The 115,343-nt window shown below is 39.8% G+C and carries 111 protein-coding genes and 3 pseudogenes (1 of these 114 running past the window's edge); 73 read left to right on the top strand and 41 right to left on the bottom strand.

Translation table 11 applies throughout. The annotated features are described in order from the left end of the window. Nucleotides 1–163: 163 nt before the first annotated feature. The 4 genes from cuyB to F3G98_RS01775 form a co-directional block, all read right to left on the bottom strand. Nucleotides 164–856 carry a cysteate racemase gene (gene cuyB / locus F3G98_RS01760; RefSeq protein WP_021089668.1) on the bottom strand — a complete coding sequence of 231 codons (693 nt, stop codon included), beginning with the start codon at nt 854–856 and terminating at the stop codon, nt 164–166. A gap of 164 nt (nt 857–1,020) precedes the next feature. Continuing rightward, the gene (locus F3G98_RS01765; RefSeq protein ID WP_103558830.1) at nt 1,021–2,376 is read right to left on the bottom strand and encodes a cation:dicarboxylate symporter family transporter; all 1,356 of its coding nucleotides are present in this window, start codon (nt 2,374–2,376) and stop codon (nt 1,021–1,023) included. 11 nt (nt 2,377–2,387) lie between these two features. After that, nucleotides 2,388–2,882, bottom strand: a complete 495-nt coding sequence (locus tag F3G98_RS01770; RefSeq protein ID WP_103558829.1) for a peptidylprolyl isomerase — start codon at nt 2,880–2,882, stop codon at nt 2,388–2,390. 11 nt (nt 2,883–2,893) lie between these two features. Further along, entirely contained in the window at nt 2,894–3,601 is a 708-nt protein-coding gene (locus tag F3G98_RS01775; protein WP_021093135.1) for a YebC/PmpR family DNA-binding transcriptional regulator, read from the bottom strand. A gap of 151 nt (nt 3,602–3,752) precedes the next feature. Here F3G98_RS01775 and F3G98_RS01780 point away from each other — a divergent pair, with 151 nt between their 5' ends. The 4 genes from F3G98_RS01780 to F3G98_RS01795 are packed head-to-tail and all read left to right on the top strand — an operon-like array spanning nt 3,753 to nt 7,228. Continuing rightward, entirely contained in the window at nt 3,753–4,307 is a 555-nt protein-coding gene (locus F3G98_RS01780; RefSeq protein ID WP_103608033.1) for a GNAT family N-acetyltransferase, read from the top strand. Then, nucleotides 4,304–4,507: a heavy-metal-associated domain-containing protein gene (locus tag F3G98_RS01785; RefSeq protein ID WP_004317198.1), complete on the top strand. Its 204-nt coding sequence runs from the start codon at nt 4,304–4,306 to the stop codon at nt 4,505–4,507. Before F3G98_RS01780 ends, F3G98_RS01785 begins: the two co-directional genes overlap by 4 nt. A gap of 1 nt (nt 4,508) precedes the next feature. Then, nucleotides 4,509–6,686, top strand: coding sequence for a heavy metal translocating P-type ATPase (locus F3G98_RS01790; protein ID WP_149725659.1), 2,178 nt, complete (start codon nt 4,509–4,511; stop codon nt 6,684–6,686). A gap of 2 nt (nt 6,687–6,688) precedes the next feature. Continuing rightward, nucleotides 6,689–7,228, top strand: a complete 540-nt coding sequence (locus F3G98_RS01795) for an oxidoreductase (RefSeq protein WP_103636547.1) — start codon at nt 6,689–6,691, stop codon at nt 7,226–7,228. 2 nt (nt 7,229–7,230) lie between these two features. Here the strand turns inward: F3G98_RS01795 and F3G98_RS01800 are convergent, their stop codons facing one another. Continuing rightward, entirely contained in the window at nt 7,231–7,620 is a 390-nt protein-coding gene (locus tag F3G98_RS01800) for a hypothetical protein (RefSeq protein ID WP_012001374.1), read from the bottom strand. 269 nt (nt 7,621–7,889) lie between these two features. On the opposite strand from F3G98_RS01800, the gene argH reads away from it, so the two are divergent. The 4 genes and pseudogenes from argH (at nt 7,890) to F3G98_RS11020 (ending at nt 12,468) form a co-directional block, all read left to right on the top strand. Further along, nucleotides 7,890–9,308, top strand: coding sequence for an argininosuccinate lyase (gene argH / locus F3G98_RS01805; RefSeq protein WP_103608029.1), 1,419 nt, complete (start codon nt 7,890–7,892; stop codon nt 9,306–9,308). Then, nucleotides 9,305–11,308 (top strand): AAA family ATPase, encoded by a 2,004-nt coding sequence (locus tag F3G98_RS01810; RefSeq protein ID WP_103645686.1) that lies wholly within the window; start codon nt 9,305–9,307, stop codon nt 11,306–11,308. The genes argH and F3G98_RS01810 overlap by 4 nt, the downstream gene beginning before the upstream one ends. A gap of 488 nt (nt 11,309–11,796) precedes the next feature. Continuing rightward, nucleotides 11,797–12,105: pseudogene (locus F3G98_RS11015) on the top strand (methyl-accepting chemotaxis protein); the annotation flags it as partial. 54 nt (nt 12,106–12,159) lie between these two features. Beyond that, on the top strand, nt 12,160–12,468 hold the full coding sequence (locus F3G98_RS11020; RefSeq protein WP_223227402.1) for a CZB domain-containing protein: 309 nt from the start codon (nt 12,160–12,162) through the stop codon (nt 12,466–12,468). Nucleotides 12,469–12,508: 40 nt separating this feature from the next. Here the strand turns inward: F3G98_RS11020 and F3G98_RS01820 are convergent, their stop codons facing one another. The 3 genes from F3G98_RS01820 to F3G98_RS01830 are packed head-to-tail and all read right to left on the bottom strand — an operon-like array spanning nt 12,509 to nt 15,389. Further along, entirely contained in the window at nt 12,509–13,705 is a 1,197-nt protein-coding gene (locus F3G98_RS01820; RefSeq protein WP_103607977.1) for an MFS transporter, read from the bottom strand. Between the two features lies 1 nt (nt 13,706). After that, nucleotides 13,707–14,912 carry a copper resistance protein NlpE gene (locus F3G98_RS01825; protein ID WP_103558599.1) on the bottom strand — a complete coding sequence of 402 codons (1,206 nt, stop codon included), beginning with the start codon at nt 14,910–14,912 and terminating at the stop codon, nt 13,707–13,709. 48 nt (nt 14,913–14,960) lie between these two features. Then, entirely contained in the window at nt 14,961–15,389 is a 429-nt protein-coding gene (locus tag F3G98_RS01830; RefSeq protein WP_103607976.1) for a copper resistance protein NlpE, read from the bottom strand. A gap of 79 nt (nt 15,390–15,468) precedes the next feature. Between F3G98_RS01830 and F3G98_RS01835 the strand changes: the two genes are divergently transcribed. Continuing rightward, on the top strand, nt 15,469–16,383 hold the full coding sequence (locus tag F3G98_RS01835) for an SPFH domain-containing protein (RefSeq protein ID WP_103607975.1): 915 nt from the start codon (nt 15,469–15,471) through the stop codon (nt 16,381–16,383). Further along, nucleotides 16,380–16,772: an NfeD family protein gene (locus tag F3G98_RS01840; RefSeq protein WP_103607974.1), complete on the top strand. Its 393-nt coding sequence runs from the start codon at nt 16,380–16,382 to the stop codon at nt 16,770–16,772. Before F3G98_RS01835 ends, F3G98_RS01840 begins: the two co-directional genes overlap by 4 nt. 20 nt (nt 16,773–16,792) lie before the next feature. On the opposite strand, the gene F3G98_RS01845 is transcribed toward F3G98_RS01840, so the two are convergent. Next, nucleotides 16,793–17,005, bottom strand: coding sequence for a hypothetical protein (locus F3G98_RS01845; protein ID WP_021092949.1), 213 nt, complete (start codon nt 17,003–17,005; stop codon nt 16,793–16,795). A 132-nt stretch (nt 17,006–17,137) separates the two neighbouring features. Here F3G98_RS01845 and F3G98_RS01850 point away from each other — a divergent pair, with 132 nt between their 5' ends. From F3G98_RS01850 to recG, 3 genes are read left to right on the top strand one after another with little or no spacing between them, the layout of a single operon-like run. Next, nucleotides 17,138–18,184: a dehypoxanthine futalosine cyclase gene (locus F3G98_RS01850; RefSeq protein ID WP_103607973.1), complete on the top strand. Its 1,047-nt coding sequence runs from the start codon at nt 17,138–17,140 to the stop codon at nt 18,182–18,184. Next, entirely contained in the window at nt 18,185–19,414 is a 1,230-nt protein-coding gene (locus F3G98_RS01855; RefSeq protein ID WP_149701918.1) for a M16 family metallopeptidase, read from the top strand. Further along, the gene (gene recG, locus F3G98_RS01860) at nt 19,404–21,218 is read left to right on the top strand and encodes an ATP-dependent DNA helicase RecG (protein ID WP_149725660.1); all 1,815 of its coding nucleotides are present in this window, start codon (nt 19,404–19,406) and stop codon (nt 21,216–21,218) included. Before F3G98_RS01855 ends, recG begins: the two co-directional genes overlap by 11 nt. Nucleotides 21,219–21,584: 366 nt before the next feature. Here recG and F3G98_RS01865 read toward each other — a convergent pair whose 3' ends face one another. The 4 genes from F3G98_RS01865 to F3G98_RS01880 form a co-directional block, all read right to left on the bottom strand. Further along, nucleotides 21,585–21,908 carry a hypothetical protein gene (locus F3G98_RS01865; RefSeq protein WP_103634580.1) on the bottom strand — a complete coding sequence of 108 codons (324 nt, stop codon included), beginning with the start codon at nt 21,906–21,908 and terminating at the stop codon, nt 21,585–21,587. Between the two features lie 111 nt (nt 21,909–22,019). Then, complete coding sequence (locus F3G98_RS01870; protein WP_009294599.1) at nt 22,020–22,793, bottom strand: ABC transporter ATP-binding protein; 774 nt, start codon at nt 22,791–22,793, stop codon at nt 22,020–22,022. Beyond that, complete coding sequence (locus F3G98_RS01875) at nt 22,793–23,800, bottom strand: FecCD family ABC transporter permease (RefSeq protein WP_103611862.1); 1,008 nt, start codon at nt 23,798–23,800, stop codon at nt 22,793–22,795. Before F3G98_RS01875 ends, F3G98_RS01870 begins: the two co-directional genes overlap by 1 nt. Before the next feature lie 3 nt (nt 23,801–23,803). Next, on the bottom strand, nt 23,804–24,859 hold the full coding sequence (locus F3G98_RS01880; RefSeq protein ID WP_149725661.1) for an ABC transporter substrate-binding protein: 1,056 nt from the start codon (nt 24,857–24,859) through the stop codon (nt 23,804–23,806). A 218-nt stretch (nt 24,860–25,077) separates the two neighbouring features. On the opposite strand from F3G98_RS01880, the gene F3G98_RS01885 reads away from it, so the two are divergent. Both F3G98_RS01885 and F3G98_RS01890 read left to right on the top strand, forming a co-directional pair. Further along, entirely contained in the window at nt 25,078–27,309 is a 2,232-nt protein-coding gene (locus F3G98_RS01885) for a nitric-oxide reductase large subunit (RefSeq protein WP_149725662.1), read from the top strand. A gap of 74 nt (nt 27,310–27,383) precedes the next feature. After that, nucleotides 27,384–27,938 carry a DUF1523 family protein gene (locus tag F3G98_RS01890; RefSeq protein WP_107969211.1) on the top strand — a complete coding sequence of 185 codons (555 nt, stop codon included), beginning with the start codon at nt 27,384–27,386 and terminating at the stop codon, nt 27,936–27,938. 53 nt (nt 27,939–27,991) lie between these two features. Here F3G98_RS01890 and ybeY read toward each other — a convergent pair whose 3' ends face one another. After that, nucleotides 27,992–28,390 (bottom strand): rRNA maturation RNase YbeY, encoded by a 399-nt coding sequence (gene ybeY, locus F3G98_RS01895; protein ID WP_149725663.1) that lies wholly within the window; start codon nt 28,388–28,390, stop codon nt 27,992–27,994. A 24-nt stretch (nt 28,391–28,414) separates the two neighbouring features. Between ybeY and queC the strand changes: the two genes are divergently transcribed. Beyond that, complete coding sequence (gene queC / locus F3G98_RS01900) at nt 28,415–29,113, top strand: 7-cyano-7-deazaguanine synthase QueC (RefSeq protein WP_149725664.1); 699 nt, start codon at nt 28,415–28,417, stop codon at nt 29,111–29,113. Nucleotides 29,114–29,170: 57 nt separating this feature from the next. Here the strand turns inward: queC and F3G98_RS01905 are convergent, their stop codons facing one another. Then, nucleotides 29,171–29,815 carry a flagellar biosynthesis protein gene (locus tag F3G98_RS01905; protein WP_149725665.1) on the bottom strand — a complete coding sequence of 215 codons (645 nt, stop codon included), beginning with the start codon at nt 29,813–29,815 and terminating at the stop codon, nt 29,171–29,173. Between the two features lie 220 nt (nt 29,816–30,035). On the opposite strand from F3G98_RS01905, the gene hcp reads away from it, so the two are divergent. Further along, a complete protein-coding gene (hcp, locus tag F3G98_RS01910; protein WP_002940097.1) occupies nt 30,036–31,364 on the top strand; it encodes a hydroxylamine reductase in 1,329 nt (442 codons plus the stop codon). A gap of 33 nt (nt 31,365–31,397) precedes the next feature. On the opposite strand, the gene F3G98_RS01915 is transcribed toward hcp, so the two are convergent. The 5 genes from F3G98_RS01915 to mobB are packed head-to-tail and all read right to left on the bottom strand — an operon-like array spanning nt 31,398 to nt 35,883. Then, nucleotides 31,398–32,375 carry a ferrochelatase gene (locus tag F3G98_RS01915; RefSeq protein WP_103645700.1) on the bottom strand — a complete coding sequence of 326 codons (978 nt, stop codon included), beginning with the start codon at nt 32,373–32,375 and terminating at the stop codon, nt 31,398–31,400. Further along, nucleotides 32,376–34,307: a methionine--tRNA ligase gene (gene metG / locus F3G98_RS01920; RefSeq protein WP_149725666.1), complete on the bottom strand. Its 1,932-nt coding sequence runs from the start codon at nt 34,305–34,307 to the stop codon at nt 32,376–32,378. It abuts the gene before it with no gap. 15 nt (nt 34,308–34,322) lie between these two features. Further along, the gene (locus tag F3G98_RS01925) at nt 34,323–34,541 is read right to left on the bottom strand and encodes a hypothetical protein (protein ID WP_002940116.1); all 219 of its coding nucleotides are present in this window, start codon (nt 34,539–34,541) and stop codon (nt 34,323–34,325) included. After that, on the bottom strand, nt 34,541–35,404 hold the full coding sequence (locus tag F3G98_RS01930; protein ID WP_258030938.1) for a class 1 fructose-bisphosphatase: 864 nt from the start codon (nt 35,402–35,404) through the stop codon (nt 34,541–34,543). Before F3G98_RS01930 ends, F3G98_RS01925 begins: the two co-directional genes overlap by 1 nt. Next, on the bottom strand, nt 35,404–35,883 hold the full coding sequence (mobB, locus tag F3G98_RS01935; protein ID WP_021092954.1) for a molybdopterin-guanine dinucleotide biosynthesis protein B: 480 nt from the start codon (nt 35,881–35,883) through the stop codon (nt 35,404–35,406). Before mobB ends, F3G98_RS01930 begins: the two co-directional genes overlap by 1 nt. 121 nt (nt 35,884–36,004) lie before the next feature. Between mobB and F3G98_RS01940 the strand changes: the two genes are divergently transcribed. Beyond that, a complete protein-coding gene (locus tag F3G98_RS01940; RefSeq protein WP_035145228.1) occupies nt 36,005–36,484 on the top strand; it encodes a hypothetical protein in 480 nt (159 codons plus the stop codon). Here F3G98_RS01940 and F3G98_RS01945 read toward each other — a convergent pair. From F3G98_RS01945 to gltX, 3 genes are read right to left on the bottom strand one after another with little or no spacing between them, the layout of a single operon-like run. Further along, nucleotides 36,405–38,042, bottom strand: coding sequence for a lytic transglycosylase domain-containing protein (locus F3G98_RS01945; RefSeq protein ID WP_149725667.1), 1,638 nt, complete (start codon nt 38,040–38,042; stop codon nt 36,405–36,407). The genes F3G98_RS01940 and F3G98_RS01945 overlap by 80 nt on opposite strands. Continuing rightward, on the bottom strand, nt 38,020–38,313 hold the full coding sequence (locus F3G98_RS01950; protein ID WP_021084756.1) for a YggT family protein: 294 nt from the start codon (nt 38,311–38,313) through the stop codon (nt 38,020–38,022). The genes F3G98_RS01945 and F3G98_RS01950 overlap by 23 nt, the downstream gene beginning before the upstream one ends. Nucleotides 38,314–38,321: 8 nt before the next feature. Further along, nucleotides 38,322–39,617 carry a glutamate--tRNA ligase gene (gene gltX, locus F3G98_RS01955; RefSeq protein WP_103643269.1) on the bottom strand — a complete coding sequence of 432 codons (1,296 nt, stop codon included), beginning with the start codon at nt 39,615–39,617 and terminating at the stop codon, nt 38,322–38,324. A gap of 146 nt (nt 39,618–39,763) precedes the next feature. Here gltX and mscL point away from each other — a divergent pair, with 146 nt between their 5' ends. The 6 genes from mscL (at nt 39,764) to F3G98_RS01985 (ending at nt 45,115) form a co-directional block, all read left to right on the top strand. Continuing rightward, nucleotides 39,764–40,171: a large-conductance mechanosensitive channel protein MscL gene (gene mscL / locus F3G98_RS01960; RefSeq protein ID WP_103590823.1), complete on the top strand. Its 408-nt coding sequence runs from the start codon at nt 39,764–39,766 to the stop codon at nt 40,169–40,171. Nucleotides 40,172–40,269: 98 nt separating this feature from the next. Further along, nucleotides 40,270–40,908 carry a Crp/Fnr family transcriptional regulator gene (locus tag F3G98_RS01965; RefSeq protein ID WP_149725668.1) on the top strand — a complete coding sequence of 213 codons (639 nt, stop codon included), beginning with the start codon at nt 40,270–40,272 and terminating at the stop codon, nt 40,906–40,908. A 120-nt stretch (nt 40,909–41,028) separates the two neighbouring features. Then, nucleotides 41,029–41,601 (top strand): cytochrome c3 family protein, encoded by a 573-nt coding sequence (locus F3G98_RS01970; protein WP_021089703.1) that lies wholly within the window; start codon nt 41,029–41,031, stop codon nt 41,599–41,601. Between the two features lie 9 nt (nt 41,602–41,610). Beyond that, nucleotides 41,611–42,978, top strand: coding sequence for a multiheme c-type cytochrome (locus F3G98_RS01975; RefSeq protein ID WP_149725669.1), 1,368 nt, complete (start codon nt 41,611–41,613; stop codon nt 42,976–42,978). Nucleotides 42,979–43,200: 222 nt separating this feature from the next. Beyond that, nucleotides 43,201–44,313 (top strand): metallophosphoesterase, encoded by a 1,113-nt coding sequence (locus F3G98_RS01980; RefSeq protein ID WP_149725670.1) that lies wholly within the window; start codon nt 43,201–43,203, stop codon nt 44,311–44,313. A gap of 1 nt (nt 44,314) precedes the next feature. Continuing rightward, nucleotides 44,315–45,115, top strand: a complete 801-nt coding sequence (locus tag F3G98_RS01985; protein WP_149725671.1) for a phosphatidylserine decarboxylase — start codon at nt 44,315–44,317, stop codon at nt 45,113–45,115. A gap of 254 nt (nt 45,116–45,369) precedes the next feature. On the opposite strand, the gene F3G98_RS01990 is transcribed toward F3G98_RS01985, so the two are convergent. The 5 genes from F3G98_RS01990 to F3G98_RS10310 all read right to left on the bottom strand — a co-directional run bounded on the left by F3G98_RS01990 (nt 45,370) and on the right by F3G98_RS10310 (nt 51,890). Further along, complete coding sequence (locus tag F3G98_RS01990) at nt 45,370–47,484, bottom strand: ATP-binding protein (RefSeq protein ID WP_162533531.1); 2,115 nt, start codon at nt 47,482–47,484, stop codon at nt 45,370–45,372. A gap of 2 nt (nt 47,485–47,486) precedes the next feature. Further along, entirely contained in the window at nt 47,487–48,668 is a 1,182-nt protein-coding gene (locus F3G98_RS01995; protein ID WP_204161524.1) for a DNA cytosine methyltransferase, read from the bottom strand. Nucleotides 48,669–48,677: 9 nt separating this feature from the next. Continuing rightward, entirely contained in the window at nt 48,678–50,210 is a 1,533-nt protein-coding gene (gene guaA / locus F3G98_RS02000) for a glutamine-hydrolyzing GMP synthase (RefSeq protein ID WP_009294571.1), read from the bottom strand. Nucleotides 50,211–50,220: 10 nt separating this feature from the next. Beyond that, entirely contained in the window at nt 50,221–51,609 is a 1,389-nt protein-coding gene (gene nhaD / locus F3G98_RS02005) for a sodium:proton antiporter NhaD (RefSeq protein WP_103607953.1), read from the bottom strand. A gap of 113 nt (nt 51,610–51,722) precedes the next feature. Then, entirely contained in the window at nt 51,723–51,890 is a 168-nt protein-coding gene (locus tag F3G98_RS10310) for an LptM family lipoprotein (RefSeq protein WP_012001408.1), read from the bottom strand. 30 nt (nt 51,891–51,920) lie between these two features. On the opposite strand from F3G98_RS10310, the gene F3G98_RS02010 reads away from it, so the two are divergent. Genes F3G98_RS02010 through F3G98_RS02025 form a run of 4 tightly spaced genes read left to right on the top strand, consistent with a single transcriptional unit; the run spans nt 51,921 to nt 57,784 of the window. Beyond that, entirely contained in the window at nt 51,921–52,373 is a 453-nt protein-coding gene (locus F3G98_RS02010) for a hypothetical protein (protein ID WP_021089660.1), read from the top strand. Continuing rightward, nucleotides 52,367–54,184 carry an excinuclease ABC subunit UvrC gene (uvrC, locus tag F3G98_RS02015; protein WP_149725672.1) on the top strand — a complete coding sequence of 606 codons (1,818 nt, stop codon included), beginning with the start codon at nt 52,367–52,369 and terminating at the stop codon, nt 54,182–54,184. Before F3G98_RS02010 ends, uvrC begins: the two co-directional genes overlap by 7 nt. After that, entirely contained in the window at nt 54,181–54,915 is a 735-nt protein-coding gene (locus F3G98_RS02020) for a hypothetical protein (protein ID WP_103607950.1), read from the top strand. Before uvrC ends, F3G98_RS02020 begins: the two co-directional genes overlap by 4 nt. After that, nucleotides 54,905–57,784 carry a DNA-binding transcriptional response regulator gene (locus tag F3G98_RS02025; protein WP_149725673.1) on the top strand — a complete coding sequence of 960 codons (2,880 nt, stop codon included), beginning with the start codon at nt 54,905–54,907 and terminating at the stop codon, nt 57,782–57,784. Before F3G98_RS02020 ends, F3G98_RS02025 begins: the two co-directional genes overlap by 11 nt. A gap of 58 nt (nt 57,785–57,842) precedes the next feature. Here the strand turns inward: F3G98_RS02025 and F3G98_RS02030 are convergent, their stop codons facing one another. Continuing rightward, complete coding sequence (locus F3G98_RS02030; protein WP_004317216.1) at nt 57,843–58,196, bottom strand: histidine triad nucleotide-binding protein; 354 nt, start codon at nt 58,194–58,196, stop codon at nt 57,843–57,845. A gap of 118 nt (nt 58,197–58,314) precedes the next feature. On the opposite strand from F3G98_RS02030, the gene pheS reads away from it, so the two are divergent. The 9 genes from pheS to F3G98_RS02075 all read left to right on the top strand — a co-directional run bounded on the left by pheS (nt 58,315) and on the right by F3G98_RS02075 (nt 68,756). Further along, nucleotides 58,315–59,310 (top strand): phenylalanine--tRNA ligase subunit alpha, encoded by a 996-nt coding sequence (gene pheS / locus F3G98_RS02035; RefSeq protein ID WP_103576109.1) that lies wholly within the window; start codon nt 58,315–58,317, stop codon nt 59,308–59,310. After that, nucleotides 59,307–61,643, top strand: coding sequence for a phenylalanine--tRNA ligase subunit beta (pheT, locus tag F3G98_RS02040; protein ID WP_149725674.1), 2,337 nt, complete (start codon nt 59,307–59,309; stop codon nt 61,641–61,643). Before pheS ends, pheT begins: the two co-directional genes overlap by 4 nt. Then, the gene (aroA, locus tag F3G98_RS02045) at nt 61,640–62,917 is read left to right on the top strand and encodes a 3-phosphoshikimate 1-carboxyvinyltransferase (RefSeq protein WP_149725675.1); all 1,278 of its coding nucleotides are present in this window, start codon (nt 61,640–61,642) and stop codon (nt 62,915–62,917) included. Before pheT ends, aroA begins: the two co-directional genes overlap by 4 nt. Beyond that, nucleotides 62,907–63,731 (top strand): 4-hydroxy-3-methylbut-2-enyl diphosphate reductase, encoded by an 825-nt coding sequence (locus F3G98_RS02050; protein ID WP_009294294.1) that lies wholly within the window; start codon nt 62,907–62,909, stop codon nt 63,729–63,731. The genes aroA and F3G98_RS02050 overlap by 11 nt, the downstream gene beginning before the upstream one ends. An 80-nt stretch (nt 63,732–63,811) precedes the next feature. Beyond that, the gene (locus F3G98_RS02055; protein ID WP_103616994.1) at nt 63,812–65,488 is read left to right on the top strand and encodes a 30S ribosomal protein S1; all 1,677 of its coding nucleotides are present in this window, start codon (nt 63,812–63,814) and stop codon (nt 65,486–65,488) included. A gap of 5 nt (nt 65,489–65,493) precedes the next feature. Continuing rightward, entirely contained in the window at nt 65,494–65,976 is a 483-nt protein-coding gene (locus F3G98_RS02060; RefSeq protein WP_103615803.1) for a hypothetical protein, read from the top strand. Then, on the top strand, nt 65,970–67,550 hold the full coding sequence (gene serA, locus F3G98_RS02065) for a phosphoglycerate dehydrogenase (protein ID WP_223231311.1): 1,581 nt from the start codon (nt 65,970–65,972) through the stop codon (nt 67,548–67,550). The genes F3G98_RS02060 and serA overlap by 7 nt, the downstream gene beginning before the upstream one ends. 21 nt (nt 67,551–67,571) lie before the next feature. Beyond that, complete coding sequence (gene efp, locus F3G98_RS02070; protein ID WP_149725676.1) at nt 67,572–68,138, top strand: elongation factor P; 567 nt, start codon at nt 67,572–67,574, stop codon at nt 68,136–68,138. A gap of 24 nt (nt 68,139–68,162) precedes the next feature. Then, the gene (locus F3G98_RS02075) at nt 68,163–68,756 is read left to right on the top strand and encodes a DUF4304 domain-containing protein (RefSeq protein WP_103642954.1); all 594 of its coding nucleotides are present in this window, start codon (nt 68,163–68,165) and stop codon (nt 68,754–68,756) included. Between the two features lie 869 nt (nt 68,757–69,625). Here F3G98_RS02075 and F3G98_RS02080 read toward each other — a convergent pair. Beyond that, nucleotides 69,626–70,282, bottom strand: coding sequence for a tRNA threonylcarbamoyladenosine dehydratase (locus F3G98_RS02080; protein WP_149725677.1), 657 nt, complete (start codon nt 70,280–70,282; stop codon nt 69,626–69,628). Next, a complete protein-coding gene (gene surE / locus F3G98_RS02085; RefSeq protein ID WP_103616990.1) occupies nt 70,272–71,048 on the bottom strand; it encodes a 5'/3'-nucleotidase SurE in 777 nt (258 codons plus the stop codon). Before surE ends, F3G98_RS02080 begins: the two co-directional genes overlap by 11 nt. Before the next feature lie 102 nt (nt 71,049–71,150). Here surE and lpxB point away from each other — a divergent pair, with 102 nt between their 5' ends. The 25 genes from lpxB to F3G98_RS02210 all read left to right on the top strand — a co-directional run bounded on the left by lpxB (nt 71,151) and on the right by F3G98_RS02210 (nt 97,685). Continuing rightward, complete coding sequence (gene lpxB / locus F3G98_RS02090) at nt 71,151–72,185, top strand: lipid-A-disaccharide synthase (protein WP_103616989.1); 1,035 nt, start codon at nt 71,151–71,153, stop codon at nt 72,183–72,185. A gap of 3 nt (nt 72,186–72,188) precedes the next feature. Then, nucleotides 72,189–72,674, top strand: a complete 486-nt coding sequence (gene greA, locus F3G98_RS02095; RefSeq protein WP_012001423.1) for a transcription elongation factor GreA — start codon at nt 72,189–72,191, stop codon at nt 72,672–72,674. A 62-nt stretch (nt 72,675–72,736) separates the two neighbouring features. Further along, a complete protein-coding gene (locus tag F3G98_RS02100) occupies nt 72,737–73,528 on the top strand; it encodes a UDP-2,3-diacylglucosamine diphosphatase (protein WP_149725678.1) in 792 nt (263 codons plus the stop codon). Continuing rightward, a complete protein-coding gene (locus tag F3G98_RS02105) occupies nt 73,528–74,481 on the top strand; it encodes a chemotaxis protein (RefSeq protein WP_012001425.1) in 954 nt (317 codons plus the stop codon). The genes F3G98_RS02100 and F3G98_RS02105 overlap by 1 nt, the downstream gene beginning before the upstream one ends. Before the next feature lie 8 nt (nt 74,482–74,489). Continuing rightward, the gene (locus tag F3G98_RS02110; protein WP_149725679.1) at nt 74,490–76,841 is read left to right on the top strand and encodes a hybrid sensor histidine kinase/response regulator; all 2,352 of its coding nucleotides are present in this window, start codon (nt 74,490–74,492) and stop codon (nt 76,839–76,841) included. A 10-nt stretch (nt 76,842–76,851) separates the two neighbouring features. Further along, the gene (locus F3G98_RS02115; RefSeq protein WP_021087872.1) at nt 76,852–77,349 is read left to right on the top strand and encodes a chemotaxis protein CheW; all 498 of its coding nucleotides are present in this window, start codon (nt 76,852–76,854) and stop codon (nt 77,347–77,349) included. Between the two features lie 8 nt (nt 77,350–77,357). After that, nucleotides 77,358–77,984, top strand: coding sequence for a phosphoserine phosphatase SerB (serB, locus tag F3G98_RS02120; RefSeq protein ID WP_012001427.1), 627 nt, complete (start codon nt 77,358–77,360; stop codon nt 77,982–77,984). A 4-nt stretch (nt 77,985–77,988) separates the two neighbouring features. Further along, nucleotides 77,989–78,981 carry a transaldolase gene (locus F3G98_RS02125; RefSeq protein WP_149725680.1) on the top strand — a complete coding sequence of 331 codons (993 nt, stop codon included), beginning with the start codon at nt 77,989–77,991 and terminating at the stop codon, nt 78,979–78,981. Further along, entirely contained in the window at nt 78,981–80,141 is a 1,161-nt protein-coding gene (locus F3G98_RS02130; protein WP_149725681.1) for a type IV pilus twitching motility protein PilT, read from the top strand. Before F3G98_RS02125 ends, F3G98_RS02130 begins: the two co-directional genes overlap by 1 nt. Before the next feature lie 67 nt (nt 80,142–80,208). Beyond that, on the top strand, nt 80,209–80,745 hold the full coding sequence (locus F3G98_RS02135; RefSeq protein WP_002939542.1) for a 50S ribosomal protein L25/general stress protein Ctc: 537 nt from the start codon (nt 80,209–80,211) through the stop codon (nt 80,743–80,745). Nucleotides 80,746–80,756: 11 nt separating this feature from the next. Further along, on the top strand, nt 80,757–81,305 hold the full coding sequence (gene pth, locus F3G98_RS02140) for an aminoacyl-tRNA hydrolase (RefSeq protein WP_103607936.1): 549 nt from the start codon (nt 80,757–80,759) through the stop codon (nt 81,303–81,305). After that, a complete protein-coding gene (locus F3G98_RS02145; protein WP_103607935.1) occupies nt 81,302–82,366 on the top strand; it encodes an LptF/LptG family permease in 1,065 nt (354 codons plus the stop codon). Before pth ends, F3G98_RS02145 begins: the two co-directional genes overlap by 4 nt. A gap of 55 nt (nt 82,367–82,421) precedes the next feature. Continuing rightward, complete coding sequence (gene lysA / locus F3G98_RS02150; RefSeq protein WP_103607934.1) at nt 82,422–83,645, top strand: diaminopimelate decarboxylase; 1,224 nt, start codon at nt 82,422–82,424, stop codon at nt 83,643–83,645. Further along, nucleotides 83,629–84,708 (top strand): prephenate dehydratase, encoded by a 1,080-nt coding sequence (pheA, locus tag F3G98_RS02155; RefSeq protein ID WP_103607933.1) that lies wholly within the window; start codon nt 83,629–83,631, stop codon nt 84,706–84,708. The genes lysA and pheA overlap by 17 nt, the downstream gene beginning before the upstream one ends. Continuing rightward, complete coding sequence (gene hisC / locus F3G98_RS02160) at nt 84,708–85,805, top strand: histidinol-phosphate transaminase (protein ID WP_103607932.1); 1,098 nt, start codon at nt 84,708–84,710, stop codon at nt 85,803–85,805. Before pheA ends, hisC begins: the two co-directional genes overlap by 1 nt. A gap of 4 nt (nt 85,806–85,809) precedes the next feature. After that, nucleotides 85,810–87,507 (top strand): flagellar basal-body MS-ring/collar protein FliF, encoded by a 1,698-nt coding sequence (gene fliF, locus F3G98_RS02165; RefSeq protein ID WP_103597392.1) that lies wholly within the window; start codon nt 85,810–85,812, stop codon nt 87,505–87,507. Next, on the top strand, nt 87,507–88,538 hold the full coding sequence (gene fliG / locus F3G98_RS02170) for a flagellar motor switch protein FliG (protein ID WP_012001435.1): 1,032 nt from the start codon (nt 87,507–87,509) through the stop codon (nt 88,536–88,538). Before fliF ends, fliG begins: the two co-directional genes overlap by 1 nt. Next, the gene (fliH, locus tag F3G98_RS02175) at nt 88,535–89,401 is read left to right on the top strand and encodes a flagellar assembly protein FliH (RefSeq protein ID WP_149725682.1); all 867 of its coding nucleotides are present in this window, start codon (nt 88,535–88,537) and stop codon (nt 89,399–89,401) included. Before fliG ends, fliH begins: the two co-directional genes overlap by 4 nt. Continuing rightward, entirely contained in the window at nt 89,394–91,220 is a 1,827-nt protein-coding gene (dxs, locus tag F3G98_RS02180) for a 1-deoxy-D-xylulose-5-phosphate synthase (RefSeq protein WP_149725683.1), read from the top strand. The genes fliH and dxs overlap by 8 nt, the downstream gene beginning before the upstream one ends. Nucleotides 91,221–91,291: 71 nt before the next feature. Then, nucleotides 91,292–91,702, top strand: a complete 411-nt coding sequence (locus F3G98_RS02185; RefSeq protein ID WP_009294652.1) for a Fur family transcriptional regulator — start codon at nt 91,292–91,294, stop codon at nt 91,700–91,702. Between the two features lie 139 nt (nt 91,703–91,841). Beyond that, entirely contained in the window at nt 91,842–93,248 is a 1,407-nt protein-coding gene (locus F3G98_RS02190) for a CYTH and CHAD domain-containing protein (RefSeq protein ID WP_223231289.1), read from the top strand. A 13-nt stretch (nt 93,249–93,261) separates the two neighbouring features. Beyond that, on the top strand, nt 93,262–93,984 hold the full coding sequence (gene ubiE, locus F3G98_RS02195; RefSeq protein WP_103607929.1) for a bifunctional demethylmenaquinone methyltransferase/2-methoxy-6-polyprenyl-1,4-benzoquinol methylase UbiE: 723 nt from the start codon (nt 93,262–93,264) through the stop codon (nt 93,982–93,984). Further along, nucleotides 93,977–95,143 (top strand): exodeoxyribonuclease VII large subunit, encoded by a 1,167-nt coding sequence (gene xseA, locus F3G98_RS02200; RefSeq protein ID WP_103607928.1) that lies wholly within the window; start codon nt 93,977–93,979, stop codon nt 95,141–95,143. The genes ubiE and xseA overlap by 8 nt, the downstream gene beginning before the upstream one ends. 2 nt (nt 95,144–95,145) lie before the next feature. Continuing rightward, a complete protein-coding gene (gene serC / locus F3G98_RS02205; protein ID WP_103607927.1) occupies nt 95,146–96,225 on the top strand; it encodes a phosphoserine transaminase in 1,080 nt (359 codons plus the stop codon). After that, on the top strand, nt 96,225–97,685 hold the full coding sequence (locus F3G98_RS02210) for a methyltransferase regulatory domain-containing protein (RefSeq protein ID WP_103607926.1): 1,461 nt from the start codon (nt 96,225–96,227) through the stop codon (nt 97,683–97,685). The genes serC and F3G98_RS02210 overlap by 1 nt, the downstream gene beginning before the upstream one ends. A gap of 27 nt (nt 97,686–97,712) precedes the next feature. Here F3G98_RS02210 and F3G98_RS02215 read toward each other — a convergent pair whose 3' ends face one another. Next, on the bottom strand, nt 97,713–98,453 hold the full coding sequence (locus tag F3G98_RS02215) for a sulfite exporter TauE/SafE family protein (protein WP_103607925.1): 741 nt from the start codon (nt 98,451–98,453) through the stop codon (nt 97,713–97,715). A gap of 142 nt (nt 98,454–98,595) precedes the next feature. On the opposite strand from F3G98_RS02215, the gene F3G98_RS02220 reads away from it, so the two are divergent. Continuing rightward, nucleotides 98,596–99,867 (top strand): anthranilate synthase component I family protein, encoded by a 1,272-nt coding sequence (locus F3G98_RS02220; RefSeq protein ID WP_103607924.1) that lies wholly within the window; start codon nt 98,596–98,598, stop codon nt 99,865–99,867. Nucleotides 99,868–100,108: 241 nt separating this feature from the next. Beyond that, nucleotides 100,109–100,357 (top strand): annotated as a pseudogene (locus tag F3G98_RS02225) (phosphatidylserine decarboxylase); the annotation flags it as partial. 349 nt (nt 100,358–100,706) lie between these two features. Here the strand turns inward: F3G98_RS02225 and ychF are convergent. The 6 genes from ychF to rpiB are packed head-to-tail and all read right to left on the bottom strand — an operon-like array spanning nt 100,707 to nt 105,190. Beyond that, nucleotides 100,707–101,810, bottom strand: coding sequence for a redox-regulated ATPase YchF (gene ychF / locus F3G98_RS02230; protein ID WP_103607923.1), 1,104 nt, complete (start codon nt 101,808–101,810; stop codon nt 100,707–100,709). After that, the gene (locus F3G98_RS02235) at nt 101,810–103,261 is read right to left on the bottom strand and encodes a leucyl aminopeptidase (protein ID WP_103607922.1); all 1,452 of its coding nucleotides are present in this window, start codon (nt 103,259–103,261) and stop codon (nt 101,810–101,812) included. Before F3G98_RS02235 ends, ychF begins: the two co-directional genes overlap by 1 nt. Next, nucleotides 103,242–103,847 carry a DedA family protein gene (locus F3G98_RS02240; protein WP_012001446.1) on the bottom strand — a complete coding sequence of 202 codons (606 nt, stop codon included), beginning with the start codon at nt 103,845–103,847 and terminating at the stop codon, nt 103,242–103,244. The genes F3G98_RS02235 and F3G98_RS02240 overlap by 20 nt, the downstream gene beginning before the upstream one ends. A gap of 1 nt (nt 103,848) precedes the next feature. Then, nucleotides 103,849–104,397, bottom strand: coding sequence for an adenine phosphoribosyltransferase (gene apt / locus F3G98_RS02245; protein ID WP_103607921.1), 549 nt, complete (start codon nt 104,395–104,397; stop codon nt 103,849–103,851). Between the two features lie 20 nt (nt 104,398–104,417). Next, the gene (locus tag F3G98_RS02250) at nt 104,418–104,750 is read right to left on the bottom strand and encodes a hypothetical protein (RefSeq protein WP_002939538.1); all 333 of its coding nucleotides are present in this window, start codon (nt 104,748–104,750) and stop codon (nt 104,418–104,420) included. Then, nucleotides 104,747–105,190 (bottom strand): ribose 5-phosphate isomerase B, encoded by a 444-nt coding sequence (rpiB, locus tag F3G98_RS02255; protein WP_021086444.1) that lies wholly within the window; start codon nt 105,188–105,190, stop codon nt 104,747–104,749. Before rpiB ends, F3G98_RS02250 begins: the two co-directional genes overlap by 4 nt. A 109-nt stretch (nt 105,191–105,299) precedes the next feature. Here rpiB and F3G98_RS02260 point away from each other — a divergent pair, with 109 nt between their 5' ends. Beyond that, nucleotides 105,300–106,685 (top strand): DUF4139 domain-containing protein, encoded by a 1,386-nt coding sequence (locus F3G98_RS02260; protein WP_149725684.1) that lies wholly within the window; start codon nt 105,300–105,302, stop codon nt 106,683–106,685. An 18-nt stretch (nt 106,686–106,703) separates the two neighbouring features. Here the strand turns inward: F3G98_RS02260 and F3G98_RS02265 are convergent, their stop codons facing one another. Genes F3G98_RS02265 through folD form a run of 3 tightly spaced genes read right to left on the bottom strand, consistent with a single transcriptional unit; the run spans nt 106,704 to nt 109,108 of the window. Beyond that, nucleotides 106,704–107,360 carry a site-2 protease family protein gene (locus F3G98_RS02265; RefSeq protein ID WP_149725685.1) on the bottom strand — a complete coding sequence of 219 codons (657 nt, stop codon included), beginning with the start codon at nt 107,358–107,360 and terminating at the stop codon, nt 106,704–106,706. Beyond that, nucleotides 107,347–108,252, bottom strand: a complete 906-nt coding sequence (lepB, locus tag F3G98_RS02270) for a signal peptidase I (RefSeq protein ID WP_103607918.1) — start codon at nt 108,250–108,252, stop codon at nt 107,347–107,349. The genes F3G98_RS02265 and lepB overlap by 14 nt, the downstream gene beginning before the upstream one ends. 4 nt (nt 108,253–108,256) lie before the next feature. After that, on the bottom strand, nt 108,257–109,108 hold the full coding sequence (folD, locus tag F3G98_RS02275; protein WP_103607917.1) for a bifunctional methylenetetrahydrofolate dehydrogenase/methenyltetrahydrofolate cyclohydrolase FolD: 852 nt from the start codon (nt 109,106–109,108) through the stop codon (nt 108,257–108,259). Nucleotides 109,109–109,191: 83 nt separating this feature from the next. Here folD and F3G98_RS10315 point away from each other — a divergent pair. The 8 genes and pseudogenes from F3G98_RS10315 to F3G98_RS02315 all read left to right on the top strand — a co-directional run. After that, nucleotides 109,192–109,527: pseudogene (locus F3G98_RS10315) on the top strand (c-type cytochrome); the annotation flags it as partial. Between the two features lie 272 nt (nt 109,528–109,799). After that, a complete protein-coding gene (hemL, locus tag F3G98_RS02285) occupies nt 109,800–111,083 on the top strand; it encodes a glutamate-1-semialdehyde 2,1-aminomutase (protein ID WP_103607915.1) in 1,284 nt (427 codons plus the stop codon). After that, nucleotides 111,083–111,364: an AtpZ/AtpI family protein gene (locus F3G98_RS02290; RefSeq protein WP_002939762.1), complete on the top strand. Its 282-nt coding sequence runs from the start codon at nt 111,083–111,085 to the stop codon at nt 111,362–111,364. Before hemL ends, F3G98_RS02290 begins: the two co-directional genes overlap by 1 nt. Next, nucleotides 111,348–111,866: a hypothetical protein gene (locus tag F3G98_RS02295; protein WP_223231290.1), complete on the top strand. Its 519-nt coding sequence runs from the start codon at nt 111,348–111,350 to the stop codon at nt 111,864–111,866. The genes F3G98_RS02290 and F3G98_RS02295 overlap by 17 nt, the downstream gene beginning before the upstream one ends. Continuing rightward, nucleotides 111,856–113,100 (top strand): MFS transporter, encoded by a 1,245-nt coding sequence (locus F3G98_RS02300; protein ID WP_103607913.1) that lies wholly within the window; start codon nt 111,856–111,858, stop codon nt 113,098–113,100. The genes F3G98_RS02295 and F3G98_RS02300 overlap by 11 nt, the downstream gene beginning before the upstream one ends. Before the next feature lie 3 nt (nt 113,101–113,103). Continuing rightward, the gene (gene fliK, locus F3G98_RS02305) at nt 113,104–114,750 is read left to right on the top strand and encodes a flagellar hook-length control protein FliK (protein ID WP_103607912.1); all 1,647 of its coding nucleotides are present in this window, start codon (nt 113,104–113,106) and stop codon (nt 114,748–114,750) included. Then, nucleotides 114,747–115,013, top strand: coding sequence for a FlhB-like flagellar biosynthesis protein (locus tag F3G98_RS02310; protein ID WP_223227339.1), 267 nt, complete (start codon nt 114,747–114,749; stop codon nt 115,011–115,013). The genes fliK and F3G98_RS02310 overlap by 4 nt, the downstream gene beginning before the upstream one ends. A 66-nt stretch (nt 115,014–115,079) precedes the next feature. Then, nucleotides 115,080–115,343: the 5' portion of a methyl-accepting chemotaxis protein gene (locus tag F3G98_RS02315; RefSeq protein ID WP_021090036.1), read on the top strand. Its footprint extends 1,437 nt past the window's final position; 264 of the gene's 1,701 nt are visible here — the first part of the coding sequence; the start codon lies at nt 115,080–115,082; its stop codon lies off the right edge, out of view.

The following is a 115,343-nucleotide window of genomic DNA, read 5'->3' on the forward strand; positions in this document are numbered from 1 at the left end:
AAGTAGCGTGGTCTTTGCAGTTAAAAATTTAAAATTAGCCAGAACACTCCAGCTAAATTTGATCTCAAATTTCAACTATAAAAAGTCGCTGTTGTTTTTAGTATAAGTTGTAGGGTTTTTGTAGTTAAAACAAAAATTTAGCCAGATATCTGGCTAAATTTAATCAAAATACTCTCTTTTCTAAGCCAAATTCTACGCCAGCTTTTGCCAGCTCAAATGTCGCATCTATAAATTTATACTCGCTGCTGATAAATGGTAAAAACATCGGTATCTCAGTGCAGCCTGCGATATAAACGTCAGCTTCAATGTTTGAAAGCACTTCATAAAATACTGGCACATACTCTTCTAATTTGCCAGCTTTGACACCTTTGTAGATGCACTCCATGATGACATCTTGCGTCTCTTTGCTAAAATCCACGCTCTTTAGCCCGCGCTCTTTTAAAATTTGATCATAAACGCCTGCCTTTTTTGTGCCACTTGTTGCGATGACAGCGATATTTTTAGCGTGCGGGTATTTCTTTTGCAAGGCATCTATGGTAACTTTTGCAATGTGCAAAATTTTCACTCCAGCCTCTTTTTCGATGCTTGGAGCAAAGTAGTGAGCCGTGTTACAAGCCATTAGCATCGCATCGCATCCTGCATTTTTTAAAAGTTTAGCACTTTGAATTAGCTTTGGAAGCGGACTTTCTCCCTCGCCCATGATAAATTTTGTCCTATCTTCTATCTGAGCGTATGAGTCGATAACGATGTGTAGGTGCTCTTGATCGCAAGTTGCTGGGGTTATATCGATGATCTTCTTGTATAAATCAGCCGTGGCAAGTGGTCCCATGCCGCCTATGATGCCTAATGTCTTCATAACTCCTCCAAATTAAAATTTTCAATAATTATAATATTAGTTTCTATATTTAAAAATAAAATTTCTAAATTTTCATTGGGTATTGTAAAAATAGGGGATAAGCACTTTAAGTTTTGAAGTAAATTTTAAGATAAAAAGGGGCGATTTGCCCCTTAAAAATTCTATTATGAGTGGAAGTGAAATTCGTCTGGATGATCTAGTGCGTATCTAAATTTCTCCATATCGACCTTTTTATCCCAGATAGAAACGATCATGCAGCCAACGGCATTGCCGCAAAGGTTACCAACAGCACGCATCTCTGACATAAATTTATCAACGCCAAGTAGCACAGCTACGGTGACTACTGGTATGCCAGTGCTTGGAAGTGCGCTTAGTGTGCCAGCAAGGACGACAAAGCCTGAGCCTGTAACGCCAACAGCGCCTTTACTTGTGATCATTAGCACGATTAGTATGCTTATTAGATGTTCAAAGCTTAGCGGTATATTAAATGCTTGAGCTAAGAAGATAACGCTTAAACTTAGATAGATGTTGGTACAGTCAAGATTAAATGAGTAGCCAGTTGGGATGATAAGGCCAACTGCACCTCTATTTATACCAGCTGCTTCTAGCTTTTGCATAAGTGGCGCAAGAGCTGTTTCGCTCGAGCTTGTTGCAAAAACGACTAAGACCTCTTTTGAGATAAAGCGCATAAATTTAAAGACATTAACTTTGGCAAAGTAGCAAATGACGCCAAGCACGACAAAGATGAAAAAGCAGCTTGCAAGCGCCATAACGACAAGAAGCTCCATCATACCAAGAAGCGTTCCGATGCCAAATTTACCGATCAAATAAGCCATCGCTGAAAAGGCCGCCACTGGGCTAAATAGCATAAGCCAAGTAAGAAGCTTTAAGACGTAGTGCTGGATAAATTCAAGCGGTTTTAGACAAGCTTGCTTTTTATCATGAGCAAGTAGCGAAAGCACGATGGCAACGACTATCGCCATGAAAAGCACTTGAAGTGTGTTTGACTTTATAAATGGATCAAGTATGTGCACGTAAGGGAAAATGTCATCTACTGGCACAGCGCCTCTTAAAAGATGAAGCGTGTGCGCTAAAAAGCCGCTATTTGCGTCCATGTTGCCAGCTTGAGATGTAAATTTAGCCACGCTTGAGGCGTCAAGCTGAGTGTAGTCAAGGTTCATGCCATGTCCTGGACGAAGCGTCTCGCCAAAGATGATACCAACAGCAAGAGCAAGCGTGCTAACTATCTCAAAGTAGATAAACGCCTTAAGTCCGATGGTACCAAGATCTTTTAAGCTCTCAAGCCCGACGATGCCTGAAACGATCGTTAAAAAGATGATAGGGCCGATTAAAATTTTAAGGGCTTTTATAAAATAATCAATGCCTGGCTTACTTGCTATGCCAAGCTCAGGTGCGACCATACCAACGATAACACCGCCAACTATACCTATCACAACCCAAATGGCGAGATTGGTAAATAGCCTCACAAAGAGACTTTTTTGCGTTTTTGCACTATCCATAAATTCCCCTTTTATAGGCTCTGCTTGATCTCTGCTGAGAGGATCTTATCGCCTTGCCTGATAGCATCAAGTACCTTTAAGCTCTCGTCATCAGCGCACTTTCCAAAGACTGTATGCACGCCGTCAAGATGAGGTTGCTTGCTGTGGCAGATGAAAAACTGCGATCCGCCAGTGTCGCGACCTGCGTGAGCCATGCTAAGGCTGCCACGCTCGTGCTTTACCTTTTGATTATCGCATTCGCATTTTATTCTCCAGCCAGGACCGCCTGTGCCTGTGCCGTTTGGGCAGCCACCTTGGATGACGAAATTTGGTATAACTCTGTGGAAATTGAGGCCATTATAAAAGCCTGTTTTTATCAAATGGACAAAATTTGCAACAGCTTGCGGTGCATCCTCGGCAAAAAGCTCAAGTTTGATATCGCCTTTTTCTGTCTTTAAAACCGCAAATTTATCTTTTTTTAGTTCGTCTAAATTTATATCATAAACTTTTAACTCATCAAAACGCATGTTGCTCCTTTTTACTCGATATTTGTATAAACTGCTTGGACGTCATCGTCGTCTTCTAGCTTGTCAAGAAGCCTCTCGACCTCAAGCATTTGCTCTTCATCTAGGCTCACGGTTTGATTTGGCAAGTACTGAAGTGAAGCTTTTTTAACTACTAAATTTAGCTTCTCTATGCCTTCATGAAGTGTGCCAAAATTTGCGTAATCACCATAAACAAATAGCGCGTTTTCATCTTCTTCGATGTCACTTAGTCCATAATCAATGAGCTCTAGCTCGATCTCTTCTATATCTGCGCTTGGTTTTTCAAGCTCAAAAACGCTCTTTCTTGTAAACATAAAGCTAAGGCTGCCACTTGGCAAAATTTCTCCGCCATTTTTGCTAAATATCGCTTTTACATTTGCAACTGTTCTTGTTGGGTTATCAGTCGCGCACTCAACGATGATTTGCACGCCGTGAGCTGCTTTGCCGTCATAAAAGATAGTCTTGATATCAGCGCTATCTTTGCCATTTGCTCTTTTTATAGCCGCATCGATGTTGTCTTTTGGCATATTTTCAGCTTTTGCTGCTGCGATGGCTGCACGAAGTTTTGGGTTCATATCTGGATCACATCCACCATCTTTTGCCGCTACTGTTATAGCCTTTGCAAGTTTTGGAAATACCTTGCTCATCTTATCCCATCTAGCTTCTTTTGCCGCTCTTCGGTACTCAAATGCTCGTCCCATAAATATCCTTAAATAAATTTTTTACGGATTATAACTAAAAAAATTTTATACTTTTTTAAAACATTTTTAGTTTGCTAGCTAAAGCGCCTAATTTGTAAATTTGAGAATAATATTTGATAAAAATTTAAGCTAAAGGCATATAATCATACCCATGATAAAAAATGCCCAAAAACAAGATGCAAAAATCTGCATAAAACTACTAAATTTAGCGATGGAGGATATCGCCTACAAGCTAAGTGGCTACGACGATCCTGCAAAAAGCGATGAAATTTTAGAGAAATTTTTTCAAAGCGAGACAAACAGACTTAGCTATAAAAACATATATATATGTAAGCGTGACGGCGAGATCATCGCTGCTATGTGTGCTTATTTTGGTGGCGACGCGTGGCAGTTTGATAGAGAAATTTCACAGCATCTAAAGGCGCTTGGCAAAGACGCCAAGGTAGAAAAAGAGTGCTTTGATGATGAGTTTTATATAGATAGCATCGCTGTGGATGAGAAATTTAGAGGCCAAGGGCTTGCAAAAGAGCTTATCTTGCACTCATTTGCCAAAGCAAAAGAGCTAGGACATAAAAAAGTCTCGCTGATAGTTGATGTAAATAAGCCAAAAGTTCGTAAATTTTACGAGAGCCTTGGCTTTAAATTTAACACCAAAAAGATCATAAATTTACACGAATACGACCACATGATAAAGGAGATAATATGAAAACATTTGAGGTAAATAACGTGCATTGCCAAAACTGCGCAAATACTATAAAAAACGCACTTGAAGATGACTTTGGCGAGATAAAAGTCGATCTTAGCAAAGAGCCAAGGCAAGTAAGCCTTGATATAAAAGATGGCGATGTAGAGAAATTTAAATCAGAAATGGCTGATCTGGGATTTGACGTTATAAAGGAGCTTTGATATGCCTTTAAAAGTCAAGCTAAATATAGCGGGAATGAGCTGTGTAAATTGCTCAAACGCTATCGAAAAGGTCTCAAAAAAGATAGATGGGGTGCTTGAAGCAAATGTAAATTTTGCAAACGCAAGCGGCGAATTTGTCCTAAAAGATGCTAGCGTGCGTGAAGTTTTAGAGCAAAAGATAAAGAAGCTTGGCTACTTTGTGGCGACAAATATTGATGAATTTGAAGCCAAAAGAGACGAGCATATAACCTCGATAAGAAATAAATTTATATTTGCATTTATCACAAGCATCGTGATAATGGCGCTTGAGATGTTTGCACCTCACAGCGTGCTAGTAAATTTACTCATGCTAGTTTTAGCGTTTTTGGTGCTAGCTTTTAGCGGCAAAGACTTCTTTGCTCACGCCATAGAGGCTGTCAAAAACAAAAACTACGATATGAACGTGCTTGTCGCGCTTGGAAGTGGCAGTGCGTTTTTATACTCGCTTTTTGTTGTGATCTTTTCAAATTTTATCCCAGATGATCTAAAAAACGTCTATATCTCGGGTGCAGCGATGATAATAGCCTTTGTTTTGCTAGGTAAGTATCTTGAAGAGCGCTCAAAGGCAAAGGCAGGCGACTACCTAAAGACGCTACTTAAAATTTCACCAAAGACCGCCTTTTTGGTCATGCCAGACGGCCAGAGCAAAGAGGTAAATGTAAATGAGCTAAAAGTAGGCGACATCGTCATCGTAAAAAATGGCTACAACATCCCAAGTGATGGCGTGATAGTTCAAGGTGGCGCTGAGATAGATGCTTCTATGCTTACAGGAGAGAGCTTGCCAGTTTATAAAGAGGTGGGAGATAGCGTATTTGCCGGCACTCTAAACACAAATGGCTACATAAGCGTCAAGGTGACAAAGAGTTCTTTTGAAAGCTTGCTATCTCAAATTTTAAGCTTATTAAGCGACGCTAGCTCTAAAAAGATGCCTATCGGACGGCTGGCTGACAAGATAGCAAACATCTTTGTGCCAAGCGTCGTGGCGATCTCAGTTCTTACATTTTTAATATGGATAATTTTTAGTGGAAATTTCGCCTATGCGATCTCTAGCGCGATCTGCGTGCTTATCATCTCATGCCCATGCGCACTAGGACTTGCCACGCCAATAGCAATCGTAAGCTCCCTCTCGCGTGGTGCAAAAGCTGGGATTTTAGTGAAAAATCCAGAGGTTTTGGAGCTTATAAAAGATGCTAAATTTGTAGCATTTGACAAAACTGGCACGCTAAGTAAGGGGCTAATCAGCGTCAAGAGTTCAAATTTAAGCGAAAAAGAGCTAGAGCTAGTAGCATCTGCTGAAAATTTAAGCGAGCATCCGATCTCAAAAGCGATCGTAAGATATGCAAAACAAAATTACATAAATTTACAAAAGCTAAATGGTAAATTTCAAAACGTAGTTGGTCAAGGCATCGTCTATGAAGATGAAAGTAACAAGATAATAATAGGCAATGAAAAACTGCTCGCAGCAAACAATATCTTGCTAAATGAAGCTGATATTGAGGCGATAAAAGAGGCTACAAATGATGGAAGCGGCGTCATACTTTGCGCGCTAAATCAAAAATTTAGCGGCTTTTTAACGCTAAGCGATGAGCTAAAAAATGAAGCAAATAGCGTTATAAACGAGCTTGCAAGGCTAAATTTACAAAGCGTGATCCTCTCAGGTGATGATAAAAAAGTAGTGGCAAATATCGCTAGCAAGCTAAATGTGAGCGAATATTATGCAAATATGCTGCCTGAGGATAAATTTAACAAGGTAAAAGAGCTCATGAGCCGAGGTGGCGTGATCTTTGTAGGGGACGGCATAAACGACTCGCCATCGCTTAAAGAAGCAAGCGTTGGCATCGCTATGAACTCAGGCTCAGACATCGCTAAAGGTGCTGGCGATATCGTGCTTGTAAAAAACGATCTGCGCGGCGTGAGCGGGCTTGTAAAGCTTGCAAATGCGACTATTGCTAACATAAAAGAGAATTTGTTTTGGGCATTTATGTATAACGCCATTTGCATACCAGTGGCTGCTGGCGTGCTCTATCCGGTATTTGGACTGCTTCTAAGCCCAGTTTATGGCTCTATGGCGATGTGCTTAAGTTCGGTTACTGTCGTGCTAAATGCGCTTAGACTTAGATATTTGAAGCTTAAGGATTAAATTTGAGACTTGGAGAGCTTTATAGCGTTGTAGCGGCTGCACTTGCTACGAATTTTAATGGTATCTTGGGTGTCTCATCTTTTATGCGTATCAAAAAGACAAATGCGTGGATAACACAGACAAAGAGCGATGCGAACATAAAAGGAAATGAGCTTTACGCTAAATTTATCAAAGATGAGAGTAGTGCGGCCTTGTGTGATGATTTTGTCATTTTGAAGGCAAAATTTGAAGCAAGCTACTATTTCTCAAGCGCAAAAGATGATTTGGCACAATTTTACAAGGCTATAAATTTCGAGCCAAAAATGGGTGAGGTTGATAGCATCTCAAATCAGCTCATTTTGATAGCAAATATCTTAAAAAAAGAGGCGACAAAAGAGTCTATGCAACTTCTTGCTGCTTTTAGCTTCTCATTTTTCTTACCTTATGCCGAGCAACTTGCAAAAGAGCTTGAACAAAATGCTAGCAGTAACTTCTATAAGTCAATGGGATACTTTTTAGAGGATTTTTGTTTGGTTTTAAAAACTATTATTGGTAAGGCTTAGTCTTAAGCCTGTACCATTTCTGTCATCTGAGTTTTAATACTTAAAATGTTATTCTGAATGCTTGATTGTTCTAAATTTAGATGATGAAGCATCTGCATAGAATCACGATCTTTCAGGTGCTGGATGCTTGAAATTTGATCAGCTATATCGCTTCTTTGATCTTGTAATTTTTCTAAATTTTTTTGTAACTCTGTGACATCTTCTTTTCTAATAATTGTAGGTTTTTGTCTAACCTCTTCTCTTTGTTCGACATGCACATCATTACTTCTAACGATATCTTTTGTACCATAGCCAGAAGATACTAATATGCTGGTTTTAGCGCTACTTGATGATATAGATGTGTAGCCGTTATGATAGAAAACATTTGAGTTCATATTTGCATCTATTTGCATATCGTCCTTCCTTTTTAGTTTATTTCTTCATTTATAACTATATCGGCAATAAATCAAAAAACTTGAAATAGTTTTTAAAAAGTTGCTGGGCGAATTATATTTTAATAACCTTAAATGTAAATTATATATATAACTTTTTTACTACTCTAGCATAATTTTTATATTACATTTCACTTTTTTGATCAAAAAAATTATTTTTAAAATGCTCGTAAAAGCCTAGTTAAGCACCATTTTGTTAAAATCACGCAAAATTAATCAAAGGCAAAGCTATGAAAAAGGATGAAAACGCACATAAAAAGATGTGGGAGGGCAGATTTAGCGAGGCTAGCTCGAAGTTGCTTGAGGAATTTAACGCTTCTATAAATTTTGATAAAAATCTTTTTGAAGAGGATATCGCTGGCAGTAAGGCGCACGCTAAAATGCTTGGAATTTGCGGAATTTTAAAAAAAGACGAGTCAGAGGCGATAATAAAGGGGCTTGATGAGGTTTTGGCTGAGATAAGAGCTGGTAAATTTGCTTTTAAGATAGAGGATGAGGATATCCACATGGCGGTTGAAAAGCACCTTAGCGAGATCATCGGTGCCGAGCTTGGAGGCAGGCTTCACACAGCTAGAAGCAGAAATGATCAGGTTGCGCTTGATTTTAAATTTTACGTTTTGAAGAAAAATTTAGAAATTTCATCTCTCATCAAAGAGCTCATCGCCACACTTGCAAATTTAGCCAAAAACCACAAAGATACGCTAATGCCAGGCTACACGCACCTTCAGCATGCCCAGCCAGTAAGCCTTAGCTACCATTTGCTAGCTTACGCGTTTATGTTTAAGAGGGATTTTGAGCGATTTGTTAGCTCGTATGAACGAAACAACCTAAGTCCGCTTGGCTCAGCAGCCCTTGCAGGCACGCCACACAAGATAGATAGAACTATCGTTGCAAGCGAGCTTGGCTTTGCAGGTTGCACGCAAAATGCGATGGATAGCGTGAGTGACCGCGATTTTGCGCTGGAGATTTTATTTAACATTAGCGTTTTTATGACGCACGCTTCTAGACTTTGCGAGGAGCTCATACTTTGGAGCTCGCAGGAATTTGGCTTTGTAAGCATTAGTGACGCTTACAGCACGGGCAGCTCCATCATGCCTCAAAAGAAAAATCCAGACGTCGCTGAGCTCATACGTGGTAAAACTGGGCGTGTAAATGGAAATTTAGTAGCGCTGCTAACTACGATGAAAGGCTTGCCACTTGCTTATAATAAAGATATGCAAGAAGATAAAGAGGGCGTTTTTGATAGTGTTGCGACCATTTTAAGCTCGGCTACTATCCTAAATGAGATGATAAAAACGGCTAAATTTAATGAAAAAAATATGCTAAAAGCGACAAAAACAGGGCATCTGAGTGCCACTGATCTAGCGGACTATCTAGTGCGTGAGAAAAATATCCCATTTAGAACGGCGCACTTTATCACCGGCAAGGCTGTGGCAAAGGCTGAAAGCTTGGGGCTTGATCTAAGTGAGCTAAACAAAGAGCAGCTAAAAAGTGTCGATGAAAATTTAGATGAAAATGCCATTAAATTTCTAGATCTTCATGCTTCAAAAGAGGCCCGCACTTCAAAAGGTGGCACGGCAAATAAAAGTGTTGAAGAGCAAATTAAAATTTTAGAGACTTGGTTGGAAAATCGAGGAGAAATCAAATGATTGTTGGAATTTTATTAAAGAATTACAAGATATACAATGGAATTAGATATATACCTGTTACCACTAATCATAATTTTATAGCTTATATTGGCGACAACGGTGTAGGAAAAAGCTCAATTTTGGAAGCCCTTGACACATATTTTAATGGTAGAGAGTGGAATTACCATAAAGGAGTTAGTCTTTCTGGACCAGGTAGGCCTTATATAGTTATTTTAAACTTGCTTGAAAAAAATAAAGTTAGATTATTAACAAAGGGTGATAGTGAAACTCTTCAAAATATAGAAAAGATTAGTGAATACTTTTACAACATTGATGATTCTAAGCTACCAAAGGGCATACATGAAGATGTTATCGACTTTATTAAAAATGATTTAAAAATTATTGCTAATAAATACAAAGAAACCCATTTTTTTGTTGTTTCTGGAATAGGTTATGATAAAGGTGAAAAATCATATTTTGGATCATTTGATGGCTTAATTGCAAATGCATTTAATTTAGACTATAGTAGTCAAGAAAACGACAATGAAGAGGATAATGAAGATAGTAAAAACAGAGAGTTAAGAAAAAAATTTGAGAAATTAAACAGCATAATTAAAAGTTATTATTCGTATATTTATATGCCTGTTGAAGCCGGGATAGAAGAGTTTACAAAACTCGAGACTGATAATATGCAAAAACTAATTGGAACAGATATTAGTACTAAAATAACAAACATTATCGAAGAGAAAAATCTAAAGCGTATCAACAAAGATTTGAATAACTTTGTTGACATTTTGGAGAAAAAACTTTTAAATCTTTATGCTTACAAGAGCCCATCAAATCGAACCAATATTACTATGAAAGAATTAATAGATAAGGTTATAGAGTTATTTTTTTCAATTAGAATTTTACATAAAGTAATAGATGGCGATAAAATAAAAGCAGACAGATTAAGCTCCGGAGAAAAAAGACAGTCTCTTATAGATGTAGCAACAGCTTTATTAGATAGTCAAGCTATAGACGATAAAGAAATTATACTTGCCGTAGATGAACCGGAGTCGTCTTTAAATTTATCTAAAAATTTTTCTCAATTTGAAAAATTAATAAGGATTTCTCAAAGTAAGGCACAAGTTATAATTACTACACATTGGTATGGATTCTTGCCAGTTGCAATGAATGCAAATGCTCACTTTCTTTCTAAAAAAACTATGAATGAAAATATTAGATTTAACTTTAATACATTTGATTTGTATAACTATAGAGAGGAATTAAAACAGATTAACAAGAAAGACTATGCTCAAATGCCTGATGATGTTCAGCTTAAAAGTGTTTATGACTTGGTCCAATCAATTGTTTCGTCAGTAAGGCTCGATGAACCATATAATTGGCTAATTTGCGAAGGCAGCTCTGATAAAATTTATTTTGACTTCTATTTTAAAGATTTAGTAGAAAGGAATAATTTAAGAATATTGCCAGTCGGCGGAGCTTCTGAAGTTATAAAAATTTATAAATACTTAATGCTACCAATGGAAGAAAAAAATAATATAAAGGGGAAAATCTATTGTTTAATAGATAGTGACGGCAAGAGTGAGCAACTCATCTGTGATGGCAAATATAAAAACAATATGGTTGCAAAAAGAATTTTAAATAAAAGTAATGATCAAAAAACGTCTTTGGTTGATGTAAGTAGCAATGATTATGAAATGAAAACGGAAATAGAGGACTGTTTGGATGGTATTGTTTTTATTGAAACATTAAAAAAATATACCGAAGACGAAGATATCGCTGCTATACTTGAAGATATAAAAAATTTTAAAAACGAAAAGTCTCTTAATTCACACTTTTGTTTTAATCTAAGAGATGATGACAGAAAAATACTAAAAGATTTTTTTGATCAAAAAAGCGGATATAGAAAAATAGAATTTGCTAAAAAATATATTGAAATAGCTCAAAATAGTAGTGTTAAAAGTTTGGATTGGATTGATGAAATTAAAAAGTGGTTTAAAGAGAAAAAAATATAAAAAATTTGAAATTTACAACCATATAGTAGAATTTTAATTATAATTACGCAAAATTTACAAATTTTAAAGGATGAAAAATGTTTTTTGACAGCAAAAGTAAAGAACTTGGTAGTAAAAATGAAGCTTTAGAAAGAGAAAATGAAGCTTTAAAGGCTGAGATTTTAGCACTTAAAAATGAGCTAAAAAATGCCAAAACTTGCGAGCCAAAAGAGCAAACTAAGGATAAGCAAGAGGCTGTAAATTTGCTGCTTACTAGCTATCAAGATGGTATGAATTTCTTACAATCAACCATCGAAGAAAACCTAAAAATGCTTGAAAATATAAACCATTTAAATGAAAAAACCTTCAAAGAAACAGGCGAGCTCAAGTCTCAAACGGCTGAAATTTTAAGCTCGATCGAGCAAGTAAGCCAGATGAGTGGCGATCTCTCAAACGACGCTTCTTCGCTTGATGGAAGCGTAAATTCTATCGTTGAGATCATAAATCTCATAAAAGATATCTCAGATCAGACAAATTTGCTAGCACTAAATGCTGCTATCGAGGCGGCTCGTGCGGGCGAGCATGGACGAGGCTTTGCGGTCGTTGCAGATGAGGTTAGAAAGCTTGCTGAGCGCACGCAAAAGGCTACGCTTGAGGTTGAAGTAAATATAAATGGCCTTAAGCAAAGTGCAAATACGATGATCGAAATGAGCGAGAGTTTCTCTAAAATTTCAGCAAATGCGATGCAAATTTTAGGCGGCTTTGAGAGCAACATCTCAAGCGTAAATGCCAACACGCAAAACATCCTAAACCAAGCTCTAAATGTCACAAACGAAGTAAATGTAAGCAACGGCAAGATAGATCACATCAACATGAAGCTAAATGGCTACCGAGGCGTCTTGCTTGGCGAGATAAATAAAATTCAAGACGTGCATGAGTGTAGATTTGGCAAGTGGTATGAAAAGGATGTGAAAAATACCATCATAAAAGATCCAAGAACCCTCTCAAGCATAGCTGCGCACCACGAAAATGTCCATCACGGACTAGATAAGGCTATGGCGATTTTTGCTGACAAAGATAAGGGACATTTAGCAGGTGTCGAGATACTAAAAGATGTCGAGTACTCAAGTAAAGCTGGCTTTGAAGAGCTACTTGAAGCGGTAAAAGCTGCTAGAAAGTAAGCAAATATAAATGGCTGGATTTCTAGCCATTTAGACGCAACTATCTTATCTCATACCTTTTTGAAACTACGTGGTAGTAAAAGGCTCCAACGAAAAAGAGGCTTCCCATAAAGGCTGCGATCGTCTCCACGCTTAGTCCAAGCTCGTATAAAAAGCCGATCGCAAATGAGATAAGCGCGCTAAATCCAAGAAAAATCATATCATTATACGCGATCACTCTGCCGTAAAACTCTTTTTGGCAGTTTTGCTGAAGCAGCGTGTAGGTGTAGCTCCAAAGGCTTGAAGTGCAAAATCCAGCAAAGATGATGCCAATGAGTGAGAGATAAAAATTTCGCAAAGAGAGCGCCCAGATGATGATGCCAACTCCTTGACCGATGTAGATGTAGATGAGCGTTTTTTTATTCATAAATTTACTAAGCAAGGCTGGTGCAAACATAAGTGAGATCGACCTTGAGGCGTTTAATAGGCCAATAACTAGCGAGGTTGAGAGTAAATTTGCGTATTTATAGTCGGCCAAAAGCGCGATCAGTGCGTCATAAGCTGTGATGCCAACAAAGGCGTGCAAAAATATAAGATGTACGATGAGCCTATTTTCTTTTAGATATTTAAGCCCATTTTTGAGCATTTTTAGAGGTTTTTCTATAAATTCTGGCTTTAGCTCATCTAGCTTTAAAAGATATAAAAAGCCAAAACTGCAAAGATAAAGAGCTCCGTCAAGCAAAAATGCACTTTTGATGCCAAAAAAGTGTATATAAACCCCGGCAAGCCCCATGCCAGCGGTATATGAGACCGCCCAGATGATCGAGTGGATCTCATTTGCAAGCTTTAGGCTCTCTTTGCTTAAAATTTTTGGCAGCACGCTCATTTCTACTTGAAAATACATCCCGCCAACGCCGTTTCTAACAAAAATGATAAGCAAAAGTAGCCATAAAAAATCAAGTGAGTTTATAAAAAGCAGCATAAAAACGCTTATGGTCTCAACCGCCATCATGATAACAAGCATAGGTTTTGGGCTAAATTTATCAACTAAAATGCCGCTAAATGGAGCGATGACAACGCCTGGGATAAATGCCATCGCCGCACTTAATGTAAGTGCCCAAACAGGAGCGTCAAGCGAGATAAGTAGCGTGAAAATGCCTGTGTGCGAGAACCACACGCCAAAGTAGCACATGAGCTGGATGGTGCTTAAAAGGCGGAAATTTCTCTCATCCTTTAAAAGCTTAAGATACTCTTTCAAACTACTGGTTCCACATCAGAGTTATCTGCTCTATTTGCGCCTCGTCTGGTATCTGGTTTAAGTTTGTTATCTCTTGTGCGAGTGGATTTTTAAGCTTTATGAGCATGTCGTGGCTGTCTATTTTTAGATAGATATTGTTTGCGTCGCTTTGAAATTTAGAGATGACAAGTGCGTTTTTTATATCTTTAAAATTTGACTTTAGGCTGATGTTTTCTGGAGTTTTAAACTCATTTGAGTAAATTTCGATGCTTGTAATGATGCCGTTTAGCAAGGTGTATTCAAAAATTCTCTCGTTTTTACTTGTGACGATGTAGCTATTTTCTTTTTTAGTATTGTCTCTTTTTATGTTTTTTGCGCCATAAAATTTCATCACATCAGCATTTGCTGACTCGTTTGTAAGTTTTGCAAAAAAGCCCTTGCCAAAGAGGCTAGATCTGCCTTTTTCTCTTTTGTAGTGTCCGCTTATGTGAGCGTTTTTGCAAATTTTATCGTTTGCGATTACGAAGATGTCATTAGCGGTTTTATGCACGCTTAAAGCCACGCCTTTTTCGTCCAAAAGGTAAAAAATGCCCTTGTCGTAAAGCAGCTCTGAGTTAAATTTACAAAGTGGCGAGCCATCTTTTAGCGATGAGTAAAAGCTTATCTTTGCGCCGTTTTTGCTAGGCACAAGCACAAGCTCTAAAAAGCCATTTTTGTCTTTAAATTTAGAAAATCTAGCAAAAAAACTATCTTTATAAGCCTTATTTACTGGCTCGTAGTTATAAATTTGAGCTAGCACGCCAACTCGCTTATTTTTCTTATCATCAAGCTGAAGAAGTGAGTTTTTGTTTGGCACAAAGTAGCTAAGTGCACCACTTTCATCTTTTAGCACGATAGCGCTCTCATCGACATCAAATGTGCCGCCTTTTTCTACCAAGGTAGCAGCCTTATCCATCGTAAGCATAGTTTTTGTGTAGGTTTTGTCTTTATTTAGAGTTAAGATAGTCTTCACGCCCTCGCAGTTTGAGCATGGCAAGGTGGTGTAGTAACTCGTGTAGATAGAGTTTGAAAGTATGAGTTTTTCTGGTTTTTTGGGTTTTTCGTCTCTAAGAAGTGGTTTTTCTTCTTTTGATTTTTGTGTTTGCTCTTGGTTTTGTGGCTTTAAATTTTCATTTTTCGCGCAGCCGATGATGAAAAATGAGATAAGTATGGCAAAAAGATATTTCATTTGCAACTCCTTAAAAATTGCAAAATTATATCATTTTGCCTTTAAAATTTATTTTACGCGTTTAAAGATGTATTTATCTTTTAGCTCGCCAGTGACCTCTTTTTGATCCATGTCAAGCATCTTTAGGCTCTCTCCCTCGATCTTATAAAAGCTCTTCTCTTTATACTCATCAACGGTTGTGATAACGCCGTTTTTGACTGAGTATTTGCCCTTGCTAACGGCTTTGTAGTTGTCTTTTGACTTGTAGTTCATCACACTTTCAAATGTGCCGTCTTTTTTAAGCGTAAGGGTTGAGTCTATGCCCATGCAGCTAGCGCAAGGTAAAAATGCCTTGTAAGTGCCCTCGATGCTGCTTACTGGAGCCATGCAGCTACCTTTTACTTCACATTTGCCTTGAGGGACGCTCGCGCTTTGGTTTGACGTAGCACAACCTGCTAAAAGTAGAGCCGCACTTAGTGCAAAGATATATTTTTTCATGCTAATCCTTTAAAAATAAAGTTTGAAAATGTATTATAATACTTAAGAAAATAACAAATTATAAATTAAAGGAGAGAAGATGCAAGTTGAGACATTTGGCGTTTTAGTCGTTATTTTGGTTATTTTTGCATTTTTGTTTTTAAAAGCTGGTATCAAGATCGTTTCGCAAGCAGATAACCTGCTGATCGAGCGACTTGGTAAATTTCACAAGGTGCTTGATGGGGGATTTCATATCATCATCCCATTTGTCGATCAGATAAGAGCGATCATAACTATAAAAGAGCAGCTTGTTGATATCACAAAACAGCAAGTCATCACAAAAGATAATGTTAATATTAGCGTTGATGGCATCGTCTTTTTAAAGGTATTTGACGCAAAAATGGCGGTTTATAACGTAGATAACTACAAGCGCGCCATTGCAAATTTAGCCATGACAACGCTTCGTGGCGAGATAGGCGCGATGAATCTTGATGATACGCTAAGCTCACGCGACCGCCTAAATGCCGCACTTCAAGTGGCTCTTGGCGACGCAGCTGGCAACTGGGGCGTAAAGATCATGCGTGTGGAAATTTCTGAAATTTCTGTCCCGCTTGGCATCGAAGAGGCGATGAATATGCAGATGAAGGCTGAGCGTGAAAAGCGTGCGATCGAGCTAAAAGCCTTGGCTGAAAAAGAGGCACTAATCCGCAACGCAGAGGCACTAAAACAAGAAAAAGTGCTTCAAGCAGAGGCGATAGAGCGTATGGCTGATGCGAAAAAATACGAGCAAATCGCCATCGCAACGGCTCAAAAAGAGGCTATGGATATGATAAATGACAGCATGAGCAAAAACGCAAATGCGGCTGAATTTTTGCTTGCGCGTGACAGGGTTGGGGCATTTAGCGAGCTAGCTAAAAATAGCTCAAAAGATAAAATTTTAGTCCCTTATGAGGCGACTGAGCTAATTGGCTCGCTTAGCGTTTTAAAGAATTTCTTAGCTAAGGATAAGGCGTGATAAGTCCTTTTATAATGATAGCCATAGGCGCGCTCTTGTGCGTGGCTGAGCTTATGCTATTTTCATTTTATCTGCTCTTTTTTGGCGTCGCTTTTATCATCGTTGGGGCGGTAAATTTTGGCTTTAGTTTTGAGTGGAGCTTTCAAATTTTAGCCGTCTTAGCGCTTGCCTTTATCTTGCTTGTGCTCTTAAAGGCGCCGTTAAAGAGTAAATTTATGGCTAAAAAAGAGAGCTTTAACGAGGAGTTTTTAGATGAGCCAGGAGTTGGCGAGATCAGAGAAAATATGGTCTATTTTAAAGGCACTCTTTGGAAGTATGACGGAGCGCTAAAAAACGGCGAGAAAGTGCAGGTTTTAGGCACCAAAGGCGACAAAGTTATATTAAAATAAAGTGCCATCTGGCACTTTAATTATTTTGCGTGAGCTGGGCAGCCTGCTGGCATTTGCTCATGCATCGCACCTTGCATGCCGTGATGTGGGCAGCTTGGCATATTTTCTTGCATCATTTTTTGATGATGAGCACATCCACAACTTGCACCTTGAGGCCCAGCTGGCTTTGGCTCGTTTTTGGCACAACCAACTAAAAATAGACCGCAGATAACGGCAAATATCATCTTTTTCATAACTCGCTCCTTTAAAGAATTTCTCACATTTTAGCCTTTAAAAATTAATTTTTCATAACGCCTGATTTATCATATTTAAAAGCATTTTTGGCTAAACTCTCGCCCAAAAATAAGCAAAATAAAAGGTTAAATTTGAAAAGACTTAGTGTAAATGAAGCCATCGATCTTATAGAAAATGCACCGCTTCACGAGCTTGGCAAGATGGCGCTAGCTAGAAAAAAAGAGCTTCATCCAGAAGGCATTACGACCTTCATTGTAGATCGCAACATCAACTATACAAATGTCTGCTGGGTGGATTGTAAATTTTGCGCATTTTACCGCCACGTAAAAGAAGAAGACGCTTATGTGCTAAGTTTTGAAGAGATCGGCAAGAAGATCGAGGAGCTAATAGCCATCGGCGGCACGCAAATTTTATTTCAAGGTGGCGTTCATCCAAAGCTAAAGATCGAGTGGTACGAGGAACTTGTGGGCTACATTAGCAAGCACTATCCAAGCATCACGATACATGGCTTCTCAGCCGTTGAGATCGACTACATCGCAAGAGTTTCAAAAATTTCTACAAAAGAGGTCTTAAGGCGCCTAAACCAAAAGGGCTTATACTCGATGCCAGGGGCTGGAGCGGAGATTTTAAGCGACAGAGTGCGTGACATCATCGCCCCTAAAAAGTGCGACACCGCAGACTGGCTTCGCATACACAAAGAGGCGCACGAGCTTGGCATGAAGACAACTGCTACGATGATGTTTGGCACGGTTGAGAGCACTCGCGAGATCGTAGAGCACTGGGAGCATATCAGAAATTTGCAAGATGAAACGGCTGGATTTAGAGCATTTATACTTTGGAGCTTTCAAGGGCTAAATACAAAGCTCATGCAAGAGTTTCCAGAGATCAAAAAGCAAAGCTCAAACGTCTATCTAAGGCTTCTTGCGGTTTCAAGGCTCTTTTTGGATAACTTTAAAAATATCCAAAGCAGCTGGGTCACGCAGGGCAGCTACGTAGGCCAGCTAGCGCTTCTTTTTGGTGCAAACGACCTTGGTAGCACGATGATGGAAGAAAACGTCGTAAAAGCCGCAGGTGCTAGCTTTAGGATGAATCAAGACCAGATGATCGAGCTTATAAAAGATGTCGGAGAAATCCCAGCTAAGCGCAACACAAACTACGATATTTTGGAGAAATTTTAGATGAAAATTTTAGATATCAATGTAAAAAATGTAAAAATCCCAGTCGTTTTTGAAAGCTCAAAAGCGATGCCAGTAGTGAGCCTAAAACTAGTTTTCAAAGCAGCTGGTAGTTCGCAAAATGGCAAGCTAGCAGGTCTTGCAAGGCTAAGTGCAAATTTGCTAAACGAGGGCGATATGAAGCTAGGCTCGGCTAAATTTGCCAAAGAGCTTGAAGTGCGGGCGATTAGCCTAAATGCAAGCTGCGGCTTTGAGACATTTTGCATCGATCTAAACTGCCTAAAAGAGCACTTTGCCTTTGCGTGCGGCAAGCTAAAAGAGCTTATAAGCGCTCCAAATTTAACAGATGAAATTCTAAATAGGTGCAAAACCGTCACACTTGGCGAGATAGCAGCAAATGAAAACGACTTTGACTACGTGGCAAGGCAGGGGCTCTTTGAGCTTTTGTATCCAAAAAGCGTGCTTTCAGAGCCAAGTATCGGCACTAAAAAGAGCATAAAAGCGATCACGCTTGAAGATGTAAGCAAATTTTTAAGCGAGCATTTAGATCTTTCAAATTTGCTTTGCGTGCTAGGTGGCGACATCGATGAGAAGCAGACAAAAGAGCTTGCAAGCGTTTTAGAGATCCTAAAACCTGGCAAGGTGCGAAAGCTCGAGCGCTTTAGCCCAAGTGACAAGTGCGAAAGTAGCGAGATCATCAGGCAAAGCGAGCAGGCATACATCTACTTTGGTGCGCCATTTAACGTAAAACCTGAAGAAAAATACAAGGCCGCAGTGGCGACATTTATCTTAGGCGAGGGTGGCTTTGGCTCGAGGCTCATGGAGGAGATCCGCGTGAAAAGAGGGCTTGCATATAGCGCCTACGCTAGAAATTTGCTAAATCTCTCTTACAGCCAGCTTTACGGCTACATGCAGACAAAAAATGAGAAAAAAGATGAAGCCATCGCCGTTATAAAAGAGGAAATTTTAAAATTTAGTAAAAAAGGCGTTAGCAAGGCCGAGCTTGAGCAGGCGAAGAAATTTTTACTTGGCTCGTTGCCGCTTAGGCTTGAGACGCTATTTAAGCGCCTTGACATAGCACAAGGCGAGTTTTATGAGCATGGCGAGCTTGGGGCATTTTTAAAGGACCTTGATAAAATTTCAGCCCTTTCGCTAAGCGAGCTAAATAGCTTCATAAAAGCCCACGCAGAGATCAATCAGCTAAGTTTTTGCGTCTTAAAAAATGAAATTTGAAGCAAGCGACAGAGCAAAACTTCTAAAAATAGGCGTGCTTAGCCTGCTTGACCTTGCTCTCGTGCTACCAAAGGGCTTTGAGGATACGACGATCGCTAAGAGCCCAAGAGAGGGGCAAGTCTGCATAAATGTAAAGATCACTTCGCTCGCCTCGCGCCCTGGCATGCTAACCGCACTTGCCTTCTGCGAGCAGTGGCAAAGTAGCGTAAAGATCGTCATTTTTAACGCAAAGTCTTGGCACTACGGCGCTTTTAAGACGGGCAAAGAGATGGCGATATATGGGCTTTGCTCCTACGCCTTTGGCTCATGGCAGATCGTAAATCCAAAAATCACCACAAAAATAGGCCAGATCGTGCCTAAATTTAAGACCGAGCTAAAAGATGAGGAGTTAAAAAAACTCATATTAAAATATCTAAATTTGCAAAATTTAATGGCCGAGGGCTTAAACGAAAAAGAGGCTAAATTTCTAGCTGATCTACAAAGGCTAGACGAGCAAAGCGTGCAAATTTTATACCGCCTAAAAAATGATAATGAAGGCTTAGAAATTTTAAAATTTGTAGAAATTTTTAACTACATAAAAAAGCTATGTGCCAAAAAAACCTACTTTAAAAGCCCAAAGATCAAGCTTTTTGATATAAACTCTTGGCTTAAGAGCTTGCCATTTACGCCGACAAACGATCAGATAAACGCCATAAATGACATCAGAGACGACCTTAGCGCCGTGCAGGCAAAAAGGCGCGTCATAATGGGTGATGTGGGAAGTGGCAAGACGCTAGTTATCCTAGCGGCTGCTCTTAGCGTCTATCCGCAAAGTGCCATTTTGATGGCGCCAACAAGCATTTTAAGCGAGCAAATTTATAATGAAGCAAAGAGGCTGCTGCCACCTTTTATGAATGTGATGCTGGTGCGAAGCGGGGAGAAAAAGATAGACTTTAGCGGAGCAAATTTGATCGTTGGCACGCATGCGCTACTCTTTCACGAGCTGCCAAACTCGCCGCTTGTCATGGTCGATGAGCAGCACCGCTTTGGCTCAAACCAGCGCAAAAAGATAGAGGAGCTTGCTTCAAGCGAGGACGAGCGAGCAAATTTCGTGCAGTTTTCAGCTACGCCGATACCTAGGACGCTAAGTTTAATCCAGTCTGAGATCGTAAATTTTAGCTTTTTAAAGCAGATGCCATTTAAGAAAAATATAACGAGCCAAATTTTAGGCGCTAGCGAGTTTGGCTTTTTGCTAACTCACATCAAAAAGCAGCTTGCAGGCGGCTTTCAAGTAGCCATCATCTATCCGCTAGTTGAGAGCAGCGAGAGCTCAAACTACCAAAGTCTAAGCGAGGCGCAGGGCTTTTGGCTAAAGAATTTCAAAAATGTCTTCGTCACGCACGGCAAGGACAAAGAGAAAGAGGAAATTTTAAGGCGGTTTAGAGAAGAGGGCGAAATTTTGCTCTCAACCACCGTTGTAGAGGTGGGTATCTCGCTACCAAGGCTAAATACTATCGTAATCGTGGGTGCTGAGCGGCTGGGGCTTGCCACGCTTCATCAGCTGAGAGGCAGAGTGGGGCGAAATGGCGGCGATGGATACTGCTTTTTATTTACCAAGCTAAAGGAGGCGCCAGCTAGACTAAAAGAATTTTGCGCGACAAATGACGGCTTTAAGGTGGCAGAGCTTGATCTGAAAAATCGCCAAAGCGGCGACATACTAAATGGCTTTTTCCAGCACGGAGCGACCTTTAACTTCTACGACTACGAGGACGATATCACGCAGGCTGCAAAGGCCAGAGTGGCGGAATTTAAAAATAACGCTTAAATTTGATCTTATGGGTTGTGTTAAATTTAAGGTAGATAATTTTTTTGGCTGATGGGATATAAATTTGCGTCAAATTTAAGATGAGAACGCAAACTTTTACGGCTAGCTTTAAATTTGATAGAAAATGGTGACTAATACGCGGGTTTATTTAGCTTTATCGTGACCGATCTTGTCTTTTTCAATATCGCTATTAATAAAAAGGTTCAGTCTAGTTCTCTGTGGCAAAATGGCTCAGGGTTTAAAAACGTCTTTACTTTTGCGCTATACCTAAATTTGTCTTATCTAGCAAAATTTAATCTTTCGCAAGCTCTTTTTAAAATTTATATGAAATTTGATATGACGGGATAAATTTATCCTTTTTATCGCTCACTCCCAAACCCCTATATTCTCTCTTTTAAACCTTGCTACCATGTCTTCATCGCCACTTCGCTCGTTAATACAAATCCACTCTTTGATATTCTTTGTCAGCCATTCGTTCTCTACCGCATATCTACACATAAACAAACCCAAATTTGCTAAGTCATTTTCATCGCCCTTTGCGTGAAAGGTGTTTTTATCAATTTTGATCAAGTCGCACTGCTTAGCAAGTTTGTCTAAATATTCATAGATCACGTCTAGCTTATACTTTTTCTCTCTTAAAACCTTTTCTTCATCGATCACGATCTTTGTGCCTAGTAGTGGGTAAGCCATAGTTTTTCCTTTAAATTTATTTTGCATTTTAGCATTTATGGTTAGTAAATTTAAGTAGAAATTTTTAGATAAAACGACTATCTGCCCTTAAAAATTTAAGAGCAGATAAATTTAGAGTGGATAAGTGAGGCAGCAGTTTCTTTTTACTTCGTCGATGTAGCTCACGTTTAAATTTAGTCCATAAAGCTGGCTTAAATTCTCGCTTCTAATTATCTCATCAACCGTGCCAAATCCAACCTCGCCATCACCCTTTACAAGAGCGACATATCCGCCAAGAAGCACGGCAAAGTCAGGGTTGTGAGTGGTTAGCACGACCGAGTAGCCAAGCTCTTTTAGCCATTTGACTGTGCGTAGGAATTTATACTGGTTGCCAAAATCAAGCGCGCTCGTTGGCTCGTCAAATATGATCATCTTTGGTTGCGCAGCCATCGCACGAGCGATCATACACATCTGCTTTTGACCGCCACTCATCTGCGTGATGAAGCGATCCTCAAGATACTCGATCTCAAGCTTTTTGGTGTAAATTCTAGCGATCTCCTCGTCCTCTTTGCTAGGTCTTGCAAAGATACCAAGGTGCGCCGCACGGCCCATCGTGATAAACTCAAGCCCTGTGTAGTCATACTCAGTAACCTCGCTTTGAGCCACGTATGCCATGATCTTAGCGCGCTCTTTGTTGCTTAGGCTATCTACGTTTTTGCCATCAAGGAAAATTTCTCCAGAAACTGGCTTTAGTGAGCCGCTTATTAAGCCTAGAGTGGTTGATTTGCCAGCTCCGTTTCGACCAAGTATGGTTAAAATTTCCCCAGCGCCTATCTTTAAATTTACATTTTCTAGTTTGCCAGCCCCATTTGGGTAGCTAAAGTTTAAATTTCTAACTTCAAGCATCACGCAACCTTTTTATTTCGCCACAAGACCCAGACGAAAAATACCGTGCCGATAAAGCCAGTAAGTACGCCAAGAGGCACTTCGCTCACGCTTATGCTGCGCGCTAAAGTATCTACAAAAAGCAAAAATATCGCACCCATAAATATGCTTGCAGGCATGCTTTTTATGTTATTTGCGCCAACTAGCATGCGAGCTAGGTGAGGCATGAGAAGTCCCACCCAAGCGACTATACCGCTTATGCAGACGCTGCATGCTGTAAGAAGCGTAGCGCAGATGATGATGACGGCGCGCTCAAAAGCCACATTTACGCCCAGCCTTGCCGCACTCTCGTCGCCAAGAGATAGCAAATTTATGCGCCAGCTCATGGCGATTAGTAAAATGGCGCAGATGATCATCACTGGAGCTACGTATATTAAGTTATCGCTATCAAGCTTAGCAAGGCTACCAAGCTGCCAATAAACAATGTCAGGTAGCTTTGTCTCAGGGTCTGCGACATATTTTAAAAAGCCGATTATTGAGCCCATAAGGCCACTTACGATGATACCAGAAAGAACCAGCATAAGCGTGCTCGCGCGCCCCATCATCTTAGGTATGGCTAGAGTGATAGCAACGGCTGCTAGGCCAAAGCCAAATGCAAAAATTTGTATCCAAAATAGCGATAGATCAAAGATAATGGCAGTTGCAGCTCCCACGCAAGCACCAGCCGAGACGCCAAGAAGATCAGGGCTTACTAGCTGGTTTTTAAAGACGCCTTGATAGGCTGCACCACTCACGCTAAGAGCAGCTCCAACAAGGATGGCTGCGATGATACGCGGTATGCGTAAATTTTCTATCACATTTGTGATGTTGCTAGCTGCGCCATCTCCAAAACCAAAACCGTGAGCTAGCACGCTAAAGACGTCGTTAAAAGGTATGTAAAATCTACCAACGCCAAGTGCGACAAAGGCGCAAACAAGCGTTAGTAGAGCTAAAAAGATAACAACTATTGAAAAATTTGCGTTTTTCATATCTTACTTACTGCTACCATCTGGATTTAGGCCTTTTAAGATATAGCCATACTCTGTGTCGGTAAGCTCGTGACCTAAAAACTCTTTATAAAACTCTTTTGTTTTTACTTTCATATCGACATCTTTAAATAGATCTGGTTGGATAGTTTTTGCTGCCCATAAAATTTGAAGTACGTTTTCAGCACCATATCTATCCCAGCTAAATACACCTTTTGGGTTGCCGTAAATTTTGCCGTTTTTAACAGCATTTGAGCCAGAGAATGCAGGGTGCTCTTTTATCTTTTTGATCTGTGCATCTGTGTCATTGCCGCCAACGATGATGATATCAGGATTTGCATTGATGATCTCTTCTGCGCTAACTTCGATCATTGAGCCCTCAGTATTGATAGCATTTACACCGCCACCTAGCTTGATCCAAGTGTTTTGGATAGTGTTTGTACCATCAATTTTTAGCAAATTCGCTCCGCCAAGAAGGTGAAGTACTTTTGGACGTTTAGCGTCAGGGATGTTTTTTGTTCTTGCTGTTACAAACTCAGAGTTATCGTGGATTTTATTAGCAAGTTTTTCAGCTTTTTTTCTAGCGTCATCAGTGCCTATGACTTCAGCTGTTGCGTAGATGCTTTTCTCCATATCTGGATAGTCTCTAAAGATCAAATTTACCGCGCTAAAGCCGTTTTTGATAAGTTCATCTTGGTAGTTTTTGTTAAAAACTATGATAACATCAGGAGCAAGCTTAACAAGCTCTTCGATCTGAAGGTCTTTGCCGTTTAGTGCAGCTGGTAAATTTTTAAGTTTTGGATAGACGTGCTCAAACCACTTGTTGGTTTTGATCAGATCAGTTGTGGCTACAACCTTATCCATACCGCCAAGTGCTAGGATGATCTCGTTGTTTGCATTCCATAGTGCAGCGATCTTCTCAACCTTCTCAGGCACGCTTACTTTGACGCCTTTCATATCTGTGATGCTTCTAGCAGACTCAGCAGCGCTTAGGCTAAGAGCTGCAAAAAGTGAAGCAACAAGGCCTATTTTAGCCACTTTGTGCATGAAATTCATTTGCATATTTTTTCCTTTTTTCGTGTGAAATAGTTTGGTTGATATATTACTGCTATTTACATTAATGTTATGTAAAATTTGCATGTTCATTGTGAAAAAATTGCATGTTTTGTAAATTCATATAAAGCTAATAGGATAAATATTCTCTTTTTATTGACATATATCATTAGTCACTATTTTGAAATGAGATAAACTTTCTCCTAAATTTTAAAAAAGGAGAATTTATGCGTGAATACAAAAGATACTGGCTCGCACTTGTTGCTGTGCTGGTAGTTTGCTTTAGTATTTTAGGCTACTATGGCGTTGAGGTTTATAGAAATTCGCCTCCAGTTGTAAATTTTACTGACGAAAATGGCAAGGTCGTAATCGATAAAGAGAGTATCTACAAAGGTCAAGAGGCTTGGCAAAGCATAGGCGGTATGCAGGTTGGCTCTGTTTGGGGACACGGGGCATATCAAGCGCCTGATTGGAGTGCGGACTGGCTTCACAAAGAGCTAGTTGCCTTTTTAGAGATCAAAGCTGATGAAATTTATCATCTAAAATACGCTGATCTAAATGACGAGCAAAAAGCAAATTTAAAGGTTTTGCTCAAAAAAGAGTATAGAGAAAATAGCGTAAAGGACGATAAATTTGTGCTAAGCGCTGATAGGCTAAAGGCAATAAGTCAAGTAGCTAGCGAGTATGCTGCGCTTTTTGGTAATGACCCTAAATTTAAGCCTTTAAGAGAAGCTTATGCGATGAAAGAAAATACGCTTCCAAATGCTAGCGACAGAGCCGATCTAAACAACTTCTTCTTCTGGTCAGCCTGGGCAACAGCGACAAACAGACCTGGTAGCGAGGCAACCTATACAAACAACTGGCCGCACGAACCACTAATCGATAACGTGCCAACAAGTGAGAATGTCTTTTGGTCGATCGCAAGCGTCGTGATACTTCTAGCTGGCATTGGCTTGCTTGTTTGGTTTAGCTCATTTTATGGCAAAAAAGATGATGAAAAGCTTGAGCCAATTAGCGAAGATCCGCTTAAAAAGCTAAATTTAACTCCATCACAAAAGGCGCTTAAAAAGTATCTCTTTGTCACGCTGGGGCTATTTGCGTTTCAAATTTTAATAGGCGGCTTTACAGCTCACTACACAGTCGAAGGACAAGAATTTTATGGCATAAATTTATCAGCCTACATTCCTTATTCGCTTGCTAGAACGTGGCATATACAAGCTAGTATCTTCTGGATAGCGACTGGATTTTTAGCAGCTGGACTATTTTTAGCCCCTATCATAAATGGCGGCAAGGATCCAAAATTTCAAAAGCTTGGTGTTGATCTGCTCTTTTACGCTCTACTTTTCCTTGTAGTTGGCAGTTTTGTGGGCGAATATTTAGCTATCGCAAACATTATGCCTATAAATTTAAGCTTCTGGCTTGGACATCAAGGATATGAATATATCGATCTTGGACGAGTTTGGCAGATCATTTTGTTTGTTGGTCTTGTCATCTGGATGCTTCTGCTTCTTCGTGGATTTGCAGGTGGGTTTAAAAACAAAGGCGATAAAAATTTACTTGCTATCTTTGCTATGTCAGCTGTTGCGGTTGGCTTGTTTTACGGAGCAGGGCTATTTTATGGTCAAAGAAGTCCGCTTCCTGTGATGGAGTACTGGCGCTGGTGGGTTGTACACCTTTGGGTTGAGGGCTTTTTTGAGGTATTTGCGACAGCCTCACTTGCCTTTGTCTTTGTTTCTTTGGGCCTTGTCTCAAAAAGATTTGCGACATTTTCAACGCTTGCAAGTGCGTCACTCTTTATGGTAGGTGGGATCCCAGGCACCTTCCATCACCTCTACTTTGCAGGCACTACAACGCCTATAATGGCTATTGGTGCAAGCTTTTCAGCGCTTGAGGTCGTGCCTTTGGTCTTACTTGGAGCTGAGGCATATGAACACTACAAACTCCAGTTTGCTCAAAGCTGGGCTAAAACGCTTAAGTGGCCACTTTACTGCTTCATCGCAGTTGCCTTTTGGAATATGCTAGGTGCTGGCGTCTTTGGATTTTTGATAAATCCTCCAATTTCACTATTTTACATCCAAGGACTAAATACAACGCCAGTTCACGCACACGCGGCACTATTTGGTGTTTATGGATTTTTGGCACTTGGCTTTGTTTGGCTTGTGGCTACTTATCTATTTAAAGGGCAAGAATTTGATGAAAATCTGATGAAAGTTGGCTTTTGGGGACTAAATGCAGGACTTATGCTAATGATCGTGCTTTCACTACTTCCAATAGGAATTTATCAAGCATTTGCAAGCTTGGAGCAGGGCATGTGGTATGCAAGAAGTGCTGAGCTTTTACAACAGTCACACTTGCAAAATTTAAGATGGTTAAGGATGCTTGGCGATACGATTTTAATAATCGGCGGCATCTGCTTCTTTGCTCAGCTTTTAAAATTTATGCTTAATAAAAAGGCTTAAATTTATGGGGGGGGCGCTTTGCCCCTTTATTTAAGCTATCTTTTCATAAAATAGTGCAAATTTAAAGGATAGAAATGATGACATTTTTAAAGAGAATTTGCGTTACATTTGTTGTGCTTTTGCACCTATTTTTGGCTCTTGTAGTTGATTATTCATTCCCGCACTACGCAAGCGTGCAGATAACTGGCGGCGACGTAAAACGCATGGACAAAGATGGCATAATAGACGCTAAAAACCCAGCCGATGGGCCTGTAAGAGATGTCTATTTTATCTACACAAAAGATGCGAAAAACGCTGAAAAAGTTATGGCTTATAGAAACGAAGATACGGCGTGGGGCTTCCCATTTTATTTTAAATTTAACTCAGCCGACATCCAAGCCAAGGCTCAAGGCTTTACAAATAGCGATAAAAACGTCACTATCAAATACTATGGATATAGAATTTCTATGCTAAACGAGTTTAGAAACGCGATCTCGATAAAAGATAGCGGCACAAACACTAGCTGGCCTATCGCTAGCTACGTCCTTTACTTCATTTTATTTATCTCGCTTATCATCTGGATAAGAAAGATAAACAAGGCTTTTGCGCCAAAAGTTGAAAATTTAGAGACGAAAAAAGAGAGTGTTTAAAACAGTGGGCTAGATCAGCCCTTTTTGTTTATAAGATCAATTAGCCTAACGTCCTAGCTTCTTACGATTAGGCTCTTTGGCAGGTTAAATTTAGCTATCACTTCGCACTCTTTCTCTCTCATCTGCCCATCATCTTTTTCGTGGTCAAAGCCCAAGATATGCAGTAAGCCATGTGTGAAAAGTAGCGCAGTTTCGGCTTCTTCGCTGTGATTTAGCTCGGCTGCTTTTTCTTTTACCATATCTTTGTTTATGACTATTGAGCCAAGTGGGGCATGGACGATAAGCTCAAGGGGAAAGCTTAAGACGTCGGTGGTTTTGTCTATGCCACGCTCGGATCTGTTTAGCTCTCTCATCTCATCTTTGTTGATAAAAACTAGCTCAACTTCACCAGGCGTTAGATATGAGCAAATTTGATCTAAAATTTCAGGATAACTCTCTTCGCAAAGTATCATTTTTGGCTTGTCCTTAGTAAATTTTTGTATAATTTTAGCAAATTTAAAGGGCAAAATATGAAAAAAGCAGTTTGTATAATGAGCGGCGGTATGGATAGCACGCTTTGCGCTGTGATGGCAAAAAGGGCTGGATATGATGTGGTCGCACTTCATTTTGACTACGGACAAAGAACAATGAAGCGAGAAAAGCGCGCGTTTGACGAGATCTGTGAGCGACTAGGCGTGGTTAAAAAGATAAATTTAGATGTTAGCTTTATAGCACAGATCGGCGGAAATTCGCTAACTGATAAGAGCCTGCAGATAAGAAAAGATGGCGTTAGCAAGGATGTGCCAAACACATACGTGCCGTTTAGAAATGGCGTATTTATCTCAATCGCCGCAGCACTTGCTGAAAAAGAGGGGGCGCAGGCGATTTACATAGGCGTGGTCGAGGAGGATAGCTCTGGGTATCCTGACTGCAAAGAGAGCTTTATAAAAAGCATAAATGAGGCGATAAATTTAGGCACATCGGCTGATTTTTCTTGCGAGATCATAACGCCGCTTGTAAATTTAAGCAAGGCTGATATCGTCTCAAAGTCGCTTGAGCTTAATTCACCAATAGAGCTAACATGGAGCTGCTACGAGAGCGAGGATGAGGCGTGCGGGCTTTGTGATAGCTGCAGGCTAAGACTAAATGGCTTTAAAAAAGCAAATGCCGTTGATAAAATCCCTTATAAAAAGTGAAATTTGCCTTGAAATTTAAAAGCTAGCCACTATAAATTTAGTAGCTAGCCTAAATTTCTACTCTAAATTTAGCTCGCTTATCTGTTTTGCAAGCTTTTCTTTATACTCAGCCAAAGAGCTTTTGATGATATTTGCATAATCATTTTGGTTTATTAAGAGATACTCCTCTTTGCGTTTTACGACCGTGCTTAGCTCTTTGCTATTTACGCTTAAAATGGTGCTTATATCAGCGTTTAGACCAACTTTTACTGCACCAAGCGTCATATAAGTCCAAAGTTTTTCTATCCTTGCATTAACACTTATAGTATCCTTATCTATATCATTTTCATTTTTTATGACCTGGTAGCCGTTGCTTCTAAAGGCATCCTCTATGCGCGCCCTTACTACGCTAGTTGTCCTTTGTTTATTTTCTAAAATGACGTTCCACAGCCCCTTGCCATAGCTGCTTCTGGTTCTGCCGATGTATTTTTGTTTCTCTTTTGCGCTAACTTCATTTACATTGTGCTTGTATAAAGATGGGATGCTTGCTTGTTTTGGGTCGTTTTCAAAAGCTCTCACATCTTTGACGCTTTCGATGTAAATTTTTGTCTTTTTGCTAATGCTTGAAGGCGCTTGCTCATCTGGCAAACTCACAAATATCCCCTTTGGAGCGCAACCACAAAGCATAAAGGCGGCAAATATCGCTAGTAATAAATTTTTCATTTTCATCCTTTTAAATAAATTTCAAATGTAAATCGTTGTTTTGTAAATTTTTTTAACTCTTTATGACAAATTTCAAATTTATATTTTGATATCCATAATCATAAAATCTTAAATTTAACAACTAAAATTTAAATTTAACTTTTCTTGACTGCTATCAACCAAAATGACTAGCCACCTAGGATAAAATCCGCTTAAATTTTTAAATTCACAAGGAGAAAAGATGAAAGATATGAAGATGTTTTGCCATCAGTGCGAGATGAGCGCTGAGGACGGATGCGGTGCAAAGGGCCAGCCTATGGGAACCTGTGGCAAGAGCGACACGCTAGCGCTTTTGCAAGATACGATGGTTTTTGGCTTAAAAGGCCTTAGTGCATACCGCCACCACGCACACGAGCTTGGCGCTGATACTAGCAATGTCGACCGCGTTATGGCTGATACGCTTTATTTTACGCTTACAAACTCAAATTTCAACTTCGACGAGCACATCAAACAGCTTCTTGAAGTAGGCGGTGCTGGCGTTGAGGTGATGAACCTGCTAAGCGAGGCTCACACGGCTAAATTTGGCATCCCAACACCAGTTAGAGTGAGCCAAAACAAGGTCGAGGGCAAGGCGATCTTGGTAAGTGGTCACAACCTGCACGCTCTAAAAGCGCTACTTGAGGCGACAAAAGATAAAGGCATCAACATCTACACTCACTCAGAGATGCTTCCAGCTCACGGATACCCAGAGCTACGCAAATATAGCCACCTAAAAGGCAACGTCGGCAAGGCGTGGTTTGACCAAACTAAGCTATTTAACGAATTTAAAGGCGCGATACTAATGACAACAAACTGCATCGTGCCACTACGCTCAAACTGCACATACGCTGATAGGCTGTTTGGCTACTCAATCGCAGGCACAAACGGCGTAAAACACATCGAAAACGACGACTTCACACCACTTATCGAGTGTGCACTAGCTTGTGGCGACGTTAGCGGCTTTGATAGCGACGAGAGCCTAGTAACTGGCGGCCACTACAAGACTATACTAACTTTAGCCCCACAAATTTTAGACGCGATTAAGACTGGTAAGATCCGCAGATTTTTCGTGATCGCTGGCTGTGACGCGCCTGGCAAGGGACGTGAGTACTATAGAGAGCTAGCTGCTAGCCTTCCAAAAGACTGTGTGATACTTACTTCAAGCTGCGGTAAATTTAGATTTAACGACATCGACTTTGGCAACGTCCCAGGCACCGAGCTACCACGCTACATCGACCTTGGCCAGTGCAACGACAGCAACGGCGCAGTTAAGATCGCTCTTGCGCTAAGCGAGGCAACAGGCATCGCAGTAAATGACCTACCAGTTTCTATCGTGCTAATGTGGATGGAGCAAAAAGCGGTCATCATCTTGCTAGCGCTATTTAGCCTTGGCATCAAAAACATCAACGTCGGACCAAGCTTGCCTAAATTTTTCAATGAAGAGATCATAAATTTCTTAGTGGATAAATTTAACGTTAGACCAATTAGCGGCGACGCGCAAGCTGATCTAAAATACTTCTTAGGTGAGTAAAAAACTGCCAGGGCTTAGGCTCTGGCTCTAAATTTAAAACAGCCCGCCTTGCTCTTTACTTTGACTTAGGCTATCAAGTAGTTCTTCTTTTTTGCAAAGCACAAGGGCGTAGACGAAATTTTGTAGCTTCTTTATCTCGTCTAAATTTTCATAAAAAATGGCGTTTTCAACCTTTAGCGTGCTATCTTTTGGCAGACAAAATTTAAGCTCGCTCTCGCTGAAATTTCGCCTTAGAAATATACTTTCAGTCAAAAATAACTCCTCGTCTTCTTCGGCTATCACCGCTCTAAAACTGCTGCCAAAACCAACTGGCTTAAAGTCTTTGTCGATAAAGACTGGGTCAAAGTGCGATGAAATCCTGCTTTCTGTCACTTTAAAGCCGATATTGTTTTTCTTAAGATAGCCAAGAAGTCCGCAAAACATCCCAGCAAAAACTCTAGGGATGGATAAATTTTGATAGTATTTGTCGTCGTAAATGAGCGTTGTAAAAAAGATCGAGCTTGGATTTAGCACGCTTATGTTTGTGTCAGTCCAGGCTGTCTCGTAAAGTAGTGAGAGTCTTTGAAGTATCCTCGTATCGTCGCTAAAAAATGTGTCAAACAAATTTGCATGAAAAATTTTGTAAAAAAGCTCGGTTAAATTTTCAGGTATGACGTGGGCATTTTTTTCAAGGTGCGACTTCTCTAAAAGCGCTTTTATGAAGGGATTGACCGCGCAAAATTTGATATTTTTATGGATCGCCTCAAAGCGCATGAGCTTGATGATAGCCGTTTGCAGGCTTGCTACCTTGATAAAGGCTATCTCTTCGTCGCTTGGCGTGATCTCCTCTTCGCTAATGATAGCGTAGGCGCCTTGCTTTATCGCAGGTGCGATCTGATCGCTTTGTGTGGCGATGAGAGCGTAGCCTCGTTTTATATTTTTAGCCTCAAACGCGAAGCTAGTCACGCTTGAGATGCTTGGGTTGTTTAAAATTTGCCCATTTATTATGTGGGTTAAATTTTCTATCGTCATTTAGCCAACGATCGCACCGTTTTTGACCTTGCCCTGCGTGCCAAGAAGCGTTAGCGAGCCGTCTGATGCGCTTAGGATCATGCCTTGAGAGACATATTTTTTCATCATCGTTCGCTCTTTTAAATTTGCTAAAACGCAAACTTGCTTGCCCACAAGCGAGCTAGGCTCATAGTATTTGGCGATGCCAGATAAAATTTGACGTGGCTGCTCCTCGCCAAGATCTATCTTAAATTTAAGCAGTTTATCACTGCCATCGACCCTTTCGCACTCGAGTACTTCGCCTACTTTTATCACAATTTTGGCAAAGTCATCGATGCTAATGATCTCCTCTTTTTTCTCCTCTTTTGGCTCAATCTTTGCCTCTACTTTTGACTCTTCTTTTAGTCCTCTTGCCTCGCCCATTAGTTCTTTTTCTATCCTTGGGAAGAGTGGCTCAGTAGCTTTTGCTACAAAATTTGAAATTTCATTTTTCAATACAAGGCTCTCATAAGAAGCCGTATCTATGCTAAAGCCAAGCGTATCAGCTATCTTAGCGCAAGTTTTTGGCATAGCTGGGCTAAGCAGTATCGCTACTTTTGCAAGTAAATTTGCACAAAGTGCCACAAGTGCGTTTGCCTCGTCGCTTTTGCCAGCTTTTACAAGCGACCATGGCTCATACTTCGCAACGGCTGCGTTTGCAAGCGTTACGACCTTCCAAAGATCCTCTAAGTAGCGGTTCGTCGCTAAATTTTCTAAATTTTTTATCGCCTCATCAAGATAGCCCTTCGCCTCATCAAGCTCGGCTTTATGAAATTTGATCACATCTTTTGAGTCGATCTTGTAGTCGCTATACTTTGCGCTCATTCCTACTATGCGGCTTAGCAAGTTGCCAAGTCCGTTGCCAAGCTCTGAGTTTATGCGCTCGATTAAGGCTTTTTGGCTGTAGTCACCATCTTGTCCAAATGGCACCTCTCTAAGCAAAAAGTATCTGAAATTTTCAAGTCCATAAGCATTTGCGACCTCTCTTGGGTTTATGACATTGCCCTTGCTTTTGCTCATCTTTTCGCCATCTATCGTCCACCAGCCGTGCGCTGCAACGTGCTTTGGCAGTGGCAAGCCAAGGCTCATCAAAAATGCCGGCCAATAAACTGCGTGAAAACGCAAAATGTCCTTGCCGACAATGTGTGTCGTATGCGGCCAAAAGTCCATTCTAGCGTTATCTCTTGAGTATCCTAGCGTTGTTAGGTAGTTTATGAGTGCGTCAAGCCAGACATACATAACGTGCTTGTCGTCGTTTGCACTCTTTGGTAGCTTTATGCCCCAGTCAAAGCTCGTTCTTGTAACTGAGAGGTCTTTTAGTCCGCCTTTTACAAAGCTTACGACCTCGTTTTTCTTGCCCTTTGGGATGACGCAAAGCTCGTCGTTTTCGTACCATTTTAAAAGCGCGTCTTCGTATTTTGAAAGCTTGAAAAAGTAGCTCTCTTCTTTAACCAAAGATGTCACGCGGCCGCAGTCTGGACAGCGGTTGTCCTCAAGTAGATCTCTTTGGTTAAAAAATGTCTCGCAGCTAACGCAGTAAAAGCCCTCGTATTCGCCCTTGTAGATATCGCCGTTTGCTTGCATCTTTTCAAAGACATTTTGCACGGTTTGCTTGTGCTCTTCGTCGGTTGTCCTTATAAAATGGTCGTAGCTTATCTCAAATTCATCCCAAAGCGATCTAAATTTTGCACTGATCTCATCAGCATACTCTTTTGGCGTTTTGCCTCTAGCGCGAGCTGCTTGCTCGATCTTTTGACCGTGTTCATCCGTGCCAGTCATAAAGTAGGTCTCTTTGCCTTGCAAGCGGTTAAATCTAGCTAGCGTATCAGCGATGATAGTCGTGTAGGCGTGGCCGATGTGTGGCACGTCATTTACGTAATAAATCGGAGTAGTTATATAAGCTTTTTCTTTCATATTTTTCCTTTAAATTTAAAAATCAAATCCGCCGTCACTGCCGGTGTTGCCTTTTGACATCGAGTTGTAGCAGCTATTTACATACTCTATCCTCGTCTCGCAGTCAAAAAATGCCTCGCAGTTAAAACAGCTTTTGCGACCTTTTTGTTCTTGGCACTCTTGCATGATTTTAGCCTTTTGCTTTAGGGCTAGCTCAAATGCGTCAAGTGGCTCGTTTGCTTGTGCTTCTTGCATTATTTTTGCTCGTAAAATTTATGCAAAAGTGAAATTTCATCACGCGAACCAAAGAAGCATGGCGTAGTTTGGTGGATTTTTTCTATTTTTATATCAAAAAGTGTTTGGTTTTTGCCGTTTGAGGTTGCGCCCTTTGCGTTTTCATATATAAAGGCAAATGGCAACACTTCAAAGACAACCCTTAGCTTGCCATTTGGATGATCGCTCGTTGCTGGGTAGCTAAAAAGACCGCCGCCTTTTAGTAAAATTTGATGCAAGTCGCTCACCATCGCACCTGAGTATCTTAGCCTGTAACCCTCGTTAAATAGCTCGTTTATGAAATTTCTATGCGTTTGGCTCCAGCCTTTTTGCGTAGCTCCCGTGGCGTTTAGCTTGCCTTTTTCTTTTAGCTCAAGCTCTTTTACAAATTTAAACTCGCCATCTTTGCCAAGTCTATAAAATTTAGGCAAAGCGCCCTTTTTCTCGGCAATTACTAGCTCAAGTCTTGGACCATAGATGCTGTAAGCTGCGGCTATTAAATTTTCTGGTTTTACCTCGTCTTCGTATATGCCAAAGATCGAGCCAACAGCAAAATTTACATCAACTAAGCTTGAGCCATCGAGTGGATCGTAAGCGATGATAAATTTAGCGTTTTTATTTATCTCAAGCTCGTCCTCTTTCTCTTCGCTAATTAGCGCTTTTACGCATGAAAGCTGCTTAAATTTAGCCGTGATGATCTCGTCACTTTTAACGTCAAGCTTTAGCTGGGTGTCGCCAGTTGCGTTTTCGTGAGTTGTATAGCCAAGATCGGCATATTTTATGACCTCGCTTATCTCTTTTGCGATATCTTTAACGGTGTTAAAAATTTGGTTTAGTTCTTGCATTATACAGCCTTTGCATTTTTGATTATCCACGCACAAATGGCGTCTATATCGTCTAAATTTAGATTTGTGATCTCGTAAGGGATCTGCTTTTTATAAGTGGCGATCGCATCTGAAAAGCTAAGATAAGCTTCATCGATCTCGCCTCTAAAGACGCTTAGTCTTGGCAGTGGCAGTGTCTTTAGCCCCTCGACTAAGAGCATGTCAAACTCGCCGATCATTCTTATGACCTCGTCTATGCCTTGCGAGCTTTGTGAAAAATAAGTCGTTCTAGTCGGACTCATCACGACTACGTCAGCTCCTGCCTGAGAAAATTTAAAGCTATCCTTGCCTTCAACGTCAAATTTGGCCTTGTCGCCTGGGTCGTGCTTGACTACAACGACCTTTAGCCCGTCATCTATAAATTTTTTTGCGACTTTTAAGATAAGCGTCGTTTTTCCGCTATTTGAAGGGCCAGAAAAAGCAATGGCAAGTCTTTTCATAAGAGCCTTTTTCGTTAAAATTTCTTGCGATTATAGCTCATATTGGCTTTAAAATTTATGAGTGAAATTTAAAAAATAAAATGCTAAAATGCGAGAAAATTTAATATTTTAAGAGTTTTTTATGAGAAAATTTACACTATTTTTTATATTTATTTTGATGATATTTGGTTGTGCTGATCAAAAAGTGATCGTGCATGAGCCACTAAAAAATGAGCTTTTAGCCTACACAAGCAAGAGCGAGATCATAGATGGCACCGATAGAACGCTCATAATCGCAACCTATCTAAATCCTATATATAACTCAAATTTAGACGAGAGCAAAGAGCACTTTTTAGTAGCTATAAACCCAAAAGAGCATGCGCAAAATTTGAGCAATATAAAGGTAAATGGTGACTCAAATGCCACAAATGCAAGGCTGCTTGATGAAAGTGACGAGATGCTTAAATTTGCTGGATTTTCTATGCCTTGGGCGGTCTATTATGAAGTGACCGCACCAAGTAAGCAAAGCGACGATCTTGCACTTAGTTTCGAAATTTATCAGTCAAAGCCGGTTTTGTTAAATTTTCGAAAAGTTGCGAAATCTTTATACTGGAACCATTAAGCGCCATATAGATCACATAGTTTGCAAGCACCTTCTTGCCGTAGTTTCTAGTCTCAGCCACTGGGACTAGCTCGATCGATAAAAACGGCTCAAATTTACCTTCTTTAAACATATCATCTCTTGTGATGACTTTTTTGGTAAAACCGATACCGCCGTTATACGCGTAGGCTGTAAAGAGCGGATGATAGAGAAATTTATCAAGGTAGTTTAGGTGGTGATTTGCAAATTTAAATGCAACATCAGTTTTAAAAAGATCGTCTTGGTCAAAATTTGGAATTTTTAGCTCTTTTTTGCCGATCGCATTTGCAAGAAATGGCATAAACTGCATCATTCCAAGGGCGTAAGAGGTAGAAACGACGCTTGGGATAAAGAGGCTCTCTTGCCTTGCAAGTGCGTAGATCATCGACTTTCGCTCAGTGCTGATGCCTTCAAGCTCTGGTGAGCTTGGCATCAAAAAGTACTGCTTCTCCCAGCCATGCGCCTTTTGCATGAAGTATGCGTATGCGCCGATGCTTTCGTTTGTGTAAAATTTCATCGCAAATTCGCTTGCTTGCGTGGCGTTCATATCCTTTGCAAGGGCAGCGGTTTTGTTCCATAAAAATGGATCGCTCACATCAAAATTTTCGATATTTTGCTTGCTAGGTCTTGGCACGATCACCTCAAGTGGCTCGCCACCGACCAAATCTCTTGCGTAAAGTGAGTAGATATTTGCATCTTTGCTAGCACTTAGCTCTTTTAAAAAGCTCTCATCGCCGCTTAGTTCATACTGCCAAAATGTGGCATTGTCTCTTTGCCAAGTCCTATCAAAGGTGTTTTTGGCTCTTGTGAAAAAACTAAATGCAACGTCATTTTGACCAAGCAAGATGGCGTTTAGACCAAGTGTAAATGCGTCGCTTTTTTCAGTGACTGTAGGATCTATGCTAAGTAAATTTCTTCTAAAGCCTTCATATTTTTTATTAAATACGACATCGTTTAGTAAATTTGTAAAGCCCTTTTGCATGTAGAGCTTGTTCATAAAATTTGCTTCAAAATTTACGCTAAAAAGAGCACTTTTACTTTGCGGACTTGAAGCGTTAAAAAGCTCTAAAAAGCTCTTTGTATCGTTTGCATTTGCAAAACTAAGAGCCGGGTTTGGCTCGTTTAAAGTGCGTAAAATTCTAGCTTTTTCTGAATTTGTATTTGCAAGATTTGCCGCTAAAATTTCACGAGTTTTGCTATCAAGTTTTAGAGAAAAGCTCATCGTTGTTAGTAAATTTTGGCAAGCCAAGCTAGCACTTGTGATGTTGCTTGCGCTTATGCCAGGGCATTTGCTAGGGGCTGCTTTGGGAGGTAAAATTTTATTGATTGATTTTTGAACTAAGCCGCTTTTTCTAAAAACGTCGCGTGAAAGCTCTGCTATCTGCTCCTTTGTGTAGCTACCCTCGTTTATAAGGCGGTTTATGTAGTAGTCTTTTGCAAGGCTTTTTGGCTCGTTTTTTAGCTCCTCGTAGGTGTAAATTTTAGCTAAAAGAGCAACGCAGGCTAAAGAGAGGATACTAAAGTGACGCAGCAAAAACAAATAAAAGCCTTATTAAAAATTGATCTATGAGTTGAAGTGCTAAAAGCACGATGAGCGGGGCAAAGTCGATGCCGTTAAATTCTGTTTTGATGTAGCGTCTGATGAAGCTATAAACAGGATCAGTCAGCCTATAAAGTAGCTGCACGACTGGCGAGCTAGGATCAGGCTTGACCCAGCTAATGAGAGCCGCTGCGATGACGATCCACGTATATACCGTGATGATAAGGTGCAAAATGTTTGCGACCGCTGAAAATAGGGTGGAAAGTATCATTTTTGCTCCTAGATTAAAATTTTGCCTAGATCATCTTTGATCAGTGGATAGAGCTCGCTTAGCTCAGGGCCGTGAAGGTCGTTTGTAAGAAGCGCACGTAGCGGCATGAAAAAGTTTTTGCCTTTTAAATTTGTAGCGCTCATAAGCTCTTTTTTAAACTCATCAAAGCTCTCGCACGGTTTTAAATTACGAGCTGCTTTTTTGATGATCTCAAATTCGTTTTTATACTCGTCTGGAGCTATTTTTGGTGAGTATATAGCCTCTACTTTTGCCTTTATCTCAGGCACTAGAGAGCTTTCTTGAGTATAAAATTTAACTAGCTCAACCTTGCTATCATCCACGCCAAAGATCTCCTTTATGCGCTCTTTTGAAGCAAGCTTTATGTGTTCTCTATTTATCTGCTCAAGCTTTTTCACGTCAAATCTAGCAGGTGAGCGTGAAATTTTAGTTATATCAAACCACTTCACTGCATCTTCTATCGTAAAAATTTCAGTTGGAGTTTTGTTGCCAAGAAGTATCAGATAGTTTGCGATCGCCTCAGGTAAAAATCCCTGCTCAAAGAGCCATTTTACGCTTGATTCGTTCTCGCGTTTGCTCATTTTTTTGCCCTCTATATTTAAAAGGATAGGTAAATGCGCGTAGTTCATCTTGCCAGTGTAGCCAAGACCCTCGCGTATGAGGTCTTGCTTTGGTGTGTTGCTCACGTGATCCTCGCCGCGTATGACAAAGGTCACGCCCTCAAGCATATCATCAACCGCGCAGGCGAAGTTATAAGTCGGAGTTTTGTCCGCTCTCATGATGACAAAGCTATCAACGGCGTCTGGTTCAAAGCTTAGCTCGCCTTTGATCGCATCTGTAAAGCTCATCGTGCGTGTTGGTTTTTTCATGCGGATGACAAATGGCTTCTCGCAGTTTAAAACTTCAGCGTCGCTTAGTCTCTCGCAGGTGCCGTCATATCTATATGCCACGCCTTGCTCTTTTGCTTTTTGTTTTTTTGCTTCGAGCTCTTCTTCGGTGCAAAAGCAGGCAAAGGCTTTTTTATCGATGAGAAGCTTTGATGCAAGCTGTCTGTGGAATTTTAAATTTTCACTTTGGATGTAAATTTGTTCTGGTTTTATGCCAAATTTGCTCAAAATTTCTAAGATATCTTTCTCTTTTCCCTCGATATTTCGCTCTTTGTCGGTATCTTCTATGCGTAAAATAAAGCCACTTTTATCTTGCAAAGAACAAATATAGTTGAAAATAGCAGCACGTAAATTTCCTATGTGCATATCTCCTGTTGGAGAGGGTGCAAAACGATACATAAGCTCATTCCTTACGTTAAATTTGAAGTTTGGATTATAACACTCGCTTGATAAATTTAAAGTTATGTAATTTTAAATTTTTAGGCTAAGCAAAGCATATTTTTTATAAAATCCGCACGAAAATTTAACTATTTATAGGAGAAAGAATGAGTTTGATCAGCGAATTTAAAGAATTTGCGATGCGCGGAAATGTCATAGATATGGCAGTTGGTGTTGTTATCGGTGGGGCATTTGGAAAGATCGTTTCATCGCTAGTTGGTGATATTATCATGCCAGTGGTTGGTGTTATAACAGGCGGTGTAAATTTCACTGATCTTAAGCTAACATTAAAAGAAGCAGCAGAAGGTGCGCCAGCTGTTACGATAAACTATGGCTCATTTATACAAACAATGGTTGATTTTTTAATCATTGCGTTTTGTATTTTTTGCGTCATCAAAGCTTTAAATACACTTAAAAATAAACTACCAAAAGAAGAAGAGGCAGCCCCTGCAGAGCCTGAAACTCCAGCTGATATAGCACTTCTAACTGAGATCAGAGATCTTCTTAAAAAATAAATTCTTAAATCAAAGGGAGAAAGCTCCCTTTGAAATCCGTTAAATTTTGTCCTATTTTTTATGCTAAAATGCTTTTTCATCTTAAAAGCGAGTGAAATATGATAGAACAAATCCCATTTTTTCAAGGTCTTAGCGCCGATGACCTAACTAAACTTGAAACAATAAGCGTTGTTAAAAAATACAAAAAAGGCGAGTTTTTATTTATAGAGGGCGAGGAGCCAAAGTGGCTTACATTTTTAATAACTGGCTCGGTTAAACTTTATAAAACTACGGCAAATGGCAAGGAAATTTTTATCCATCAGCTTGCACCTATGAATTTTGTAGCTGAAGTCGTAAATTTTGAAAATATCCCTTATCCAGCAAGTGCCATTTTTACTATCTCTGGTGAAGTTTTAAAGATAAATTATGAAAAATTTGAAGCACAATTTTTAACAAAGCCAGAAATTTGCATGAAATTTCTGAAATCAATGGCTCAAAAGATAAGAATAACAACGAACTTACTTCATCAAGAGCTCATCTTAAGCTCTGAAGAGAAGGTGGCTAGGTTCATTTTAAATCATGAAGATCTATTTAATGAACTAAAGCATACAAAAATTTCATCGATACTCAATATGACTCCAGAAACTTTTTCGAGAATTTTAAATAAATTTAAAACAAATGGTTTGGTCAAACTTGATGAGAAGAACCAAATTTTGGAAAAAAATGTAGGTGGGCTACAAGAAATTTATTCTTATTGAAAGTTAATATCAAATAAATATTTTCATTTACTTAAAGAAAAAATTTATATATTTTTGGATAGTATTCGTCTAAAATTTTCGTAAAAATTTACGATATATTGATAAATTCAGGAGGAAATTTTGGCTGAAGTTAAGAAGAAATTTTTTGTTTGGTCATCTGTGATAATAGGCATCGTAATCGGCCTTATCGCTTCTATGGGCATAGCTGATGCACTTCATGCGACTGGTAGCGGATTTGTCTGTACCATGTGTCACACGATGGATCCTATGAATGCTGCATATCATGAAGATGTACACGGCGGCAATAACAAGCTTGGCATAAAAGCTGAATGTTCAGCCTGTCACCTAAATCATACAAGTGCCTATACCTATGTACTTACAAAACTTAAAGTATCGATAAATGATGGTTATAAGACATTTTTTACAGATACAGACAAGATCGACTGGCGTAAAAAACGCGAGCATGCATCTCACTTTGTCTATGATAGTGGATGTTTGACTTGCCACTCAAATTTAAAAAATGTTATTCAAGCTGGTAAATCATTCTTGCCACATAGAGATTATTTCGTTCTTGGAAATCCTAATAAGAAATCATGTGTTGACTGCCACGAGCATGTTGGTCACAAGAATTTAGGACTACAAATCGATAAATTTGAAGCAATTAAAAAACAAGAAAACAATAAAACCAAGTAAGGAGGAGAGATGTTTAAAAAGTCGCTAATGTTATTAGCCTGTCTAATGTCTTTTGGCTTTGCCGCAAACATGGATGCAAATAAATCTGACGCTTTAAACCTTAATGTTATCAAAAACATTAAAGTTGCACATAAAATGTCAGACTTATCAAAAAGCTGTGTTGAGTGCCACGCTAAAGAGACACCCGGCATAGTTGCCGATTGGAAAAATAGTCGCCACGCTCACGTTGGCGTAAGTTGTATGGATTGCCACTCTGTAAATGCAGATAATCCTATGGCTTCAGTTAAGGTGCATCCAAAAGATTCTAACAACCATGTTTCAATGCTAGTTAGCCCAAAAACTTGTGCTAAGTGTCACGAAAATGAGGTTGAAGAATTTGTTAAGAGTGGTCACGCAAGAGGTGCTATGCAAATGTATGCTAACCCTGCGATGGTAAAACTAATGTATCACTATGAAGGTATGGATCATCCAGAATACAAAATGGCTCCAGACGCTACTGGTTGTACACAGTGCCACGGAACCGTCATCAAACTAGACGCTGATCACAAACCTACAAAAGAGACTTGGCCAAACTACGGTATAGGTAATGTTTATCCTGATGGTGGCGTAGGCGGATGTAAATCATGCCACAGCGCACACACATTTAGCATAGCTGAAGCTAGAAAACCAGCTGCTTGTGCATCTTGCCACCTTGGACCTGATCACCCAGATATTGAGATCTTTAACAACTCAATGCACGGACATATCTATAATAGCGAAGCTCACAAATGGAATTTTGATGCTGCTCCTGATACATGGGATGTACCAGACTTTAGAGCTCCAACTTGTGCAGCTTGCCACATGAGTGGTGTTGGTGAAACAACAACAACTCACAATGTTTCAAGAAGACTAAAATGGAACCTATGGGGCGTCAGCAGTAAGCTAAGAACAGCTGGTGATGAACAAGCTGCTGTTGTTTACGAAAAAACTGGCAAACTAACCATAGGAACGCCACTTGCAGGTCATCCAAATGGACCAGAAGCAGCAAGAGCTGAGATGAAGCTAGTTTGTAAAGCTTGCCATACATCAACTCATACAGATAACTTCTTCATTATGGGTGATAAGCAAGTAGAGCTTTATAACGTTTACAATGCTGAAGCAACTAAGATGCTTGAAGAGTTGAAGGCTAAAAACTTACTACTTGCAGATGCTTGGGAAGATGAATTCCAAGATATCTACTATCATATGTGGCACCATGAAGGCCGTCGTATGAGACAAGGCGCTCTAATGGGTGGCCCTGACTACTCACACTGGCATGGCGTATTCGAAGTTAAAAATGATATAAGAAAACTTCGTGAGATCTACAAACAAAGAATTGAGACTGGTAAAGTTAAATAATTCTTTATAAAGGTGGGAACTTTCCCACCTTTTTATTTTTAAATTCCAAAATTTTATCTTTTAGTTATTATCCTAAAGCAAAATACCTTTTAACAATTATTTTTGTAAATTTAAATCATAAAATCATACAGCTTAGCACTACAAATTGTTCTAAATAATTAATAAAATCTATAATGTAAATTTAAAAATATAAAATATAATCTTTGTTTTCAAGGAGATATTTTGGGACTTTTTCGGATCATTATTGGGGCATTTATCTTTAGTGCTCTTACAAATTTATACTCATACAAACGTTTTATCAAAAAGGTATCTTTTTTTGCCCCACACCTTAAAAAAATTCGTATATTTTTCTATATTATTAGTGTGCTTGAATTTGTATTTGTTCTTCAACTAAGATTTTCTTTTTTAAATATAGAACTCTATCTGATAGCAGGGACGCTCATTGGTTTTTCGCTATTTTTATTCGGCATTAGTTTGTTTTATGATGTTGTTAGATCCATTTGCTCAAAAGCTCATTTTAATCCCACAAGACGAAAATTTATTAAATTTTGCTTTGATGTAACATTTGTCATTTTTGTAGTTGCTTGCTTTTTGAAAGGAATTTTTAACGCACTTACTCCGCCAAAGATCAGACAGATTAGTATAAAAATAAAAAATTTACAAAGTGATCTAAAAATAGCCATGATAACAGATGTGCATATTGGTGAGTTTTTGCAAAAGGACTTTGTTGCTGAGCTTGCAAAAGAGATAAATTTAGCTAGACCAGACCTAGTGGTGATAGTTGGCGACTTGGTTGATATGAGAGCCGAGCTTATAGGCGATTTTTTAGATCCATTAAAAAATCTTAAAAGCACCTATGGCACCTTTTATGTTCCTGGTAATCACGAATACTACCACGGAGTTGATGGGATATTAGAAAAAATTCGCGCTCTTGGCATTAGGATACTTGGCAATAAAAATGAAAAAATAGCTGGTATAAATTTGGCAGGAGTCTATGATCTAGCTGGCATAAGGTTTAAAAATTTAGAGCCAAATTTAGACGAAGCGCTAGCAGGATGCGACCCAGAACTACCGACTATCCTGCTCTCTCATCAGCCAAAATTTATAAAAACTATGCAAAAAGATGTCGATCTAGTCCTTTGCGGCCACACGCATGCTGGACAAATTTTTCCTTTTGGCATTTTAGTCCTGCTAGATCAAGGTTTTTTACATGGGCTTTATAAGATTAATGATAAAATGCAAGCTTATGTTAGTAGTGGCGCAGGATTTTGGGGGCCTCCAGTTAGGATCTTTGCGCCAAGCGAGATCGCTATATTAAATTTAAGCAAGGAATAAAATGAATAGTGACAATCTCTTTTCTCAAATTTTTGGTAAAGTTGCAAAATTAAATTTTTTCAAACCGCTTCAAGAGCTTATCAACTCCTTTTATGTAAAGCTATTTAAGATCGACATGAGCGAGTTTAAGCCATCAAATGAGTATAAAAATTTAAACGAACTTTTCACCAGAGAGCTCTTAAAGCCAAGAGAATTTGACGCAGCAGACGAGATATTTATAAGTCCGGTTGATGGCACTTGCCTTAGCTTTGGCACTACAAAAGAGCTAGAAGCTTTTAGCATAAAGGGCATGAGCTACGGCGTGAAGGAGCTTTTAGGGCAGGGCGAGCTTGAGGGCGAGTATGACTTCGCCAACATCTACCTTAGCCCAAAAGACTACCACCACTATCATGCACCTTGCGACATTACGATAAAAAAAGCGGTCTATATCCCTGGTAAGCTTTACAGTGTGGCAGTAAAATGGCTTGGCAAGGTCGATAGCCTTTATACCAAAAACGAGCGTGTGGCGCTACTTTGTGAGATGAAAAATGGCAAAAAACTTTGGCTAGTTTTCGTGGGTGCGCTAAACGTTGGTAAGATGAAATTTTGCTTTGATGAGCGTATCCAGACAAATGCGATGGCAAATTTTACGCAAATTTATGAATATGAAAATTTACACATCAAAAAGGGTGAGCGTCTTGGAAATTTCGAGCTTGGCTCAACCATCGTCATACTTAGCGAAAAAGATGCGATCGAGTACAACCTCTTTGAAAACAAAGAGCTTAAATTTGCTGAAGCGATTGGCAGGATCAGAGAAATATAAATTTACAGTCAATTTTAAAAACTTGGTTTAAACTTATTAAGTAAACAAAAAGTATTTATCATTTTTGTGAGATTATGTTAAGCTATTAAATGCTTATATCTTGATGTTTTCGTTTTTTGTTTTGAAATGACTTTTTCTACTATGCTTATATCTTTATTGATGTTGCAAATTTAATTTTTTTATTTTTTATAAAATAACATACTATTGTAGTAAATTTTATATAGTTTACTTAAATGTTATGTATTTTTCTAACTCTAGGAAGTGACATTTAGAACAATATTTAATTCTTTGTTATTAGCATCTGATTCTTTCCTATTAGTAACATAAGTTGCGATATTTATATTGTTGTCACTTATACCATTTTCCACATAGTTCTTCCAATACTCCACTACATCTTTGTTCATAAAATCACAATCGGACTTACTGGCATTACTCATTTCTATATCTGTCGGGAAATTAGATTTATCAAATAACAATATTTTTTCATCCTCATCCCTGCTTTTGTTTAGATGCTCAATGATTATATTTAGCACCTTGTTTACAATAAAATCGTATGTTTCCTTACTCAATACAATTTTGTCATTTTTAATAAACGAGAATTCAAGTTTCCCATTCGTAAGGAATTCCGGTATTTCGCTATAAGATAAAGACATTAATATATAATCCCCTACTCCTCTAGTAGCCCATCCTGCACCACCCTCAAACATACAATATTCGCTTTGTTTATAATTTTTGCTCGTTAAGTACACTAACAGTGCATTTTTAGCCGTAATATTTTCTCTTATTTGTTCTTTCAATGGCTTTAAAACTTCAAATTTGTCGCTGTCTTGTGCGGAAGTATAAAATATTTCATCCTTTCTAACTCCACATTTTTCTATTAATAAATAATATATAAAGTCTGTAAATCTTTTATCGTTACTAGAGTGGGATAAAAATATTTTATACTTATCTTTCAACATGTCGCCTTGTACTTTGTTGGCTACGATCATCGTAAACTCATTGACTTGTTCTGATGGTTCGTTAGGAAAACGCTCCTTTAGTTCATTTTCTACTTCTTTTATAAAATTATTCTTTCTTTTATCAAAATTTTTATTATCCTTGTCCCTTATATCGTTTGCTAGTTTTTCTCTTTTGCTTATCAAATCGCCAATTATACTTTTTACAATGTCTACCAACAACGCGACCCTTTCGTCATGTTCATCTAAATTCTGACGATTTGAAGTTGCTATGTCAGGTAAATCATCTTCATCTAATAAGTCAAAGTGTATTTCACCCTCTATATAATTGACGAAAGCCTGAGTATTGCCTAAGTAGTTTAGGAAATTTTCTACTGCGAGCTTGTTTCTAACATATAACCTGAGCTGAATTGGATTATAAAAACTATTTTTTGTAAAGTTTACATCATTGTCTTTTGCTATTTTATTGTCTATCGTACTATGTATACCTATCCATCCGTTTAAAGTATATTGTTTACTTTTTTTGATGCCTTGCTCGTCAGTAAATTCCCCACTTCCACTAACTTTATTTTTATCAAGTAACTCAATCTTTCTATCAAAAAGATATTCTTTATCTCTCTTTTTGGACTCTATTTTAAATTTAGAATCCTCTTTAATCAGTTTGTCAAAAGTTTCTTTTAACCCTTGTTGGCTATCTTTTGGAAAGTAATCTATAAAAGCCATATTTTTAAATGCTATTTTTTTCTCTATCGGTCTAAATATAGGTTTTTCACTATTCTTTTTTACAATTGCTAGAAAAATCTTTCTATCAATCATAGAATCCAACGAAAATATATTAGATAACTTGTTTTCTAGGCTATCTAGTGCTCGTTCGCCAAGTCCTTCTAGATTTACATTTTCTAAGATTAACACCGTACCTGTCTTAATTTTTTCCCAAATTTGATTAGATCGTAATTTTGTTTCTGTACCGTTTATTAATCTTAAAAAAGGTTTTTCATTTTCGTCTTTTTTGTTTTCACTATAGTTCATTTCCCATTTATTGACCATTCCAGCACTTGTTTTAGACAATATAAAATACTTCTCGGAAAGATAAAGCGCCGCCAACTTTCCTATACCTTTTCTACCCATCATTTTATAGTTGTCGAATACTTCTGGGGCCTGCTCCAATCTTTTATTGTAACCGACTTTCGCGTAGATACTAATGTTATTGTCATCCAAACCGATACCGTCATCAATAATTTCCACAAGAGATTTTGATTTATTTATCATATTTATATAAATATATATATTTTTAGCACTTGCATCAAAACCATTTGCTACAAGCTCCGAAATAGCGCTCCAAGCATTTGAATAAAGGCTTTTGCCTAGTAATTTTAAAGCAAGCCATCCGAAAGAAAATTCTACCTTTTGCATCATTATCCCTTCTTATGTTTTTTCTTGTAAGATAAGAAACTTTTTGTTACTTCATTTGCAAGACTAATAGCAAGCAAGGGAGGTACGGCATTACCGACTTGAGAATTTTGTTGAGTTTTACCACCATAGAATTTAAAAAAATCAGGAAAAGACTGCAATCTAGCCCCCTCTCTTGTGGTAAGCGCCCTGTTTTCTTTTGGGTGTATGCATCTTAGAGATGAAGGCGTTCCCAAGTTATTCGTTATCGTTGTAGACGGTTTATTCCACCATAGCCTTCCGTATGTATTTTTGTAGCCGGAAGTGAGTCTATATTCTGACGGTAACTTTTTGTCATCAACCAAACTGTTTATATACTCTCGCCCTTCGCCTTCTATTACAGCATTGATAACGCCTTGAATTTTCTTGCCATAAGAGCCACTCTTATGGCAAGTTAAAACATCGTTATTATTTCTCATAAGCTCTTGGTAAATATTCCTAGGAGCCGTTAAATATTCATTCTTTTCTTCGTTTGATCCTAGTGGTGGTAAATCTGATAATGCATTTTCCACGCTTAAAAATGCATTACAATCAGTTAATATTTCATCCGGAAATTCCCATGTTAGATCTACATCTTTTCTTACACCAACTATAAATACTCTCTCCCTATTTTGTGGTACACCAAAACTCACTGCATTTAGAATTTTTTTATATATCATATAACCATTGGTATTTTTTATATTATTAAACATTTTATATATATCTTCTATTACAGGAATGCCAACATTGTTTTTCATTGTAAGCAGACCTTTGACATTTTCAAAAATAAACATTTTTGGTTTCAGAATACTTAGTAATCTACAGTATTCCTTATACATAATAGCTCTGTTATCATACTGTCTTTTGCCTACGGTACTGTAAGATTGACAAGGTGGTCCCCCTATGACAAGATCAACACAACTTATATCAATTCCATTATCTTTGATTTTTTTCTTATTAATTTCTTTAATGTCACATTCTAATAAATTTATATTTGGAAAATTTAACTTAAAAGCAGCTGCAGCATGTTTATTGTATTCATTTGCAAACAAAAAATTAAATTTATCATTTTTTACAAATTTATTCATATCTTTTTTATAGTAGAAACCAAATGTTAAACCACCAGCTCCTGAAAACAAATCAACAATATTTATAGCTCGTTTTCTCAATTTTTCAATTTACTCCCACTCGATAGTTGCAGGTGGCTTGCTTGAGATGTCATAAACTACGCGGTTTATGCCATTTACCTCGTTTATGATGCGGCGGCTTACGTTTTCAAGCAGGTCATAAGGAAGCCTTGAAAAGCTTGCAGTCATGCCATCACTCGCATCGACCACGCGCACACAAACAGCGTTTTCATAAGTGCGGTTATCGCCCATAACACCAACAGAATTTACGTTTAAAAGTACGCAAAATGCCTGCCAAGTTTTGTTATACCAGCCACTACTTTTTAGCTCATCGCGCAAGATCACGTCAGCTTTGCGAAGTAGCTCAAGGCTTGGTTTATTTACCTCGCCCATGATGCGGATAGCAAGGCCAGGTCCAGGGAAAGGATGGCGGAAAACTAGCTCGCGACTTAGTCCAAGCTCGAGTCCTAGCTTTCTAACCTCGTCTTTAAAAATCTCTCTTAGCGGTTCTATTAGCTCAAATGTCATCCAATCAGGCAAGCCGCCAACGTTGTGGTGGCTCTTTATAGTCTTGCTTGAGCCAACTACTGAGCTTTCGATGATGTCAGTATAAAGAGTGCCTTGAGCTAGAAATTTCACATCGCCATGCTTCTTAGCCTCTTTTTCAAAAATTTCTATAAATGTCTCGCCTATGATCTTGCGTTTTTTCTCAGGATCAACGACGCCGGCCAAGCGACCTAAAAATATCTCGCTCGCATCTATGCTAACTAGCTCAACGCCAAGCTTTGTTCTAAATGTAGCTTCAACTTGTTCTTTTTCGTTTGTTCTAAGAAGTCCGTTATCGACAAAAACAAGGATCAAATTTTCAGGCACAGCAGCTGCCAAAAGTGCTGCGGTCACAGAACTATCCACACCACCACTAACTGCGCAAAGCACCTTGTGAGTGCCCACTGTTTTTCTGATCTCTTCTATCTTATTTTTAGCGAAGCTTCCCATGTTCCATGTGCTCTCGCAGCCGCAGATATATTTAGCAAAATTCTTTAAAATTTGCGTGCCATACTCGCTATGTTGCACCTCTGCATGAAACTGGATCGCATAAAATTTACGCTTATCATCGCCAAAAGCACAATAAGGCGAATTTTCGCTAATCGCAATCGCCTCAAAGCCCTTTGGCAGGTCTTTTACATAGTCGCTATGGCTCATCCATACGATTTGTTTTGAAGGTGTATCTTTAAAAAGATCGTGCTCTTTTACGACGCTAAGTTCAGCCTTGCCGTACTCTTTATGATCAGCGGCTAAAACCTCAGCACCATGCGTGTGAGCAAGTAGCTGCATGCCGTAGCAAACGCCAAGTATAGGGATATTTAGCTCAAAGACGCCGTTGTCGCAAAAGTAGGCATCTTTGGCATAAACGCTAGCTGGACCACCACTTAGAATGATACCTTTTGGATCTTTTGCCTTTATATCGCTTAGTTTTGCGTTAAATGGCAAAATTTCAGTATAAACTCCTTCTTCTCTTAGCCTTCTAGCTATTAGCTGAGTATACTGCGAACCAAAGTCCAAAACTATAATCGTATTGTTCATTTATAACCTTTTAAAAATAGATATGAAAAATTTCAAACTGCACATACCAAACAATGAGTGATACGATGTATCCTAAAACTACCATCCATGCATATTTCATATGCGCACCAAAGGTATAAATTCCTTTTAATTTACCCATTACTCCAACGCCAGCTGCTGAGCCAAAGCTGATCATCGAACCGCCGATACCAGCTGTAAGTGTCACTAGTAACCACTGGCTCATAGCCTCGCCTGCATCAGCTCCCATAGCTGGATTTGCTTTTAGAACGGCTGACATAACAGGGACGTTATCAACGACTGCTGAGAGGAAGCCAACTCCGATATTTACAGGTGTTGAGCCAAATTTATCATAAAGTGACACAGCGTAATTTAAAAATCCAGCAAAGTGAAGAGCACCAACTGCAGCTAAAATTCCAAAGAAGAAAAATAGCGTGTTGTTTTCGATCTTTGACATATAGTGAAAGACATTCATAGGCTCTTCGTCTTTGTGAGCTTTTTTGAAATAATATGTATAAAGGCTAAACAGCGAGAAGCCAAACATCATGCCCCACATAGCTGGTAAGTGAAACAACTGGTGCATCATAACTGCACAAAAGATAGTAAATGCACCTATAAAGATAACCGCTTTACCGCCCTTTTTCATAACCACTTTTGGCTCATTTGCCACGTCAAAATGAGGCGCAGTATTTGGCACGATGCGTGAAAGTAAAAACGCTGTCACAAACCAGCCGATAAATGAAGCTGGGAAAAGTGCGAAAAAGTCTAAAAATGGTGACTTGCCAGCTGCCCAAACCATAAGTGTAGTGATATCGCCAAATGGACTCCACGCTCCGCCTGCATTTGCTGCTACGACGATGTTTATCGCACCTGCGACTAGGAAATTTGTATTATTTCTGTCTATCGTTAAAAGAACGGTTGATAGGATAAGCGCTGTTGTTAGGTTATCAGCCACTGGGCTAATGAAAAACGCCAAAATACCAGTTAGCCAAAATAGCTTTCTGTAAGTGTAGCCTTTTGAAACTAGGTTGTATTTAAGTGCGTTAAATACATCTCTTTCAACAAGTGCTTCGATAAATGTCATCGCTACCATTAAGAAAAATACGATCTGAGCTATCTCTAAGATCAGGTGATTTACCTCGTGCTCTAGCGAATGCACATCCATGCCGTTTATAAGCATATAAACGCCGATTAGTAAAAACATAAAAGTGCCGATAAAAATGGCAGGTTTTGCCTTGTCGATGTGAAAATTCTCTTCTGCTGCTATGAAAAAGTATCCAACAACAAAAATGATAAGCGATAAAATTCCCGCCCATGTAGTAGTTAAGTCAATAGCCGCAGCTTCTCCGTCAGCACCAAAGGCTATAGCAAAAAACAAGCCTAGAAGTCCAAATAACCTCATATACTCTCCTTGTAAGATAAAAATTTGCGTATTTTACTTAAATGAGCCTAAAATTTAGGTTAGTTAAATTTATTAAGCTTGCATTACATTTTTATCTTACGCCAAATTTAAGATCAAATTTTATTGATCTTGTCAGTTTTTTTCTCTTTTACAGGTGCATCGCCATAAAATGGATCGTCCTTGTAGCCGCAGCCACTAAGTGCAAAAAGAGCGAAAATTAAAATAAAAGATGATAAGATTGCCTTATGAAAAACGCCAAATTTATGATAGATGCTATCCACGAAAATCCTTTGTATAAAGAAAAATTAAGCATGGCAGACGAGTGCCAAGAGCTTCTTCGCCTAATGGGTAAAGCAAAGCGATTTTACATAGCTTTTTGCTATGTTAGAGAAGGCATTTTAACCTTCGTTCTCACTCATCCCTCAGGGCTTTTGGAGCTTAGACGTGATAGTAGTATAAATGATATAAAAGGGTTATTAAAAACCTTTTGCAAATTTAATAAAAATAGCATTTTTGCAAGCGTCATCGAGCCAAAACCTCTTAGCGAGATCAACTATATAAAAAATAAAAAAGAAGAAAATATAAGATTTATCGTGAGCAAATATCTAAAATTTTTCACGCCTCAACCTACGCAAAGATCAAATTTTATCACTCCAGCCAGCAAAGGCGAGTTTAAAAATTTAGCCACAAATGAGCAAATTTATAAGAAATTTGAAGAGCTAAGAGAAATTTTGCTAAAGAAAAACGAGCAGGCAAGATGCTGATAGACGAGATAAGAACGCTTCCAAACGAGCCTGGCGTATATCAGTATTTTGACGCTCAAAACAGACTTTTATATGTCGGCAAGGCCAAAATTTTAAAAAACAGGGTCAAAAGCTACTTTAAATTTACCCCAAGCCTAGCTCCAGCTGAAAAGCTAAGCCCAAGAATTTCAAAGATGATAAGCGAGGCCGTTCATCTTGAATACATCGTCACGCCAAGCGAGGCAGACGCGCTTATACTTGAAAATTCATTCATCAAGCAGCTTAAGCCAAAATACAACATCTTGCTTCGTGACGACAAGACCTACCCTTATATCTTTATAAATTTAAATGACGAATTTCCTAGATTTGAGATCACTAGAAAGGTGGTAAAAGGCTCAAATATACGCTATTTTGGACCATATTTTAGTGGAGCTGGCGAACTACTTGAGGCGCTTTATCTAAATTTCAACCTAGTTCAAAAAAAGTCCTGCGTAAAAGGCAAAAAAGCCTGCCTTTTTCACCAGCTAAAACGCTGCCATGCCCCATGTGAGGGCAAAATTTCAAAAGAGAGCTATGCCAAAATAGTTGCTGATGCCACAGCCGCTTTGCAAAATCCAAATTTATTAATCGCTCGCCTTGAAGAGCTCATGCTAAACTACGCCAAGGCCGAAGACTACGAGCAAGCAGCCGCGACTAGAGATAAGATGCAAACGCTTAAAAATATGCAAACAAAGGTCGAAGTCGATCTTGCCAAGCTTGAGGACTTTGAGGCCTACTCGGTCGCTTGCGTGCACGATATGATCTGTGCGGTGAGATTTAGCGTGCAAAGTGGCAAGATAACAGGCGTAAAAACCGATATCACACAGGCTAAAAACGCTCAAAAAGACGAGATAAACGAGGCTTATAAGCAGGCTATTTTAAAAAGCTTCATCGCCGGTCAGCCAATAATCAGCACCAAAATTTACGTCCACGAAGACTTTGAAGATAGTAAGCTAGTGGAGGAAATTTTAAACGAGAGGTTTGGGCGTAAATTTAGCATCACTTGCCCAAAAATAGGCGATAAGCGTAAAATTTGTGAGATCGCCACCAAAAACGCCGAAGTTAGCATCGAAAAATACCTAAAAACACACGATAACGAGCTCTTAAACGAGATAAAAGAGTATTTTAATCTAGCTCACACGCCTTACGTGGTCGAGGCTTACGACAACTCGCACCTTTTTGGCGAGGCAAGTGTGGGGGCGATGGTGCGCTATGAGCATGGCGAGTGGGCGAAGCAAAACTACCGCCACATGCACCTTGGCTCTAAAAACGACTACGACCAGATGAGAGAGAGCCTAACTGCTAGGGCACTTAGGTTTGATAAGCTTAGCCCACCTGATCTTTGGGTTATTGATGGTGGCGAGGCGCTTTTAAGCTTAGCCTGCGAAATTTTAGCAAGTAGCGGCGCAAACGTCGATGTGATCGCTATCTCAAAAGAAAAGATCGATGCCAAAGCTCACCGCGCAAAAGGCGAGGCGAAAGATAAAATTTATACAAAAAATGGCAGCTTTAGCCTAAGCACGAGCGATAAAAAGCTGCAGTTTTTTCAAAAAATGCGCGACGAGAGCCATAGATTTGTCATCAGTTTTCACAGAAAAACAAGGCAGAAAAACGATATGCAAAGATCAGTGCTAAGACAAGCTGGCGTTTCTGAGGGCAGTATCGCGAAATTAATCAGCTTTTACGGAAGTTTTGATAAAATCAGCGAAGCAAATTTAGACGAAGTGGCAAAAATAACAAACAAAAGCGTAGCAGCAAAGCTTTTAACGCTCAAAGAAGGAAATTTGAAGTGATAATATACGACAAAAACGGTCAAATTTTAGCGATGGGAGATATCTCTCTTGGCCTGCTTGAATTTAAAGATATAAGGGAGTTTTTAAGCGAGCATAAAGATATTGACGAGCTAGTTTTAGACTACAAAGAGTCTGGAGTTTTTATAGATTATCTAGCTAAAAGACCAAATTTAAGAGTAAATTTAAAGACCAAAAACGGCAAAATTTTAAATGCGACGCTTAAATTTTCAAAGATCAGCTCAGTAAAAAATGAAGAGTATTTTGAGCTTTTGATCCTCGATCAAACAGAAATTTACAGCCAAAACCAGCAAGCTGCGATAAAAGCAAAGACCAAACTTCGCTTGCCAAATTTAAAGGTCGATGAAAAAGAGCTTTTGGACAAAGAAGAAGAGGTCTTAAACGAGAGCTGGTTTAGCGAAACTGCTAGCTTTTTAAATTTAAGCAAAAGCGAGTTTGCGACCTACCTTGGTATATTTTTAAGTAAGGCAAAAGATAAGATGATCTTTATCCAAAGTGCGGTGCAAGCGCGAGATGCTAAATTTTTAGAAGAGAGCATAAAGATCTTAAAAGAGCCAGCGCTAAATTTAAAGATCACTCCGCTTGTGGCAAATTTCGATGCGCTTCTTACTAGACCAAACAAGATTAAAAAAATCGCTCAGATAAATGAAAGACTAAGCGAAATAAGCACACTTTGCAATAAATTTTCAAAAAGGCTTGGCAATGAGGGTTAGTAAATTTTTAGTTCTTTTGCCGATATTTTTGGCGGCTATGGCTTGCTTTTATAGTGGCGCTCTCTACTTTGATAAATTTAGGATCTCTTATGGCATAAATAGCGAGGTAAAAAGAGAAAGTTTGATAAGAAAAACCTTAGATGCGATCGTTTCAGAAAGAATAGCTTACGAAAGATATGAAAAAACTAGGTCGCCACAAGACGAGACGGCTTTAAGAGAGGCAAATGCTGCTAAGAATTTGTTTGTAAAAAGTTTATCAAACACTCTTTCTAACACATCAGATGACATAAGAATGAGAGATAGGCTAAATGATGTTTTAAAAAACGCAAATGCAAGTTGGGAGAGCTCTAATCTCTCGTTTCTTAGCTTTGTTGAGTTAGCAAATTCTGCTGTTGAAAGTGGGCAAATTTTATTTAGAGATGTTGCTTTAGATATTGATATCAAGCGCTATATACTCTCTTTACTTAGAACCTATGAGCTGCTTCAAAACGTAAATACCACAAAAGAGCATATCTTGGCTGTGCTTATGGGCAAAGAAAAAATTACCGAAAGTTCGCTAAAACAATCTCTAGATAGCCTTAAATACAACGATATAAATGCAAATTTGCTCCCAAATGGCGATATAAAAGACAACATAATAAGAGATATAGATAGGCTTGATAATATAGAGACCTCTCAGGGCTATGACGAGATCCGCCTTAAGCTAAAGCTAAAAAATGAGCTAACACGTGATGAAATTTTGCAGATATATACCTTTGAAAGCAATAGAGCCAAGCTCTTTAGCAAGATAGCAAATGTCTTAAGTGACGAGCTAAAGAGACTAAATGATAACTTTAGAGTAAAGGTGCTTAGTCTAACATTTTTGATGTTTTTTCTTTCACTTTGGCTCTTTTACGCTGGCTATAAAACATATATCTGGCTAAAAAATTTAGAAAATTTAAACCAAAAAATGAAGCTTGTAAGAGATGAGGTTTTAAAAAGAGGAGATAGAAATCCACAAAATTTAATAGAAAATTTCATCGCGCTATATAAAGAGCTACTTCAAAAGTATGAGCAAGAAAGAAGCTTTACAGCGATAAAAGATAGGCTGCTAGTTAGGCTAAATAAGAAATTTTACCTCTCAAAAGAGCAAATTTTAAGCTCGGTCGCTACGCTAAAAAAAGATGAAAACGTGGTAAAAAATGAGCTTGTTTTTGAAAATTTAGAAAAAAATAGCCAGATAATCGCGATAAATTATAGCAATATAAAAGGCTTGCTTGATAGCAAAAATGGCGAGATAAGCCTAAATTTAAAGCCATTTAACCCACAAATTTTGTTTTCAAATATCCTTGAAGCGCAGATACCTTTCACGCAAGAGAAAAAGCTAAATTTCTTAACCTATCTTGATGCAAACATTAGCGACGAGCTAGAGGGCGATAGCGAGAAGATAAGCGTCGTCTTTGGCTCTATCATGCAAGCTGTCGTGACAAAATGCGATAAATTTGCCAACTTGATAGTGGAGATAAAAAATGTCAGCGATGCTCTTAGTCAAAGCGGTCTTTTGCTCATCGAAACAAAGATAAGGACAAATCAAATTTTCATAAATGAAGAGCAGATAAAAGCTTTAAACACAGAAGATGAAAGCGAGATAAATGATGAAGAGAGCGAGTTTTATCTAAGACTTGCTAGCTTTTATCTAAAGCTTTTTAACTCAAGCCTTGACATAAGCACACTTGGTGGAGCTGGTAATGAGTTTAAATTTATCCTTAGTCTAAAAAAGGTGCAAAAACTGCAAAATTTCAGCCTAAATCACGAGCTAAGGATCGCGTATCTGCCTGATATAAATGCAAAATATAATGAATTTTTCGCAGCCACCTTAGAAGATATGGGACTTAGGTTTCAAAATATCATCTCAAACAACCAAGCACTAGCGAAAAACTACGATATCGTCTTTGCAAGGCAAAGTGCTAGTAAAAATATAAATATAAAAAATGCGGTCTTGCTAAAAGATCCACTCACGCCACTTAGCGTTGCAAGGCTTGTCTATATGGAGAAAAATAGGGGCGAGAGCTTGGCTGAAGAGAAGGTGCTCTTTTTGCTATGCGACAAAAACCCACTTAGTCTTGAGATGTTTTCACGTGCTTTTAGCTTCCTAGACTGCGAAGTCATAGGCGTTAGCAGCCACAAAGAGCTTAAACAAGCACTGCTTTTAAATAGATTTAACGCAGCCTTTATCGATGCTTCATTTTTTGAAAATGGCGTGGCAAATTTCGTAAAAGAGATAAGATCGCTTCAAGAAGAGAAGATAAATTTGGTCGCCGTGGTCTCAAATACCTCAAACATCCCTGAAAGAGAGCTGCTGCCAGCGTTTGATGAGAAGATCAGAAAGCCTTTTAGCAAAGATGAGCTAAATCAAATTTTGCCTAAATTTATAAAAAACTATAAGCCAAGTAAAGAAAATAGATACTTTAGTAAAAATGAAAATATCGTTATTTACAAGAGCACGAAGCTTGAAAATAAGATATTTGCTGGCGCTCTTGGCGAGTTTCAAAACACGCTTGAGATCGCAAATAGCTTTAGCGAACTTTTGATAAAGATAAAGACAAAACCTTGCTCACTAGCACTTGTGGATGAAACGGCGGAGGGCTTTGATATAAAAGAGCTTTTAGCTACGATATCTGAGCTTAGAGCTGGGCTAAAGCTAGATGCTAGAGTGCTTCTTTTTAGCAACAACTTAGAGCTTAAAAATCAAAAAGAGTATATAAAAATCCTATCTCCAAGCGTGAGCAAGATAGAGCTTACAAACTTCGTAAAATCAGAGCTTGGCGAGATAAATTCGACCCAAAATGAACTAAAGAACAACTTTAAGTTTATAAAATTTAAGATTTGAGTTTTGAAGTAAAAATTTGAAGTGAAATTTAGACTCAAAAAGAGTCTAAATTTTATTTTTAAAATGTGCTTTGTGGATCAGCTACGCCTTCGCTCCAGCCAAGTTTTGCGCCAGCAAGTAGGTGAAAGTGCAGGTGCATGACCTCTTGACCGCCGTTTTCGCCGCAGTTTGTTATGAGTCGGTATCCGCTCTTATCAACGCCCATTAAGCTCGCCACTTCTTGGATAAATTTAGTCATCTCACCCATCAAAACTGGATCCATCTCTTGGAAGTTTTTGTAGTGTTTTTTAGGAATGATGAGGATGTGGATCGGCGCTTTTGGGTTGATGTCATTAAAAGCTAGAAATTTCTCGCTTTCAAGCACTTTGTTACAAGGAATTTCACCAGCAACGATCTTTTCAAATATGGTCATTTTAGCTCCTTTGAAAGTTTGAGAAATTATATCAAAGTGTGCTTAAATTTCGCGCTTTTTATCTTGATTTTAACTCTTTTTCTATAAAATCGATGCAAAAATTCATAAAGGTAAAAAATTGCAAGATTTCATTAACAAAATCAAAAATGAAATTTCAACTCTTGATGATCTTGAGAAGGTCAGGGTAGAAATTTTTGGCAAAAAGGGCATCTTGGCGCAAGGTTTTGCAAAGCTAAAAGAGCTTGGCGAGGATGAGAAAAAGGAATTTGCAGCAAATTTAAACAAGCAAAGAGATGAACTAAGCGCGCTTATAGAAGCTAAAAAGGCTGAGCTTAGCGAGCAAGAGATAGATAGCAAGATGAAAAAAGAGGCCGCTGATATTACGCTCTTTAACGAGCCTGTTGCTAGCGGGGCGCTGCACCCAGTGATGGCCACGATGGATAAGATAATTGAGTATTTTTTAGCTCTAAATTTCTCGCTCGAGACTGGGCCGCTTATAGAAGATGATTTTCACAACTTTGAGGCGCTAAATTTACCAAAATACCACCCAGCAAGGGATATGCAAGATACATTTTACCTAGATGATTTTAGGCTTTTAAGGACGCATACGAGCCCAGTTCAGGTGCGAACTATGCTAAATCAAAAGCCGCCTATCCGCATGATAGCGCCAGGTACGGTCTTTAGACGTGATATGGACTTAACGCATACACCGATGTTTCACCAGGTAGAAGGCCTTGTGGTGGAGGATGCCGAGAAAGTTAGCTTTGCAAATTTAAAATCAATGCTTGAGGGCTTTTTAAAACACATGTTTGGCGATGTTGAAGTGCGTTTTCGCCCTAGCTTCTTTCCATTTACGGAGCCTAGCGCAGAGGTTGATATTAGTTGTATATTTTGCCATGGCAAGGGCTGCAGGGTGTGCAAGCAGACTACTTGGCTTGAGGTGCTTGGATGCGGCGTTGTTGATCCAAATGTATTTAAGGCGGTTGGCTATAAAAATGTAAGCGGATATGCCTTTGGCCTTGGCGTTGAGAGATTTGCGATGTTGCTTCATAGAGTGCCTGATCTAAGGTCACTTTTTGAGGGAGATTTAAGATTGTTGGAGCAGTTTAAATGATAATTTCAAAGCATTGGTTAAACGAGTGGATCGACCTTAGCGAGGTTAGCGGCGAGACACTTTCAAAGACATTAAATTCAATCGGTTTAGAAGTTGATAGCTATAAAGAGATAAATTTGCCAAAGAGCATCGTAGTTGGCTACGTAAAAAGTAGAGAAAAGCACCCAGACGCCGATAAGCTAAGCGTTTGTCAGGTTGATGTTGGCAGCGAAACGCTTCAGATCGTGTGTGGGGCTAAAAACGTCGAGGCTGGTCAGTTTGTGCCAGTCGCTCTCATTGGCACGACGATGCCAAATGGTCTTGAGATCAAAAAGGCAAAGCTAAGAGGCATCGAGTCATGCGGTATGATCTGCTCTTCAACTGAGCTAGGACTACCTAAGACAAATGACGGTATCCTGCCGCTTGATGAGAGCATAGGCAAGCTAAAACTTGGCACAAGTCTTGGCGAATTTGAAGCGTTTAAAGATGTGATCATCGAGGTTGATGTCACAGCAAACAGAGGCGACTGTCAAAATTTACACGGCATCGCAAGAGAAATTTGCACCGCACTTGATCTAAATATGAAAGATAGCCATGAAAATGAAGATAGCGAAAATTTACTAGGCATCGGTAGGATCGCGTCTGTGCGAACTGAAGATAAGGTAAATGGCTCGTTTTTGTATAAAGCATTTGAGCTAAAAAATGCATTAAGTGAAAATTTATTAACTAGGTTGAGGTTAGCTCTAATTGATTGCCAAAAGACAAATTTAGTAGAAAGACTGCTTGAATACGCGACATTTTGCACAGGCGTTTTATTTAGAGCTTATGATCATGCTAAGCTTGTGGGCGAGGGCGAAAAGGCAGTTTTTGACATCAAAAATGGCGAAAATGGTGAGTGCGTGGTCTTTTGTGAGGATAAAAATTTAGGCGTTGCTGGAATTTACCAAAGTGATGAGGCTAGGGTCGATGAGGGCTCAAAGGTGATCTTGGTAGAGGCTAGCTATGTAAAACCAGATGTTGTCTCAAAAGCCATTTTTGAAAATAAAAATTTACCAAAAGGCGATCAAGTGTATCGCTCAAGCCGTGGTAGCGAGCCAAATTTAGCTTACGGGGCGGACTATCTTTTTAAAAGGCTAGCTGGCTTTAAAGATAGCCTAAGTCTTTTTGCAGGCTCACAGCAATCACTTCTAAACACCGAGCCTATCACGCTTAGCATCTCACTTGGCGAGCTTAAAAATATGATCGGTCAAGAGGTTGCAAGAAATGATGTCGTTAAAATTTTAAAGAAACTTGGCTTTGAGATCGCAGTAAATGTCGAACAAGAGAGCTTTAATGTAAAAGTGCCGCTATTTCGCCACGACATCGTAAATTCGCATGATATCTGCGAGGAGATCGTAAGGATAATAGGCATCGACAATATCGCCTCAACGCCACTAAATTTCTCTGAGAAAAATAGGCTAAATAAGACATATTTTGACTATAAAAGTGCTTTAAATTTAAGACACCGTGCAGCCGACAATGGCTTTTTTGAAAGCGTGCACTACGTATTTGACAGCCTTGATGAGCTAGGTGAGCTAAATTTCAAACCTTGCAAGATCAAGATACTAAATCCTATAAACAACGAGCTAAACACGCTTAGACCAGCACTTGTTAATCACCTCCTAAGCTCAAGCGAGAAAAACATCAAAAACTCAAAACGCTCAGTTAGACTTTTTGAGCTTGGCGAAGTTTTTGACGAAAATGCAAACCAAGGCTTAAATTTAGGCTTTGTCGTATCAGGCCTCTTAAAAGAGCCAACACTCATAAACGGCGCAAAGGGCGAGGAGGCAAATTTCTACGCATTTGCAGCGATGGTGCAAAATGTCATAGGTAAATTTGAGCTAAAACCTTGCCGCGAAATATCGTATCTTAGCCCATACGAGCAAGCACACATATATCAAAATGGCGAAAAGATCGGCTATATCGGCAGAGTCGATGCAAGAGTAGAGGCAAAAAGGGATCTGCCTAAAACTTATGTTTGTGAGATTGATTTTGCAAAGCTTAAATTTGAGCCGATCTTAGCAGTGCCTTACTCAAAATTCCAAAGCACTACAAGGGATCTTAGCCTCATCGTGCCTGAAAATTTCGAGGCTGGACGAATTTATGAGTGCATAAGAGGGCTAAATTTAAAAGAGCTAAAAGAGTTCTTGCCAGTTGATATCTATAAAGATGCAAAACTAAACGGCGCGATCAGCCTTAGCCTTAAATTTACATTTCAAGATATGGAAAAAACGCTCGAAGATGACGATATAAACGCGCTTATGGATAAAATTTTAAGCGAGCTAAAAGAGAAACTAAATATCGGAATAAGATGAGAATTTATCCATTAGAAAAAAGTCTAAATTTAACCATCGATGACATCGCAGCTGACAAGTCTATCTCGCATAGATGTGCGATGTTTTCGCTTTTAAGCGACAAGCCATCTCGCGTTAGAAACTACCTAAGAGCAGGCGACACGCTAAATACCTTAAAAATAGTCGAGCTCTTAGGCGCAAAGATCGAAGATAACGGCGCTGAGATAACGATCACTCCGCCACAAAGGATAAAAGAGCCAAATGAAATTTTGGAGTGTGGCAACTCAGGCACGGCGATGAGGCTTTTTATGGGATTACTTGCTGCGCAGGAGGGCTTTTTTGTGCTAAGTGGCGATAAATACTTAAATTCTCGTCCGATGGCAAGGATAGCAAAGCCTCTAAATGATATGGGTGCAAAGATAGATGGTGCAAACAACGCAAACAACGCCCCTATTTGCATAAGAGGGACTAAATTTAAAAGGTTTAGTTTTGATAGCAAGATCGCTTCAGCTCAGGTAAAAAGTGCGCTTTTGCTAGCAGCTCTTTACTCAAATGGCTGCAAATTTAGCGAGTCAGAGCTAAGCAGAGACCACACTGAGCGCATGCTTGCAGGCATGGGAGCTGATATAAAGCGTGACGGCTTAGAGATCACGCTAGAGCCGATGAAAGGCCCACTTGCGCCACTTGACATAGATGTGCCAAATGACCCAAGCTCGGCATTTTTCTTTGCGGTCGCGGCTCTAATCATCCCAAATTCGCATATTATTTTAAAAAATATCTTGCTAAATAAAACTCGCATCGAAGCTTACAGGGTTTTAGAAAAAATGGGCGCTGAGATAAAATTTCATAAAACCTCAAGCAAATACGAAGATATCGGCGATATTGAAGTTAGATACTCGCCAAATTTAAAAGGTGTAGAGGCTAGCGAAAATATCTCGTGGCTCATCGACGAAGCCCCAGCTTTAGCCATCGCATTTGCCTGCGCTAAGGGTCAAAGCAAGCTAACAAATGCAAAAGAGCTTCGCGTAAAAGAGAGCGACAGGATAGCTGTCACTATAAATGCGCTAAAGCAGTGCAGTGTCGATGCTAGTGAGCTAGAAGATGGCTTTATCATAAATGGCTCTGAGGCTAAATTTGCCACGATAGATAGCCACGGAGATCACAGGATTGCCATGAGCTTTGCCATACTTGGGCTAAAATGTGGCATGCAGATAGAAAAGAGCGAATTTATCGCCACTTCGTTTCCAAATTTTGCTGAAATTTTAAAGAAAATGGGAGCTAGAGTTGAAGATTGAGCTTGCTAGTAGTTATGGATTTTGCTTTGGTGTAAAAAGGGCGATAAAGATAGCTGAAAATGCTGGAGATGCCGCAACTATCGGTCCGCTCATCCACAATAACGAAGAGATAAATAGGCTTGAGAAAAACTACAATGTAAAGACGCTTGAGGGCATAGATGAGCTAAAAGATGAGAAAAAGGCGATCATCCGCACTCATGGCATCACTAAAAACGACCTTGCAGAGCTAAAAAAGACTGATATAAAAGTGATCGACGCAACTTGCCCGTTTGTGACAAAGCCACAACAAATTTGCGAAAAAATGAGCGAAGAGGGCTATGATGTGGTGATCTTTGGCGACATGCATCACCCAGAGGTAAAAGGGGTGAAGTCGTATGCCAAGGGCAATGTCTATGTCGTACTTGAAGAGAGCGAGCTAGAGGGCGTTAAATTTAAGCAAAAGGTCGCGCTCGTTAGCCAAACTACTAGAAAAGTTGAGAAATTTATGCAGATCGCAAACTACCTTATGCTTCATGTAAAAGAGTTACGCGTTTTTAATACGATCTGCAACGCGACATTTGAAAACCAAGAGGCTGCTAAAAATTTAGCAAAAAGAGCTGACGTGATGATAATAATCGGCGGTAAAAACAGCTCAAACACAAAACAACTCTACCTAATATCTAAAAATTTCTGCGAAGATAGCTACCTCATTGAAAGCGAAGAAGAGCTTGAAAGATCATGGTTTGACGGCAAAAATTTGTGCGGCATAAGTGCGGGCGCTAGCACACCTGACTGGATCATACAAAAAGTCGTTGACAGAATCAAAAAAGTATAAAATTTATCCTAGCTAAAGCCACAATTAACTATAATAAGCCAATTTGCCTCTACTGGCATAATAAAATTTAAAGGATCAAGATGGCTGTGAACAAAAGTGTTCAATTAGGAAAAGCAAAAGACGAAGATATCGAAGATATCGATTTTGCTGCGATGTTAGAGGAGTCTTTTAAAAAGACTGAAGAAGATAGTGACGCAAAGATCGTCAGTATCAATGGCGATGAGGTTTTAATCGACGTTGGCAAGAAGTCAGAAGGTATTTTAAATGTTTCTGAGATCACTGATGCAAACGGCAACCTGACGCATAAAGTTGGCGATACGATCAAAGTTGTAATAACTGGATCAAGAAATGGAAGACCTATAGTGTCGCACAAAAAAGCACTTAGAAAAGAGAAAGTTAAAGCTTTCATCGAAGCTTACGATCCTGAAAATTCTGGCGAAATCGACGTAAAAGTAGTTGGAAAAAATAAAGGTGGTTTTATCACTCAAGATGCAAATGGCGTAGAATTTTTCTTACCAAGAACGCACAGTGGATTTAAAAACGCTGAGGGTGTAGTTGGAAAATCATACAAAGTAAGAGTTATAAAAGTCGATAAAGAAGAGAATAGCATCGTTGTCTCAAGAAAGAAAATTTTAGATGACGATCGCAAAAAACGCAAAGAAGCTCTATCAAACATAGTAGAAAACGATAGTGTTATAGAGGGCACAGTTAAGAAAATCACAACTTATGGTATGTTTGTTGATGTTGGCGGCGTAGACGGACTTGTGCATTACAGCGAGATAAGCTACAAAGGCCCAGTAAATCCTAGCTCTTTATACAAAGAAGGCGATAAAGTTTTAGTTAAAGTTATCAGCTATGACAACGAAAAACGCCATCTATCTCTATCTATCAAGGCAGCTACTCCAGATCCTTGGGAAGAGATCATAAGCGACGGCCTAGAAGTTGGCGACACTATAAAAGTAACAGTTAGCAACATCGAGCCTTATGGCGCATTTGTCGATCTTGGAAATGATATTGAAGGATTTTTACATATATCTGAAATTTCATGGGATAAAAATATCAAAAATCCAAAAGATCACATCAGCGAAGGCCAAGAGATCGATGTTGAGGTCATCGAAATAGACGCAAAAGGACACCGCTTAAGAGTGAGCCTTAAAAATTTACTTCCAAAGCCATTTGATGAATTTAAAGCTAAATTTAAAGAGGGCGACGTAGTAAAAGGTGTTGTGACGACTATCACAAATTTTGGTGCATTTGTTAGAGTAGGCTGCGTTGAGGGCTTACTACACAACGAAGATGCATCTTGGGATAGAAATGACAAGTGCAAAGATATGTTCAAAGCTGGCGACGAGCTAGAAGTAAAGATCATCAAAATCGACAGCGCTGAGCAAAAAATTTCTCTAAGCCTAAAAGATCTAAAACAAAGTCCAGTTCAAGCATTTGCTAATAAATTTAGTGTAGGCGACATCGTAAAAGGAACGATCCGTGACATTAAAGACTTCGGCGTATTTGTTGAGCTTGGCGATAATGTCGATGCGTTAATCCGCAAAGAAGATCTAGGTAGCGTAGATGCTAGCACACTAAAAATTGGCGATGAGATCGAAGCTGCTATCGCATTTATCGATGAGAAGAAAAATAGAATTCGCCTAAGCATACGCCGTTTAGCAAAACAAAAAGAGCGTGAAGTGTTAAATGAGATCAACGACAACGACGACAAAGTAACACTTGGCGACATCATAAAAGAACAATTACGCTAGTATAAATGGGCAGACGCACGCTTTTATTAGTAGTTGTTCTGCTTTTTGTGATATTAGGTTTGGTTGGAGTTTATCTTGTTAAATTTGCAAGCGTAAATTTCAGCCAAACTACTGAAAAAAATATGACAAATGAGCAAAATATAACCAAAAGCACAGCCGGCAGTGAAAACTGGATCAACGAGCTGGCAACTATTAAGAAAAAAGATTACGTATTGCCTGTAAATGAAATTTTTATAGAATACAACCGACCTAAGATAGAAAAGCCAAAGATCACAGCATACGAACTTTTGATAGATAAAAACGATATCTACTCTATGTTCTGCTTGATGCAGACTTTAAGAAATAGTGAGGTTGATTTTACTGTAGTAAGAGATGGGGCTAAGAGCCAGATCTTTTTAAATACCCAAGACTCAAGGCTTTTGCAAAATATCATTTTGCAGCTAAGAGTTTATGATATCCACTCAAGTGTGAGAGAGGTAAAATTATGAAAACTATCATTGTTTGCGATGCGATACACCCAGTAGGTTTTGAACTTTTAAAAAAAGAACAAGATATAAATGTAATAGACGCAGTTAATACCCCAAAAGATGAGCTTTTAAAAATTTTAGGTGAGGCTGATGTAGCGATCACTAGAAGCTCTACTGAGGTAAATGAGGCGTTTTTAGAAGCTGGTAAAAAACTAAAAGCTATTGTTAGAGCTGGTGTTGGCGTGGATAACGTTGATATAGATGGCTGTTCAAGAAGAGGCATCATCGCTATGAACGTCCCAACTGCAAATACTATTGCAGCAGTTGAGCTAACTATGGCACACATGCTAGCAGCTGCAAGATCACTTGAATACGCTCACAACGATCTAAAGCTAGATAGAATTTGGAAACGCGAGAAGTGGTATGGGGTTGAGCTGTTTAAGAAAAAGCTAGGTGTGATCGGTTTTGGCAACATCGGCTCAAGAGTAGCAGCTCGCGCAAAAGCTTTTGGCATGGATATCATCGCATACGATCCATACATCGATCCATCCAAAGTCATCGATATGGGTGGCACATATACTAAAAATTTTGATGACATCTTGGCATGCGACTTCATCACGATCCACACTCCAAAGACCAAAGAGACAACCGATATGATCGGCGCTAAAGAAATAACAAAGATGAAAGATGGCGTAAGGCTTATAAACTGCGCTAGAGGTGGTCTTTATAACGAAGAGGCTCTTTATGAAGGGCTAAAAAGTGGCAAGATAGCATTTGCTGGCATTGACGTTTTTACAAAAGAGCCAGCGACAAGTCATCCGCTTCTTGATCTAAATAATGTAAGCGTCACACCGCATCTTGGGGCAAACACCCTTGAGTCGCAGCGTAACATCGCAGTAGAGGCAGTCGAGCAAGCTATCTTGGCAGCACGCGGTATAAGCTATCCAAACGCTTTAAATTTACCTATAAAAACAGAAGATCTACCGCCGTTTGTTGAGCCTTATATCGATCTTACAAGCAAGATGGCATTTCTTGCAGCTCAGATAAACAAAAGCGCGATCAAAGCTATCCGTATAGAGACTCACGGGCAGATTGGCGAATATGCAAATTCAATGCTAACTTTTGCGATTGTGGGCGCTTTAAAAGAGAGCCTTGGCGATGCGATAAACTACATAAATGCTAAATTTTTATGCGACGAAAAAGGCATAACCACCGAAACTAGCACAGGTGGAGATAGCATCTTTAAAAACAAGATCACAGTTCGTCTTACGACTGAAAATGGCATCGTAAGCGTTGGCGGCACGGTCTTTGGGGAAAATCAACAACGCATAGTAACCGTCAATGGCTTTAAGACTGACTTCAAGCCAAAAGGCAAGATGATCATCTTTAAAAACCACGACGTACCAGGCGTTATCGCTCAGATCAGTAAAATTTTAGCTGATGAGAAGATAAACATCGCTGACTTCCGTCTTGGTAGAGATGAGCACGGCATGGCGCTTGCAGTCATCTTGGTTGATGAACATATAAAAACAGAAACGCTAGAGAGATTAAACGCACTTGAAGCTTGTGTTTGGGCTCAATACGCAGTTATATAACAAATTACGAAAGGATAAAAAATGGCTTCATATTCAATGGGCGATCTAAAAAAGGGACTAAAGATCGAGATCGACGGCGTTCCTTATAAAATCGTAGAATATCAACACATTAAACCGGGCAAGGGTGCAGCTTTTGTTCGTGCAAAGATCAAATCTTTTGTCGATGGAAAGGTTCTTGAAAAGACTTTTCACGCAGGCGATAAGTGCGAGCAGCCGCATCTTGAAGAAAAAGAGATGCAGTACCTCTATGATGATGGTGAGTTTTGCCAGTTTATGGACACGACTACTTACGAGCAAGTTGCGATCAGCGACGAGGACGTGGGTGATGTTAAAAAATGGATGATCGATGGCATGATGGTTGAAATTTTATTTCACAACGGAAATGCTATCGGCGTTGAAGTGCCACAAGTAGTCGAGCTCAAGATAGTTGAAACTCCACCAAATTTCAAGGGCGATACACAAGGTGGTAAAAAGCCAGCTACTCTCGAGAGTGGCGCGGTAGTTCAGATACCATTTCACGTACTAGAAGGCGAGGTCATCCGCGTTGATACAGTTCGTGGTGAGTACATCGAGCGCGCAAATAAATAACCATACATCTGGCACGTTAAATTTATGAAAGAGAAATTTGACGAGCTTATCGCTCTTCTAAAGCCACTATTTAAGGATAATGGCTTTAGTAAGAGCGCTTTAAATTTCTACAAAAATACTCCAAATTTTATCTATGTTGTAAATTTTCAAAAAAGCAGCAGCAATAGCTTAGAGCGCACGAGATTTTATATAAATTGCGGCATTTATGGCTCATTTATAGAGGCTACTCTTGGCAAAGAAGCGCTTAGCAAGCCAAAAGAGTATGAGTGCCATTTTAGAGCTAGAGCACATGAAATCACTCGCACAGCTGCTGCATACTACGAGCTAGAGTCAGATAGTGACGTGGCTAAAATTTATAAAAATTTAATAAATGACCTTGGCTTTGTTTTTAAATTTTTTGAGCAAAATAGCTCTGAAGAAAATTTAATAGAGCTAATACTTGAAGAAAACGGCCTTGCAGCGATAAATCAAATATATGAATATCTTTTAATAAAAGACAAAAGTGAAATTTTGATCTCTCATGCCAAAAGGCTCTTCGCAAAGCATGGCAGTGAAGCAAGATGGAGCAAATTTGAAAACCAGATAAATGAGCTACTTAGAAAATATAAAAAAGGCTAGTTAAATTTTAAATGATAAATCGCATTTGGTTGTAAAAACAGTAAATACGATCAGATAAATATGTAAACTTTGCGCCTATTTTAAATTTTTATTTATTTAAGCTACTTACTAAAATTTAGGACTTATAAATTTAAAGCCATATTTTAAAATAGAAATTTGTTGTGGTTTGCGATGCACCAGCATTAAAGCATACATCTTGAACGTGCGAGAGGATTGAGGTATTTAAAGGGAGATAAGGGGGCGGCTTCGTATTTAAGCCCCCCTTGTCTCCTTCTTGGATAAATCAAATTTAATCAAGCTATTTTTACAAATTTTAAAATTCCATTCACCCACAAGGATTGACTACTAAAATTTGGCTTCGCTTGCAGCTTAGCTCAAATTTTAGAGCCGAAATTACTCGTTCATGAAATTTTTCAATTTGCGAAAACTTACTTGATAGCAAAACGCATGCGGCACTATAGTGCTATCGCGCATGCCACCTCTAACGTGCGAGGGGTTTTTACTCGGGCTTTACCTTGTAACTGCAAGCAGACGAGGGATTAAAAAAGAAGTGGGATAAGTGGACGAGTTTTTGTGTCTATCCTACAGTTGTGAGCCTGAGAAGCAAAATTCGAGTCCCCTTGTCTCCCTTTTGGATAAAGAGTTTATGAATTTAAAATCTGGATTTCAAAAATAGAAATTTACTATTTTACAAATTTTAAAATTTCATTCACTCGCAAGGATTGACTACTAAAATTTGGCTTCGCCTATTCATGAAATTTTAGAATTTGCTCATCTTGGATTATTAAATTTGTGTATTGTAGAGCTGACTATTAAATTTATATCCAAAAATGTCAGCTCTAATTTGAAATTTTGCTCGGAGTGTAATTTTAGACTTGCTGCCCAACTATCTTTTTAACAGCTAATGAGGCTAAATTTAGTCCAAAGCAAGCAGTCACGCCCATGAAGCTTCCAAGTGGCTTGCAAAGTGGCTCTTCAACCGAAAAGACCACGTCAAATTTACCGCTAAAGCCTGATTTTTTGAGCTCATATCTATATTTTCTAGCTAGTGGATCGACCGATGTTTTCCAAACGCAGGCCACCTTTATCTTGGTTGGATCAACCCTTTTTGCCCCACCCATCGAGGCTATAAATTTGTTAGGATCTACCGCATTTGCAAGGGCGATCTTGGCAGCTATATCATCTATCGCATCGATCACCACGTCAAATTTACTAAAGTCAAATCCAACAACAAACTCAGGCGTGATCAGCGTCTGCATAGGCGTGATACAAGGATAAATTTTGGCAAACTCCTCGACCTTTATGCCACCCACGTTTTCGCTATAAATTTGGCGGTTTTGATTTGTCACGTCAAAGATGTCTTTATCGATTAGAGTGATACTTCCGATCCCGCTTCTAGCGAGCGCATCCACGCACATCCCACCAACGCCTCCGGCTCCGCAAACTAGTACTTTTGCGCTTTGAAGCTTGCTAAAACCATCCTCGCCAAAGAGCCATCTTATCCTTGTAAATCTATCATTTTGCATCAAATTTCCCTTTTAAGCTCTCCAAGCTCTCGTATGAGGTCATATTTAGTTTTATGGGCGTTATCGTGGCAAAGCCCTCATTTACCTTGCTGATGTCGCTTGGCTCGCCTTTTTCGTATTCAAGTGCGGCGTTTCCAAGCCAGTAGTACTCGATGCCTCTTGGGTTGCGATTAAGCGTGGCATGCGTGGCGTAGGTGCGTCTGCCAGCTGGCACGACGGCGTAACCTTTGAAATTTTTGCTAGCTCTAGCTGGGATATTTACATTTAAAAATTCTCTTTGATTTAGCAAAATTTCATCATTTAGCACCTTTGGTACGATAAATTTAACGACCTCTTTTGCTAGCTCAAAGCCAAGTTCATTTAGTGAGTTGTTTTCATAAAACTGTGAAAAAGCAATGCTTTTAATGCCCTGTAAAACGCCCTCCATCGCCGCTCCACACGTGCCAGAGTAGGTGATGTCCTCGCCTAAATTTGCCCCGTGATTTATGCCGCTTATCACTAGATCTGGTTTTTTATTATAAAGTGCATGAAGTGCGAGATAGACGCAGTCGCTGGGCGTTGCGTCGTCAAGTTTAAAAAAGCCATCATCAAGTTTTATAAACCTAAGAGGCCTTGTGAGCGTCAAAGAGTGAGCGCAGGCTGATTTTTCAGAGCTTGGAGCTACGATCGTGACATTTACGCCATCTAGCTCGCTTAAAGCTTCTTTTAAGGCAAGCAGGCCAGTCGCCTCAAATCCATCGTCATTTGTTATCAAAATTTCTTTCAAATTTTATCCTTTAAAGGGTTGGATTTTATCACAGCTTTCTTAAAATTTTAAAGAATTTTTGCGTATAATGCCCCCAAAAAAAGACCTGATGAAAGTGTGTAAATGAAAATTTTAGTCTCCGCTCTTGAGCCATCGGCAAATTTGCATTTAAAAGAAATTTTGAAAAATTTCGAGGGCGAATTTGAGCTAATGGGAATTTTTAGCGAAGAGCTTGGCACGCCATATATGAAAAGCAGCGAGTTTTCAGCGATGGGCTTTGTCGAGGTTTTGCCACTCATTTTTAAGGCAAAAAAGGCGATGAAAGTGATGAGCCAGATGGCAAAAGAGGCTGATGCGGTGCTGCTAATAGACAGTCCAGCCTTTAACCTGCCGCTTGCAAAGGCGATAAAAGAGGCCGGTGCAAAAGCAGCCGTGACATACTACATCTTGCCTCAAGTTTGGGCATGGAAGCCAAAAAGAGTGAGCGTTGTGGAGAGGTATTGTGACAACCTAGCTTCGATCCTGCCATTTGATGCGAAATTTTATAGTCGCTCGACCTACGTGGGCCATCCTTTGATGGACGAGATAAAGCTTAAGAAAACTAGCCTAAGTAGCAGTGGCAAAGTGGCGTTTTTGCCAGGATCAAGAAGGTCAGAGATTTCTAGGCTTATGCCAGTTTATAGAGAGCTTGCTAAAAAGATAGAGGCTACAAGGCTACTTGTCGTGCCGCCATTTTTGCTTGATAAAGTGGGCGAAATTTATGGCGATGTGAGTGATTTTGAGGTCGTCTCAAACACGCCTGAGGCCTTGTATGAGAGTGACTTTGCCTTTGTTTGCTCTGGCACTGCTACGCTTGAAGCAGCGCTCATTGGCACGCCATTTGTGCTAGCATATAAGGCAAAAGCGATAGATGTTTTCATCGCTAGAAAATTCGTAAAGATCAAGCACGCGGGACTTGCAAATATAATGTTTGACTTCATGGGCAAAGAGCCGCTTCATGAGGAGTTTATCCAAGAGTTTGCAACGGCTGAAAATTTGCTAAGAGCCTACAAGAGCTGCGATAGGCAAAAATTCTTAAAAGGCTGCGATGAGCTAAGGGCTTACCTAGGGCATGGTAGCAGTAAAAATGTAGTAAAAATTTTAAAAAATATGGAGTAAAAAATGAGTGAACCAATGACAATGCACGGATACGAGAAGATAGAAGCTGAGCTAAAAGATCTAAGGCTAGTACAGCGCCCACAAATCGTAACAGAGATCGACATCGCAAGAAGCCACGGCGATCTAAAAGAAAATGCTGAGTATCACGCAGCAAAAGAGAAGCAAGCCTTTATAGACGCTAGGATCGCTGAGCTTAGCGCACTTTTGGCAAATGCTGAAGTTATTGATCCAAGTAGCTACGAGCATGACAGAGTGAGATTTGGCTCTAGTGTGACGATAATGGACGAAGAGACCGAGGTAGAGCATACTTACACGATAGTTGGCGTGAGTGAAAGTGACCTAGACAAGGGCTATATCTCGATAAACTCACCTCTTGCAAAGCAGCTTTTAGGCAAGGCTGAGGGCGATGAGGTAGCGCTAAATTTACCAAAAGGTAGAAGCGACGTTGAGATTGTTAAGATCTGCTACAAACCTATAAAATTTGACTAAAAGACGAGGCGAAGGGCTAAAAACTGCTTTTTGGCTCTGCTAATTTTTAATTAAGGCAAAATTTGAGCGAATACCTATATGCCCCCGTTATAAAAGAAGGCGCGATCTTTTTAGCTGATGCGCATGAAAATGTAAATCGCGATGGATTTTTGAAATTCTTGCATGCCGTTGATAGCGGAGAGATCAAGGAGCCACCGCAGATTTTCTTGCTTGGCGATATATTTGATTTTTTAACGGGCGAGGGTGAATATACGCAAGAATTTTACGCTGAGCACTTAAGACTTATAAATAAAATTTCACAAAAGGTGGAAATTTTTTACTTCGAGGGCAACCACGATTTTAGACTTTCAAATTTATTTAATAAAACTAGAGATTTTTGGGACAAAGGCGAGAGGCTAAGCTTTGAGGGGGTAAAGGTCTATGACATTTGCGCTCAGCCAGTGAAATTTAGAACTATAAGTGGCGAGCACGTCCAGATCGCGCATGGCGATATATTTTTGCCTTTTATAGATAAGTATGCGCTTAGGTTTTTAAGGCTTAGATGGTTTTTGAAATTTATGAACGCGCTTGATAAAATTTTGAATTTTAAAATTTCAAAAGCGATACTAACCAAACTTACTAAGAAAAATCTGCACTATAAAATTTCAAACTTCAAGGAGCTAATGAGCAAGCATTTGCGGGGCTTTGACGCAAGTATAGTGATAGAGGGACACTATCATCAAGGTGAGCTATTTGATATTTACGATAGATTTTATATAAATTTACCTTGTTTTGCATGCGAGCAAAGTTATTTTGTTGTAGAATACGCCCAGCAAAAGTTGAATTTGCTCAAAATGAGTTTGAAAGGACATTGATGTTTGGAGACAACGTACTAAAAACGGGCTCAAACGAGATGGAACTTGTTGATTTTCGTATCTTTAAAAAGGCCGAAAACAAAGTATATGAAGGAATATACGGAGTCAATGTCGCAAAGGTGCGGGAGATCATTAAGATGCCAAATCTTACCGAGCTTCCTGGCGTTCCTGAGTATATCGAGGGAATTTTTGATTTAAGAGGTGTGGTTATCCCTGTTATAAATTTGGCAAGATGGATGAATATCGTCGAACCAACTGAGGGTGTAGTCATAAAGCCACGTGTTATTATCGCTGAATTTAGCGGTATATTGATCGGTTTTATCGTCCATGAGGCCAAGAGGATCAGACGTATAAACTGGAAAGACATAGAGCCTGCAAATTTTGCTGCTGGAGCTGGCACTCTAGACAAAGGTAAGATCACAGGCGTAACAAGAATAGAAAATGACGAAGTACTTTTAATTCTTGATCTTGAAAGCATCGTTGAAGAGCTAGGAATTTACTCACCAAAGATCGAATTTGACGTAACAGACGATCAAAAGATCAAAGGCGCTGCTTTAGTTCTAGATGATAGCTCAACTGCTAGAAAACTAGTAAAAGACGCACTTGAGAAGATGGGTCTTAGCGTAGTTGAAGCTAAAAACGGCGTTGAGGGCTTAGAGAGGATGGAGGAGCTTTATCAAAGATATGGAGATAACTTAACAAAAGAGCTTAGAGTTATCTTAAGTGATATCGAAATGCCACAAATGGATGGATACCGCTTTGCTTCAACTATTAAAAATGATGATAGATTTAAAGATGTTCCGATTGTGTTTAACTCTTCATTAAGCAACGAATTTAGTGAGGTTAAGAGTAAAGAAGCCGGTGGTGCTGCGTATCTTACAAAATTTGATGCTGGTGTATTTTATCAAGAGGTGCTAAAAGTGATTGAAGCACATTCTAAATCTGCGAAGTGAGGTGAAGTATGGATGATATGAAAGAAATAATGGAAGACTTTTTAATAGAGGCTTTCGAACTTATTGAGCAGATAGACCATGACCTTGTTGAACTAGAGGCAAACCCTGAAGATTTGGAGCTTTTAAATAGAATTTTCCGTGTTGCTCACACAGTAAAAGGTAGCTCAAGCTTTTTAAATTTTGACGTTTTAACAGAGCTTACTCACCACATGGAGGATGTTTTAAACAAAGCTAGAAAAGGCGAGCTAAAAATCACTCCGGACATCATGGACGTTGTTCTTGAATCAGTTGATATGATGAAGGGACTACTTGAGAGCATTAGAGATAACGGTAGTGACGCAGCCGCTGGCATTGATATCAAAAATATTTGTGTAAGACTTACTCAAATTTCTGAAGGTGAAGCACCAAGCGCAGCCGCAGAAGCTCCAGCCGCACCAGCACCTGAGCCAGTAAAAGAGCCAGAACCTGTCGCACCAGCTGAAGAAGCAGCTCCTGAAGTAAGTGATGCTGAGCTTTCAAAGCTAAGTGACTCTGAGGTTGAGGCTGAGATAGAGAGACTTTTAAAAGTTAGAAAAGCAGAAGATCAAGCAAGACGTGCTTCAAAAGGCATAGCTCCAAAATCTCCTGAAGAGATAGCTCCAGCCACAAGCGCTGCGTCAGCACCTGCACCTAAGCCAGCTCCTAGTAGAGAAAGAGATGCGGATAAAAAAGTGCCAGCAGCTAGTAGTAACAGTGCGGTAGCACAAGAGCAAACGATACGTGTTGAAGTAAAAAGACTTGATCACTTGATGAATTTAATCGGCGAGCTTGTTCTTGGTAAAAACCGCTTGTTAAAAATTTATGATGACGTAGAAGAGAGATATGAGGGCGAGAAATTCTTAGAAGAGCTAAATCAAGTAGTCTCAAGTCTAAGTCTAGTTACGACTGATATCCAGCTAGCTGTTATGAAGACAAGGATGCTTCCAATAGCAAAAGTCTTTAATAAATTCCCACGTATGATACGCGACCTTAGCCGCGACCTTGGTAAGCAGATCGACCTTGAAATTTCAGGTGAAGAGACAGAGCTTGATAAATCAATCGTTGAAGAGATCGGCGATCCGCTAGTTCATATCATCAGAAACTCATGCGATCATGGCATCGAAGATCCTGAGACAAGAAAAGCAATGGGCAAACCTGAAAAAGGCCTTGTTCAGCTAAAAGCTTACAATGAGGGCAACCATATCGTTGTTGAGATAGTTGATGATGGTAAGGGCTTGGATGCTGATATGCTTAAAGCTAAGTCGATAGAAAAAGGCATCATCACTGAGCGTGAAGCTGATGCGATGAGCGAGAAAGAGGCTTTTGGTCTTATATTTAAGCCAGGATTTTCAACTGCAGCTAAGGTTACAAACGTATCTGGTCGTGGCGTTGGTATGGACGTTGTTAAGACAAATATCGAAAAGCTAAATGGCATAATTGATATTGAGAGTGAAGTTGGAAAAGGCACAGTTATGAAGCTTAAAATTCCACTTACACTTGCGATTATTCAATCACTTCTTGTCGGAACACAAGAGGAATTTTATGCGATACCACTTGCGAGCGTTCTTGAAACTGTTCGTGTGCCTATTGATGATATTTACACGATCGATGGCAAAAACGTTCTAAGACTAAGAGATGAGGTCTTATCTCTTGTTAGACTTTCAGATGTCTTTGGTGTCAATAAAGTCTTTGATGGTGGAGATCAAACTTATGTCGTAATTATTGGCGTTGCCGAGGCAAAACTGGGCATCATAGTAGATACATTAGTCGGTCAAGAAGAGATCGTTATTAAGTCAATGGGTGATTATTTACAAAATATCCCAGGCATCGCTGGAGCTACTATTAGAGGCGATGGCCGCGTAACTCTTATCATAGACGTTGGTGCTATGATGGAGATGGCAAAGGATATTAAGGTAAATATTAGAGCCGAAATGGAAGATAGCACTAAAGCAAAAGAGAAACCAAGTGATTATAAGGTTCTAATCGTTGATGACTCTAAGATGGATAGAACCATCATGCAAAAATCGCTTGAGCCAATCGGCGTCACAATAATAGAAGCAACTAACGGAGTAGAAGCACTCAATATAATTAAATCAGGCGAGCATGCATTTGATGCGGTGCTCATTGATATTGAGATGCCAAGGATGGACGGATATACTCTAGCTGGTGAAATTCGCAAATACTCTAAGTATCGCACTTTACCGCTAATAGCAGTAACATCAAGAACGTCTAAAACTGATAGATTGCGCGGAGTAGAGGTTGGTATGACAGAATATATCACAAAACCATATTCGTCAGAATACCTTGAAAACGTTGTTAGAAAAAATATTAAATTAGGTTAGGGGTTAGGCGATGAATGATAAACTAAACCAAGTTTTAAGCAAACAAAAACAGCAAATTGACGAGCCTGAGATAAAAAATAACGAAGATATAGTCCAACTTGTAGGCTTCGTTGTTGGCGAAGAAGAGTATGCGATACCTATTTTAAATATCCAAGAGATAATCAAGCCTATCGAATACACCCGTGTTCCTAGCGTGCCTGACTATGTTCTTGGTGTCTTTAACCTACGTGGAAACGTTATCCCGCTTATTGATTTGCGAAAACGTTTTTCACTAAATGTTACAAAGCAAAGCTCAAATACAAGATATATCGTCATGAAAGATGAGGATAACATAGCAGGCTTCGTGATAGACCGCTTGACGGAGGCTATCAGAATAGACCGCAATAGGATCGATCCGCCGCCAGAGACTTTAGTAAAAGACAAAGGCATGATCTATGGTATCGGTAAACGCGATCAAAATATCCTTACGATTTTAAAGGTTGAGAGCCTTTTAAAGCGTGATTTTTAAGGCATAGTTTGATAAAACTTTGTGTTTTTGACTTTGACTCTACGATAATGGACGGCGAGACGATTGATATCCTCGCCGCCGCTAATAACGCCAGCGATGAGGTGGCTAGCATAACGAAGCGTTCGATGAACGGTGAACTTGATTTTTTTGAAAGTCTTACAGCAAGAGTAAAATTTTTAAAAGGAATGCCACTTTCAAAGGCAGATGAAATTTGTAAAAATTTACCCATCATGCCAGGAGCTAGCGAGCTTATAGCTGCTCTAAAGCAAAAGGATATAAAAGTCGTGGTATTTAGTGGTGGTTTTCACATCGCTACTGATAAGATGCAAGAAAAACTTAAATTTGATGCAAATTTTGCAAATATCTTGCACCACAAAGATGGAATTTTAACAGGTGAAGTTGGCGGAGAGATGATGTTTGGTAGCTCAAAAGGCGAGATGATAGATCGCTTAAAGGGGCTATTAAATTTAGATAAAAGTGAGATCATGTGCGTTGGCGACGGAGCCAATGATGTATCTATGTTTAGAAAATGTGATCTAAAAATTGCCTTTTGTGCGAAAGAAATTTTAAAAAAAGAGGCAACGCATTGCGTGGATGTCAAGGATCTGCGTGAAATTTTAAATTTTATAAGGTGAAAAAATGTATGACAATGAAGCTAAATTTTCTCTTTGGTGTGACTTTATAGAGAGAGATTTTTTACAAAACGAATTCAACTCTTTATTAGAAAAAGGCGTTATAAACGGAGCTACAAGCAACCCAGCTATCTTTAAAACAGCTTTTGCATCACCTGCTTACAAACAGATCATACAAAATAGCAACAAGCGTCACCCAAAAGATCTCTATGAAATTTTAGCGACCCAAGATATCAAGATCGCCGCATGTAAAATGCTAAAAAACTACGCAAATGGCGATGATGGCTTTGTTAGCATCGAGGTTGATCCAAATTTAAGTGGCGAAACAGCTGCGACGATAGAAGAGGGCATCAGGCTTCACAACCTTATCTCAATGCCAAATGTCATGATAAAAATTCCAGCCACAAAAGAGGGCTATGAAGCGATGAGCGCACTCATGGCAAGAGGTATCAGCGTAAATGCAACGCTCATTTTCTCGCCAGATCAGGCCAAAAACTGCCTAGAGGCTTTCAAAGAGGGTAGCAAAGCTTATGCAAGCCGCTTTGTGGATACGACGATGCCAAAAGGTGTGATCAGCGTTTTTGTTAGTAGATTTGACAGAAAGCTTGATGAGACAATGTCTGCAAAAAGCCTACCAACAGGACAGATCGGCATAATGAACGCTGCAAATATCTATCATATCATTGAGGATTTTGGCTTAGAAAACATAAGAACACTTTTTGCAAGCACTGGCGTAAAAGGTGGTGGCTTAAGAGGGGATTATTACGTTAGAGAGCTAATGTATAAAAACTCTATAAACACAGCTCCGATAGAGACGATAAAAGAATTTATAAAAGAAAAAGCTGAGGCAAAAAATGCCCCTAGCAAAGAGAATATCTCAAGCTTTTTTCACATCATAAAAAATAATGAGATCGATATAAATGCTACTTATAAAGAGCTTTTAAATGATGGCTTAAAACAGTTTGTTGTAGCATTTGACGACATTATGAAATCACTTTAATGACCAAACAAGACCTAGACTCATATCTGTGCTCTTTGGTGGATAAAGGCGGCAGCGACCTTCATCTAAAGTCTGCAAGCCTTGTTTATGGCAGATTTAATGGCGAGATCATGCCACTTAGCGAAGAAAATTTAGACCCAAGTGACGCAGTGGCTATCGCAAATGAACTTTTGGGGGCTAAATTTGATGAGTTTATGGAGAAAAAAGACATAGATTTTTCTTATAAACTAAATGATGAGTACTGCTTTCGTGTAAATATGTTTTTGCAGATAAACGGAATTTCTGCTGTCTTTCGTGTCACTCCAACGAAAATTCCAACCATAAAAGATCTAAATTTACCAAGTGTGATAGAAAAAATTTGCACAGAGACCACTCGTGGCATCATTTTAGTGACTGGCCCAACTGGAAGCGGCAAGACGACAACGCTTGCAAGCATGATAAATTTCATCAACCAGACAAAAAGATCGCACATCGTGACTATCGAAGATCCGATCGAGTATGTATTTAACGATGATAAAAGTATAATCAATCAGCGCTCTATCGGGGCAGATGCGCTAAATTTCTCAGATGCGCTAAGGGCTTCATTAAGAGAAGATCCTGACATCATTTTGGTGGGTGAGATGAGAGATCTTGAGACCATTGAGACTGCCATTAGAGCCGCAGAGACTGGACACTTGGTGCTTTCGACACTTCACACGCTTGATGCAAAAGAGAGCGTAAATAGAATAGTAAATAGCTTCCCACAAGGCGAGCGAGATAAGGTAAGTCTTATGTTCTCTTCTGTCCTTGCTTGCGTCATCTCACAAAGGCTAGTTAAGACGCTTTTTGGCACAAGACGCCCAGCAGTCGAGATCATGAGAAAAAATACCCGTATAAAAGAGCTCATATCTGAAGAGAAATTTGATGAGATCGATCTTGCCATAGCTGAGTCAAAAAATACTTACGGCATGCAAACCTTTGATCAGCACCTGCTTGAGCTTTATGAAAATAAGATAATTAGTGCCGAAGTAGCGCTTGATAATGCTAGTAACAGGGGCGACTTGCAGCTTAAGATAAAAAGCTCAAATGTAGCAGGTTTTAGCTTTGAAAATGGTGTAAATTTTGGCAAACCTCAAAGCAAACAAGATCAACCTGAAGTGATCGCACTTAAAGAAATTTAGTAAGCTTTATCTGAAATTTATAAAGCATTAGATAAAATCAGCACCTATTTTTTATGAAAGGAAAACGATGTTAGAAGGAATCGTTAGAGAGAGTATCGGTAAGAAGTCTGCGAAGGCTTTGAGAAGAGATGGTTATCTAATCGCCAACATTTATGGCAAGGGATTAGAGAATGTTGCAGCTGCTTTTAAAGTCAATGACTTTATCAAAGAGGCACGCAAAAAAGAGAGCCTTGCTTTTGATGTAAAAGTAGGCGGAAAAGTTTATAATGTCGTTATTGTTGATTACCAAAGAGATGTTGTTACAAGTGATCTTAAACACGTAGATCTAAAAGTAGCACTTCCAGGCGTTTTATCAAAATATATGATCCCAGTTAAGCCAGTTGGAACACCTATTGGTCTTAAAAATAAGGGCGTTTTGATCCAGTCAAAAAGACGTCTTTGCGTAAAATGCACGGCTGAAAATTTACCAAATTCATTTGACGTTGATGTAAGCAAACTTGACATTGATGATACGATTTTGGTTCGTGATATCACAGCTCCTAAAGGCGTTACTATCATTGACGCTGACCGTGTTGCGGTACTTGGAGTTATTAAAGCTAAATAAAAAGGGCTTTTGTGACACTAATAGCGGGGCTGGGAAATCCTGGCCTCAAATACGAAAATACTAGACACAACATAGGCTTTATGCTTATAGATCTCTTAAAAGACTCAAAATTCAAAGATATTAGCTCAGCCAAATTTCAAGGCGAAGTTTTTAAATTTAACGATATTATCTTGCTAAAACCAACAACCTTTATGAACCTCTCAGGTCAAAGTGTTAAAGCGGTAAAAGACTTTTATAAACCAGATAGGATAATCGTCATCCACGACGATCTTGATCTTAGTTTTGGCGCGGTTAAATTTAAAAAAGGCGGCAGTAGCGGCGGACATAACGGCATAAAATCGATCGATAATTTAATAGGTAATGACTACGAAAGAGTGCGCGTAGGTATCGGGCATGAGGGCGATGCTAAAAATTTCGTCCTTGGCGAGTTTAGCAACGAGGAGAAAAAGGCTTTAGATGAAATTTTAGCCTATACAAAAAATGCGGTTTGCGAGCTACTAAAGAGCGATATCAATGAAATTTCACAAAAATTTACGGTAAAAAAAGGTCTTATCAAATGAAACTATACGCCAGATACGTTGGCTGGGTCTATATAAAATCTTTTCTTATCGTATTTTTAGCGCTTGAGCTATTTTATGTTGGCATTGATCTGCTTACAAATTTAAAAGATCTACCGCCATCTGCGAACCTTCAGTTGCTCTACGTTGGTCTTACTGCGCTAAGTGCCATTAGCTACGTTTTGCCACTTTCGCTCATCTTTGCACTAATAATTTTACATGTAAATATGGTTCGCTCAAACGAGCTAATCAGCTTTTACGCTCTTGGCATTAGCAAAAACAAACTCATTTTGCCGCCATTTCTCATCGCTTTTTTTGTGACGATTTTTTATGTCGGGCTAAATTTTACGCCATTTGCTTATGCACATGACTATCAAAAAAGTATCGCTAAAAACACCGCTTTTTCAAAAAGCACAAACGACTCATTTTTGAAATTTGAAGGCAAATTTATCTATATAAAAGAGCTAAACTCAGCCAAACAAAGGGCAAATGACGTGAGAATTTTTGACATTAATGGCACTGACTTGCTCTCAACAACTTTTGCCGACCACGCTAAATTTAAAGACAATGAGTGGGTTTTAGAGGATGTAAATCAAACCTTCTTGCCTCAAAATTTAGAGCTTGGCGAAAATGGCTTTAGTAAGATAAAAAGCGAAAATTTAGATGCGTTAAGAGGCTTTAAGCCAAAGAGCATTGAGAGTGCTGCAAGCGTTGAAAACTCGAAATTTAACATACCTGATGCGATAAATTTTATAAAGACATTTAAAAACGAAGGCATAGGGCTTGATAGTGCAAGAACGGCATTTTATAACCTTGCCATCACACCATTTTTTGCGCCATTTTTGCTGCTTATTTTCTACTATCATTTGCCAGTAACCGGCAGGTTTTTTAACCTTGCACTTTCAACCTTTATCTTTGTTGTGGTAACTCTCGTAGTTTGGGGGCTTCTTTTTATCTTAACTAAATTTGCTCAAACCTCAGTCATCTTGCCAGAGATCGGTATGGTGCTCCCTGTTATTTTTCTTTTTGCATACGCCATTTATCTCATAAAATCGCATCGTTAAGCCAAATTTTGGCAACTTTTTTGTAAAATCAAGCCATTTTAAAAAAGGCTATTTTATGGATTTTAAAGAGCTTGCAAGCAAATACAAAACCCCACTTTACGTTTATGATTTTAACTACATTAAAGAGCGCTACGAGGCGCTAAAAAACGCATTTTACGCTAGAAAATCTCTGGTTTGCTACGCTGTAAAGGCAAACTCAAATTTAAGTGTTTTAAAATTTCTAGCTGATCTTGGAGCAGGATTTGACTGCGTGAGCATCGGCGAGGTCAAAAGAGCTCTACTAGCAGGAGCTAGGAGATATCAGATCATCTTTAGCGGCGTTGGCAAGAGCGATGCGGAGCTAAAAGAGGCTTTAGAAAATGAAATTTTGCTTATAAATGTCGAGAGTTTTGCCGAGCTTTTAAGGCTTGAAAACATTGCAAAGGGGCTAAATTTAAAAGCTAGGATCAGCATCAGGGTAAATCCAGGCGTTGATGCAAAAACGCACCCATATATCTCGACAGGGCTAAATGAAAACAAATTTGGCGTTGATGCGGTGACTGCTAAAAAGATGTATATCCACGCTAAAGCTTCAGAGTTTCTTGAGCCAACTGGCATCCACTTTCACATCGGCTCGCAGCTAACTTCACTAAGCCCTATAATAGACGCTGCAAAGATCGTTAGCGAGCTTTTAAGAGAGCTAAGAGCACTTGAAATAGATATCAAATTCTTTGACGTTGGTGGCGGACTTGGCATCATCTATAACGACGAAAAAGAGATAAATTTATATGACTACGCACAAGGAATTTTAGGCGCGCTAAAGGGTCAAGACGTCACTATCGTCTGCGAGCCAGGACGCTTCATCGTTGGCAATGCTGGCTACTTTGTCGCAAGCGTTTTATATGAGAAATTTAATGGCAAAAAGAGATTTGTCATCACTGATGGCGCGATGAATGATCTCATAAGACCAAGCCTTTATGGCGCGCATCACAAAATTTTTGCTTACGGCAAGGATGAAAATTTAGGCACTTGCGACGTGGTTGGTCCAGTTTGCGAAAGCGGTGACTTTTTAGCAAAAGATATCAATCTACCAGAGTGTAAGAGTGGCGATGTCATCGTGGTTAAAGGAGCTGGGGCTTATGGATTTAGCATGAGCTCAAACTACAATACAAGAAACAGAGCCGCTGAAGTTTGCGTGCTTGATGGCAAAGATAGACTGATAAGAAGACGCGAGAGTTTCGAGGATGTCGTGGCACCCGAGATAGAGTTTTTGGAGAGCGCTGATGCAAGAGCTAAATGAGCTTAGAAAAGAGATCGATAGTATCGATGATCTCATCTTAAATAAACTAAATGAAAGAATGAAGCTTGTTGAGCAGATTGGCAAGCTAAAGCAAACGACTGGGACGCCTATATATCGCCCTGAGCGCGAGCGAGCTATCATAAACCGCTTAACTAGCCTTAGCAAAGATAAAGCCTTAAATAAGGCTGCGATCGAGGCCATTTATCTTGAAATTTTTGCTGTTAGTAGAAATTTAGAGATGCCTCAAAAGATCGTCTATCTAGGGCCTGAGGGCACTTATACGCATCAAGCGGCGCAAAGTAGATTTGGCGTGATGAGCGCATATTTGCCACTTGCTACGATCGAGGCAGTTTTTACAAAGCTAGCTCAAAAAGAGGCAAAATATGGCGTCGTGCCTATCGAAAACAACACTGAAGGCGCTGTTGGAGCTACGCTTGATTGTTTGAGTAAATTTGATGATATAAAGATAGTGGCAGAGCTCTACGTAGATATCCACCACAGCTTTGTTAGCATAAATGAAAATTTAAAAGAGATAAAGCGAATTTACTCGCATCCGCAAGGCTACAACCAGTGCCGTAAATTTTTAGAAGATCACCTGCTAAATGAGGTCGAATTTATCCCAGCCAAATCAACCGCCGCAGCCGCATATATGGCATCTATGGATAGAGAATCAGCCGCTATTTGCTCAAAAATCGCAGCTAAAATTTACAATGTGCCAATCGTCTATGAAACGATCGAAGATAATATGGCAAACAGAACGAGATTTTTGATCTTAAGTGATTTTAAAAATGCCAAGGTTGAAAACTCGAAAACTTCGATCCTAGCAAAGACTGATCACAGTCCAGGACGCCTTGCTGATCTGCTTTCTATCTTTAAAAATGAAAATATCAATATCACAAAACTTGAGTCACGTCCTATAAAGCAACGCGAATTTAAGTCAATTTTTTACCTTGACTTTGAAGGGCATATCGACGATGAGAAGGTGCAAAATGCCTTTGAACTCGCAAAAGAGAGTGGCGCTGAGATAACTTGGCTTGGAAGCTATTTAAACGGAGATGAGTAATGAAATTTAATGACTTTTTAGATGATCTAGTAAATTACGAGGCTGGAAAGCCGATCGAGCTTGTAGTTAGAGAGTTTGGCATCGATGCAAAAGATGTGATAAAGCTAGCGAGCAATGAAAACCCTTTTGGCACGAGCAAACGCGTAGAAGAGGCGCTAAAAGAGGTCGCCAAAAACGCACATCTCTATCCAGACGATAGCTACTTTGAGCTAAAAGAGGGGCTGGCTAAGAAATTTGGCGTAACTAGCAAAAATATAATCATCGGCTCTGGAAGCGACCAGATCATAGAGTTTGCACTTCACGCAAAGGCAAACAAGCAAAGTGGCGTTTTGATGGCTGGCGTGACATTTGCGATGTATGAAATTTACGCAAAGCAAACAGGAGCTAAAATTTATCGCACAAAGAGCATGGAGCATAATTTGAGCGAGTTTTTAGAAATTTATAACGCGAAAAAAGATGAAATTTCAGTTATTTTTCTATGTATGCCAAACAACCCTTTGGGCGAGTGCTTGGACGCTGAAGAAATTTTTAAATTTATAGAAAAAGTTGATGAAAACACGCTTGTGGTGCTTGACTGCGCTTACAACGAATTTGCTAAATTTAAAGATAGCAAAAAAGAGATAAAGCCAAGTGAGGTGGTGAAATTTAAAAATGCCATCTATCTTGGCACTTTCTCAAAGGCCTACGCACTTGGTGGCATGCGCGTGGGATACGGCGTGGCAAATGAAGAGATCATAGGTGCTCTTTCAAAGCTAAGAGCTCCATTTAACATCACAACTCCAAGCCTAAGAGCAGCGATAGTAGCGCTTGGAGATGATGAATTTGTGCAAAAAACTATGCAAAACAACTTCGAGCAGATGAAAAGATATGAGGAGTTTGCAGAGCAAAACGGCATAGAGTTTATCCCAAGCTACACAAATTTCACCACATTTAAATTTAATGAGCCAAAATCAAGCCAGATATGCGAAAAGATGCTAAAAAAAGGTATAATTTTACGAGATTTAAAAAGCTACGCCTTAAATGCGGTGAGAATAACCATCGGCCAAGCGTGGCAAAACGATAGAGTTTTTGAAGAGTTAAAGCAAATTTTAAAGTAGGGATATGGATTTTAAGGCATTACTTCATCAAATAAGTCAAATTTATCAAAAGCTTTCACTAAAACAAAAGATCGTCGCAGGCAGCTCGATCGTTTTGGTTGTGGCTTTTTTGGTATTTTTAACGCTTTACAAAAGCAAAAGTGATAGCTTTGCAGGATATAGCGTCCTTTTTGAAAACATCAGCCCAAGCGACTCAGCCTTAATAGTCGATCAGCTAAATAAAGATGGCATAAAGTATAAACTAGCAAATGAAGGCACGATCCTTGTGCCAACAAGTGATGTCTATAAAGAGCGTATCGCTGTTGCAACGCTTGGCATACCAAAAGAGAGCAAGATCGGTTTTGAAATTTTTGACAAGCAAGAATTTGGCGCAACGGATGCCGAACAGAGAGTTAAATTTCAAAGAGCGCTTGAGGGCGAGCTAGCTAGAACGATCGAGAGCCTCTCATCTATCCAAAAAGCAACTGTAAGAATAGCCATACCAAAAGAGAGCGTCTTTACTGAAAGACAAGCACTGCCAACTGCCTCGATCGTGGTTGAGCTAAAGCCAGGCGTTAGTCTAAACGCGAAGCAAATTTTTGGCATTAAAAACCTTGTGGCGGCCTCTGTTACAAATTTAAGCACCGAAAACGTAAAGATCGTCAATCAAGACGGCGTCGCACTTGGCGATGAGGACGGTGAGTTTGATAGTGATGCCATAGCTCAGCAGATCCGCTATAAGCGCGAGTTTGAAAATAATTATGAGCAAAAGATCGTAAATGTCCTAGCTCCTATCGTGGGCGGGGCAGATAAGGTCGTAGCAAAGGTAAATATCGACTTTGACTTTGATAAAAAAGATACAAAAAGCGAGGTTTATGACCCAAATAACGTCGTAAGAAGCGAGAGCAACATCGAAGAAAAGCGCCAAGGCTCAGCTCCAAATGAAGTAGGCGGCGTACCAGGTGCAGTTAGCAACATAGGTCCTGTTCAAGGGCTAGATGACAGCACTTTAAAAGAGCAGTACAATAAAAGCTCACAGCAGACAAACTACGAGATTTCAAAGAAAGTGACAAATGTCAAAGGGCAGTTTGCTAGCATAAACAGAGTGAGCGCAGCTGTCGTTATAGACGGACTTTATCAAAGCAAAAAGGATAAAGACGGCAAACCAACTGGCGAGCTTGAATTTGCCCCGCTTACCAAAGAGCAAAGAGAATCAATCACAAATTTAATCAAGCAATCAATCGGCTACAATCAAAATAGAGGCGATGAGGTAAGCTTAGATAACTTCGAGTTTAAAACTGGCAAAGATGTCAGCACTGGCGAGAAGATGGATGGCTTTATGAACAACTACGTGATGCCTTTCTTGCCGCTACTTAAATACATCTTTGCAGCACTGCTACTTTACATCTTCTACAAAAAAGTCATCGTGCCATTTATGCAAAAGATGCTTGAAGAGACGAAAGAAGAAGAGGAGCAAGCCCAGGACGATCTTGAAGATATCGAGGTGGATGCTGAAGATACGCTTGAGAAATTTAAAGCCGCTCGTAAGAAGGTCGAGGAACAGCTTGGTCTTAGCGGTGAATTTAATGAAGATGAGCTAAAATACGACGTCCTTCTTGAAAAGATGAAGATAGTAGTCACTGAACGAAGCGAGGAAATTTCAAATTTACTCCAAGATATGGTTAAAAATGATAGTGACTTTAACATGCGTAAGGAAATTTGATGTCTATAAAACTAACCGATAAGCAAAAGATGATATATGACGATCTTTCGATGCCAGAAAAGATCGCTATTTTACTAATACAGCTTGGCGAAGAGGCGACGGCTCTTATATTTTCTCACATGGATGTTGATGTCATCACTGAAATTTCAGGCTACATAGCAACTGCAAAAAATATAGACAAACAAGTTGCAGGCGCTATTTTAGAAGAATTTTACGCTCTAATGCAGTCAAACCAATATATGAGAAGTGGCGGCTTAGAATATGCAAAAGAAATTTTATACCGCACATTTGGTCCAGAGGCTGCTCAGAAAATTTTAGACAAGCTTGCAAAAAGCATGGAAAACTCAAAGAGCTTTGGCTATCTTGATAAGATAAAGCCACAGCAACTTGCAGACTTCATCGTAAAAGAGCACCCTCAAACTATCGCGCTGATCCTTGCTCACATGGACTCAACAAGTGCTGCCGAGACGCTAAGCTTCTTCTCAGATGAGCTAAGAAGCGAGGTCGTGATCAGGATGGCAAATCTTGGCGAGATCAGCCCATCAGTGATCAAGCGTGTCTCAACAGTGCTTGAGGGTAAACTTGAAAGCCTCACATCTTACAAGGTTGAGGTTGGTGGTCCAAGAGCTGTGGCAGAAGTGCTTAATAGACTTGGTCAAAAAGCTAGCAAAAGCACGATCGAGCGCATCGAGCAAAGTGACGATAAGCTTGCTACAACGATCAAAGAGCTTATGTTTACATTTGAAGATATTATCAATCTTAATGCAACTGCGATTAGAGAAATTCTCAAAAATGTCGATAAAAAAGACCTTATGGTTGCATTTAAGGGTTCAAGCGATGGCATTAAAGATAAATTTTTATCAAATATGTCTCAGCGTGCGGCCGAAGCCTTTAAAGAGGAGATGCAATACCTTGGCGCTGTTCGTGTAAAAGACGTTGAAGAGGCGCAAAGACGCATCGTTGAGGTCGTTCAAGGTCTAGCTGATCAAGGCGTCTTCCAAGTTGGCGAAGCAGATGAGATGATAGAATGAAAAGTAGCGTAATAACAAGTGAGACCTCGCCGGCTCACTTTATAGAAAATTATAGATTTAAGGTGCTTGGGAGCAATGAAAGAGCCCAAGATAGCGCGCCTGTTTTGATAGAAGAGAACAACCTTAGTGAAGAACTAAATGAGCAAAATTTAGAGCAAGGTGGTGAAAATTTCACGCCTCAGATGCCGCACCCAATGCAGCCAAACATGCAAAATCACTTTGCACCTCAGCCTCAAAATAGTCAAGCTCATCAGCCAGGATTTGACTCTAGCTTTGTTGAGGAGCTACTTAAAAAGACAGATGAGCTAAGCAGCAACATCATCAAACTTCAAATGCAAATAGAAAATCAAGAGAGCGAATTTGCAAAACGACTTGAAGCGGAGACCATCCGTGCAAAAGAGGATGGCAAAAACGAGGGCATCGCTCAAACAAACGCTGCAAATGAGGCAAAGATAAAGGAGCTTGAGGCTAAATTTAGTGCTTCAGCCGCAAAGCTTGACGAGCAGTACGCTAAATTTGATGAGTTTTTGAAAAAGAGCGAAGACGAGCTTGGCCAAACTGCAATAAAGATCGCAAAAGAGGTGATAGAAAAAGAGGTTTCAAGCGCATCTAGCCAGATCGCTCATCACCTAGCAAATTCGCTTATAAAAGAGCTAAGCGATGTAAAAAACATAGAAATTCGCGTAAATCCAGAAGATAGCGACTATCTAAAAGAGCAATTTAGCAAAAACGAACGCGTAAAAGTAAGTGCTGATGATGCCATAAGCAAGGGCGGCGTGGTGATAATAAGCGAGGGCGGAAACATCGATGCGACGATGCAAACAAGGCTTGAGAAGCTAAAAATGCTGGTAAATAATGAATAAAGACGTTAAAAGCCTAAATGTTGATGAGCTAAACGCACTTTGCCATGACATCAGAGATAAAATTCTATCCACCGTTAGTAAAAATGGCGGCCATCTTAGCTCAAATATCGGTGCAGTCGAGATCATCGTTGCGATGCACAAAATTTTTGACGTTACAAAAGATCCGTTTATCTTTGACGTGAGTCACCAAAGCTACGCGCACAAGCTACTAACTGGGCGCTGGGACAAATTTGATACGCTTAGAAAATTTAACGGCATCAGTGGCTATATAAAGCCAAGCGAGAGCAAATTTGACTACTTTGTAGCAGGCCATAGCTCAACGTCCATTTCACTAGCAGTTGGCGCTGCAAAGGCGATCAAGCTAAAAAATGAAGAGCGCTTGCCAGTAGCTGTCATAGGCGACGGCTCGCTAAGTGGCGGCATGGCGTATGAGGCGCTAAATGAGCTTGGAGATAGAAAATATCCTTGCGTCATCATCCTAAACGACAATGAGATGAGCATAAGCAAGCCAATAGGCGCGCTTAGCAAGTATCTAAGCCAGATGATGGCTGGGCAGTTTTATCAAAAATTTAAAGGCAGGGTTGAGCGCTTTTTAAGCTATATGCCAGACTCTGCAGCTTATATGGCTAGACGTATGGAGGAGGGCATCAGGCTCATCACTCCTGGCATGTTTTTTGAAGAGCTTGGGCTTGAGTATATAGGCCCAGTCGATGGACACGACCTTTCAGCGCTTCTTAGCACATTTGAAACAGCCAAAAACATGAAAAAGCCAGTCATCGTGCATGTGCAGACGCTAAAGGGTAAAGGGTATGAATTTGCCGAGGGTTACTATGAAAATTGGCACGGAGTTGGGCCGTTTGATCTAAAAAGTGGCGAATTTATCAAAAGACAGTCAAACAAGTCAGCCACGGCGATCTTTAGCGAGCAGCTTTTAAAGATGGCAAGAGAGCACAGCGATATCGTTGGTGTAACGGCTGCGATGCCAACAGGCACTGGCATGGACGCGCTTATAGAGGAATTTCCAGACCGCTTTTGGGACGTGGCGATAGCTGAGCAGCACGCAGTCACATCGATGTCAGCCATGGCAAAAGAGGGCTTTAAGCCATTTGTCGCGATATATTCGACTTTTATGCAAAGAGCATATGATCAAGTCATTCACGATGCTTCTATATTAAATTTAAACATCACATTTGCGATGGATAGAGCGGGCATCGTGGGCGAAGACGGCGAAACGCATCAAGGTGCTTTTGACATCAGCTTTTTAAACGCTGTGCCAAACATGGTTCTTTTTGCCCCAAGGTGCGAAGAGAGCATGAAAAATGTTATGGAATTTGCCTACTCGCACAAAGGTGTGAGCGCGTTTAGATATCCGCGTGGGGCGTTTATCTTAAGAGATGAGTTTAAAGCTAAGCCACTTGAGTTTGGCAAGGGTGAAATTTTGGCTGACGCAAAGAGTGACATCGCGTTTTTAGGCTATGGCAACGGCGTTGGCAAGGCAAATTTGGTTAGAAATTTACTAGTTGGCAAGCTTGAAGCTATCCTTGTTGATCTAGTCTTTGTAAAACCGCTTGATAGAGAGCTTTTGCTGGATCTTGCAAAACGCACTAAAAAGTGGTATATCTTTAGCGATAGCGCTAAAAAAGGCGGCGTTGGCGAGATCGTAAGTGCCTTTTTACAAGAAAATGGCATATCAAATGTAAGCGTTGTTAGCTTCGAGTATGATGATAAATTTATCCAGCATGGCTCAACAGCTGAGGTCGAAAAGAGCCTTGGCATAAGCGCTGAGCAAATTACCCAAAAATTACTAGAGAATAATTAATATCATTTAATAAAGAAACGTTTAATATTACTTTTGCTAGCATAAAGCAAAAATTTGTATAGGGGAAAATTATGCAATATGTATCGTTGCTAAAACAGTCTGGGCTTAAAGTAACGCCGCAGCGTCTTAGCGTTTTAAGAATTCTTGATCGTCACACACATCCAACGATCGATGAGCTTTATGATGAAATTTTGAAAGAAAATCCATCAGTTTCGCTCGCAACTGTCTATAAAAACCTAAACACTCTAAAAGACGAAGGCCTTGTAGTTGAGGTAAATATCGTCAATCAAAAGGCGAGATACGACATTTACGAGCATCCGCACATTCACGTGGTTTGCGAAAACTGCGGTAGCGTCGAGGATATGAGCTATGATGACTCAGAGCTTGGCAAATACCAAGAAGCGCTTGAAAAAAAGATCGGTAACATCATCGAGCGCCTAAATATCGTTGCTAGCGTAAAAAGCTGTAAACACTGCCGATAAGGCAAAATTTATGTTGCACTACGCAACATAAATTTTTATTTTTCTTCATAAAACACTTCAAACAAGCCTGAAATTAGCTTTTTTCTCATTATTTTAAGCACTAACTCGCTAAAATAAACAAAAAATTTCGGAGAAAAATGTGGGTTTGGAGATAGAGCGTAAATTTTTACTCAAAAATTCTCAAATTCTAGATTTTCTAAAAGAGGCTGGGCTAGTTTTTAAGCACCTTGAAATTTCTCAGTTTTACACCAAGATCACGCAAAATGAAGAGATCCGCTTCAGAAGCGAAGAGGGTAAATTTATAAAAACGATCAAGGTTGGCAAAGATCTTATAAGAGAAGAAAATGAGGAATTTTGCGAAAAGGCGGAGTTTAAAAAGGCCCTAAAAAACCGCATCGGGCACGTCATCACAAAAGATAGATACATTTTTCGGCTAAATAATAACCCTTGCAACATCGACGTTTTTAAAGACGGCTTAAATGGACTTTGCACATTTGAGATAGAATTTGCTGATGAAAACGAGGCTTTATATTTTAAACTACCACCGTTTTTGGAGCAGTTTTGTAAGGCTGATGTCACCTGCGATAAAAGATATAAAAACAAATTTCTTGCCATCCACGCAAACGAAAATGAACAAATTGATTACAAAAGAGCCTACAATGTCTTTAAAAACAGAGAAATTTCGCCAAATTTTGCTGCAAATTTAAAAAGCGGCGAGGCTCTTAGAGCTTTGTTTTTAAGCATATATAAAGAGATAAAGAGGTTAAAGAGTGACTATCTGCAAGATCACGACGAAGAAATTTTGCATAGCCTGCGAGTAAATTTAAGAAAAGTTAGGTCGCTACTTAAAATTTTTAACGGAGTTTTTGATGAGAAAGTGACGCTCTTTTTTGGAGAGAATTTTAAAATTTTGGCAAATTCAACCAATAAAAAGCGAGACTTAGACATATTTTTAGGCTTTTTAAGCGAACAAAAGCACGCAAATGAGCTTATTTACTTTGTGCAAAAGGCTCTAAATTTAGAATACGAAAACGTTAAAAGCTACCTTAGTGACGAGGAAAACTACGCATTTTTAAAAGAGTGGGAGATATTTTTAAACGAGGGCGAGTTTTATAGATCAAAGCTCTTTGATGTAAGCCTTTCACGCCTTGGCTCGTTTAAGCTAAGAACGCTTCTAGTTTTGGCTCAAAAGAGGCTAAAAAGCCTAGATCAAGACTGCCCAAATGAGAGCTTTCACAAGATCAGGATCGAGCTTAAAAAGGTGAGATATACCTACGAGTTTTTGAGTGAGATTTTTTATTTTGACGGGCTTAAAAAGTATGAAGAGCGGCTAAAAGATATGCAAGAGATCTTTGGTGCGCTTCAAGACTATGACGTCTGGCTTGGCATCTTGGAGCGCTTGCCAGAGGCTGCTGGCAAGGAAAAGCTAGAGAGTAAAATTTACAAACAAATTTACAAAACCAGAGAAGAGATACTAAAAAAGCGGCTTAAATTTATAAGAGCAACTCGCAAGATCTCGCGAAATTTAAAAATTTACTACATATAAAGGTCTAAAATTTATGCAAAAACAAGAAAAAATAGTTGATATGTTTAACCAGATCGCTCCGACTTACGACGTCGCAAACAGGGTACTAAGCCTTGGCGTGGACGTGAGCTGGAGGAAATTTGCCTGCAGATATATGCTAGAAATTTTTAAAAATAAAAGCATAAATATAGTGGATGTGGCTTGTGGCACCGGCGATATGATGGGGCTTTGGAGTGAAATTTCAAAAGAATTTGGCGTAGAGGTGAAAAGCCTAACTGGCATCGATCCATCAAGTGGCATGCTAAAAGAGGCGAGAGCGAAATTTCCAAATTTTAAATTTATAGAGGCATATGCTGATAATACGACGCTTGCAGGCGGTGAAGCTCAAATTTTAAGCATAAGCTACGGCATAAGAAACGTGGTCGAGCGAAAGGCTGCACTAAGAGAGTTTAATAGAGTGCTTGCTTCAGATGGCTACGTCGTCGTGCTTGAATTTACCAAACGCCAGAAAAAGGGCTTAATAACTGCACTAAGAGATTTTTACCTAAGTAAAATTTTGCCAAGTATCGGCGGCTTTATCTCGAAAAACAAAGAGGCATACGAGTATCTGCCAAGCTCGATAGAAAATTTCCTTGATGCAAAGAGCTTTTGCGATGAGCTTGTGGAGGCTGGCTTTGAGATAGAGCTTTGCAAGGGCTTTAGCATGGATATCTCGACGCTATTTATCGCTAAAAAGGTCAAAGAGATCAATGCTTAGCGTATCTGAGCTAAACGAAAAAGCAAAGGCACTGCTTGAAGCGACACTTGACTACGTCGAGGTAAGTGGCGAAATTTCGCGCCTTACTAAGCATGCCTCTGGGCACTGGTACTTCACGCTAAAGGACGAAAAGTCAAGCATCTCAGCTGTGATGTATCGTATGAATAACCAAAAGGTGAAATTCCTGCCAAAAGAGGGACTAAAGGTCAAAATTTATGGCAAAGTAACCATCTATTCGCCAAGTGGCTCGTATCAGCTAGTAGCTAGCGCGATGCTGCCTGATGGCGAGGGCGAGCTTGAGCTTGCGTTTAGACAGCTTAAAGAAAAGCTCGAAAACGAGGGGCTTTTTGACATCGATGCAAAAAAAGAGATACCAAATTTACCTAAAAAAATAGCCCTTGTCACAAGCGCCACTTCAGCTGCGCTTCAAGACATGCTAAAGGTGGTAAGAAGCCGCTGGAGGCTAAGTGAAATTTATATATTTGACGCGCTAACTCAGGGCGAAAGTGCCCCGAGCTCGCTTATAAAAGCTTTGCGCAGAGCCGATAAATACGGCGTTGATGTGATCGTTTTAGCTCGCGGAGGCGGCAGCAAAGAGGATCTTTGGTGCTTTAACGACGAGGGTTTGGCACGTGAAATTTACGCTACAAAAACGCCAGTCATAAGCGCTATCGGACACGAGATAGACTACGTTATAAGTGACTTTGTAGCAGACCGCAGATCGCTTACACCAAGTGCAGCCATGCTTGATCTGTTGCCTGATGAAGAGGCGTTTTTTCAGTATCTTGATAGGCTCAGCGACGATCTTGATAGTGCCTTAAATTTAAAGATCACAAAGAAGCAAAATCTGCTAAATTTACTACTTTCTAAATTTTCATCAAATGCCTTAAAAGCTAGGATCGAGCTAAAATTTAGCGAGGTGGCAAACAAGCAAAATGCCCTAACAAACGCCGTGCAAAGAAAGATCTTGCTTCTTGGCTCAGCTCTTGGCTCGCTAGAGAAGGCTTATGAGATGAGGGAGCTCTTTTTTGAGAGCACAAAGGGGCTTATCGAGGTTAGAAAAGATGGCAAGAGGGCTGATCTTAGGGATTTAAATTTGAATGATGAGATCGAGCTTATCTCGCAAAATACACATAAAAAAGCAATTATCAAGGAGTAAAAATGAGTAGAAAAATCAACTTTAGCGCAGGCCCAAGCGCGATACCATTAGACGTTTTAGAGCACGCAAAGGCCGAATTTACCGACTACAGAGGCGAGGGCTACTCGATCATGGAGATCAGCCACAGAAGCAAGACCTTTGAGGAGATCCATTTTGGCGCGATGGAGAAGATAAGAAAGCTTTACGGCATCGGCGATGAGTATGAAATTTTATTCTTACAAGGCGGCGCACACTTGCAATTTAGCATGATACCGATGAATTTATATCAAGGTGGCAGGGCCGAGTACGCAAACACCGGCGTTTGGACAAACAAAGCGATCAAAGAGGCAAAAGTGCTTGGCGTAAATGTAGATGTCGTAGCAAGCAGCGAGGATGAAAATTTCTCTTATATCCCTGAGGTGAAATTTAGTGACGATGCTGACTATGCCTACATCTGCTCAAACAACACTATTTATGGCACGCAGTATAAATCTATGCCAAAGACCAAATCGCCCCTAGTTGTCGATGCTTCGAGTGATTTTTTCGCTAGACCGCTTGATTTTAGCAGTATCGGCTTGCTTTACGGTGGAGCTCAGAAAAATGCAGGCCCAAGCGGCGTGACTATCATCATTTTAAGAAAAGATCTAGTTGATCGCGTGAGCAGCCAAAATGTCCCTATGTTTTTACGCTACAAAACGCACGTAGAGGCAAACTCACTTTACAACACACCGCCAACTTTTGGAATTTATCTCTTAAATTTAACTATGCAGCACCTGCTAGATCTTGGCGGACTTGCTGAGGTTGAGAAGATAAACGCCAAAAAAGCAAGCACACTTTATAATATTATCGATAGCTCAAATGGCTTTTACGTGGGTCACGCTAAAAAATCAAGCAGATCAGATATGAACGTGAGCTTTACGATACCAAAAGATCATGCGCTTGAGCCAGTTTTCGTCGAAGAAGCGCTAAAAGAGGGCATGCTAGGGCTAAAAGGTCACAGACATCTTGGTGGCATAAGAGCCTCTATCTACAACGCCGTTAGCCAAAGCGACGTTGATAAACTTGGCGAGTTCATGAGAGAATTTGCCAGAAAGCACGGCTGATGAACAAGGCAAAAAAAGCTTACGATGAAATTCCTTATTTCTCAGCTGCATTTAGCGACTGCTCGCCTGTTAGGATAGAGGCGGTTGCTAAATTCCTGGGCTTAAAGGCGGCAAATTTAAAAGAGGCTAGAGTGCTTGAGCTTGGTTCATCATACGGTGGCAATATCTTGCCATTTGCCGTCTCACACAAAGAGGCAAAGGTCGTTGGCATCGACATCTCAAGCCACCAAGTAGAAGAGGGCAACAAGATCGCAAAGAAGATGAATTTAAAAAATTTCACCCTTCTTGAGCGCGACTTTTTGCACATGAACGAGCACGACATCAAAGAGCTTGGCGAGTTTGACTACATCATCGCACACGGCGTTTATAGCTGGGTGAGCCCAAACGTAAGAGACGCGCTACTTGCAACGATAAAGGCGCTACTTAGCAAAGATGGCATCGCCTACGTCTCCTATAACACCTACCCAGGCTGGAAGAGCCTTGATATCTTAAGAGATTTCATGCTTTTTGCGAGCGCAAATAGAGGCGATAAAGACTCACTTCCTCACGTCAAAGAAGAGTTAAATTTCTTGCAGGATTACTTGAAATTTAGCCTGCAAAACCAAAGCGATGTCGTCTATAAAGATAGTATGAAGCTACTTTTGACGCAGCTAAATTTCTTGCAAGGCATTATCGCAAAAGGGAGTGATTATTACATTTTGCACGACTTTTTGGAGGCTAGCAACGAGCCAACATACTTTCATAAATTTGCCAAACACATCGACAAACACGGACTTTGTTACGTCATAGACGCCTCGCTAAATGACATCTTTGCAAGCTCGACTGGGATCTACCGATTTGACGCGCACATCGAGCAAAGCTACAACACTCGCATCAAGAAAGAGCAGCTAAATGACTTTTTGTTTAATAGATCCTTTAGAAAGAGCCTCATCGCGCACAAAGAAAGGCTTGATGGCGCTGATGACTTTGATGCGGTGCTTGGAGAGAGCGAGCTTGATAGGGTTTATTTTGCATATTTTAGTGAGCAGCCAAGGACAAAAACGCAAGAAATTTTAAGCAAAGCCTATCCACAAAGTCTAAATTTAAGCGAAGTAAAGGCCGCACTTGGTGAGAGCGAGGGCGAAGCATTTATGGGGCTACTTGAAATTTTAAACGATCAAAACACTAAAATTTCATCCTCAAAGCTTGCTGCACTTGCTTATGAGCCTAAAAAAACTAGGCTAAAGCCTAGAGCTGCGGCCTATCTTGGGTATTTTCTGGATGCTAGCTCGCCAGTTATTTCTTTGGCAAATGAGCTAAATGGCAAGCTTAGTTTAAGCGTTGAAGAGATCAAGGCTGCCTTGAAATTTGACGGCAAGGCCAGCTTTAAAGAGATCGCAAAGGGCGTAAATTTAAGCGAAGATGAGCTAAAAGAGCTTGCCTTTAAACTAAGTGAAGCTTACTTTTTTGAAGAAATTTAAAAAGAGCGTGGCAATTTAGCCATGCTCTTACTCAAAAAACATATCTTTTAATATCAAACATATCATCGCTATGTAAAAGACCAAAAACCATTTTTTAAGTGTTTTTTTGTCGGTATTTTGCGTCTTTTTGGTGCCAAAGTATGCGCCTATTAGCGAGCCAAGACCTAAAAATGTGCCCTCAGCGTATGAGATGTGACCATTTAGTGAGAGTGAGGTGAAGCCGGCAATGGCTGCAAACATAACGAAAAACACGCCCATAGAAACGGCTTTTTTCAGCTCATAACGCAAAAAGCCTACCAAGATAGGGGCGATAAAGACGCCTCCGCCGATGCCTATGCTAATGGCAAAAACGCCAACAAAAACGCCAACTAAAAATAGCAAAAAGAGCGAATTATTCGCATTTGAGCCGTCGCTGTTTGGTGAAAAGTATAGTTTTATAAGCGAAAAGACAAATGTCGCAAGTAGCATAGACTCAAGTAAAAGTGCAGGCGCATGCGATACGATAATGCCGCTAAAGCTGGCTCCAACCAAGCCTCCAAGCCCCAAAAAGACGCCGCGATCTAGCTTTAAAAGCCCAGCCTTGTAGTTTAGATACGAGCCAAATGTCGCGCTAAAGATCATCTGCATGACGCTTATGCCAATGGCATCTTTGACGCCGTATCCAAAGGCAACCATAATAGGAACGACGACCGTGCCGCCACCGATGCCAAAAAACCCAGCGATGTAACCAACGCCGATACCGATTATAAATAGTTCTACAAAAAGCATTTTTCTCCCTTGACTGGTGCAAATTTTAGCCAAGGGGCTCTTAAAAAAATAGTAAAAAGGCGTAAATTTAAAATTTTAGCCAAAATTCTAAAAAGTAAAAGCGAAAATTTTTTATAATCAATAAAAATTTAAAAGGAAAAAGATGCTCTTAGAACAACCACTTTTTTATTACGAAGCGATCAGAGAGAAATTTAAAAATAGCTACCTTGCTGAAGACAAGACGCAGACGATAATCGGTATCGACTGCGAATATATCGATGAAAAGGATATGGACTTTTACGGACTTAGAAGCTACTTTGATACTAATCGTAACAGATCGCTCGCATCTTTTGCTGGACTTTTTGGCGTCTTTGCATATGATGGCGTGAGATACTTTGAATATATCGGCGAAGAGAAGGCTAAAAAGTATGAATTTCCAAAATTTATCTATGCTGACGCAAAAGCATATCTGCACTTTGATAAGATGAGTAAAATTTACACTTTTTATGGAGATAAAGAGAGGTATTATGACTTTTTGCTAAATTTAAAGGCAGAGCATAAGGGCGAAAAAGAGTGTGAATTTAGCATAAAAACCGATCTTAGTGAAGAAAAGAAACACTTTGAGGATATGGTTGAAGTGGCAAAAGAATACATAAGAAGTGGCGATGTTTTCCAAGTGGTGCTTGGAGAGTTACTTGAAATTTCAACTAATATGAGCAGCCTGGACTTTTACAAAAAGCTTGCCATAGCAAATCCTAGCCCATATATGTTTCATTTTCCTACGCCTTATGGTGATGTGGTTGGCTCATCGCCTGAGCTTGTTTTTGAGATGAAAAGCGAGCAAATTTTTGTAGCACCAATTGCAGGCACAAGACCAAGAGGCGGCGATGCAAACGCTGATGTGGCGCTTGAAAATGAGCTTTTAAGCGACGAAAAGGAGCTAGCTGAACATAAGATGCTAATCGACCTTGCCAGAAACGACATCGGCAGGGTCTCAGAGCCAAAGAGCGTGGTCGTGAAAAATGCGATGCATATCCAAAAATTTGAAAAAGTGATGCACATCGTGAGCGACGTCTATGGCAAGTGCGCTAGGGAGCTTAATCTTTTTGACGTGCTAGCTAGCATCTTCCCAGCTGGCACGCTAAGCGGTGCGCCAAAGATCAGAGCGATGCAGATAATTAACGAGCTTGAAATTTTTGAGCGAAATATCTATGGCGGGGGCATTGGATTTTTGCATTTTAATGGCGACGCTCAGGTGGCGATCCTCATCCGCTCAGCCATCTTTGTGCCAGCTAAAAAAGGCTTTAGCGACGTCTTTGTCGGAGCTGGAGCTGGCATAGTCTATGACTCAAAGAGCGAGAAAGAGTATGCTGAAATTTGTCACAAACGAGCCAGCGTGGTAAATGTCTTTAAAAACAGCGCAAAAGAGGTTTAAATTTACAAATCAGGAGCTTTCATACCAGGACAAAATTTGATCCTAGCTATAACGATTTTTGTTTTTATATGTGCGTGCTTTATGGCGCATAAGGACAATAAAAATAGTTTGCAAAAGAAAGATAGATAAAATTTATTAAATTAAAAGGTAGTAAATTGACATGCAAGAGTAAATTTGTGTTGTTTGGCTTTAAAAAGAATAACTAATGCCAAGATAAATTTATCCTAGCTTTAACGACCCTATTTTCGTGGGTGCGCTAAATGTTGGCAAGATGAAATTTAGCTTTGATGATCGCATCCAAACAAATGCGATGGCAAATTTTACACAAATTTATGAATATGAAAATTTACACATCAAAAAGGGCGAGCGTCTTGGAAATTTCGAGCTTGGCTCAACTATCATCATACTTAGCGAAAAAGATGTGATCGAGTACAACCTTTTTGAAAACAAAGAGCTAAAATTTGCTGAAGCGATAGGACTTATAAAATAAATACGCTAAGCATATGAGTAAATTTTTATATATCCATTATAATATGAGTTATAGTCTTCAAAATATTATAGGTATGAAGGCATGTAAAAGATGATGAGCGTATTATTTTATCTACCAAAATTTCTCTAGGATTAAAATTTGATTGGCTCATCTGTAAGCTGATATTTGTTTTACTAAGTCGATAGCTTTTACATCATTTAAATATATTAATAAGATATAAGATTATGAGTTGATATATTTTTAAAAGAATTTTATTAACTTGTTATAAAAAAATTAAATTTGCCTTGCAACCCAAGGCTTAAATATTTTATGTATAAATTTTAGCTATTTAGCCCAAAAAGGGCTAAATTTAGACATTAAACCTAAAGTGCATCACGTCGCCATCTTGCACGATGTAGTCTTTACCTTCAAGTCTCATCTTGCCAGCCTCTTTGGCTCCGTTTTCGCCGCCATGTGCGATGTAGTCATCATAGCTTATAACTTCAGCTCTGATAAAGCCCCTCTCAAAGTCGTTGTGAATAACACTTGCTGCTTTTGGCGCTTTCCAGCCATTTGTGATCGTCCAAGCCCTAACTTCTACGACGCCAGCGGTGAAATAGCTTATCAAATTTAGCTTTGCAAAAGACGTTTTGATGATCTTTTCAAGGCCGCTCTCGTGCGTGCCAAGAGATGCCAAAAACTCGTGTGCCTCTTCGTCGCTTAGACCGATTAGCTCCTCTTCAACCTTGGCGCAAAGCTTGATCACCTCGTGATCTGAGGCTTTAGCATACTCTTTTAGTGCTTTTACAAATTTATTATCTTCGCTAAGCCCCTCTTCATCGACATTTGCGCCATAAACTACCTCTTTAGCGCTTAGAAGCCTTAGCTCTTTGTTGAGCGCTAAAAACGCCTCGCTATCTCTTTGCTCGAAGCTGCTTGCGCTTTTGCCATCATTTAGGTAAGCTAAAAGTAAATTTGCTATCTCAAGCGCCTCTTTAGCGCCTTTTGCATTTGCTTTTGCCTCTCTTGTGAGCTTTTCTATCTTTTTGTTTAGCTGCTCGATGTCAGCTAGTATCAGCTCGGTTTGGATGATCTCGATGTCTCTTACTGGATCGACGCTACCTTCGACGTGGGTGATATTTTCATCCTCAAAGCAGCGAACTATGTGTAAGATAAGCTCGGTTTCTCTGATGTTTGATAAAAATTTATTGCCAAGTCCCTCGCCAGAGCTAGCCCCTTTTACAAGGCCTGCGATATCTACGAATTCGATGGTTGAGTATTGAATTTTATTTGGACTAACTATCTTTGCAAGCTCATTTAGTCGCTTATCAGGCACTGGCACGATGGCTTTGTTTGGCTCGATAGTACAAAACGGATAGTTCGCACTTTCGGCGTTTTGCGCCTTTGTAAGTGCGTTAAATGTTGTTGATTTACCCACATTTGGTAGGCCTACTATTCCAACTGAAAGTCCCATCAATTCTCCTTGCTAAGTGCTTGTAAAAAGTATAAATTCATCCTCACACCTGCTCCACTAGCACCTGCTTGGTTGTAGCCCCAAGCCTTTTCGCTGTATGCTGGGCCTGCGATATCAAGGTGTAGCCACTTATCTTTATACTCATCTTTGATAAATTTGGCTAGAAACATGCCAGCTGTGATCGCGCCGCCATATCTGCTTGAGGCGCAGTTGCTAACGTCTGCGATCTGGCTTTTTATAAGCTCGCTAAGATAAGGGTTAAAATCAAGCGTAGTCGCTAACTCGCCGCTATCTTTTATCTTGTTTTTAAACTCATTTTTTAGGCTCTCGCTGTTGCCCATGATGCCTGTTGTGTATTCGCCAAGTCCCACGACGCAAGCGCCAGTTAGGGTTGCCATGTCGATTAGGATGTCTGGCTTAAAGTCTTGAGCGTAGCTTAGGCAATCAGCCAGCACCAAACGTCCCTCTGCGTCGGTGTTTCTCACCTCTATGCTAACGCCACTTCTTGAAATAAGCACGTCATCTGGCTTATAAGCGTTGCCACCGATCATGTTTTCAGTCGCACCTAAAATGGCGTGAATTTCAAATGGTAAATTTAGCTCCGCTGCACCTTTTATGATGCCAAGAGCTGCTGCTGCGCCGCTTTTGTCTGATTTCATAGTGAGCATATAGTCAGCCGGTTTCAAGCTAAGGCCGCCACTATCGTATGTTAGCCCTTTGCCGACAAAGATGATGCGTTTTTTAGATTTTTTAGGCTTGTAGGTTAGGTGGATGAGTCTTGGTTTATGCACGCTTGCGCGATTTACCGCCAAAAATGCGTTCATATTCTCTTTTGCTAGAAATTTCTCGTCATAGACCTCGCACTTTATGCTGGCGATGTTTTTGGCTAAATTTAAAGCGTCCTCGGCCATCTTTTGTGGGGTGTAAATTTCTGGGATTTCATTTACGATATCTTTTGTGAAATTTGTAGCATTTGCTATTATCTCTGCCTCTTTAAAGCCCTCATTTGCAGCTTTTAGATCGACCTTTGTGCCAGCAAATTCTTCAGTAGAAAAGATGATCTCTTTAAGGGTGTATCTCTCTTTTTTCTCTTTATACTTGTTAAATTCATAGCTTCCAAGCAAAAAGCCCTCAGCTAGCGCCTCAAAGCTTAGTTTTTGGCACTGCGCTACGTAAGAAGCTAGCTTTATGCTCTTAATATTTAGCGATTTTAGTGCGTTATAAGCTTTAGCGGCTGCAACCCTAAGCTCGTCAAGATCAAGCTTAGAAAGTGGCACGTAAGCCCTTTTTGCCTCGCTTAGGACAAGGACGCTTTCGCCTTTGTAATTGTTAAATTTAATAGCCTCTTTATCGCCTATAAATTTATGTTTTAAGTCCTTATCTACTACGAAAATTAGTTCAATATCAGCTTTTATATCTTTTAATTTTTTATCAACTATTTGAAACTGCATGTCTTCTATCTCTCCTTTCGTTTAAAATTTTATTTTCGATGCGCTTAAATGTATAGATCAAAAGCCCCATAAATATGGCAACCACTGGGATAGCGACATACCAGTGCTCTTTTGCCTTTTGAAGCAGCACCAATATATGCTTGCCAAGTATCCAAGCAGGTATGGTGGTGATCGCCGCCCAGCACCAAGCGCTGATTAAATTTATAAAGGCGTATTTTTTAGCGTCATAGCCGGTAAGCCCTATGCAAAGCGGTATGATGACACGAAAGCCATACATATAGCGTTGTAAAAAGATGATCGGCCAGCCATATTTTTTCAGCATTATGTGCGCTACTGCAAATTTTCTCCGCTGCGTGTGAAGCCTTTTTGCGATGTATTTTTTATTGTAACGGCCAAGGTAGAAGTAAATTTGATCACCCACAAAGCCTCCAAGTCCAGCCACAAATATAGCAAGCGCGATGTGCATATGCGTGGTGTGAGCGAGAATTCCAGCCATTATTAAGGCCATCTCGCCCTCCATGATACACCAGACAAAAAGTATGATGTAGCCGTACTCTTTAAGCAGTTCTATAAAAAACTCTTCCATTCTAAACCTCTAAAACGCTGTAAATTTTAGTAAGCGACTTTAGCTTTTCGCTACCTTTTAGATCGACTAGATCTATGAGAAAGCACGTTTCTACGCATGTTGCGTTAGTTTGATTGATAAGCTCAACTGAAGCCTTTGCAGTGCCTCCAGTCGCGATGAGATCATCCATCAAAAGCACTCTAGCGCCTGCTTTTTCTCCAAAAGCATCGATGTGAATTTGCACTTCATCGACGCCGTATTCTAGGCTATATTTTTGAGAAAGTGTGATAAAAGGCAGTTTTTTTGGCTTGCGAATAGGCACAAAAGGCAGTCTTAGTCTTGCTGCAAGCGCCGCGCCAAAGATGAAGCCACGAGACTCGATACCAGCGATATAGTCGATATTTGCATCCTCGTATCTAGCCACCAAATGATCTATCAAAAAGTTAAATGCCTCTTTGTTATTTAGCAGCGTCGTGATGTCGCGAAAGACTATGCCAGGCTTTGGAAAGTCGTTTATGCAGCGAATAGAGTTTAGTAAAAATTCTTTGCCTTTTTGATCTAAAATTTTCATAAATTTCCTTAAATTTGAGGTTATAGTAGCGCTTCGATCTTGCCTTCAAGCTCACGAATTCGTTGTCTTAGCTTGTCGTTTTCTAAGCGGTACTGGGAATTTCTTGTGCGAAGTGAGGTTACGTCGTTTTTAGTTTTGTTTAGCTCGTCTGTCAAGATGTCGATGTTGCCTAGACTTCGTTGGAGTTGGATCTGAAACTTTCTTATGACGACCTCGGTGTCTTGGAGGTTATTTTTCATAAAATCTTTTGTCGCACGCTCTTTTTTTAGAAGCGTTTTGAAGTAAAAAACCATGACGGTTAGGTAGATCGCAGCACAAACAAGAGCGGTAAAAACGATCCACTCGCCTATCATTTGCCTGCCTCAAGCTCTATTTTTTTGACTCTTCTTTCGTGTCTGCCGCCTGCAAACTCAGTCTTTAAAAAGGCTTCAACCGCCGAGATAGCCACGCCTGCGCCAATAACCCTTGCGCCAAAAGCGATCACGTTTGCGTCGTTGTGCTCTCTGGCAAGCCTTGCGGTAAATTCGTCGTGACAAAGGGCACATCTTACGTTTTCATGCCTGTTTGCAGCTATTGATATACCTATGCCTGTGCCACAAACTAGCACGCCGTAGCAGTTAGGCTCAAGCTTGCTCGCTAGCAAATGCGCATAATCAGGGTAATCAACGCTATTTTTATCGTTTGTGCCAAGATCAACCACTTCGTATCCAAGCCCTTTAATAGCCTCTTTAAGCTCGTTTTTTAGCTCAAAACCAGCGTGATCGCTAGCTAAGAAAACTTTGTCTATCTTCATGAAAAGTCCGTTAAATTTTTTGTTGATTATAGTCAAAGTTGCATTAAAATAAAATTTTACTCTCAGCCAAAATGAAGCTATAATTTACCAAAAATTTAAAGGAGAAAATATGAAAAAAGTGCTCTTTTTAGCGGCTTCTACGCTGGCCTTTGCAAATGAAAATCTAATAGAGATCTACACAGATCAAACCATCATCACTCAAAAATTTAGTGACACAAATAGCTCTTTTAGTGCCTTTGTGCCAGAGGGTGTGCAGAGTGAGAGCATCACTATAAATGGGGATTGTGACGCGAATGCTTATCTAAAAAAGATCAGCGAAGAAAATAGCCCAAGTTACATAAAATGGAAGCAAGAAGTTGCAAATTTAAGTAGCAAGCTTGAGGCGCTAAATGCAAGAGGCAGGTTTATAGAGCAAGCTTTGGTAGAAGAAAACAAAATTAACGATGTGACAAAAAGAGCTGATGAGTTTTATAAATTTAGCCTAGAAAATATCGAGAAAATTTCAGCTGCTAAAAGTGAGCTTGAAGCGCTTAAAGAAAACGAGCCAAAGAGCGATCTGGCTGGATTTATGCAGCTTGATATGAAATTTGCTTGCGATCCAAAAGAGGCGACGCTTTCATATATGGATGATGAGGCCCCAAAGACGCTAAATGAAATTTATGCAGACACAAAAAACAAAAATATCTTGATAAAACAAGAAATTTTACTCACTAATCCTTTTGCCAGCGAAGTTAAAAATTTAAAGCTCGCCATCTATCCAACCAGATATCAAAAAGCGCTTGCTCCAAGCAAGTTTTACCCTTGGTATGAGGAGAGCGAGGCTGAAGCTGATAGTTACGGTGCTTCGAAAAATATGCTAAGAGCCGCGAAAGTCGCCGCTGAGGTCGCTGATATGCGTGTGCAAAGAGATGAGAATGAGTTTGCCAAAATTTGGAAGATAGATGGGATAAATTTAGCAAAAGGCGAGAGCAAATATATAACTTACGACACGCAAAAAATGGATGCAAATTTTAGCGTTTTTGCTGATTTTTACGGCTCGCTAAAGGCATATAACGTAGCTAGCATTAAGCTAAATGATGATCTAACTCCAGCTAAAACGCAGTTTTACGTTAATGGTGTGAGTGTTGGCAGCCCAAGCGAGTTTGAGATGAAAGCAAAAGATGAGCCAGTGCAGTTATTTTTAGGACAAAACGAGCTAATCGAGCTTAAAAAAGAGCGCTTGAATAAATTTAAAAAGAGCTCGTTTCTTGGCAAAGAGCGCATAAGCGAAGAGGGCTATGAGATAAGTGTCAAAAATAACTCAAGCAAGAGCGTTGAGGTCACTTTGGTCGATCGTGTACCAGTATCTGCCGACGAGGCGGTAAAGGTCGAGATAAAGGGCTTTGATAAAAAAGATATCAGCAAAGATGGCAAGGTGGAGCTTAAATTTAGCCTTGCACCAAAAGAGGAATTTAAAAAAGAGTACTCTTATAAGATCACAAAGCCAAAAATTTAGAGCAAATTTGCTCTAAATTTAGCCATTTATAAATGCACTTGCGATATCTAAAACGTATCTTGTCGGATAAAAGATAGTATCTTTTAAAGGCGAGACGAGGATGACGATAAGGATGACAAAGCCATATCTTGAGATGCCCTCAAGCTTTTCAGCTAGTGCGTGAAAGCCAAAATTTCTAAGCGCATACTCGAGCGCGTGAAAGCCATCAAGTGGCGGTATCGGATAGAGGTTAAAGATAGCTAACATCAAATTTAAAAGCGCAAGCGTAAATAAAAACTGAAGTAAAATTTCAAAGGTTTCTATATTTAATAAAGCCTTTAGCACAAAAAGCGATAAGATGCCTAAGATAATGTTGTAGCAAATGCCAGCTAGACTTACGTAGATAGCTGCCTTGTAGCCGCCATTTCGCACGACTGTGTAGGTATTTACAGGCACTGGTTTTGCCCAGCCAAACATCATACCAGTGCTTAGATAAAGCACCAGTGGCACGATGATAGTGCCAACAAGATCGATGTGTTTTATAGGGTTTATGCTAAGTCTGCCAAGATTTTTTGCTGTGTTGTCGCCAAATTTATAAGCGACATATCCGTGAGCGATCTCGTGACCGACGATGGCAATTATTAAAGAGAGGACGATAGTGGCGACTTTTATGGGGTCAAAATTAGTGAAGTCCATCAACTTCTCCCTCTTTTAGAGCTTGTTTTGTAAAAAACTCATCGTTTTCTATCGTATCTACAAAGCGTCCGATACGCTCCCAGCGAACATTGTAGTTATTATCCCAGCTAAAATATATAAACCAAGGCTGTCCAACTATATCTTTGTAAGCCACGCTTCCCCAAAAACGGCTATCGTTTGAGTGGTCGCGGTTGTCGCCTATCATAAAGTACTCATCTTTTGGCACTTTGACGTAAAAAGCGTTAAAGTTAAAATTTGGATTTTGCGGTAGTGAGCTAATTAGCGCTGGCTTCATAAAAACGTTTGATTTGTTTGTATTTAGCATGAAAACCATCTGCTCAAATAAATTTACATTTTCGTCGTAGTGGATGCCGCTAAATCTATATGGCTCTTTTATGAAAAGCTTGCCATCAAGCTCGGCTACATCGCTACATGAGTAGCCAAATTTACTCTCTTTGCCGTTTAAATTTTCACGGCAGTTTGCCTTTATAAAGCTATCTCCCTCTTTTGGGCGTAGATAGAGGGCTTTTTCAGTAAAGACGATCTCGTCTTCGCTAGTTGCAAAGCAGCGCTTTACAAAGTGAGTTTTCTCATCGTTTGGATAGCGAAATACGACTATATCGCCCCTTGCAGGACCATCGCCTTTGATGAGGTGACCATTGTCATTTAGCTCAGGTAAAATTTTCACCTCAAGCCATGGAATTCTTGGTGTTGGTATGCCATAAACATACTTTTTAGCAAATAAAAAATCCCCAACCAAAAGTGTGTTTTTCATCGAACCAGACGGGATCACAAAGGCTTGAGCTACAAAGAAAATGACAAGCAAAACGATGATAACCGTGCCTGTCCAGCTCGAGCAAAAGTCATAAAATTTAGTAAAAGCTCTCTTCATTATCTCACTCTTTAATTTTTTTTGCCTGTGCAGCAAGGATGGTGTTGTTTAAAAGCATGGCTATGGTCATCGGGCCAACGCCGCCAGGAACAGGTGTGATATATGAGCATTTTGGTGCGACCTCGTCAAAATCCACATCGCCCACAAGCCTGCCATCATCAAGTCTGTTTATACCTACATCAACGACTACTGCGCCATCTTTTACCATATCAGCCTTTAAGAAAAATGGCTTGCCAATGGCTGCAACGATAAGGTCAGCATTTTTGCAAATTTCTTTTAAATTTGTGGTCTTGCTATGTGTCACTGTAACCGTTGCAGAGGCATTTAGGAGTAAATTTGCCATAGGTTTGCCAACGATGTTGCTTCTGCCGATCACCACTGCATTTAGCCCAGCTACATCTATGCCATACTCTTTCAAAATCTCCATCACGCCAAGCGGTGTGCAAGGCACGAAGCCATCAAGCCCGCTAACAAGTTTGCCAACATTTACAGCGTGAAAGCCATCTACATCTTTTCGTGGATTGATCGCTGCGAGCACGATGTTTGTATCGATATGCTTTGGCAGTGGCAGCTGAACCAAGATACCATGGATGCTATCGTCTAAATTTAGCACGTTTATAAGGGCAAGTAGCTCGTTTTGTGTTGTATTTTCGCTTAGACGGTGAGCGACGCTTTTTATGCCGTATTCGTTGCAGGCTTTCTCTTTGGCTCTAACGTATGTTTGAGATGCCTTATCTTCGCCGACTAAGACGACGGCTAAGGTTGGCTCGACACCAAATTTCTTTAGCTCATCAGCTCTTACTTTTACGCTTTCTTTGACCTTTAAAGATACGGCTTTTCCGTCTAAAATTTTCATATTCGATCCTTACTTAAAAGCTTTTTTAATCACAAGGGTGGTATCATACCTAAAAATAAATTAAATTTTTAAAAGAGAGGTTTATGAGGTCTGTTTTTTTGATTTTGCTTTTTTGCGTGGCTATTTTTGGTGCTGATTTTATCACAAAGACCGAGTACGCCAAGATGCTCTACCTAAATCCACGCGGCATAGGCTGTGATAAATGTCATGGCGCAAAGGGCGAGGGCAGCCTAATCTCTAAATACAAGCACTTTGACAAAAAAGCAAACAAAACGGTCGATGACGAGCTTAGAGCGCCAAAGATAAATGATATAGACTTTGAAAGCTTTAAAGCCGCTCTAACAAAGCCAAAAGGCGTCATGCCAAGCTACTTTTTAACAGACGAGGAGACGACCATCCTTTATGAATACATCACAAATCAGATGAAACCTCCTGCAAAAGCGGCAAAAGTAGCACCCAAAAATTTAGCTAAGCCAGCCACCCCTGCTGCTACGCAAAAACAGCCTGAATCCACTAAAGCTGCGCCTGCTGCAAAGCCTGCCGAGCCAGCAAAGCAAGCGCCAGCGACAAAGCCAGCCGAACCAGCAAAGCCAGCTAGCACGCAGGCGCAAAAGACACCAGCAAAACCAGCAATAAATCAAAAAGATAATCAAAAGACAAATTTAAAAACACAAAATCAAAAGGATAAAAAATGACAAATAAAGAGGCATTTAGCGAAGCTAAAAAATATATCCCAGGCGGCGTAAACTCACCTGTTCGTGCATTTGGCAGCGTTGGGGGCGAGCCTGTGATGATAGATCATGCCAAGGGAGCTTATCTATACGACGTCGAGGGCAAAAAATACCTTGACTTCATCCAAAGCTGGGGTCCGCTCATCTTTGGTCACTGCGACAAAGATATCGAAGATGCGATCATCTCTGCTGTAAAACAAGGCGTCTCTTACGGTGCTCCCTCACCAAAAGAGACCGCTCTAGCAAAGCTAATATGTGATGAATTTAAACAAATAGATAAAATTCGCTTCGTTAGCTCTGGCACAGAGGCTACCATGAGCGCTATCAGAGTGGCTAGAGGATATGCTAAAAAAGACGGGCTTATCAAATTTGAAGGCTGCTACCACGGACACAGCGACGCACTTCTTATCAAAGCAGGAAGTGGCGCTACGACATACGGCAACGCTTCAAGCGGCGGTGTGCCACAAGACGTTGTGAAAAATACATTTTTAGCTATCTACAACGATATAGAGAGCGTAAAGGCTATTTTTGAGAACAACAAAGACAAAATCGGCGTAGTCATAATCGAGCCAATCGCTGGAAATATGGGGCTTGTGCCAGCTGATAAGAAAATTTTACGTGAGCTTAGAGAGCTTTGTGATAAATTTGGCGCTGTGCTTATACTTGATGAGGTTATGAGCGGCTTTAGAGCTTCTCGCCTTGGCTCATATCCATTTCACGAAGTGGATGCCGATCTTGTCACATTTGGCAAGGTCATAGGCGGAGGCATGAACGTCGCTGCATTTGGTGGCAAAGCTGAAATCATGGACTGCCTAAGCCCAGAGGGCGCTGTCTATCAAGCAGGCACGCTAAGTGGCAACCCAGTGGCGATGAGCGCTGGTATAGCGGCTATTTCAAAGATAAATAATGATCCTAATTTATACGCTAGACTTGAAAAACTAGCTAAAAAACTAATGGACGGCTTTAAAGAGGCAGCCAAAAGCGCTGGCATCACCATTCAAACCGAGGTTCGTGGCTCGATGTTTGGTTACTTTTTTACAGAGCACGCCGTGAAAAACTACGACGATGCGCTAAAGAGCGACACAAAACTCTTTGCTAAATTTCACCAAGCTATGCTAAAACGCGGAATTTATCTAGCGCCAAGTCAGTTTGAGACGGGATTTATCTGCGATGCGATGAGTGAAGCTGATATCGACCTAGCGGTAAATGCAGCTAAAGAGGCATTTTTGGAGATAAAAGCTTAATGGCAAAATTTAAGATAAAAGATATCGTAGCAGGTGCTGAGCAGCTAAGCCTCGGCATATCGATGGTTGTGGCTGTGGTGATCGGCACTGGGCTAGGATATCTTGTAAAAAAGGCTACAAATTTCACGCCAGCGCTTTGGATAGGGCTTGCTTTTGGCATCGCAGCTGCCATTTTAAACGTTTATAAAGCCTACAAAGCGCAGGTTAAAAGCTTAGATGAGCTAAAGGATGAGACAAGATATAAAGGCTATAAAAAAGACGATGATGACGAGGACGATTAGCAGGCTTTTTATTTGCTACTTTGCGCTTTGGCTAGCCCTTAGCGCGGTTGGCAAATTTATATCAAATCAATTTTTTATAAGCTCGCAAATTTCATTTTTTGCCTCGCTTATCATCCTAACGGCTAGTTTTTTTGCCTATAAAAACCGCATAAATTCAAGGCTAGAAAATGCAAGAGGGGAAATTTTAGCCAAGATAGAAGAAGAGGACGAAGAAGATGATGAAATTTTGCCCCAGAATGAGGCAAAAGAATTTAGCCTAAAAGATGAAAAAGCAAGGCTAAAAAAGCAGAAATTTTCATTTAAAGATAGAAGCTTTGTGGCAGCCTTTATGCCTTATCGCTTGGTTGCGTATGCGATACTTTTTTTTGGATTTATATTTTTAAAAAATGAAAATTTACTAAACGTGCCTGGCTTTTTAGTGGGGCTTGCTCCGATGCCTATTGGAGCTTTTATCTTTGGGATAATGCAAAATAATTTAAGAAAGGACGCAGATGGCAAGTAGTTTTAGGATCATTCGCTCGATGGGACCGCTATTTTTGGGCATGAGCCTGCTTTTTATAGGAAACGGCCTAGTTATCGCCTCTTGTAGTGCGCTACTTAAGCAAAATGGCGTAGGCGAGCTTGCGATTGGACTAATTAACACTGGATTTTTCATAGGAGCGTTAATTAGCACGATCACAGCGCACAGGGTCATCTCAACCACCGGCCATATCAGAGCTTTTGCTATCTTTTCATCTATATTTGCAGTCTCAGCCATGCTTCACGCCATAAGCGAAAATTTGATATTTTGGGCGATACTTCGAGCCTTTTTGGGATATTGCTACTACGCGCTTTTGATGGTTATAGAAAGCTGGCTAAATGCTAAGATCCCAAACAAGATAAGATCGCGTGTCATCGCCTTTTACGAGTGCGTTTTCTACACGAGCTTTGGACTTGGAATTTTGATCTTAGCGCTTGATCTTAGCGCATTTGAAATTTTCATCATCAGCGCAGCCTTTATCATGCTCTCAAGCATACCTTTAAATTTAATCCGCATAAATCAGCCTCAAATCCCGCAGCGCCAACCTATAAACATCCCTAAAATTTTTGGCATAGTCCCGCTAGCTCTTGTGGGCGCGCTTGTCGCAGGACTTGCGATAAATGGATTTTTCTCGATGGCAAGCCTATTTATCATGCTTCAAGGATACGGCGCAAAAGAGGCGTCCTTTTTTATGACGATAGCGATGGGTGGTGGTTTTATAGCGCAGGCGTTAATAGGCGGATTTTCTGATAAATACGGAAGACGCCCAGCACTCTTGCTTTGTAGTGCCGTAGCCTTGATAAGCGCGGTGCTCTTTTTGCTAAGTGGCAACAACCTAACCATTCAATACATCCTCTCATTTTTTTTTGGTGGTGGCATATTTTGCACATACGGACTTTCGCTTGCTAGGGCAAATGACGAGATCACAGACAAGACAAAGAGCGTCCAAGTGGCACGTGCGCTGCTTTTTAGCTACTCTTTTGCCTCGCTTTTCTCGCCGCTTCTTATGAGCTATGCGATGAAAATTTTTGGTGCATTTGGCTTCATCTATGTCTATTTGGTGCTTTATATTGGGCTCATTTTATTTGCGCTAACGCAAAAGACCATACCGCAGCACATGAGAAAAGAGTACAACGACAGGCTCGTTGCAAGGACGGCTGGCATCGCGACTATTCAGCAAAATGGCAATTTTGCCGATAGAGAAAATAAAAAGTAGAAAATGGACGTAGCAAATTCTCTAAACATATCAAACACCTCGGTTCAAACCGGGCAAAACGCTGCCCAAAACGCGCCTGTTCGCAAAAATGAGGGCTCGCTTTTTAAAAATCAGCCAGCTGGAACGCCAAGTGAGCAAACCGTCTCAAACGCTCTTGATAACGTTGGTAAGCTAGTTGCTAGGGTGCTTGATGATCTAAAAAGCGCTTCAAGCCTTAGTAAAGCAGAGCAAATTTTATCTCAGGCAAAAGACACCAAGATCGCTCCAAATTTAGCTAGCGAGCTCTCAGACCTTGCAAAAAGCCTAGAGGCAGAAGCTGCGCAAAATGAAAGCCCTGAGATAAAGAGCCTTGCTCTAAAACTAAAAGAATTTCTAAAGCCAATCGCTGACCTTAAAGCTGGCTCGCTAAATGATCAGATCAAAAACTCAGGCGTCATGCTTGAAGCAAATTTAAAAGATGCACTTACCCCAGAGAAGCTGCCAAGCTCTATACAAAAGCTACTAAGCGATATAAAAAATCTCTCAAATCAAAATTTACTTAGTCAAATTTTAACCCTAAATGATGAGAGCTTGGATAATCAAAACTCATTTATGAAGCTTACTTCTATGCTTGAAAAAGCGAGCGGTGATGCTAAAAACATCCTTGATAACTCGAGCGTAAAAACGCTTTTAAAAGATGTGGATAAGCTTGATAATGTGGCTAAATTTCTAGATAAAAACTTCTCAAAAGAGCAAAACGCAGACGCGGTTAAAAATCAGACCAGTAAGATGGAGAATTTCATCTCAAATTTAAGCGAGAAGGTAGGAAATTTAGCTAGCGAAAAGCTAAATCAAAACTTTGGCTTTACACAAAATCACAAAGAGCTAAAAGCTATCCTTGAAAACCTAAAAAACGATCTAAAAATGCTAAATAATATAGGTGATGAGGCTGGACTTGTAAAGGCATTTAATGAGCTTAGCGACGTCTCAAAAGAGAGCAGCTTGCAAGATAAGCTCCAAAGTGCGGCAAGACGCCTAGCTCATAGCCTAAGCCTAGCAGATCCAGAAGCAAGTGCGGCTAAAAGCGATCTAGCTGAAAGTAAGGCACTTTTAAAGCAGCTAAAACTAGCCACTAATGATATAAATAACATCACGACAAAGAGTCAGAGTGAAATTTCAAAGGTGTTAAATCAAGATGTAAAAAGCACGCTTTTAAACATAAGCGAAAAGAGCCAAAACGCCCAAACCGTCAATGCTGCAAACAAAATGATCTCGCAAATCGAGATGCACCAGATGGTCTCAAGCTTGCAAGGAGGCATACAAACTTATATGCCTTATATCTGGGACGGCGTGGAGGGCGGAAATGTCGCGTTTAAACAGGGCAAAAAGGATAAATTTTATGCCCAGATCGATCTAAATTTTAAGAAATTTGGGCAGATAAATGTGATGGTGGGGCTTGTGGATAAACGCTATATCGATCTATCGGTGGCAACGCAGACAAATGAGTTTAAAGAGCTCATTTTAGGAAATTCAAGCGAGCTAAAGCAAGCGATCTCAAAGCTTGGACTAATCGTTTCAAATTTTAACATCAAAACCTTGCCAAAGGTGAAGCTAAACGATAGATTTAAAAATTTTGGCGGCCTTGATGTGGGCTTTGATAAGAAAATTTGATGCAAGTAAATAAGAAAAAAGCCGTCGCCCTTGGCTACAACAGATCGCAAGATAACGCTCCAAAGGTGCTTGCAAGCGGCGCTGGCGAGATAGCAAATAAGATAATAAGCCTTGCAAAAGAGCATGATATACCGATCAAAGAGGATCCTGATCTCATTGAAATTTTAAGCAAGGTCGAGGTCGATCAAGAGATACCGCCAAATTTATATAAGGCGGTAGCTGAGATATTTAGCTTTTTATATAAGATCACAAATAAAAAGTAAATATTGCACTTTAATAGTGCTATAATCTCAAAATTAAGGAAATTTAAACATTAAAAAGGAGGTATTATGAAAATTTCATCAAAAGTGACGATGATGATCGTCTCGTCCCTACTGGTGCTTGGAGCCATCTTAGTCTTTCTAAACATTTACGAGCAAAACAAAGCGATAGAATTTTCTACCAAACAGCTGACTGAAACGGTCTTAGCCGACAAAAGGGCAGCTTTAAGTGAAGAGATGGATATCGTCTCAAGCATTTTGCTAAAAATTCAAGAGGTCTATGACGACGCAAACGAGACCATTGAAGATCAAAAAGAAGATATCATCGACTAC

The organism is Campylobacter concisus (assembly GCF_902460895.1).
GTDB classification, from domain to species: domain Bacteria; phylum Campylobacterota; class Campylobacteria; order Campylobacterales; family Campylobacteraceae; genus Campylobacter_A; species Campylobacter_A concisus_BC.

What these genes read in the sequence shown, in the direction of transcription:
- F3G98_RS02215 (WP_103607925.1), bottom strand. Translation starts at nt 98,453, where the DNA reads ATGCTTTTTGTAGAACTATTTATAATCGGTATCGGCGTTGGTTACATC.
- recG (WP_149725660.1), top strand. Translation starts at nt 19,404, where the DNA reads ATGAAATTTGAAGCAAGCGACAGAGCAAAACTTCTAAAAATAGGCGTG.
- F3G98_RS01965 (WP_149725668.1), top strand. Translation starts at nt 40,270, where the DNA reads ATGATAGAACAAATCCCATTTTTTCAAGGTCTTAGCGCCGATGACCTA.
- F3G98_RS01925 (WP_002940116.1), bottom strand. Translation starts at nt 34,541, where the DNA reads ATGCAAGAAGCACAAGCAAACGAGCCACTTGACGCATTTGAGCTAGCC.
- F3G98_RS02075 (WP_103642954.1), top strand. Translation starts at nt 68,163, where the DNA reads ATGAAAGAGAAATTTGACGAGCTTATCGCTCTTCTAAAGCCACTATTT.
- F3G98_RS01855 (WP_149701918.1), top strand. Translation starts at nt 18,185, where the DNA reads ATGAAAATTTTAGATATCAATGTAAAAAATGTAAAAATCCCAGTCGTT.
- F3G98_RS01990 (WP_162533531.1), bottom strand. Translation starts at nt 47,484, where the DNA reads ATGCAAAAGGTAGAATTTTCTTTCGGATGGCTTGCTTTAAAATTACTA.
- rpiB (WP_021086444.1), bottom strand. Translation starts at nt 105,190, where the DNA reads ATGAAGATAGACAAAGTTTTCTTAGCTAGCGATCACGCTGGTTTTGAG.
- argH (WP_103608029.1), top strand. Translation starts at nt 7,890, where the DNA reads ATGAAAAAGGATGAAAACGCACATAAAAAGATGTGGGAGGGCAGATTT.
- mobB (WP_021092954.1), bottom strand. Translation starts at nt 35,883, where the DNA reads ATGAAAAGACTTGCCATTGCTTTTTCTGGCCCTTCAAATAGCGGAAAA.
- F3G98_RS01880 (WP_149725661.1), bottom strand. Translation starts at nt 24,859, where the DNA reads ATGCAAATGAATTTCATGCACAAAGTGGCTAAAATAGGCCTTGTTGCT.
- F3G98_RS02260 (WP_149725684.1), top strand. Translation starts at nt 105,300, where the DNA reads ATGAAAAAAGTGCTCTTTTTAGCGGCTTCTACGCTGGCCTTTGCAAAT.
- F3G98_RS01875 (WP_103611862.1), bottom strand. Translation starts at nt 23,800, where the DNA reads ATGAAAAACGCAAATTTTTCAATAGTTGTTATCTTTTTAGCTCTACTA.
- F3G98_RS02060 (WP_103615803.1), top strand. Translation starts at nt 65,494, where the DNA reads ATGGGCAGACGCACGCTTTTATTAGTAGTTGTTCTGCTTTTTGTGATA.
- hcp (WP_002940097.1), top strand. Translation starts at nt 30,036, where the DNA reads ATGAAAGATATGAAGATGTTTTGCCATCAGTGCGAGATGAGCGCTGAG.
- F3G98_RS02110 (WP_149725679.1), top strand. Translation starts at nt 74,490, where the DNA reads ATGGATGATATGAAAGAAATAATGGAAGACTTTTTAATAGAGGCTTTC.
- F3G98_RS11020 (WP_223227402.1), top strand. Translation starts at nt 12,160, where the DNA reads ATGAAGCTAAATGGCTACCGAGGCGTCTTGCTTGGCGAGATAAATAAA.
- fliG (WP_012001435.1), top strand. Translation starts at nt 87,507, where the DNA reads ATGTCTATAAAACTAACCGATAAGCAAAAGATGATATATGACGATCTT.
- F3G98_RS02010 (WP_021089660.1), top strand. Translation starts at nt 51,921, where the DNA reads ATGGCAGACGAGTGCCAAGAGCTTCTTCGCCTAATGGGTAAAGCAAAG.
- F3G98_RS01905 (WP_149725665.1), bottom strand. Translation starts at nt 29,815, where the DNA reads ATGAAAAATTTATTACTAGCGATATTTGCCGCCTTTATGCTTTGTGGT.
- F3G98_RS01845 (WP_021092949.1), bottom strand. Translation starts at nt 17,005, where the DNA reads ATGAAAAAGATGATATTTGCCGTTATCTGCGGTCTATTTTTAGTTGGT.
- F3G98_RS01830 (WP_103607976.1), bottom strand. Translation starts at nt 15,389, where the DNA reads ATGAAAAAATATATCTTTGCACTAAGTGCGGCTCTACTTTTAGCAGGT.
- F3G98_RS01940 (WP_035145228.1), top strand. Translation starts at nt 36,005, where the DNA reads ATGAGAAAATTTACACTATTTTTTATATTTATTTTGATGATATTTGGT.
- metG (WP_149725666.1), bottom strand. Translation starts at nt 34,307, where the DNA reads ATGAAAGAAAAAGCTTATATAACTACTCCGATTTATTACGTAAATGAC.
- F3G98_RS02295 (WP_223231290.1), top strand. Translation starts at nt 111,348, where the DNA reads ATGACGAGGACGATTAGCAGGCTTTTTATTTGCTACTTTGCGCTTTGG.
- F3G98_RS02055 (WP_103616994.1), top strand. Translation starts at nt 63,812, where the DNA reads ATGGCTGTGAACAAAAGTGTTCAATTAGGAAAAGCAAAAGACGAAGAT.
- uvrC (WP_149725672.1), top strand. Translation starts at nt 52,367, where the DNA reads ATGCTGATAGACGAGATAAGAACGCTTCCAAACGAGCCTGGCGTATAT.
- guaA (WP_009294571.1), bottom strand. Translation starts at nt 50,210, where the DNA reads ATGAACAATACGATTATAGTTTTGGACTTTGGTTCGCAGTATACTCAG.
- F3G98_RS02145 (WP_103607935.1), top strand. Translation starts at nt 81,302, where the DNA reads ATGAAACTATACGCCAGATACGTTGGCTGGGTCTATATAAAATCTTTT.
- apt (WP_103607921.1), bottom strand. Translation starts at nt 104,397, where the DNA reads ATGAAAATTTTAGATCAAAAAGGCAAAGAATTTTTACTAAACTCTATT.
- pheA (WP_103607933.1), top strand. Translation starts at nt 83,629, where the DNA reads ATGCAAGAGCTAAATGAGCTTAGAAAAGAGATCGATAGTATCGATGAT.
- F3G98_RS01790 (WP_149725659.1), top strand. Translation starts at nt 4,509, where the DNA reads ATGCCTTTAAAAGTCAAGCTAAATATAGCGGGAATGAGCTGTGTAAAT.
- xseA (WP_103607928.1), top strand. Translation starts at nt 93,977, where the DNA reads ATGCTTAGCGTATCTGAGCTAAACGAAAAAGCAAAGGCACTGCTTGAA.
- F3G98_RS01800 (WP_012001374.1), bottom strand. Translation starts at nt 7,620, where the DNA reads ATGCAAATAGATGCAAATATGAACTCAAATGTTTTCTATCATAACGGC.
- F3G98_RS01825 (WP_103558599.1), bottom strand. Translation starts at nt 14,912, where the DNA reads ATGAAATATCTTTTTGCCATACTTATCTCATTTTTCATCATCGGCTGC.
- F3G98_RS02265 (WP_149725685.1), bottom strand. Translation starts at nt 107,360, where the DNA reads ATGGACTTCACTAATTTTGACCCCATAAAAGTCGCCACTATCGTCCTC.
- ybeY (WP_149725663.1), bottom strand. Translation starts at nt 28,390, where the DNA reads ATGATACTTTGCGAAGAGAGTTATCCTGAAATTTTAGATCAAATTTGC.
- efp (WP_149725676.1), top strand. Translation starts at nt 67,572, where the DNA reads ATGGCTTCATATTCAATGGGCGATCTAAAAAAGGGACTAAAGATCGAG.
- F3G98_RS01985 (WP_149725671.1), top strand. Translation starts at nt 44,315, where the DNA reads ATGAATAGTGACAATCTCTTTTCTCAAATTTTTGGTAAAGTTGCAAAA.
- F3G98_RS01770 (WP_103558829.1), bottom strand. Translation starts at nt 2,882, where the DNA reads ATGCGTTTTGATGAGTTAAAAGTTTATGATATAAATTTAGACGAACTA.
- F3G98_RS01765 (WP_103558830.1), bottom strand. Translation starts at nt 2,376, where the DNA reads ATGGATAGTGCAAAAACGCAAAAAAGTCTCTTTGTGAGGCTATTTACC.
- fliH (WP_149725682.1), top strand. Translation starts at nt 88,535, where the DNA reads ATGAAAAGTAGCGTAATAACAAGTGAGACCTCGCCGGCTCACTTTATA.
- F3G98_RS02125 (WP_149725680.1), top strand. Translation starts at nt 77,989, where the DNA reads ATGTATGACAATGAAGCTAAATTTTCTCTTTGGTGTGACTTTATAGAG.
- F3G98_RS01780 (WP_103608033.1), top strand. Translation starts at nt 3,753, where the DNA reads ATGATAAAAAATGCCCAAAAACAAGATGCAAAAATCTGCATAAAACTA.
- folD (WP_103607917.1), bottom strand. Translation starts at nt 109,108, where the DNA reads ATGAAAATTTTAGACGGAAAAGCCGTATCTTTAAAGGTCAAAGAAAGC.
- F3G98_RS01930 (WP_258030938.1), bottom strand. Translation starts at nt 35,404, where the DNA reads ATGCAAGAACTAAACCAAATTTTTAACACCGTTAAAGATATCGCAAAA.
- mscL (WP_103590823.1), top strand. Translation starts at nt 39,764, where the DNA reads ATGAGTTTGATCAGCGAATTTAAAGAATTTGCGATGCGCGGAAATGTC.
- F3G98_RS02220 (WP_103607924.1), top strand. Translation starts at nt 98,596, where the DNA reads ATGCTCTTAGAACAACCACTTTTTTATTACGAAGCGATCAGAGAGAAA.
- dxs (WP_149725683.1), top strand. Translation starts at nt 89,394, where the DNA reads ATGAATAAAGACGTTAAAAGCCTAAATGTTGATGAGCTAAACGCACTT.
- F3G98_RS02105 (WP_012001425.1), top strand. Translation starts at nt 73,528, where the DNA reads ATGTTTGGAGACAACGTACTAAAAACGGGCTCAAACGAGATGGAACTT.
- F3G98_RS01915 (WP_103645700.1), bottom strand. Translation starts at nt 32,375, where the DNA reads ATGACGATAGAAAATTTAACCCACATAATAAATGGGCAAATTTTAAAC.
- fliF (WP_103597392.1), top strand. Translation starts at nt 85,810, where the DNA reads ATGGATTTTAAGGCATTACTTCATCAAATAAGTCAAATTTATCAAAAG.
- F3G98_RS02210 (WP_103607926.1), top strand. Translation starts at nt 96,225, where the DNA reads ATGAACAAGGCAAAAAAAGCTTACGATGAAATTCCTTATTTCTCAGCT.
- F3G98_RS01785 (WP_004317198.1), top strand. Translation starts at nt 4,304, where the DNA reads ATGAAAACATTTGAGGTAAATAACGTGCATTGCCAAAACTGCGCAAAT.
- F3G98_RS02250 (WP_002939538.1), bottom strand. Translation starts at nt 104,750, where the DNA reads ATGATAGGCGAGTGGATCGTTTTTACCGCTCTTGTTTGTGCTGCGATC.
- F3G98_RS01890 (WP_107969211.1), top strand. Translation starts at nt 27,384, where the DNA reads ATGATGACATTTTTAAAGAGAATTTGCGTTACATTTGTTGTGCTTTTG.
- lysA (WP_103607934.1), top strand. Translation starts at nt 82,422, where the DNA reads ATGGATTTTAAAGAGCTTGCAAGCAAATACAAAACCCCACTTTACGTT.
- F3G98_RS02240 (WP_012001446.1), bottom strand. Translation starts at nt 103,847, where the DNA reads ATGGAAGAGTTTTTTATAGAACTGCTTAAAGAGTACGGCTACATCATA.
- F3G98_RS02030 (WP_004317216.1), bottom strand. Translation starts at nt 58,196, where the DNA reads ATGACCATATTTGAAAAGATCGTTGCTGGTGAAATTCCTTGTAACAAA.
- F3G98_RS01950 (WP_021084756.1), bottom strand. Translation starts at nt 38,313, where the DNA reads ATGATACTTTCCACCCTATTTTCAGCGGTCGCAAACATTTTGCACCTT.
- pheT (WP_149725674.1), top strand. Translation starts at nt 59,307, where the DNA reads ATGATAATTTCAAAGCATTGGTTAAACGAGTGGATCGACCTTAGCGAG.
- F3G98_RS02185 (WP_009294652.1), top strand. Translation starts at nt 91,292, where the DNA reads ATGCAATATGTATCGTTGCTAAAACAGTCTGGGCTTAAAGTAACGCCG.
- hisC (WP_103607932.1), top strand. Translation starts at nt 84,708, where the DNA reads ATGAAATTTAATGACTTTTTAGATGATCTAGTAAATTACGAGGCTGGA.
- hemL (WP_103607915.1), top strand. Translation starts at nt 109,800, where the DNA reads ATGACAAATAAAGAGGCATTTAGCGAAGCTAAAAAATATATCCCAGGC.
- F3G98_RS01865 (WP_103634580.1), bottom strand. Translation starts at nt 21,908, where the DNA reads ATGGCTTACCCACTACTAGGCACAAAGATCGTGATCGATGAAGAAAAG.
- F3G98_RS01835 (WP_103607975.1), top strand. Translation starts at nt 15,469, where the DNA reads ATGCAAGTTGAGACATTTGGCGTTTTAGTCGTTATTTTGGTTATTTTT.
- F3G98_RS01975 (WP_149725669.1), top strand. Translation starts at nt 41,611, where the DNA reads ATGTTTAAAAAGTCGCTAATGTTATTAGCCTGTCTAATGTCTTTTGGC.
- aroA (WP_149725675.1), top strand. Translation starts at nt 61,640, where the DNA reads ATGAGAATTTATCCATTAGAAAAAAGTCTAAATTTAACCATCGATGAC.
- F3G98_RS02290 (WP_002939762.1), top strand. Translation starts at nt 111,083, where the DNA reads ATGGCAAAATTTAAGATAAAAGATATCGTAGCAGGTGCTGAGCAGCTA.
- F3G98_RS02135 (WP_002939542.1), top strand. Translation starts at nt 80,209, where the DNA reads ATGTTAGAAGGAATCGTTAGAGAGAGTATCGGTAAGAAGTCTGCGAAG.
- F3G98_RS02025 (WP_149725673.1), top strand. Translation starts at nt 54,905, where the DNA reads ATGAGGGTTAGTAAATTTTTAGTTCTTTTGCCGATATTTTTGGCGGCT.
- F3G98_RS02235 (WP_103607922.1), bottom strand. Translation starts at nt 103,261, where the DNA reads ATGCAGTTTCAAATAGTTGATAAAAAATTAAAAGATATAAAAGCTGAT.
- nhaD (WP_103607953.1), bottom strand. Translation starts at nt 51,609, where the DNA reads ATGAGGTTATTTGGACTTCTAGGCTTGTTTTTTGCTATAGCCTTTGGT.
- cuyB (WP_021089668.1), bottom strand. Translation starts at nt 856, where the DNA reads ATGAAGACATTAGGCATCATAGGCGGCATGGGACCACTTGCCACGGCT.
- fliK (WP_103607912.1), top strand. Translation starts at nt 113,104, where the DNA reads ATGGACGTAGCAAATTCTCTAAACATATCAAACACCTCGGTTCAAACC.
- ubiE (WP_103607929.1), top strand. Translation starts at nt 93,262, where the DNA reads ATGCAAAAACAAGAAAAAATAGTTGATATGTTTAACCAGATCGCTCCG.
- lepB (WP_103607918.1), bottom strand. Translation starts at nt 108,252, where the DNA reads ATGAAGAGAGCTTTTACTAAATTTTATGACTTTTGCTCGAGCTGGACA.
- F3G98_RS01885 (WP_149725662.1), top strand. Translation starts at nt 25,078, where the DNA reads ATGCGTGAATACAAAAGATACTGGCTCGCACTTGTTGCTGTGCTGGTA.
- greA (WP_012001423.1), top strand. Translation starts at nt 72,189, where the DNA reads ATGAGTGAACCAATGACAATGCACGGATACGAGAAGATAGAAGCTGAG.
- lpxB (WP_103616989.1), top strand. Translation starts at nt 71,151, where the DNA reads ATGAAAATTTTAGTCTCCGCTCTTGAGCCATCGGCAAATTTGCATTTA.
- F3G98_RS01870 (WP_009294599.1), bottom strand. Translation starts at nt 22,793, where the DNA reads ATGCTTGAAGTTAGAAATTTAAACTTTAGCTACCCAAATGGGGCTGGC.
- serC (WP_103607927.1), top strand. Translation starts at nt 95,146, where the DNA reads ATGAGTAGAAAAATCAACTTTAGCGCAGGCCCAAGCGCGATACCATTA.
- F3G98_RS02130 (WP_149725681.1), top strand. Translation starts at nt 78,981, where the DNA reads ATGACCAAACAAGACCTAGACTCATATCTGTGCTCTTTGGTGGATAAA.
- F3G98_RS02300 (WP_103607913.1), top strand. Translation starts at nt 111,856, where the DNA reads ATGGCAAGTAGTTTTAGGATCATTCGCTCGATGGGACCGCTATTTTTG.
- F3G98_RS02115 (WP_021087872.1), top strand. Translation starts at nt 76,852, where the DNA reads ATGAATGATAAACTAAACCAAGTTTTAAGCAAACAAAAACAGCAAATT.
- F3G98_RS01810 (WP_103645686.1), top strand. Translation starts at nt 9,305, where the DNA reads ATGATTGTTGGAATTTTATTAAAGAATTACAAGATATACAATGGAATT.
- gltX (WP_103643269.1), bottom strand. Translation starts at nt 39,617, where the DNA reads ATGTATCGTTTTGCACCCTCTCCAACAGGAGATATGCACATAGGAAAT.
- F3G98_RS01775 (WP_021093135.1), bottom strand. Translation starts at nt 3,601, where the DNA reads ATGGGACGAGCATTTGAGTACCGAAGAGCGGCAAAAGAAGCTAGATGG.
- ychF (WP_103607923.1), bottom strand. Translation starts at nt 101,810, where the DNA reads ATGGGACTTTCAGTTGGAATAGTAGGCCTACCAAATGTGGGTAAATCA.
- F3G98_RS02080 (WP_149725677.1), bottom strand. Translation starts at nt 70,282, where the DNA reads ATGCAAAATGATAGATTTACAAGGATAAGATGGCTCTTTGGCGAGGAT.